At 72.1% G+C, this 110,793-nt stretch carries 112 protein-coding genes and 2 tRNA genes (2 of these 114 running past the window's edge); 49 read left to right on the top strand and 65 right to left on the bottom strand.

The window, feature by feature from the left end; genetic code table 11:
• Positions 1-947, bottom strand: the 5' portion of a protein-coding gene (locus tag L2K70_RS03035) for an MFS transporter (protein ID WP_236398791.1). Its footprint begins 226 nt before the window's first position; 947 of the gene's 1,173 nt are visible here — the first part of the coding sequence; its start codon is at positions 945-947; the stop codon falls past the left edge of the window.
• A gap of 55 nt (positions 948-1,002) precedes the next feature.
• Between L2K70_RS03035 and L2K70_RS03030 the strand changes: the two genes are divergently transcribed.
• Positions 1,003-1,407, top strand: coding sequence for a nuclear transport factor 2 family protein (locus L2K70_RS03030; RefSeq protein ID WP_236398788.1), 405 nt, complete (start codon positions 1,003-1,005; stop codon positions 1,405-1,407).
• Here the strand turns inward: L2K70_RS03030 and L2K70_RS03025 are convergent.
• The 4 genes from L2K70_RS03025 to L2K70_RS03010 are packed head-to-tail and all read right to left on the bottom strand — an operon-like array spanning position 1,404 to position 5,844.
• Positions 1,404-1,877, bottom strand: coding sequence for an SRPBCC family protein (locus L2K70_RS03025; RefSeq protein ID WP_236398785.1), 474 nt, complete (start codon positions 1,875-1,877; stop codon positions 1,404-1,406). The two genes, L2K70_RS03030 and L2K70_RS03025, sit on opposite strands and share 4 nt — an antisense overlap.
• 22 nt (positions 1,878-1,899) lie before the next feature.
• Complete coding sequence (locus L2K70_RS03020) at positions 1,900-3,894, bottom strand: vWA domain-containing protein (protein ID WP_236398782.1); 1,995 nt, start codon at positions 3,892-3,894, stop codon at positions 1,900-1,902.
• Positions 3,891-4,436: a GNAT family N-acetyltransferase gene (locus L2K70_RS03015; RefSeq protein ID WP_236398779.1), complete on the bottom strand. Its 546-nt coding sequence runs from the start codon at positions 4,434-4,436 to the stop codon at positions 3,891-3,893. Before L2K70_RS03015 ends, L2K70_RS03020 begins: the two co-directional genes overlap by 4 nt.
• Complete coding sequence (locus L2K70_RS03010) at positions 4,429-5,844, bottom strand: MoxR family ATPase (RefSeq protein WP_236398776.1); 1,416 nt, start codon at positions 5,842-5,844, stop codon at positions 4,429-4,431. Before L2K70_RS03010 ends, L2K70_RS03015 begins: the two co-directional genes overlap by 8 nt.
• 117 nt (positions 5,845-5,961) lie before the next feature.
• On the opposite strand from L2K70_RS03010, the gene L2K70_RS03005 reads away from it, so the two are divergent.
• From L2K70_RS03005 to L2K70_RS02990, 4 genes are all read left to right on the top strand, one after another.
• Positions 5,962-6,225, top strand: a complete 264-nt coding sequence (locus L2K70_RS03005; RefSeq protein ID WP_236398773.1) for a hypothetical protein — start codon at positions 5,962-5,964, stop codon at positions 6,223-6,225.
• Between the two features lie 8 nt (positions 6,226-6,233).
• Positions 6,234-7,166, top strand: coding sequence for an SPFH domain-containing protein (locus tag L2K70_RS03000; protein ID WP_236398770.1), 933 nt, complete (start codon positions 6,234-6,236; stop codon positions 7,164-7,166).
• Between the two features lie 82 nt (positions 7,167-7,248).
• Positions 7,249-7,710, top strand: a complete 462-nt coding sequence (locus L2K70_RS02995) for a pyridoxamine 5'-phosphate oxidase family protein (protein ID WP_236398766.1) — start codon at positions 7,249-7,251, stop codon at positions 7,708-7,710.
• A 12-nt stretch (positions 7,711-7,722) separates the two neighbouring features.
• A complete protein-coding gene (locus L2K70_RS02990; RefSeq protein ID WP_236398763.1) occupies positions 7,723-9,291 on the top strand; it encodes a GAF domain-containing sensor histidine kinase in 1,569 nt (522 codons plus the stop codon).
• A gap of 54 nt (positions 9,292-9,345) precedes the next feature.
• Here the strand turns inward: L2K70_RS02990 and L2K70_RS02985 are convergent, their stop codons facing one another.
• The 4 genes from L2K70_RS02985 to abmR form a co-directional block, all read right to left on the bottom strand.
• A complete protein-coding gene (locus L2K70_RS02985) occupies positions 9,346-9,939 on the bottom strand; it encodes a hypothetical protein (RefSeq protein WP_236398760.1) in 594 nt (197 codons plus the stop codon).
• A 120-nt stretch (positions 9,940-10,059) separates the two neighbouring features.
• Positions 10,060-10,707 carry a response regulator gene (locus tag L2K70_RS02980; RefSeq protein ID WP_236398757.1) on the bottom strand — a complete coding sequence of 216 codons (648 nt, stop codon included), beginning with the start codon at positions 10,705-10,707 and terminating at the stop codon, positions 10,060-10,062.
• 32 nt (positions 10,708-10,739) lie between these two features.
• Positions 10,740-11,276, bottom strand: coding sequence for a DinB family protein (locus L2K70_RS02975; RefSeq protein WP_236398754.1), 537 nt, complete (start codon positions 11,274-11,276; stop codon positions 10,740-10,742).
• 105 nt (positions 11,277-11,381) lie between these two features.
• Positions 11,382-11,999: an ATP-binding transcription factor AbmR gene (gene abmR, locus L2K70_RS02970; RefSeq protein ID WP_303645848.1), complete on the bottom strand. Its 618-nt coding sequence runs from the start codon at positions 11,997-11,999 to the stop codon at positions 11,382-11,384.
• An 83-nt stretch (positions 12,000-12,082) separates the two neighbouring features.
• Here abmR and L2K70_RS02965 point away from each other — a divergent pair, with 83 nt between their 5' ends.
• Positions 12,083-12,433 (top strand): YchJ family protein, encoded by a 351-nt coding sequence (locus tag L2K70_RS02965; RefSeq protein ID WP_236398750.1) that lies wholly within the window; start codon positions 12,083-12,085, stop codon positions 12,431-12,433.
• Here the strand turns inward: L2K70_RS02965 and L2K70_RS02960 are convergent.
• The 5 genes from L2K70_RS02960 to L2K70_RS02940 are packed head-to-tail and all read right to left on the bottom strand — an operon-like array spanning position 12,426 to position 16,567.
• Positions 12,426-12,908, bottom strand: coding sequence for a DUF6174 domain-containing protein (locus tag L2K70_RS02960; RefSeq protein WP_236398748.1), 483 nt, complete (start codon positions 12,906-12,908; stop codon positions 12,426-12,428). The genes L2K70_RS02965 and L2K70_RS02960 overlap by 8 nt on opposite strands.
• Positions 12,886-13,950, bottom strand: coding sequence for a YihY/virulence factor BrkB family protein (locus L2K70_RS02955; protein WP_236398745.1), 1,065 nt, complete (start codon positions 13,948-13,950; stop codon positions 12,886-12,888). The genes L2K70_RS02960 and L2K70_RS02955 overlap by 23 nt, the downstream gene beginning before the upstream one ends.
• Positions 13,951-13,966: 16 nt before the next feature.
• The gene (locus tag L2K70_RS02950; RefSeq protein ID WP_236398742.1) at positions 13,967-14,746 is read right to left on the bottom strand and encodes a TSUP family transporter; all 780 of its coding nucleotides are present in this window, start codon (positions 14,744-14,746) and stop codon (positions 13,967-13,969) included.
• Between the two features lies 1 nt (position 14,747).
• A complete protein-coding gene (locus L2K70_RS02945; RefSeq protein ID WP_236398740.1) occupies positions 14,748-15,176 on the bottom strand; it encodes a hypothetical protein in 429 nt (142 codons plus the stop codon).
• The gene (locus L2K70_RS02940) at positions 15,173-16,567 is read right to left on the bottom strand and encodes a cystathionine beta-synthase (protein ID WP_236398737.1); all 1,395 of its coding nucleotides are present in this window, start codon (positions 16,565-16,567) and stop codon (positions 15,173-15,175) included. Before L2K70_RS02940 ends, L2K70_RS02945 begins: the two co-directional genes overlap by 4 nt.
• A 40-nt stretch (positions 16,568-16,607) precedes the next feature.
• Between L2K70_RS02940 and L2K70_RS02935 the strand changes: the two genes are divergently transcribed.
• Positions 16,608-17,648, top strand: coding sequence for an SGNH/GDSL hydrolase family protein (locus L2K70_RS02935; protein ID WP_236398733.1), 1,041 nt, complete (start codon positions 16,608-16,610; stop codon positions 17,646-17,648).
• 206 nt (positions 17,649-17,854) lie between these two features.
• Here the strand turns inward: L2K70_RS02935 and L2K70_RS02930 are convergent, their stop codons facing one another.
• Positions 17,855-18,721 (bottom strand): Bax inhibitor-1/YccA family protein, encoded by an 867-nt coding sequence (locus tag L2K70_RS02930; RefSeq protein ID WP_268930024.1) that lies wholly within the window; start codon positions 18,719-18,721, stop codon positions 17,855-17,857.
• A 260-nt stretch (positions 18,722-18,981) separates the two neighbouring features.
• Between L2K70_RS02930 and L2K70_RS02925 the strand changes: the two genes are divergently transcribed.
• On the top strand, positions 18,982-19,368 hold the full coding sequence (locus L2K70_RS02925; RefSeq protein ID WP_236398728.1) for a cupin domain-containing protein: 387 nt from the start codon (positions 18,982-18,984) through the stop codon (positions 19,366-19,368).
• Positions 19,369-19,377: 9 nt separating this feature from the next.
• On the opposite strand, the gene L2K70_RS02920 is transcribed toward L2K70_RS02925, so the two are convergent.
• The 6 genes from L2K70_RS02920 to eno all read right to left on the bottom strand — a co-directional run bounded on the left by L2K70_RS02920 (position 19,378) and on the right by eno (position 23,731).
• A tRNA-Leu gene (locus L2K70_RS02920) sits at positions 19,378-19,451 on the bottom strand.
• A gap of 19 nt (positions 19,452-19,470) precedes the next feature.
• Positions 19,471-20,286 carry a uracil-DNA glycosylase gene (locus L2K70_RS02915; RefSeq protein WP_372477470.1) on the bottom strand — a complete coding sequence of 272 codons (816 nt, stop codon included), beginning with the start codon at positions 20,284-20,286 and terminating at the stop codon, positions 19,471-19,473.
• A gap of 7 nt (positions 20,287-20,293) precedes the next feature.
• Positions 20,294-21,211 (bottom strand): Ppx/GppA phosphatase family protein, encoded by a 918-nt coding sequence (locus tag L2K70_RS02910; RefSeq protein ID WP_236398722.1) that lies wholly within the window; start codon positions 21,209-21,211, stop codon positions 20,294-20,296.
• A gap of 4 nt (positions 21,212-21,215) precedes the next feature.
• On the bottom strand, positions 21,216-21,746 hold the full coding sequence (locus L2K70_RS02905; protein WP_236398719.1) for a DUF501 domain-containing protein: 531 nt from the start codon (positions 21,744-21,746) through the stop codon (positions 21,216-21,218).
• Positions 21,743-22,381 carry an FtsB family cell division protein gene (locus L2K70_RS02900; RefSeq protein ID WP_236398715.1) on the bottom strand — a complete coding sequence of 213 codons (639 nt, stop codon included), beginning with the start codon at positions 22,379-22,381 and terminating at the stop codon, positions 21,743-21,745. The genes L2K70_RS02905 and L2K70_RS02900 overlap by 4 nt, the downstream gene beginning before the upstream one ends.
• Positions 22,382-22,453: 72 nt before the next feature.
• Positions 22,454-23,731: a phosphopyruvate hydratase gene (gene eno / locus L2K70_RS02895; RefSeq protein WP_236398713.1), complete on the bottom strand. Its 1,278-nt coding sequence runs from the start codon at positions 23,729-23,731 to the stop codon at positions 22,454-22,456.
• A 99-nt stretch (positions 23,732-23,830) separates the two neighbouring features.
• On the opposite strand from eno, the gene L2K70_RS02890 reads away from it, so the two are divergent.
• Entirely contained in the window at positions 23,831-24,274 is a 444-nt protein-coding gene (locus L2K70_RS02890) for a helix-turn-helix domain-containing protein (RefSeq protein WP_236398711.1), read from the top strand.
• Here the strand turns inward: L2K70_RS02890 and L2K70_RS02885 are convergent.
• The 3 genes from L2K70_RS02885 to mfd are packed head-to-tail and all read right to left on the bottom strand — an operon-like array spanning position 24,211 to position 28,918.
• Positions 24,211-24,657: a MazG nucleotide pyrophosphohydrolase domain-containing protein gene (locus L2K70_RS02885; protein WP_236398709.1), complete on the bottom strand. Its 447-nt coding sequence runs from the start codon at positions 24,655-24,657 to the stop codon at positions 24,211-24,213. The two genes, L2K70_RS02890 and L2K70_RS02885, sit on opposite strands and share 64 nt — an antisense overlap.
• Positions 24,658-24,662: 5 nt before the next feature.
• A complete protein-coding gene (locus L2K70_RS02880; protein ID WP_236398706.1) occupies positions 24,663-25,334 on the bottom strand; it encodes a hypothetical protein in 672 nt (223 codons plus the stop codon).
• Positions 25,331-28,918, bottom strand: a complete 3,588-nt coding sequence (gene mfd / locus L2K70_RS02875; RefSeq protein ID WP_372477463.1) for a transcription-repair coupling factor — start codon at positions 28,916-28,918, stop codon at positions 25,331-25,333. Before mfd ends, L2K70_RS02880 begins: the two co-directional genes overlap by 4 nt.
• Positions 28,919-29,062: 144 nt before the next feature.
• On the opposite strand from mfd, the gene L2K70_RS02870 reads away from it, so the two are divergent.
• Complete coding sequence (locus L2K70_RS02870; protein ID WP_236398700.1) at positions 29,063-29,749, top strand: hypothetical protein; 687 nt, start codon at positions 29,063-29,065, stop codon at positions 29,747-29,749.
• 68 nt (positions 29,750-29,817) lie between these two features.
• Here L2K70_RS02870 and L2K70_RS02865 read toward each other — a convergent pair whose 3' ends face one another.
• The 4 genes from L2K70_RS02865 to L2K70_RS02850 all read right to left on the bottom strand — a co-directional run bounded on the left by L2K70_RS02865 (position 29,818) and on the right by L2K70_RS02850 (position 32,565).
• The gene (locus L2K70_RS02865) at positions 29,818-30,225 is read right to left on the bottom strand and encodes a VOC family protein (protein WP_236398697.1); all 408 of its coding nucleotides are present in this window, start codon (positions 30,223-30,225) and stop codon (positions 29,818-29,820) included.
• A 104-nt stretch (positions 30,226-30,329) separates the two neighbouring features.
• Positions 30,330-31,100 carry a 3'(2'),5'-bisphosphate nucleotidase CysQ gene (locus L2K70_RS02860; protein WP_236398695.1) on the bottom strand — a complete coding sequence of 257 codons (771 nt, stop codon included), beginning with the start codon at positions 31,098-31,100 and terminating at the stop codon, positions 30,330-30,332.
• 26 nt (positions 31,101-31,126) lie between these two features.
• On the bottom strand, positions 31,127-31,729 hold the full coding sequence (pth, locus tag L2K70_RS02855) for an aminoacyl-tRNA hydrolase (protein WP_236398693.1): 603 nt from the start codon (positions 31,727-31,729) through the stop codon (positions 31,127-31,129).
• 131 nt (positions 31,730-31,860) lie between these two features.
• Positions 31,861-32,565 carry a 50S ribosomal protein L25/general stress protein Ctc gene (locus L2K70_RS02850; protein WP_236398690.1) on the bottom strand — a complete coding sequence of 235 codons (705 nt, stop codon included), beginning with the start codon at positions 32,563-32,565 and terminating at the stop codon, positions 31,861-31,863.
• 238 nt (positions 32,566-32,803) lie between these two features.
• Between L2K70_RS02850 and pepN the strand changes: the two genes are divergently transcribed.
• Entirely contained in the window at positions 32,804-35,203 is a 2,400-nt protein-coding gene (gene pepN, locus L2K70_RS02845) for an aminopeptidase N (protein WP_236399403.1), read from the top strand.
• A gap of 13 nt (positions 35,204-35,216) precedes the next feature.
• Positions 35,217-36,884, top strand: a complete 1,668-nt coding sequence (locus L2K70_RS02840; protein WP_236398686.1) for an asparagine synthase-related protein — start codon at positions 35,217-35,219, stop codon at positions 36,882-36,884.
• A 21-nt stretch (positions 36,885-36,905) separates the two neighbouring features.
• Here L2K70_RS02840 and L2K70_RS02835 read toward each other — a convergent pair whose 3' ends face one another.
• A complete protein-coding gene (locus tag L2K70_RS02835; protein WP_236399401.1) occupies positions 36,906-37,877 on the bottom strand; it encodes a ribose-phosphate diphosphokinase in 972 nt (323 codons plus the stop codon).
• A 104-nt stretch (positions 37,878-37,981) separates the two neighbouring features.
• On the bottom strand, positions 37,982-39,418 hold the full coding sequence (gene glmU, locus L2K70_RS02830) for a bifunctional UDP-N-acetylglucosamine diphosphorylase/glucosamine-1-phosphate N-acetyltransferase GlmU (RefSeq protein ID WP_236398683.1): 1,437 nt from the start codon (positions 39,416-39,418) through the stop codon (positions 37,982-37,984).
• 131 nt (positions 39,419-39,549) lie between these two features.
• On the opposite strand from glmU, the gene L2K70_RS02825 reads away from it, so the two are divergent.
• Positions 39,550-40,389 (top strand): SDR family NAD(P)-dependent oxidoreductase, encoded by an 840-nt coding sequence (locus tag L2K70_RS02825; protein WP_236398679.1) that lies wholly within the window; start codon positions 39,550-39,552, stop codon positions 40,387-40,389.
• Complete coding sequence (locus L2K70_RS02820; RefSeq protein WP_236398676.1) at positions 40,386-41,285, top strand: alpha/beta fold hydrolase; 900 nt, start codon at positions 40,386-40,388, stop codon at positions 41,283-41,285. The genes L2K70_RS02825 and L2K70_RS02820 overlap by 4 nt, the downstream gene beginning before the upstream one ends.
• Here the strand turns inward: L2K70_RS02820 and L2K70_RS02815 are convergent.
• Complete coding sequence (locus tag L2K70_RS02815; protein ID WP_236398674.1) at positions 41,269-41,862, bottom strand: uridine kinase family protein; 594 nt, start codon at positions 41,860-41,862, stop codon at positions 41,269-41,271. The two genes, L2K70_RS02820 and L2K70_RS02815, sit on opposite strands and share 17 nt — an antisense overlap.
• A 47-nt stretch (positions 41,863-41,909) precedes the next feature.
• Positions 41,910-41,988 (bottom strand) — tRNA-Gln (locus tag L2K70_RS02810).
• A 214-nt stretch (positions 41,989-42,202) separates the two neighbouring features.
• Here L2K70_RS02810 and L2K70_RS02805 point away from each other — a divergent pair.
• From L2K70_RS02805 to L2K70_RS02780, 6 genes are read left to right on the top strand one after another with little or no spacing between them, the layout of a single operon-like run.
• Positions 42,203-43,162 carry an ABC transporter ATP-binding protein gene (locus tag L2K70_RS02805; RefSeq protein WP_236398671.1) on the top strand — a complete coding sequence of 320 codons (960 nt, stop codon included), beginning with the start codon at positions 42,203-42,205 and terminating at the stop codon, positions 43,160-43,162.
• Positions 43,155-44,051 carry an ABC transporter permease gene (locus L2K70_RS02800; RefSeq protein WP_236398668.1) on the top strand — a complete coding sequence of 299 codons (897 nt, stop codon included), beginning with the start codon at positions 43,155-43,157 and terminating at the stop codon, positions 44,049-44,051. The genes L2K70_RS02805 and L2K70_RS02800 overlap by 8 nt, the downstream gene beginning before the upstream one ends.
• Positions 44,048-44,959, top strand: a complete 912-nt coding sequence (locus L2K70_RS02795; RefSeq protein WP_236398665.1) for an ABC transporter ATP-binding protein — start codon at positions 44,048-44,050, stop codon at positions 44,957-44,959. Before L2K70_RS02800 ends, L2K70_RS02795 begins: the two co-directional genes overlap by 4 nt.
• Positions 44,956-45,657, top strand: coding sequence for an ABC transporter permease (locus L2K70_RS02790; protein WP_236398662.1), 702 nt, complete (start codon positions 44,956-44,958; stop codon positions 45,655-45,657). The genes L2K70_RS02795 and L2K70_RS02790 overlap by 4 nt, the downstream gene beginning before the upstream one ends.
• A 36-nt stretch (positions 45,658-45,693) precedes the next feature.
• On the top strand, positions 45,694-46,815 hold the full coding sequence (locus L2K70_RS02785; protein ID WP_236398660.1) for an ATP-dependent DNA ligase: 1,122 nt from the start codon (positions 45,694-45,696) through the stop codon (positions 46,813-46,815).
• A complete protein-coding gene (locus L2K70_RS02780) occupies positions 46,812-47,414 on the top strand; it encodes a hypothetical protein (RefSeq protein ID WP_236398657.1) in 603 nt (200 codons plus the stop codon). Before L2K70_RS02785 ends, L2K70_RS02780 begins: the two co-directional genes overlap by 4 nt.
• Positions 47,415-47,521: 107 nt before the next feature.
• On the opposite strand, the gene L2K70_RS02775 is transcribed toward L2K70_RS02780, so the two are convergent.
• A complete protein-coding gene (locus L2K70_RS02775) occupies positions 47,522-48,625 on the bottom strand; it encodes a sulfotransferase family protein (protein ID WP_236398654.1) in 1,104 nt (367 codons plus the stop codon).
• A gap of 120 nt (positions 48,626-48,745) precedes the next feature.
• Between L2K70_RS02775 and L2K70_RS02770 the strand changes: the two genes are divergently transcribed.
• Positions 48,746-51,469: a stealth family protein gene (locus L2K70_RS02770; RefSeq protein ID WP_236398652.1), complete on the top strand. Its 2,724-nt coding sequence runs from the start codon at positions 48,746-48,748 to the stop codon at positions 51,467-51,469.
• 98 nt (positions 51,470-51,567) lie between these two features.
• Here L2K70_RS02770 and L2K70_RS02765 read toward each other — a convergent pair whose 3' ends face one another.
• A complete protein-coding gene (locus tag L2K70_RS02765) occupies positions 51,568-52,665 on the bottom strand; it encodes a DNA polymerase domain-containing protein (protein WP_236398649.1) in 1,098 nt (365 codons plus the stop codon).
• 18 nt (positions 52,666-52,683) lie between these two features.
• Positions 52,684-53,547 carry a hypothetical protein gene (locus tag L2K70_RS02760; protein WP_236398646.1) on the bottom strand — a complete coding sequence of 288 codons (864 nt, stop codon included), beginning with the start codon at positions 53,545-53,547 and terminating at the stop codon, positions 52,684-52,686.
• Positions 53,548-53,630: 83 nt separating this feature from the next.
• Here L2K70_RS02760 and msrB point away from each other — a divergent pair, with 83 nt between their 5' ends.
• Complete coding sequence (msrB, locus tag L2K70_RS02755) at positions 53,631-54,026, top strand: peptide-methionine (R)-S-oxide reductase MsrB (RefSeq protein WP_236398643.1); 396 nt, start codon at positions 53,631-53,633, stop codon at positions 54,024-54,026.
• A 3-nt stretch (positions 54,027-54,029) separates the two neighbouring features.
• Here the strand turns inward: msrB and L2K70_RS02750 are convergent, their stop codons facing one another.
• From L2K70_RS02750 to hemG, 5 genes are all read right to left on the bottom strand, one after another.
• Positions 54,030-54,908 (bottom strand): hypothetical protein, encoded by an 879-nt coding sequence (locus tag L2K70_RS02750; protein WP_236398640.1) that lies wholly within the window; start codon positions 54,906-54,908, stop codon positions 54,030-54,032.
• Between the two features lie 76 nt (positions 54,909-54,984).
• Positions 54,985-55,401: a rhodanese-like domain-containing protein gene (locus L2K70_RS02745; RefSeq protein WP_236398637.1), complete on the bottom strand. Its 417-nt coding sequence runs from the start codon at positions 55,399-55,401 to the stop codon at positions 54,985-54,987.
• Positions 55,398-55,880 (bottom strand): cysteine dioxygenase, encoded by a 483-nt coding sequence (locus tag L2K70_RS02740; RefSeq protein ID WP_236398634.1) that lies wholly within the window; start codon positions 55,878-55,880, stop codon positions 55,398-55,400. Before L2K70_RS02740 ends, L2K70_RS02745 begins: the two co-directional genes overlap by 4 nt.
• Before the next feature lie 98 nt (positions 55,881-55,978).
• Positions 55,979-56,704 carry a hydrogen peroxide-dependent heme synthase gene (gene hemQ / locus L2K70_RS02735; RefSeq protein ID WP_236398631.1) on the bottom strand — a complete coding sequence of 242 codons (726 nt, stop codon included), beginning with the start codon at positions 56,702-56,704 and terminating at the stop codon, positions 55,979-55,981.
• 4 nt (positions 56,705-56,708) lie between these two features.
• Entirely contained in the window at positions 56,709-58,058 is a 1,350-nt protein-coding gene (hemG, locus tag L2K70_RS02730) for a protoporphyrinogen oxidase (protein WP_236398628.1), read from the bottom strand.
• 22 nt (positions 58,059-58,080) lie between these two features.
• Between hemG and L2K70_RS02725 the strand changes: the two genes are divergently transcribed.
• The gene (locus L2K70_RS02725; RefSeq protein ID WP_236398625.1) at positions 58,081-59,118 is read left to right on the top strand and encodes an NYN domain-containing protein; all 1,038 of its coding nucleotides are present in this window, start codon (positions 58,081-58,083) and stop codon (positions 59,116-59,118) included.
• A 57-nt stretch (positions 59,119-59,175) separates the two neighbouring features.
• Positions 59,176-60,129, top strand: a complete 954-nt coding sequence (locus L2K70_RS02720; RefSeq protein ID WP_236398622.1) for a DUF4349 domain-containing protein — start codon at positions 59,176-59,178, stop codon at positions 60,127-60,129.
• A gap of 59 nt (positions 60,130-60,188) precedes the next feature.
• Here the strand turns inward: L2K70_RS02720 and L2K70_RS02715 are convergent, their stop codons facing one another.
• Genes L2K70_RS02715 through L2K70_RS02700 form a run of 4 tightly spaced genes read right to left on the bottom strand, consistent with a single transcriptional unit; the run spans position 60,189 to position 63,809 of the window.
• Positions 60,189-61,532 (bottom strand): MFS transporter, encoded by a 1,344-nt coding sequence (locus tag L2K70_RS02715; protein WP_236398618.1) that lies wholly within the window; start codon positions 61,530-61,532, stop codon positions 60,189-60,191.
• Positions 61,529-62,128 (bottom strand): flavin reductase family protein, encoded by a 600-nt coding sequence (locus tag L2K70_RS02710; RefSeq protein ID WP_236398617.1) that lies wholly within the window; start codon positions 62,126-62,128, stop codon positions 61,529-61,531. Before L2K70_RS02710 ends, L2K70_RS02715 begins: the two co-directional genes overlap by 4 nt.
• Positions 62,125-62,646: an NADPH-dependent FMN reductase gene (locus tag L2K70_RS02705; RefSeq protein WP_236398613.1), complete on the bottom strand. Its 522-nt coding sequence runs from the start codon at positions 62,644-62,646 to the stop codon at positions 62,125-62,127. The genes L2K70_RS02710 and L2K70_RS02705 overlap by 4 nt, the downstream gene beginning before the upstream one ends.
• On the bottom strand, positions 62,643-63,809 hold the full coding sequence (locus L2K70_RS02700; protein ID WP_236398610.1) for an LLM class flavin-dependent oxidoreductase: 1,167 nt from the start codon (positions 63,807-63,809) through the stop codon (positions 62,643-62,645). Before L2K70_RS02700 ends, L2K70_RS02705 begins: the two co-directional genes overlap by 4 nt.
• A gap of 252 nt (positions 63,810-64,061) precedes the next feature.
• On the opposite strand from L2K70_RS02700, the gene L2K70_RS02695 reads away from it, so the two are divergent.
• A complete protein-coding gene (locus L2K70_RS02695) occupies positions 64,062-65,042 on the top strand; it encodes a LysR family transcriptional regulator (RefSeq protein ID WP_236398607.1) in 981 nt (326 codons plus the stop codon).
• On the opposite strand, the gene hemE is transcribed toward L2K70_RS02695, so the two are convergent.
• Complete coding sequence (gene hemE / locus L2K70_RS02690) at positions 65,002-66,042, bottom strand: uroporphyrinogen decarboxylase (protein WP_236398603.1); 1,041 nt, start codon at positions 66,040-66,042, stop codon at positions 65,002-65,004. The genes L2K70_RS02695 and hemE overlap by 41 nt on opposite strands.
• Before the next feature lie 71 nt (positions 66,043-66,113).
• Here hemE and L2K70_RS02685 point away from each other — a divergent pair, with 71 nt between their 5' ends.
• Both L2K70_RS02685 and L2K70_RS02680 read left to right on the top strand, forming a co-directional pair.
• Entirely contained in the window at positions 66,114-66,731 is a 618-nt protein-coding gene (locus L2K70_RS02685) for a DUF3000 domain-containing protein (RefSeq protein ID WP_236398600.1), read from the top strand.
• Positions 66,732-66,733: 2 nt separating this feature from the next.
• Complete coding sequence (locus L2K70_RS02680; RefSeq protein ID WP_236398597.1) at positions 66,734-68,053, top strand: HRDC domain-containing protein; 1,320 nt, start codon at positions 66,734-66,736, stop codon at positions 68,051-68,053.
• A 72-nt stretch (positions 68,054-68,125) separates the two neighbouring features.
• On the opposite strand, the gene L2K70_RS02675 is transcribed toward L2K70_RS02680, so the two are convergent.
• From L2K70_RS02675 to L2K70_RS02655, 5 genes are all read right to left on the bottom strand, one after another.
• A complete protein-coding gene (locus L2K70_RS02675) occupies positions 68,126-69,535 on the bottom strand; it encodes an ABC transporter substrate-binding protein (RefSeq protein WP_236398593.1) in 1,410 nt (469 codons plus the stop codon).
• Positions 69,536-69,545: 10 nt separating this feature from the next.
• Positions 69,546-70,001 (bottom strand): type II toxin-antitoxin system PemK/MazF family toxin, encoded by a 456-nt coding sequence (locus tag L2K70_RS02670; RefSeq protein ID WP_236398591.1) that lies wholly within the window; start codon positions 69,999-70,001, stop codon positions 69,546-69,548.
• Positions 70,002-70,149: 148 nt separating this feature from the next.
• Positions 70,150-70,746, bottom strand: coding sequence for a hypothetical protein (locus L2K70_RS02665; RefSeq protein WP_236398588.1), 597 nt, complete (start codon positions 70,744-70,746; stop codon positions 70,150-70,152).
• 55 nt (positions 70,747-70,801) lie between these two features.
• A complete protein-coding gene (gene hrpA / locus L2K70_RS02660; RefSeq protein ID WP_236398585.1) occupies positions 70,802-74,722 on the bottom strand; it encodes an ATP-dependent RNA helicase HrpA in 3,921 nt (1,306 codons plus the stop codon).
• A gap of 47 nt (positions 74,723-74,769) precedes the next feature.
• Positions 74,770-75,240: a hypothetical protein gene (locus L2K70_RS02655; RefSeq protein WP_236398581.1), complete on the bottom strand. Its 471-nt coding sequence runs from the start codon at positions 75,238-75,240 to the stop codon at positions 74,770-74,772.
• 155 nt (positions 75,241-75,395) lie between these two features.
• Here L2K70_RS02655 and L2K70_RS02650 point away from each other — a divergent pair, with 155 nt between their 5' ends.
• The 5 genes from L2K70_RS02650 to L2K70_RS02630 are packed head-to-tail and all read left to right on the top strand — an operon-like array spanning position 75,396 to position 79,765.
• Positions 75,396-75,806 carry a YciI family protein gene (locus L2K70_RS02650; RefSeq protein ID WP_236398577.1) on the top strand — a complete coding sequence of 137 codons (411 nt, stop codon included), beginning with the start codon at positions 75,396-75,398 and terminating at the stop codon, positions 75,804-75,806.
• A gap of 7 nt (positions 75,807-75,813) precedes the next feature.
• Positions 75,814-76,974 carry an RNA polymerase sigma factor gene (locus tag L2K70_RS02645; protein WP_236398574.1) on the top strand — a complete coding sequence of 387 codons (1,161 nt, stop codon included), beginning with the start codon at positions 75,814-75,816 and terminating at the stop codon, positions 76,972-76,974.
• A 55-nt stretch (positions 76,975-77,029) separates the two neighbouring features.
• Positions 77,030-77,743 carry a response regulator transcription factor gene (locus L2K70_RS02640; RefSeq protein WP_236398572.1) on the top strand — a complete coding sequence of 238 codons (714 nt, stop codon included), beginning with the start codon at positions 77,030-77,032 and terminating at the stop codon, positions 77,741-77,743.
• Positions 77,743-79,170, top strand: a complete 1,428-nt coding sequence (locus L2K70_RS02635) for a sensor histidine kinase (protein ID WP_236398569.1) — start codon at positions 77,743-77,745, stop codon at positions 79,168-79,170. The genes L2K70_RS02640 and L2K70_RS02635 overlap by 1 nt, the downstream gene beginning before the upstream one ends.
• Before the next feature lie 28 nt (positions 79,171-79,198).
• The gene (locus L2K70_RS02630; protein ID WP_236398566.1) at positions 79,199-79,765 is read left to right on the top strand and encodes a ribonuclease FAU-1 family protein; all 567 of its coding nucleotides are present in this window, start codon (positions 79,199-79,201) and stop codon (positions 79,763-79,765) included.
• Here the strand turns inward: L2K70_RS02630 and L2K70_RS02625 are convergent.
• Positions 79,737-81,134: a threonine/serine exporter family protein gene (locus tag L2K70_RS02625; RefSeq protein WP_236398563.1), complete on the bottom strand. Its 1,398-nt coding sequence runs from the start codon at positions 81,132-81,134 to the stop codon at positions 79,737-79,739. The genes L2K70_RS02630 and L2K70_RS02625 overlap by 29 nt on opposite strands.
• A 79-nt stretch (positions 81,135-81,213) precedes the next feature.
• Here L2K70_RS02625 and L2K70_RS02620 point away from each other — a divergent pair, with 79 nt between their 5' ends.
• Both L2K70_RS02620 and L2K70_RS02615 read left to right on the top strand, forming a co-directional pair.
• Positions 81,214-82,347, top strand: a complete 1,134-nt coding sequence (locus tag L2K70_RS02620; protein WP_236398560.1) for a glutamate--cysteine ligase — start codon at positions 81,214-81,216, stop codon at positions 82,345-82,347.
• A 129-nt stretch (positions 82,348-82,476) separates the two neighbouring features.
• Positions 82,477-83,883, top strand: a complete 1,407-nt coding sequence (locus L2K70_RS02615; protein ID WP_236398555.1) for a WS/DGAT/MGAT family O-acyltransferase — start codon at positions 82,477-82,479, stop codon at positions 83,881-83,883.
• 82 nt (positions 83,884-83,965) lie between these two features.
• Here L2K70_RS02615 and L2K70_RS02610 read toward each other — a convergent pair whose 3' ends face one another.
• On the bottom strand, positions 83,966-85,135 hold the full coding sequence (locus L2K70_RS02610) for a site-specific DNA-methyltransferase (RefSeq protein ID WP_236398552.1): 1,170 nt from the start codon (positions 85,133-85,135) through the stop codon (positions 83,966-83,968).
• A 100-nt stretch (positions 85,136-85,235) separates the two neighbouring features.
• Between L2K70_RS02610 and L2K70_RS02605 the strand changes: the two genes are divergently transcribed.
• Entirely contained in the window at positions 85,236-86,615 is a 1,380-nt protein-coding gene (locus L2K70_RS02605) for a phosphodiester glycosidase family protein (protein WP_236398549.1), read from the top strand.
• A 24-nt stretch (positions 86,616-86,639) separates the two neighbouring features.
• On the opposite strand, the gene L2K70_RS02600 is transcribed toward L2K70_RS02605, so the two are convergent.
• Complete coding sequence (locus tag L2K70_RS02600) at positions 86,640-87,230, bottom strand: hypothetical protein (RefSeq protein WP_236398546.1); 591 nt, start codon at positions 87,228-87,230, stop codon at positions 86,640-86,642.
• A gap of 99 nt (positions 87,231-87,329) precedes the next feature.
• Here L2K70_RS02600 and L2K70_RS02595 point away from each other — a divergent pair, with 99 nt between their 5' ends.
• Together L2K70_RS02595 and L2K70_RS02590 are read left to right on the top strand one after the other, a co-directional pair.
• Complete coding sequence (locus tag L2K70_RS02595) at positions 87,330-88,340, top strand: GTP pyrophosphokinase (protein WP_303645847.1); 1,011 nt, start codon at positions 87,330-87,332, stop codon at positions 88,338-88,340.
• Between the two features lie 36 nt (positions 88,341-88,376).
• Positions 88,377-89,510 carry a calcium:cation antiporter gene (locus tag L2K70_RS02590; protein ID WP_236398545.1) on the top strand — a complete coding sequence of 378 codons (1,134 nt, stop codon included), beginning with the start codon at positions 88,377-88,379 and terminating at the stop codon, positions 89,508-89,510.
• A 61-nt stretch (positions 89,511-89,571) separates the two neighbouring features.
• Here L2K70_RS02590 and L2K70_RS02585 read toward each other — a convergent pair whose 3' ends face one another.
• Genes L2K70_RS02585 through L2K70_RS02565 form a run of 5 tightly spaced genes read right to left on the bottom strand, consistent with a single transcriptional unit; the run spans position 89,572 to position 95,220 of the window.
• Positions 89,572-90,381, bottom strand: coding sequence for an ABC transporter substrate-binding protein (locus L2K70_RS02585; RefSeq protein WP_236398543.1), 810 nt, complete (start codon positions 90,379-90,381; stop codon positions 89,572-89,574).
• Positions 90,382-90,388: 7 nt separating this feature from the next.
• The gene (locus L2K70_RS02580; protein WP_236398541.1) at positions 90,389-90,985 is read right to left on the bottom strand and encodes a GTP-binding protein; all 597 of its coding nucleotides are present in this window, start codon (positions 90,983-90,985) and stop codon (positions 90,389-90,391) included.
• The gene (locus L2K70_RS02575; RefSeq protein ID WP_201939128.1) at positions 90,966-91,334 is read right to left on the bottom strand and encodes a DUF742 domain-containing protein; all 369 of its coding nucleotides are present in this window, start codon (positions 91,332-91,334) and stop codon (positions 90,966-90,968) included. The genes L2K70_RS02580 and L2K70_RS02575 overlap by 20 nt, the downstream gene beginning before the upstream one ends.
• A 14-nt stretch (positions 91,335-91,348) precedes the next feature.
• Positions 91,349-91,777 carry a roadblock/LC7 domain-containing protein gene (locus L2K70_RS02570; protein ID WP_236398538.1) on the bottom strand — a complete coding sequence of 143 codons (429 nt, stop codon included), beginning with the start codon at positions 91,775-91,777 and terminating at the stop codon, positions 91,349-91,351.
• A complete protein-coding gene (locus L2K70_RS02565; protein ID WP_236398536.1) occupies positions 91,774-95,220 on the bottom strand; it encodes an ATP-binding protein in 3,447 nt (1,148 codons plus the stop codon). Before L2K70_RS02565 ends, L2K70_RS02570 begins: the two co-directional genes overlap by 4 nt.
• 332 nt (positions 95,221-95,552) lie before the next feature.
• Here L2K70_RS02565 and L2K70_RS02560 point away from each other — a divergent pair, with 332 nt between their 5' ends.
• The 7 genes from L2K70_RS02560 (at position 95,553) to L2K70_RS02530 (ending at position 103,082) form a co-directional block, all read left to right on the top strand.
• Positions 95,553-96,755, top strand: coding sequence for an endonuclease (locus L2K70_RS02560; RefSeq protein ID WP_236398533.1), 1,203 nt, complete (start codon positions 95,553-95,555; stop codon positions 96,753-96,755).
• 47 nt (positions 96,756-96,802) lie between these two features.
• Positions 96,803-97,732, top strand: coding sequence for an acyl-ACP desaturase (locus tag L2K70_RS02555; RefSeq protein ID WP_236398531.1), 930 nt, complete (start codon positions 96,803-96,805; stop codon positions 97,730-97,732).
• Positions 97,733-97,840: 108 nt separating this feature from the next.
• Positions 97,841-99,052 carry a PP2C family protein-serine/threonine phosphatase gene (locus L2K70_RS02550; protein ID WP_236398528.1) on the top strand — a complete coding sequence of 404 codons (1,212 nt, stop codon included), beginning with the start codon at positions 97,841-97,843 and terminating at the stop codon, positions 99,050-99,052.
• On the top strand, positions 99,049-101,052 hold the full coding sequence (locus L2K70_RS02545) for a glycosyltransferase (RefSeq protein WP_236398526.1): 2,004 nt from the start codon (positions 99,049-99,051) through the stop codon (positions 101,050-101,052). The genes L2K70_RS02550 and L2K70_RS02545 overlap by 4 nt, the downstream gene beginning before the upstream one ends.
• Positions 101,049-101,384 (top strand): STAS domain-containing protein, encoded by a 336-nt coding sequence (locus L2K70_RS02540; protein ID WP_236398523.1) that lies wholly within the window; start codon positions 101,049-101,051, stop codon positions 101,382-101,384. Before L2K70_RS02545 ends, L2K70_RS02540 begins: the two co-directional genes overlap by 4 nt.
• Positions 101,377-101,811, top strand: a complete 435-nt coding sequence (locus L2K70_RS02535) for an ATP-binding protein (RefSeq protein WP_236398521.1) — start codon at positions 101,377-101,379, stop codon at positions 101,809-101,811. Before L2K70_RS02540 ends, L2K70_RS02535 begins: the two co-directional genes overlap by 8 nt.
• Positions 101,790-103,082, top strand: coding sequence for a glycosyl hydrolase (locus L2K70_RS02530; protein WP_236398518.1), 1,293 nt, complete (start codon positions 101,790-101,792; stop codon positions 103,080-103,082). Before L2K70_RS02535 ends, L2K70_RS02530 begins: the two co-directional genes overlap by 22 nt.
• 15 nt (positions 103,083-103,097) lie before the next feature.
• Here L2K70_RS02530 and L2K70_RS02525 read toward each other — a convergent pair whose 3' ends face one another.
• Both L2K70_RS02525 and L2K70_RS02520 read right to left on the bottom strand, forming a co-directional pair.
• On the bottom strand, positions 103,098-103,310 hold the full coding sequence (locus L2K70_RS02525) for a hypervirulence associated TUDOR domain-containing protein (protein WP_236398514.1): 213 nt from the start codon (positions 103,308-103,310) through the stop codon (positions 103,098-103,100).
• Positions 103,311-103,352: 42 nt separating this feature from the next.
• Positions 103,353-103,913: a helix-turn-helix domain-containing protein gene (locus tag L2K70_RS02520; RefSeq protein ID WP_236398512.1), complete on the bottom strand. Its 561-nt coding sequence runs from the start codon at positions 103,911-103,913 to the stop codon at positions 103,353-103,355.
• Between the two features lie 67 nt (positions 103,914-103,980).
• Between L2K70_RS02520 and L2K70_RS02515 the strand changes: the two genes are divergently transcribed.
• The gene (locus L2K70_RS02515; RefSeq protein WP_236398509.1) at positions 103,981-105,552 is read left to right on the top strand and encodes a bifunctional NAD(P)/FAD-dependent oxidoreductase/class I SAM-dependent methyltransferase; all 1,572 of its coding nucleotides are present in this window, start codon (positions 103,981-103,983) and stop codon (positions 105,550-105,552) included.
• A gap of 30 nt (positions 105,553-105,582) precedes the next feature.
• Complete coding sequence (locus L2K70_RS02510) at positions 105,583-106,074, top strand: TspO/MBR family protein (RefSeq protein WP_236398507.1); 492 nt, start codon at positions 105,583-105,585, stop codon at positions 106,072-106,074.
• Here the strand turns inward: L2K70_RS02510 and L2K70_RS02505 are convergent, their stop codons facing one another.
• Positions 106,075-106,575 carry a gluconokinase gene (locus L2K70_RS02505; protein WP_236398504.1) on the bottom strand — a complete coding sequence of 167 codons (501 nt, stop codon included), beginning with the start codon at positions 106,573-106,575 and terminating at the stop codon, positions 106,075-106,077. It lies immediately after the preceding gene.
• Positions 106,572-107,939: a GntP family permease gene (locus tag L2K70_RS02500; RefSeq protein ID WP_236399399.1), complete on the bottom strand. Its 1,368-nt coding sequence runs from the start codon at positions 107,937-107,939 to the stop codon at positions 106,572-106,574. Before L2K70_RS02500 ends, L2K70_RS02505 begins: the two co-directional genes overlap by 4 nt.
• A 135-nt stretch (positions 107,940-108,074) precedes the next feature.
• On the opposite strand from L2K70_RS02500, the gene L2K70_RS02495 reads away from it, so the two are divergent.
• Both L2K70_RS02495 and L2K70_RS02490 read left to right on the top strand, forming a co-directional pair.
• A complete protein-coding gene (locus L2K70_RS02495) occupies positions 108,075-108,392 on the top strand; it encodes a WXG100 family type VII secretion target (RefSeq protein ID WP_236398501.1) in 318 nt (105 codons plus the stop codon).
• On the top strand, positions 108,389-108,685 hold the full coding sequence (locus tag L2K70_RS02490; protein WP_236398498.1) for a WXG100 family type VII secretion target: 297 nt from the start codon (positions 108,389-108,391) through the stop codon (positions 108,683-108,685). Before L2K70_RS02495 ends, L2K70_RS02490 begins: the two co-directional genes overlap by 4 nt.
• Here L2K70_RS02490 and L2K70_RS02485 read toward each other — a convergent pair.
• Genes L2K70_RS02485 through L2K70_RS02475 form a run of 3 tightly spaced genes read right to left on the bottom strand, consistent with a single transcriptional unit; the run spans position 108,675 to position 109,905 of the window.
• Entirely contained in the window at positions 108,675-109,409 is a 735-nt protein-coding gene (locus tag L2K70_RS02485; protein ID WP_268930020.1) for an MOSC domain-containing protein, read from the bottom strand. The genes L2K70_RS02490 and L2K70_RS02485 overlap by 11 nt on opposite strands.
• A gap of 4 nt (positions 109,410-109,413) precedes the next feature.
• The gene (locus L2K70_RS02480) at positions 109,414-109,692 is read right to left on the bottom strand and encodes a hypothetical protein (RefSeq protein ID WP_236398492.1); all 279 of its coding nucleotides are present in this window, start codon (positions 109,690-109,692) and stop codon (positions 109,414-109,416) included.
• Positions 109,693-109,719: 27 nt separating this feature from the next.
• Positions 109,720-109,905 carry a hypothetical protein gene (locus L2K70_RS02475; protein WP_236398489.1) on the bottom strand — a complete coding sequence of 62 codons (186 nt, stop codon included), beginning with the start codon at positions 109,903-109,905 and terminating at the stop codon, positions 109,720-109,722.
• Between the two features lie 128 nt (positions 109,906-110,033).
• On the opposite strand from L2K70_RS02475, the gene L2K70_RS21505 reads away from it, so the two are divergent.
• Positions 110,034-110,793, top strand: partial view of an RNase A-like domain-containing protein gene (locus tag L2K70_RS21505; RefSeq protein ID WP_236398486.1) — the 5' portion only. It continues 620 nt past the right edge of the window; the window shows 760 of its 1,380 coding nt (coding positions 1-760); its start codon is at positions 110,034-110,036; its stop codon lies off the right edge, out of view.

The raw sequence follows: 110,793 nt of genomic DNA, 5'->3' as shown, positions 1-110,793 counted from the left end.
GTGGCGGTGGTCTTGTAGAGGATCTCGCCGGCGGTGAGCACGACCATCGCCAGCAGCACGGACGCGACGGACACCGGGAGCGCGAACATCGCCGTGCCCAGGCCGACGAGCGCGTAGCCGAGCGAGATGACGCCGTACGCCCCGCGCCCCTGCAGCCACTGGGTCACCGGGATCTCGAGGACGAGGATCAGCCCGCTCCCGACCGCGATCACCGACGCGTAGAGCCAGACGGGCTGGCCGGAGTCGCGCAGGTGGAGTGGGAGGGTCGAGTAGAGCTGGCGGTAGACGAGGTCGACGAGCACGACGCCGACGAGCAGCACGACCAGCGACCGGTCCGCCCGCAGCGCCGTCAGCAGGCCGTGGCCGACCGGTCGCGCGGCGACAATGTCGGGGGCGTCACGTGGCAGGAGCCGGCTCAGGGCGAGACGTACGACGATCACGGCCAGGCCGTCGACGACGAACATCGCCTCGTAGCTCCACGTCACGAGCAGTGCACCCAGGGGCGGCCCCAGCACGAAGCCGGCATTGGAGGCGGCCCGGCCGACAGCCACCGACGTACGACGCTGGCCGCGCGGGACCGCGAGCGCCGAGAGCGCGCCGGACGACACCGACCCCGTCGCCATCAGGTAGGACTGCACCGGCAGCAGCCCGACCAGGGCCCACAGCGGCAGGAGCGGTACGACGACGAGGAGCAGGCCGCCGGCCGAGCTCGCCCCGAGCAGCACCCGGCGGTGGCCGTACCGGTCGCCCCACCGACCACCGGTGAAGTTGCCGACGAGGAAGCCGACGCCCACCGTGCCGGCGAGCAGGCCCGCCGTGGCCGTCGACATCTCCCGCGGTCCGGTGAGGTAGAGGGTGAGGAACAGCATGGTGAACGACGCAGCCGACGACACGAACCTCGCCGCCGCCAGCGCCCAGACGACGCGCGGCAGGTCTCGGAGCTCCACGTGCCAGACCCTGCCAGACCCGCGCCCTGCCGTGGCCGGCTGGCACGATGTCGCCATGGATGCAGCACGCGCACTGGCCCGCTGGCACGCCGTCGTCGAGAGCCGCGACCCCGCCGGGCTGCCTGCGCTGATCGCCGAGGACGCGGTCTTCCGCAGCCCTGCCGTGCACACCCCGCAGGTCGGGCGCGACACCGTCGTGGGCTACCTGACGGCCGCGTTCGCCGTGCTCGGCCCGGCGCTGTCCTACGAGCGCGAGTGGCTCGGAGACGACTCCGCGGTCCTCCAGTTCCGCACCGAGGTCGGCGGGCTCGACGTCTCCGGGATCGACATGATCACGTGGGACGAGGACGGACAGATCGTCGACTTCACGGTGATGGTGCGTCCCGCCAAGGCCCTCCAGGCCGTCATCGAGCACATGGGGGCCGAGCTGGCGCGGATGCTCGAGGCCTCCGGTCGCTAGCCCCGGCGGCGCACCACCCGGTCCAGGATCCCCAGGGTGGCCCGCAGGGCGCTCTGGTCGATGACCGGGAAGATCGGACGCCAGTCGTCGGAGACCCGCGACCAGTCGTAGACGGACGTCACCCACGTGCCCGGGGTGCTCCCCACCTCGCCCTCCTCGAGGAGGTAGCCGTACGTGTGTCCGATGGGCGGCTTGATCGTGCCGTCGATCCACCACGCGATCTCGCGATCCCGCTCGAACCGATCGATCACCACCTCCACGTCGTACCGGCCCATCGGGAGGTCACCGAGCGCCTCACGGTCCATGTGGACGACGAATCGGTCACCGACCGCGCCGACCACACCACCCTCCGCCGACTGCAGCATGCCGGAGGCGTCGATGTCGACGTGTCCCTCCGGGTCGCACAGCACGGAGAAGACCGCCGAGGGCGCGGCCTCGATGAATCGACGGGCAGTCAGCTGGTCGGTCACGGCACCAGCCAAGCACGGTCCTCTAGACCCAGAACCCCCTACCGCCGTAGAAGTCGCCGAAGTGCTCGCGGTACGACGTCCCGGGTCCGCGTGAGCCGAGGTAGGACCCGACCACCGCGGCTCCGAGGTCGTCGAGCTCGGGGCTCACCATCCGGCCGTCGACCCGCCGGGCCATCGAGTCGATGAAGCGCGCCAGGCCCGGGTCCTCGCCGAGCCGGAAGAACGTCACCTGAGCCCCCAGCCGCGCGGCCGCGTCGAGCTCGCGCACCGAGTGGGCGATCGTGAGCGGGTGCGGCGGGTAGGAGAACCAGACCTCGCCGTCGGCCTCGAGGTGCGAGGTCGGCTCGCCGTCGGTGACGACCAGCAGCACGGGCTGCGCGTTGGGGTGCTTGCGGAAGAACCGGTTGGCGAGCAGCAGGCCGTGGTGCAGGTTCGTGCCCTTGTCCCACTTCGCGTCCAGCGCGGTCAGCTGCTCGATCTCCATCACCTGCGCGTGGCGTCCGAAGGCGATGAGCTGCAGGTCGTCGCCGCGGAACCGTGAGCGGACCAGCTGGTGCAGCGCGAGCGCCGTACGCTTCATCGGCACCCACCGGCCGTCCATCGCCATCGAGAACGACGTGTCGACCAGGAGTGCCACGGCGGCCTGGGTGCGGGCCTCGGTCTCGGTCACCTCGATGTCGTCGACCTGGATGCGGATGGGGAAGGTGCCACCGTCGCGCAGCACCGCGTTGGTGATCGTGCGCGGGACGTCCCACGGCTCGGTGTCGCCGAACTCCCACCGGCGGGTGGCGCCGGACGGCTCGCCGGCGAGCCCCGTCGTACGCGTCTCCCGGGCGCCGCTGCGGCCACTCATCCGGTCGGCCACGTCGCGCAGCAGTGCCTTGCCGAGCTGGCGCATCGCCTTCGGCGAGAGCCTGAGCTCCCCGTCGGACCCGCGCTTGAGGTAGCCGCTGTCGCGCAGCGCCTGCTCGAGCTCCTGCAGGGTCTTCGCGGCGAAGGCCGACTCCGGGCCCAGCTGGTCGGCCAGCGCGTCGAGGTCCACGTCGTCGAGCCGGGCGCCCTGGTAGGACTGGGCGAGCTGGTCGGACAGCTGGTCGAGCTGCGCGAGGTCCTGCAGCGCACCGGTCCCGTCGCCGAGGCCCATGCCCTGGTCCCCCTCGAAGCTCTCCGAGCCCGACCAGTCCTCGCCGGGACGCAGCGCCTGGAGGTTGGCGTCCATCCGCGCCAGCTGCTCCATCAGCTGGGGCGAGCCGAAGGCCTGCTGCGAGAGCTCCATGAGCTCCTGCCGCTGCTCCTCGGTCATCGAGTTCAGCATCCGTTGCGCCGCTGCCGCGCGCTGGGCGAGCGAGTCGAGGAGCTCCTCCATGTTGGCTGGCCGCTCGGGGAAGAAGTCCCCGTGCTTGTCCATGAAGTCCTCGAACTCCTCGTCGCTAACGCCACCCGCCGCGTGCTTCTCGAGCAGGTCGTTGAGGTCCGACAGCATCTCGGCGACCGCGGCCCGGTCCTCGTCGGTGGCGCCCTCGAGCGCCTGCTTCATGCCGGCGAACCGCTGGTCGAGGAGCTCGCGACCGAGCAGGTCCTTGATCTGCTCGTAGGCCTCGCGTGCGTCGGACGACTGCCAGTCGTACGACGACAGCTCGCTCACCGCCGCAGCGGTGGACGACGGCAGGTTGTCCAGCACCATCTCGCGGAAGTCGCGGTCGGAGTCCGACATCGTGATGTCGCGGGCGAGCTGGCCGCGCTCGGCCAGCACGGCCTTGTCGAGGAGCTCGCGCACCTCCCGCATCGTGCCGTCGAGGTTGTTGCGCTGGAGGATCTCGCGTCGCCGCTCAGCGACGCGGCGCTGGAGCTCGTCGAGCCCGGCCTGGTCGGGGCTCCCGCGCCGGAGGTACTCGCGCATCGCGTGCTCGGGCGAGTAGCCGGCCATCACGTCCTGGCCGATCGCGTCGAGCGCGTCGGCGAGGTCGACGGGAGGCGCGAGCGGGTCGCCGCCGGCGTACTTCTGGAAGCGGCTCACCGCAGCACCTTCCTCATCCAGACGTCGTCGGGCCACTGGCCGTCACTCGAGCGCTCGACCTCGGTGAAGCCGCGGGCGCGGTAGAACCCGAACGCCTGGTCGTTGCCGTCGACGACCTCGAGCCACAGCTCGTCCCCCTCGACCAGCGTCTCGACCTCGGCGAGCAGCCGGCTGCCGATCCCGCGGCCGTGGTGGTCGGGATGGACGTAGAGCTTCCACATCACCTCGCGGTCACCGTCGACGTACGGGAACTCGCGGTAGGACCGTGACAGACGGCCGAACGACGACAGCGCGACGACCTCCCCGTGGACCTCGGCGACGAGGTGGCGGTTGGTCTGCATGGAGCGGGTGAAGACGGCCGGCGTCCACCACTCGTCGATCATCCGCTGGGCGTACGCCGCGTCGATCGGGCCGTAGGTCGGCGGCACGACGGCGCGGCCGAGCGCGACGAGGGCCGGGATGTCGTCGGTGGCGGCGGGACGCAGCACGGGTCTCGAGGCTCGCTGCGCTCGCACCTCGACCAGCGAGGGGCGCTCAGCCATAGACGGTCTCCCCGGCGTCGGTGTCCTTGCCGATCTTGCGGGCGAGGTAGAGCCCCTCCAGCGCGAGCTCGATGGCAGCCGCGCGCTCGCCGTCGTTGGTCGCGCCGAGGCGGTCGCACACCGCGTCGTAGAGCTCCGACTCCCCCAGCACCGGCAGGCCGGCGAGGAAGTCGCGCGCGCCGACGCGGGCGCCGGTGCTGACCATCGCGCCCTCCTCGATCGCCTCGACGAGCAGGCGCAGGTCGATGCCGGCGAGGTGGGCGCGGACCGTCTCGGCGATGGCGGTGCGGAGCAAGTGGGTGAGGATCTCGGTCTCCCGTCCCTCCTCGCCCGTCTCGAACTCGATCTTGCCGCCGAGCACGTCGACCGCGGTCTCGAGGTCGACCACGCGCGCCACGGCCTCGTCCTCCCCCTGCGTCGTCGCGCGGTGCAGCGCCGCGGCGGCGATGGTCTCGGCGCCGGCGATCGCGAAGCGCGCGCTCACGCCCGAGCGCTGGTCGACCGCCTGGGAGTCGCGCAGGTTGCGGGTGAAGCGGGCGAGCACCTCGAGGAGGTAGGTCGGCACCTCGGCGACGAGGTCGGCCTCCTGCTCGATGACCGCCATCTCCTCCTCCACCTCCCGCGGGTAGTGGGTGCGGATCTCGGCGCCGAAGCGGTCCTTGAGCGGTGTGATGATCCGGCCGCGGTTGGTGTAGTCCTCCGGGTTCGCGCTGGCGACGACGAGCACGTCGAGCGGCAGCCGCAGGATGTAGCCGCGGATCTGGATGTCGCGCTCCTCCATCACGTTGAGCATCGCGACCTGGATCCGCTCGGCGAGGTCGGGCAGCTCGTTGATGGCGACGATGCCGCGGTGGCTGCGCGGGATCAGCCCGAAGTGGATGGTCTCGGGGTCACCCAGGTGCCGGCCCTCCGCCACCTTCATCGGGTCGACGTCGCCGATCAGGTCGGCGACCGACGTGTCGGGCGTCGCGAGCTTCTCGGCGTACCTCTCGTCGCGGTGGCGCCACGAGATGCGCAGGTCGTCGCCGTACGTCGCCGCGGCCTGCTGCGACGTGACCGTGATCGGCTCGTAGGGGTGCTCGCCCAGCTCGGAGCCGGAGATGACCGGGGACCACTCGTCGAGGAGGCCGACCAGCGAGCGCAGCAGCCGGGTCTTGCCCTGCCCGCGCTCGCCGAGCAGCACGATGTCGTGGCCGGCCAGCAGCGCGCGCTCGACCTGCGGGATCACGCTCTCGGAGAAGCCGTGCAGGCCGGGCCACGGGTCCTCGCCGCCGCGCAGGCGCGCGAGCAGGTTGTCGCGCAGCTCCTGGCGGAGCGTCTTCTGCTGGTGGCCGCTGGCGCGGAGCTGGCCGAGGGTGCCCGCCTCGGGGTGGGAGCTGGAGGGGTGCTGGGTGCTCTGGTCCGTCACGCTCTCCACGCTAGACCCGGCCGTCAACGTGGAGTGCGCTCGAACCTGCCCCGGACGCCGATCTGGACCAGTGGGGAAAGCAGGGTTCAACCCCGCGCGACAGGGCAGGATGCGGCCATGATGGGTCCGCTGCTCCCGATTCTGGTGCTCGTGCTGATCGGCGTCGCCTTCTGGGCAGGCCGCATGTCTGCCGGCGTCGGTACGACGCCCGCCGCCGCCCCGACCGCGCCATCGCGCGACCTCGCCGAGCGCGACGCCTTCATCGAGCAGCTGCGCGAGCTGGCGTGGCAGCACCGCGACGTCTCCCCCGAGCTCTCCACGATCATCATCGACGAGATCCAGACCCACCACCGCCGCATCTCCCGCGGCCCGGACGCCTGAGGACCCTGATGGCCACCACGAACAAGATCGCCAGCGGCGCCGGAGCGCTCAAGAAGGTGTCGGGGGTGTTCCTCCTGCTGCTGGTCCTCGCGATCGGCGTGCTGGTCTTCGTCCGCCCGACGACCGTGTCGACCGGCCCCGACCAGGTGGCCCTGCACTACAGCGACGGCGCGTTCACGCCGCGACGGTTCCAGGACTGCGTGGAGAGCTCGACGCGCGTGTGGGACGGGCCCGGCGACAAGCACTACTCGTACCCCAAGAGCCAGCGCAACTACGTCTTCGGCGAGAACGGCGACCGCGGCCCGGTCACGTTCGTCAGCAAGGACGGCATCGAGATGTCCGTCGACGGGGTTGCCGCCTTCCTGCTCAACACCGACTGCAAGACGCTGCAGAAGTTCCACGACCTCATCGGCAACCGCTACGCCGCCTACATGGACTCCACCGACGGCAACGGCTCGGCCGGCTGGCTCTCGATGCTCAGCGTCTACATCAGCCGACCGCTCGAGACCGCGATCGACCGCGCCAGCCAGAACTACACCTACACCGAGCTCTACACCGACCCGGCCGTCAAGGCGCAGTGGGAGCAGGACGTCCTCGAGCAGATGCCCGAGCTGGTCGGTCGCAACATCGACGGCGACGAGGAGTTCTTCACCGACTTCGCGATCACCCTGCAGAAGCCGGTGCCGCCGGACGCCGTCAAGGCCGCGCTCGTCGCCCAGCAGGAGGCCGTCGCCCGCGCCAAGGCCAAGGAGGCCGAGGCCGCCGCCCAGGTGAAGGCCGCGCAGGCGCAGGTCGAGGTCGAGAAGGCCGAGGCGGCGAAGATCGCCGAGCGGATCAAGGTGCTGGGCCAGGAGGGCTACCTCAAGCAGTACGCCATCGACCACGGCCTCAACCCCTACCAGCCGACGACCGGAGGGCTCATCACCGACCAGGGGCAGTAGGCGGGTCGGCCCGGGACCTTCGGCCCTGCCCGGGGGCGGTGCGCCGGAGGCACGCTGGGAGTCCGAGCCGGAGGAGGACCCCATGCCCATGTCGTACGACCTGTCCCGCGACGACTGCTCGCGCCTGCTCCGGGCCGGCGTCGCCGGCCGGGTGGCGCTGGGCACGCCGGACGGTCCCCACATCATCCCGGTCAACTACGCCGTGGACGCAGGCGAGCGCGGCGACGGACCGGAGTCCGTGCTCGTGCGCACGACGGCCTACAGCCTGCTGGGGACCTACGGTCGCGACGCGCAGGTCTGCTTCGAGGTCGACCAGTTCGACCACGAGCTCAAGCGGGGCTGGAGCGTGGTCGTGCGCGGCCGGGCGTCCTTCGTCGACGACCACGAGGCCCTCGCGCGGATCGCCCGCTCGTGGCAGCCGCGTCCGTGGGCCGAGGGACAGCGCCACCTGCTCGTCCGGATCCCCTGGACCGAGGTCACCGGCCGCCAGCTCGGCGGCGGCTGGGACCCCTGGGAGTTCCTGCCCGTACGACGACTGGCGTAGGAGGATGTGCGGGTGACGCACACCCCTCCGCCCGACCTCGGCGCGGACGCGCGCTCGCTGCTGGGCGCCGTGACCGCGATCTCGAGCGACCTCGACCTCACCAGCGTGCTGACCCGCATCGTCGAGGCGGCCACCGCCCTCACGGGCGCCCGCTACGGCGCGCTCGGCGTGCTAGACCGGCAGGGCGACGGACTGGTCGAGTTCGTCACGACCGGCCTGGACGAGCGCACGCGCGAGCTGATCGGCGACCTGCCGCACGGCCGCGGCATCCTCGGCGTGATCATCGAGGACCCGTCCGGCTTGCGCCTCGCGGACCTGACGGCGCACCGGGCGTCGGTCGGCTTCCCTCCGAACCACCCGCCCATGACCTCCTTCCTCGGCATGCCGGTGCGCATCCGCGGCACGGTGTTCGGCAACCTCTACCTCACCGAGAAGGCCGGCGGTGGGCCCTTCACGGAGACCGACGAGGGCCTGGTCGAGGAGCTCGCCCGGACCGCGGGCTACGTGATCAGCAACGCCCGCTCCTTCGCGCTGAGCGAGCGTCGGCGCCAGTGGCTCGAGGCGTCGGCGGAGCTCGCCGAGCTGCTCCAGCCGCCGGTCGATCTGCCGACCGCGCTGCTCCAGATCGTCTCGACCGCCCGCCAGGTCTCGGGCGCCCGGGCGGTGGCGCTCTGGTCCTCGCTCGGCGCCGACCACGACACCGTCAGCACCGCACCGGACGCGGACGACGACCGGGTGCTGGCCGTCCTCGCCGAGGCGCGCCGCACGCTCGACGCCGGCTCGTCCGTGGTGACGGTCGAGGTCGACGGCGCTCCGCTCGTCGTCGTACCGCTGCGCTCCCACCTCGCACCCGTGACCGCCCTCGTCGCCGTCACCCAGCGCGACGCCGGCCTCCTCGACGTCCAGGACCGGGAGCTCTTCGCCGGGTTCGCCGACCAGGTCGCCCTCTCGCTCGACCGGACGCAGGCGCTCGCCGACCGTCAGGAGCTCGCCCTCATCTCCGACCGTGAGCGGATCGCGCGCGACCTGCACGACATCGTCATCCAGCGCCTCTTCGCCACCGGCCTGCAGCTGCAGGGCGTGGCGGCGATGACCGGCGACGGCCCGGTCTCCGAGCGGCTCGACCGGTCGGTGGCCGAGCTCGACGACACCATCAAGGCGATCCGCGGCACGATCTTCGAGCTGCAGGACCGCGGTGGCGAGTCGCTGCGCGCGCGGATCCGGAGCCTGGTCAAGGAGTACGTCCCGGTGCTGGGGTTCACACCGGTCGTCCGGACCTCCGGTCCCCTGGACACCGCCGTGCCGCCGGCCCTCGGCGCCCAGCTGCTCGCCGTCCTGCGCGAGGCCGTGTCCAACGTGGCCCGGCACGCGCTCGCCGACGGCTGCGAGGTCGACGTCGTGCTCGGCGGTGACCTGCTCGAGCTCCGCGTCGCCGACGACGGCGTCGGGCTGCCCGGCGAGGTCAGCGAGAGCGGTCTCCGGAACGGCCGGCGGCGCGCCGACGACCTCGGCGGGACGCTCTCGCTGGAGCCGGCGACGCCGCGCGGCACCGTCCTCGTCTGGCGCGTCCCGCTCTCCTGAGACGCTGAAGGACCCGGCACCCTGCGGTGCCGGGTCCTCCCTGGGCCGGGTGTGTCACTGCAGGACGGGGTGCTCCTGCACGACGTCCGTGCTGCTCCACCAGCGACCCAGCCCCCACGTGCTGCCGGCCGCGCCGAGGGCGAGGACGGCCATCACGATGATCCCGACCAGGTGGTCGTCGACCACCGGGTTGTTCTCGAGCGGGAGCGAGGCGGCGTACATGAAGGCGTACATCAGGGCTCCGGCGGCAGTGCCGATCCGCATGCCCACCCCGAGGAGCAGGGTCACGCCGATGCCCAGGAGGCCGGCCATGAACAGCCAGTCCACCCACGCGTGCCCGGCGAGCGAGGCGAAGAAGCCGTGGAACGGGTTGTCGGCGGGGACGCCGAAGGTGAGGAAGCCCTCGGTCGGGCTGCCGCCATTGATCCAGGCGGCGGGGCCGAAGCGGTCGAGCGTCCCGTCCTGGCCGTAGCCGGTGTGGAAGCCGAGCGCGAAGGTCTTGTCGAGGAACGCCCACAGGAACGTGATCCCGAAGGCGATCCGCAGGACGGCGAGGGCGCGGGAGAGCCCGGTGGGGACGTGCTCCTCGGTCTCCGACATGGTGACGCCCTCGGTGCTGATGTGGTGCTGGCGGTGGATGACGTTCATCGCCATCGCCTCCTCGGTAGTGGTGACCGGATCCCTTCCGGTGCCTCCAGCCTCGTCGCGCGCGGCGTCCACGCCGAGAGGAGGACGTCACCACTCCTGGGGGACCAAGGTCCCGACCGCCTACTGCTCCTCGCGCAGCAGCTTGGACGCGAGCACGGCGGCCTGCGTACGCCGCTCGAGGCCGAGCTTGGCCAGGATGCTGGAGACGTAGTTCTTCACCGTCTTCTCGGCGAGGAACATCTGGTCGGCGATCTGGCGGTTGGTGAGGCCCTCGGCGATGTGGCCGAGCAGCACCCGCTCGCGCTCGGTCAGGGACGCGAGCTCGTCAGGCGTCTCGGGACCCTTGCGGATCCGCTCGAGGACGGTGGCGGTCATGGCCGGGTCGATGAGCGACTTGCCGGCCGCGACGTGGCGCACGGCGGTGACCAGGTCGGAGCTGCGGATCTCCTTGAGGACGTAGCCCGACGCCCCGGCCATGATCGCGGCGAACAGCGCCTCGTCGTCGTCGTACGACGTCAGGATGAGCGCGTTGATCGACGGGTCCACCGCACGCACCGAGCGGCACACCTCGATGCCCGACCCGTCGGGCAGGCGCGCGTCGAGGACGGCGACGTCCGGGCGCAGCGCCGGGATGCGGGCGGCCGCCTCGACGGCGCTGGCGGAGTCGCCGACCACCTCGATGTCGTCCTGCTGCTCCAGCAGGAAGCGGAGGCCCTCGCGGACCACGTCGTGGTCGTCGAGCAGGTAGACGCGGATCGGGTCGGCCATGGGCCCATTCCAGCAGATCCGCAGCCTGGTGGTCAGACGTCCGTGGCGCCGTCGATCGACTGGCGGATCAGGTCGGCGTGGCCGGCGTGGCGGGCGTACTCCTCGACCATGTGCACCAGCACCCACCGGGTCGTGGCGGTCTCGCCCTTGGCCGGGTCACGCGGGCGGGCCACGAGCCGTCCGAGGTCGGGGTCGGCAGCGAGCGCCGCGTCGAGGCACGCGTCGGAGCGACCGATCGCCTCGACGAGCAGCCCGTCGAGCTCGGCGTGGGACGCACCGGCCGCGCTGTGCCAGTCCCAGTCGGCGTCCTCGCCCCACGGCGCGGTGTCCCACGGCGGCGCCGGGTCGTGCCCGGCGAGGTTGTAGGACAACCAGTAGTCCTCGACGAAGGCGAGGTGCTTGAGCATCCCGCCGAGGGTCAGGTCGCTCGGCGGCAACGGCTGGTCCAGCTGCTCGTCGGTGAGCCCGCTCGCCTGGAGCCGGATCGTGGCGCGGTAGTGGTCGAGGAAGCCGCGCAGCATGCCGGCCTCGTCTGCGGCGTAGGGCGGGTCGGTCCGCTCGATCGTCATGGGCCGCAACCTAGTCCGCAGGTCGACGGACCGAACAGCGAATTGAGGCGGGCCGCCCCGCTCGGTCGAGCGAGGCGGCCCGGGTTCGGTCCGTCAACCTGCGCGTCAGAGGGCAGGGCCCTCGCCACGCAGCTTGTCGACCTCGGCCATCGCCTCGCGGAGCCGGCCCAGCCACTCGTCGGCGTGCTCGCCGACCAGCCGCACCGACCAGGCGAGCGCGTCGGAGCGGGAGCGGGCGACGCCGGCGTCGACGAGGGTGTCGAGCACCTGCCGCTCGGGCTGGCGCAGCCGGGTCATCACCGGGGCCGCGACGTGGGTGAAGAGCGCCTCGGTCCCACCGAGCCACACCCCCCACGACACCTTGCGCTGGTAGCGCGCCTGGGCCTCGAGCGCGATCTCGATGCGCTCGGCCTTGGTCTCGGACCGGAACCGCGAGATGCGGCCCTCCGCCGCGGCGCCGTTGGCGCCCTCGGACTGCTCCTCGCTCAGGGTGCCGATCACCGTGATCTCCTCGCGGTCGATCCGCACGTCGATCTCGCTGAACCAGCCGTCGGGCAGGCGTCCGCGGAACCAGTCGGCGGCGTCGTCCGCGGGCGGCAGGTCGGCGACCTGCCAACCGCCACGTCGGCCCCGCTCCCCCCGCTCGCCCCGTTGGCCGCGTCGTCCGCGGCCTCGTCCCTCACCGCGTCCGCGGCTCTCGTCGTACTCGTCTCGGGTCATCATGTGTCTGCCTCCTTTTTGCAGTACTTACATGATTACACCGTTGCACAAGCAGACCAACACGCTGGTTCCCCTACTCTCAGCGCATGGACCGGCCAGCCTGCCCCTGCGGCACCGGAGCGGCGTACGACGACTGCTGCGGGCCACTGCTGGCCAACCGCGAGCAGGCGAGCACGCCCGAACAGCTGATGCGCTCGCGCTACACCGCCTTCGTCCGCGGCGACGCCGACCACCTGTTCCGCACGTGGCACCCGCGCACCCGGCCCGACGACCTACGACCGGACCCGTCGACGCGCTGGACCGGTCTGCGGGTCGTGCGGGCCGAGGGCGACACGGTCGAGTTCGTCGCCTCCTGGGAGGGCGGCGAGATGCACGAGGTCAGCCGCTTCGAGCAGCGGGCAGGGCGATGGTTCTACGTGGACGGCGACGTCAGCTGAGGTCCTCGACGACCTCGAAGTTGCGGACCGACCAGCCGCTGCCGCAGTCGGAGTAGCCCTCGCCGCACGTCTCGGTGATGGAGGCCGGGAAGCCCCAGTAGCCGTCGTAGGTGATCGTCACGTGAGCGCCGAAGAGCCGCGGCCGCATCTGGTCGGCGAGGTCGAGCATGTCGTCGATCGTCGGGCCGGCGTCGCGGGACGGACCGCAGCCCCGACTTCGGGTGGTGCCGACGACCTCACCGTCCCGCACCGTGACGTGCGTCGTGCACTCGGCACACATGCCTGAGCAGTACGACGTGTCGAAGGAGTACGCAGTCGGCTCGTGCTCGGCCCAGCGGTCGACTGCCGCCCCATGGGCACGCGCTCCGACCGGTCCGGGCGCAAGGAGGAAGAAGGCGACGACGAGTGCGATCGCCAACCCCGCCGGAAGCACCCGTGCGAGGGTCTTCAGGTCACCGCGGGTCAGGTCGTCCATGGCCGTCGGACGCCGCGGCCCGCTCAGCCGTTCCGTCCGATGTCCCGTCGTCGGACCGCGTGCGCTCGGCCGGGCCCGGCTCCCAGACGACCTGCACCTTCTCGAACCCCTTGTGCCGCTGCATCCGGGCGTAGAGCGCGTAGGCCTCCCGGTCCGCGTCGGTGAGCTGCACGTTGTCGGTGAACGGCGTCAGCAGGGCGCGCGGCCAGAGCCGGCGTGCGGCGACGACGTTGATCTCCATCGCCAGGACGGCCATGACCGCGCCGATCCAGAGGAAGCCGATGAGGCCGAGGACGAGCCCGAACGTCTTGGTCATCGACGAGGTGTCGACCAGGACGTTGTTGACGTAGGCCGCTCCCGCGATCTGCAGCAGCTGCCACATCACCGCCAGCGAGTAACCGCCCGGCGCTGCGCGGCGGAACGAGTGCTGCCCGGTGGCGGCGTAGCGGAACAGGAGCGTCAGGAACGTCCCGACCACCAGGATGGTCAGCACCGGCAGGAAGTACTGGCGGCCGGGGCCGAGCACCTCGGTGAAGACGTCGGTGGTGCTGGCGATCGTCGACACCACCGAGACCACGAGCAGCGAGAACCCCGCGGTGACGAGGAGGACGAGCGTCTTGAGGCGGGCGTAGAACGGGTTGGGCCGGCTGTTGCGGGGCACCGACCAGGCGACGTGCTGGGTGTTCTGGAGGGCCTGGCCGAGACCCATCGCGCCGTAGAGCGCGGCGAGGGCGCCGACCGCGACACCCGTGAACGAGCCCGACAGGCCGTTGGGCCGGCCCAGCTCGTCGCCGATGATCGGGAACTGGGCCAGGGCGGAGTCGAGGATCGACTGCTGCCAGTTGGGCTCGCCGCGCAGGATGATGCCGAGGATCGAGCTGCCGAGCAGCATCAGCGGGAAGATCGAGACGAAGGCGTAGTAGGTCAGCGCCGAGGCGAGGTAGGGCCCCTGGTCGTCGAAGTACTTGTAGACGACCGCCAGCGGGAAGCCGACGACGGGATGACGGCGCTGGAACGCATCGACCGACGAGACCGCTCCCACGTGGGGAGGGTACCGGTCACCACCAGCCGAGGACGTCTCCGCCGAGCCGGACGACGAAGCCCGACACCACGACGAGGAAGAACGCCCGCACGAAGCGCGAGCCCCGCGCCATCGCCAGGCGCGCGCCGAGGTAGCCGCCGACGATGTTGGCCGCCGCCATCGGCAGGGCGAGCTGCCAGATGACCGCGCCCTGCGGCACGAAGACCACGAGGGCGGCGAGGTTGGTCGCCCAGTTGGCGAGCTTGGCCTTGGCGGAGGCCTCGAGGAAGTTGTAGCCGAGCAGCCCGACGAGCGCGAACACGAGGAACGACCCGGTGCCGGGACCGATCGCGCCGTCGTAGAAGCCGATCGTCAGCCCCGTCGTCAGTACGGCGGTGAGGTGCCGGCCGCCGCGGAAGCGCAGGCTGGTCAGCTCGCCGACGCTCGGCTTGAACCACACGTAGCCGCCCACCAGCACGAGCACGACGAGGATGATCGGGTCGAAGGCGCTGCGCGGCAGCAGGGAGGCGACGAGCGCGCCACCGGTCGACCCGGCGAAGGCGGCGGCCATCAGCGGCAGGAACGTCCGCGGGTCGGGGCGGATGCGCCGGACGTACGTCGTCGCACTGATGGAGGTGCCGCAGAAGGACGCGAGCTTGTTGGTGGCGGCGATCTGCACCACCGACGCGCCCGGCAGGCCCACGAGCAGCGCCGGCAGCTGCACCAGCCCACCGCCGCCGACCACCGCGTCGACGAAGCCCGCGACCAGCGCAGCCAGGACCAGGAAGAGGACGACCTCGAGCGTCAGGTCCGCCACGTCAGCGGGTGTACTCCTGCACCACGACGGCGTCGTAGTCCTCGGGCATGGTGGTGTTGAGGCCCGGGCAGAGGAACTCCTGCGACTGGCCCTCGATCATCTTCGCCGCCGAGCAGTTGAGCGTCGCGACGGGGTCGCCGTCGGAGGAGAACACCATCTGGAAGATCGCGGCGCGCTCCTCCTCGAGGGTGTTCTTGATGGTGCCCTTCACCTCCGGCGTGGTCACCTCGTCACCGCCGGCGGACCGCTCGATGGGGTTGAGCTCCCACCCGTCCTCGACGGCGAAGCCGTTCCAGCTGAAGGCCTTGCCGACCTCGACCTCGACCGGGTCCGTGCCGGTGTCGATGTCGTCGCCACCACCACCGCAGCCCGCGAGGATGCCGGCGCAGAGCAGTGCGAGCGCCGCGACGCGCAGGCGCACGGCGCTCACGGGGCGGCCACGAAGGTGAGGAGGTCCTGGCGGGTGAGGACGCCGATGGGCTTGCCGTCCTCGTGCACCAGCACGGCGTCGGCCGTGCCGAGGAGGCTGACGGCGTCGGTCGCGGCCTCCGTCGAGCCGATCGTCGGCAGCGGCTGGGACATGTGGTCCTCGACGCGGTCGGTCAGCTTGGCGGCGCCGGTGAACAGCGCGTCGAGGATGGTGCGCTCGGACACCGACCCCGCGACCTCGGCGGCCACGATCGGCGGCTCCGCGCGGACGACGGGCATCTGGCTGACGCCGTACTCCTGGAGGATGTGGACGGCCTCGGCGATCGTCTCGCCGGGGTGGGTGTGCACGAGGTCGGGCAGCCGGCCGGACTTGCCGCGCAGCACCTCGCCGACGGTGCGGTGGTCGGCGTCGGCGCCCGAGGCGAAGCCGTACTGGGCGAGCCACTCGTCGTTGAAGATCTTGGTCAGGTAGCCGCGGCCTGAGTCGGGCAGCAGGACCACGACGACGGCGTCGGTGCGGCCCTCGGCCGCGAGCTCCTGGGCGACCTGCCGCGCCGCCCACGCCGCCATGCCGCACGAGCCGCCGACGAGCAGCGCCTCCTCGCGGGCGAGACGCCGGGTGAAGGCGAACGAGTCGGCGTCGGAGACCTCGATGACGCGGTCGGCGACGGTGCGGTCGTAGGTGTCGGGCCAGAAGTCCTCACCGACGCCCTCGACGAGGTAGGGGCGGCCGGTGCCGCCGGAGTAGACCGAGCCGGCCGGGTCGGCGCCGATGACCTGGACGTCGGGGTTCTGCTCCTTGAGGTAGCGCCCGACGCCGCTGATCGTGCCGCCGGTGCCCATGCCGCACACGAAGTGCGTGATCTTGCCCTCCGTCTGCTCCCAGATCTCCGGGCCGGTGGTCTCGTAGTGCGAGCGCGGGTTGTGCTGGTTGGCGTACTGGTTGGGCTTCCACGCGCCCGGCTCGGAGGCGAGCCGGTCGCTGACGTTGTAGTAGGAGTCCGGGTGCTCGGGCGCGACCGCGGTCGGGCACACCACGACCTCGGCGCCGTAGGCCTTCAGGACGTTGCGCTTGTCCACGCTCACCTTGTCGGGGCACACGAAGATGCACTTGTAGCCCTTCTGCTGGGCCACCATCGCCAGCCCGACACCGGTGTTGCCGGACGTCGGCTCGACGATCGTGCCGCCGGGCTGGAGCTCGCCGGACGCCTCCGCCGCCTCGATCATGCGCGTGGCGATGCGGTCCTTCACGGACCCGCCGGGGTTGAGGTACTCCACCTTCGCAAGGACCAGGGGGCCGGCGTCGGGGCCACCCTCCAGGTCGAGCGTCCGGCCGAGCCGGACGAGCGGGGTGTTGCCGATCAGGTCGAGGACGGAGTTCGCGTACTGCACCCGGCCAATCTAACGACCTACCGTTCCGTAACATTGAATCGTGGGGGCAACCGGAGCAGCACGGAAGCTGGCGTCGGCAGCAGCGCTGGGCGGCGGTGGGCTGTCCGTGCTCGGCGGGGGCCTGTACGGCGTCCTGGTGCTGGAGGCCAAGCTCGCGCGGCGCCTCATCGGCAACGCGACCGACGCCGCGCTCGACTCCACCGGCTGGTACGGCCGCGGCCGGCCCGGGCCCGCCATCCGGATCGCCCTGCTCGGCGACTCCAGCGCCGCCGGCTACGGCGTCGAGCGGGTCGAGGACACCACGGGCGCGCACCTCGCGACCGGCGTGGCCGCGCAGGCCGACCGCCGCGTCCACCTGCGCTCCTTCGCCAAGGTCGGTGCCCAGTCGAGCGCGCTGGCCGACCAGGCCGACGCCGCCATCGGCACCCACCCCGACCTCGCCGTCGTACTGATCGGGGCCAACGACGTCACCCACTCCGTGCTGCCGTCCGCGTCGGTGCGCCACCTCGCCGAGGGCGTACGACGCCTGCGCGAGGCAGGCATCGCCGTGGTCGTCGGCACGTGCCCGGACCTCGGCACGATCCGGCCGATCCCGCCGCCGTTGAAGCAGGTGGCCCGCAGCTGGTCGCGGCGCCTCGCCGCCGCACAGACGATCACCGTCGTCGAGAACGGCGGCCGGTCGGTGTCGCTGGGCGACATCCTCGGCCCCGAGTTCGACGCCGCCCCGGCGGTGCTCTTCGGGCCGGACCGGTTCCACCCGTCGGCCGAGGGGTACCGCCAGCTGGCGTCGGTGCTGATCCCGTCGTGCCTGGCCGCCCTCGACCTGCTTCCCGAGGACGAGGCCCTGCCCGAGCCGCGCCGCCGCGAGGGCATCCTCCCGGTCGCGGCCGCCGCGGTGCGCGCAGCGCGTACACCCGGCACCGAGGTCGACGGCACGGAGGTCGGCGGCAACCAGCGCGGCCTGCGCGGGCGCTGGGTCGAGCTGCGCCACCGCCGCCGCCGCCCCGCCACCGACGCCGAGTCCCCCGGCGAGCACGAGGAGCACGAGGCGACTACTCCGGCTCCCCCGAGCGGTGGCTGAGCCACATTCGGAACGCATGGAATGTGGGTGGACCACCGCCCACGGAACGACACGCCGTACACCACTCCTGAGCGGTGGCTGAGCCACATTTCGCGGGCACGGAATGTGGGTGGACCACCGCCGAGACCAGCACGAAATGACGCCGGCCCGCCCGAGGCGTGCTCGAGCGGGCCGGCGGAGCTCAGCGGGTGCTGATCAGCGTGTGATCAGTCGCCTCGCAGGATCGCGAGGATGCGGAGCAGGTTGGTGTAGATCCAGACCAGGCTGACGGTGAGGCCGAAGGCCGCACGCCAGGACTCGCGCTCGGGGAGACCGGCGGCGACGCCCTGCTCGACGTAGTCGAAGTCGAGGATCAGCATGAAGATGCCCAGCACCAGGCCGGCGGCCGCGAAGACGAAGCCGATCGGGCCGTCGCCGTAGAGCGGCGACTGGATGCCGAAGAGGCTGAGCACGAGGGACAGCAGGCCGAGGCCGACCATCCCGAACATCGCGGCGACCACACCGCGCCGGAACTTGTCGCCGACCTTGATGTTGAGGAACTTGTAGGCGGCGAGCGTGCCCGCGAAGGCGGCGAACGTGCCGAGGACGGCACTGGTCACGATGCCGGGGAACTGGGCCTCGAACACCTTGCTCAGCGCACCCAGCGCGACACCCTCGGCGAGGGCGAAGATCATCACCAGGGCGGGGCTGATGACCCGCTTGAACGAGTTGACCAGCGACAGGATGAACGCGCCGCCGGCGCCGAGCATCGTCAGCATGTAGGCGCGGCCGAGGGCGTCCTCGTTGAGGAAGTTGTTCTCGACGACGTCGCCGATCCACCACCACGTGGCGAACGCAGCCGCGAACACCAGTGCGACGGAGATGGCGGTCTTCTGGACGACCGTGTCGACGGTCATCCGGCCCTGGTCGACCTGACCGGGCGTGCCGGTGCCCCACTGGGACGGGTCGGACCCGGCGTCGCCGTAGCCGGGGTAGGTCTGGCCCCCACCGGCGTAGGTCTGGTTGCCGTAGGCGTTCGACGAGGCGCGGTTGAACTCCTCGGAACGCGTGAACACGGGATTGTTGCTTCTCATGGTCTCTCCTTGGAGGCCGCCCCCGGAGGTTCCGGAGGTGCGACGCCGTCGCGGTGACGGCGCCTGTTCTTTCCACCCCACTCTAGCCGGGATGACACCTGTTCAAACGCGCACGGAACGGGCGCCGTTCCCCTCACAGCAACTTCTCAGGCAGCGTGCTACCAAAGTCTGATCCCGCACCCGGCGAGGTCGTCCCCACGGCCTTGGTCCCCTCGTGCAGCCCGCTTGATGTACGAACCCGGGGGCGCAAGAGTCGTCGCATGACCGACGAGCTGCCCCGTCCCGTCCGGGTCTACACGCCCGCCGACCTGGAGGCGGCCGACCCGACCCTCGGGATGCAGCGCGCGCTGGCGTTCGAGCTGCCGCTGCTGTGGGCCGGGCAGGTCGTGACCGAGCCCGGTGCCGTGTCGGGCTGGCACCACCACGATCGCAACGAGTCGAGCCTGTACGTCGTCCGCGGAGTGCTGCGCCTCGAGTTCGAGGGCCGCGAGGGCTACCTCGACGCGGTCGCGGGCGACTTCGTCCACGTGCCGGCGTGGACGGTCCACCGCGAGTCGAACCCGAGCGGTGAGCCGTCGCTCGCCGTCATCGCGCGGGTCGGCGGCGGCGTCCCGACCGTGAACGTCGACGACCCTCGGGGCCGATGAGGACGAGGGTGCCCCGGCTGGGGTTCGAACCCAGACTGTGCGGTTTTTAAGACCGCTTCCTCTACCGGTTGGGATACCGGGGCGTGCCGCCCAGCGACGGGGTCAGTCTGTCAGCGCACGGGCGCGCTCGAAGACCGCGTCGGTCATCGCGCGGGTGAGCCGGCCGGTGTAGGTGTTGTGCGGCGAGGGGTGGTAGCACCCGATGAGCGTCACGTCGCCGAGGACGAGCTCGACCCCGTGACCGAACTTCGGGCGCTTCACCGGCGGCTCCGCACCGGCCGCGACCAGCGACCGCACAGCACCGTCCCAGCCGAAGGCGCCGAGCGCGACCACGACGCGCACGGTGGGCAGCAGGGCCAGCTCGGCGGCGATCCAGGGCGCGCAGGTGTCGCGCTCGGCGGGGGTCGGCTTGTTCTCCGGCGGCGCGCACCGCACGGTCGCGACCATCCGCGCGTCGAGCAGCCGCTGGCCGTCACCGGCGTGCTCGCTGGTCGGCTGGCTGGCCCACCCGGTGCGGTGCAGGCTGCCGAAGATCCATTCCGCGCTGGGGTCGCCGGTGAAGATCCGCCCGGTCCGGTTGCCGCCGTTGGCGGCGGGCGCGAGCCCGACGATGAGCAGTGACGGCTCAGGATCGCCCCAGCCGTTGATCGGCCGTCCCCAGTAGGGCTGGTCGGCGAACGACGCCCGCTTCTCGACCGCGACGTCCTCGCGCCACGTCACCAGCCGCGGGCACGCCGAGCAGACGCTCACCCGGGCGTCGAGCTCGGCGAGGTCGTCGGTGGCAGCGAGACGTCGTACGTCGTCGGCGTCGCGGGCCACGGACGTGTGGAGGTCCGCCGGGTCGTCCGGCCACCCGGTGCCCGGGGTGACCGGGCTGGTGAAGTCACCGCCCACGATCGGGTGCGGCAGGCCCATCAGAGGCCCATCAGATCGCGGCGGCCATGCCGTGGAGGATGTCGGCCTCGGAGACGAGGTGGTCGGGCACCGGCACGCGCGCCAGGATCCCGCTCCAGATCAGCGCTCCGGCGTCGATCACGTCGGCGCGCCCGGGGTGCATGTAGGGCAGCGCCCGACGCTCCTCGACCGTCATCGCGACCAGCCGGTCGACGAAGTCGGAGGTCCCGGCGTTGGCGAGGACCGCCCCGTCGAAGGCGTCGCGGTCGTAGGCATCGAGCCCGAGCACGCCGCAGGCGAGCGTCTTGATGGTGCCCGACGTCCCGATCACGGTCCGGGCACGGTCGAGCGGGATGCCGGAGGAGTCGAGGTGCTGGTCGATGTCGGCGACGCAGGCCGCGACCTCGGCCGCCGCGGGCGGGTCGCCGTGCAGGTGCCGCTCGTGCAGCCGCACCGAGCCGATGTCCATCGAGATCGAGCGACGCTCCTCGCCCTCGCCGAGGACCAGCTCGGTCGAGCCGCCGCCGATGTCGACGACCAGGACCGGCTCGGGCGGCATCGGCGACTGGGCAGCGATGGCACCGGCGTAGACGAGGGCCGCCTCCTCGTCCCCGGAGAGCACCTCGGGCGCGATGCCGAGGCGACGTCGTACGCCCTCGGCGAAGACCGCCGCGTTGCTCGCGTCGCGGGTGGCCGAGGTGGCGCAGAAGCGCATCCGGTCCGGCCCGACGCCGTGGTCGCGGATCATCGCGCCGAGCTCGTCGATCGCGACGAACGTCCGCTCCAGCGCCTCGTCGGCCAGACGCCCGGTGCGGTCGACGCCCTGGCCGAGCCGGACGACACGTGACTCGCGCAGCACGACGTCGAGCGTGCCGTCGTCGCGACGGCTGCCGATGAGGACCTTGATCGAGTTGGTGCCGCAGTCGATCGCCGCGACGAGGTCGTTCATGCGGTCATTCTGCCGGGCGGGGGACGCAAGGCCCTTGGGCCCACCACTCGCCGAGGGCGTCGAGGACCTCGTCGCCGAGCGGGTTCACGCCGCGGCCCATCGCGAGCGACTGGGCGGCGAGCACGTGCAGGCACTTCACCCGGTCGGGCATCCCCCCGGCGGAGATCCCTTCGATCTCGGGCACGTCGAGCCCGGCCCGCTCCCCCACCTCGGCCCGGAACGCGAGGTAGCGCTCGTGGGCAGAGCGGTAGGCGGCGGCGAGCTCCTCGTCGGTGCCGAGCCGGGCCTCCATGTCCTTCATCACGTGCGAGCCCTCGAGCGTCCCGATGCGCGAGGCCGCGCGTGGGCAGGTGAGGTAGAAGGTCGTCGGGAACGGCGACCCGTCGGGCAGTCGCGGCTCCGTCGTCACGACGTCGGGGTTGCCGCACGGACAGCGGTGGCCGATCGAGTCGATGCCCCGTGGCCTGCGCTCGAGCTGGGCGCGGATGGCCTCGACGTCGGCCGGGTCGATCGCGCTGTCGGGGGTGTCGCTCACTGCGTGCTCTCGCTCGTTCCGTCGATGAGGTCGGCCGGCTCCTCGCCGGGCTTCGGGGGGTTGCCGGCGAGCTCCATCGACTCCCAGGCGGCGGTCCACCACGCCTTGGGCACGGTCTTGATCACGTCGGCCGGGTCGTTGAGCGTGGCCTGCGCCTCGAGCGGCTTGCCGTCCTCGCCGATCACCTCGAAGCCCTGCTCGCCGGGCATGAGGTAGCCGAAGCGGGCGCGCGCCTGGGCCTTCACGTAGGCCGGGTCGTCCCACCGCTGCTTCTCGCGCTCGAGGTCGTTGATGTTGGCCTCGCGCTCGGCGATCTGCGACTTCAGCTCGCCGATGTGGGCGCGTTGCTGGAGGTAGGCCCGGAGCGAGGAGGCGTAGGAGACCGTCAGCACGGCGAGCACGAGCACCAGCACCGCCGCGCGCCCGGTGAAGCGCGGACGGCGGGTGCTGCGCCGAGCCGCCGGTCGTACGGCGGTCTGCGTGCCGGTGTCGGCGGCCTGCGACGCGCCCGGCCCCCGGTTCGCTGCCGTGCGCGGCCGGGTGGACCGGTCGCCGGGCCGCGTGCTGCTGCCCGGCCTCGCTCCGCGTCCGCTGCCGCTCGGCCCACCGCGTGACGTACGACGCTGGGAAGGCATGCGGGCCAGTCTGCCTTGCCTGCACCGAGATTTCGGTGAGGCGCAACGCGCCCGGTGAGGCGTCTGCCCCGGTCAGCCCCCGAATCGCGGGAAGGCACCCCGACCGGCGTAGCGAGCCGCGTCACCGAGCTCGTCCTCGATGCGGAGCAGCTGGTTGTACTTCGCGACCCGGTCGGAGCGGGCCGGCGCACCGGTCTTGATCTGGCCGCAGTTGGTGGCGACGGCGAGGTCGGCGATGGTCGTGTCCTCGGTCTCGCCGGAGCGGTGGCTCATCATGTTGCGGAAGCCGGCGCGGTGGGCGAGCTCGACGGCGTCGAGGGTCTCGCTGAGCGACCCGATCTGGTTGACCTTCACGAGCATCGCGTTGGCCTGGCCGCCGTCGATGCCGCGCTGGAGGCGCTCGACGTTGGTGACGAACAGGTCGTCGCCGACGAGCTGGGTCTTCGTGCCGAGGGCGTCGGTCATCGCCTTCCAGCCGTCCCAGTCCTCCTCGTCGAGGGGGTCCTCGACGGAGACGATCGGGTAGGAGTCGACGAGGTCGGCGTAGTAGGCGACCATCTGGTCGGTCGACTGCTTCTTGCCCTCGAAGACGTAGCTCTTCTTGTCGAAGAACTCGCTGGCCGCGACGTCCATCGCGAGCGCGATGTCCTTGCCGAGCTGGAAGCCGGCGGACTTCACGGCCTCGGCGATCAGGTCGAGCGCCGCGCGGTTGCTGTCGAGGTTCGGGGCGAAGCCACCCTCGTCGCCGAGGCCGGTGGAGAGGCCCTTCTTCTTCAGCACCGACTTCAGGGCGTGGTAGACCTCGGCGCCGTGCTGGAGCGCCTCGCGGAAGGTCGCGGCGCCGATCGGCGCGATCATGAACTCCTGCACGTCGACGTTGGAGTCGGCGTGGGACCCGCCGTTGACGATGTTCATCATCGGCACGGGCAGCAGGTGCGCGTTGGGGCCGCCGACGTAGCGGAAGAGCGGGAGCCCGGACGACTCGGCAGCGGCCTTGGCGGTCGCGAGGGAGACGCCGAGGATCGCGTTGGCGCCGAGCTTGGCCTTGTTGGCGGTGCCGTCGAGGTCGAGCATCGCCTGGTCGACCAGCCGCTGGTCGTCGGCGTCCAGGCCGACGACCGCGCCGGCGATCGTGTCGACCACACCGGCGACGGCCTTCTGCACGCCCTTGCCGAGGTAGCGCTTGCCGCCGTCACGCAGCTCGACCGCCTCGAAGGCGCCGGTCGAGGCGCCGCTGGGCACGGCCGCGCGACCGAACGCTCCGTCCTCGAGGAGGACCTCCACCTCGACGGTGGGGTTGCCTCGCGAGTCGAGGATCTCGCGGGCGCCGACTGCGGCGATGATCGACATGGGTGCTCCTGTGGGGGACGTCTTGTGGACGCCCGCCAGCCTAGCCACGTCGTGGCGGTACGTCGCCGGGTGTCCGCGGGCGTGGCTACGGTGGCGACGATGTCGACCCCGGCCCAGCACCTCAGCGCGTTCGTCGACCGCGCCGGCGACGACGACGAGACGGGTGCGCGCATCCGCCGGGCGATGGCCGGCGAGTCGGCACCGCGGTTCCGCGACCGGCTCCTCCTCGAGCGCGCCGCGTGGCTCGCCAGGTCCACCGACCGCACGCTGCAGGACATCGCCGACGACTGCGGGTTCCGTGGGTACGACGTCTTCGTCCGCGCCTTCCGGCGTGAGCTCGGCGCCTCGCCGTCGGCCTGGCGGGCCGAGCCGACGAGCTGGGAGATCGACGCGCCGGGCGACGTGCACGTCCACCCGCCGGACGGGATCGTCCTGCCGGCGTGGGCGTCGTACGACGACACCCCGTCGATCGGCGTGTCCTACGTCGCCGTGTTCTCGGGCGACGAGAGGTTCGTGCCGCTCGACGGGCCGCCGGGCACGTAGTCCGCCTTCTCAGCAGCCTTGGCGGCGTTGTAGAGCGCCATCACCTCGTCGACGGTGGTGGCGACCGCGTCACCGAAGACGTGGGGGTTGCGGCGCTCCATCTTGGCCCGTACGCCGCGGGCGACGTCGTCGAGCGTGAACTCCCCCGCCTCCTCGGCGATCACCGCGTGGATCACCACCTGCAGCAGCAGGTCGCCGAGCTCGTCGCACAGGGCGGCGGGGTCGCCGGACTCGATCGCCTCGACGACCTCCTCGGCCTCCTCGCGCACGTAGGGGATCAGCGAGGTGTGGGTCTGCTCGCGCTTCCAGGCGCACTCGCGCTGCAGGACCCGCATCTGGTCGGCGAACGCCTCCAGCTCCGAGCCACTCGACGAGGAGGCCATGCGTGTCAGCCGCAGCGCTGCGTCGAGGGGAGGGTCCCGGCGAACTCGGCGTCGGGGGTGTCGGCGAGGCCCGACTTGGCCGTGTCGCCGACCGCCACCGAGGTGTTGGTGTCGATCGGCTTCAGCACACCGTCCACGCTCTCGAGCCCGTAGCGCGGGTCGATCTCGATGCCGTTGGCGTCGGGCCACGTGTTGAGGACGTCGACGCCGGCCTGGGTGGCCTCGTCGCTCGTCGGGTCAGTGACGCCGCGGTCCTCAAGGACCTTCGCGCCGACCTGGTCGACGATGTCCTGCGCGTAGGCAGGCGTCGAGGTGAGCTTGATGTAGTCGTCGCGCACGTCCTCGGGCATCGTGGCGGCGGTGCCCTGCCGCTGGGCGACGTCGTTCTGGTAGGTCGAGCCCGGGGTGACGCCGTACTCGTCGGCGATCTGGTCGACCTGCGCGCGCAGCGTCAGGAGCTGGACGACGTACTGCCGCACGAAGCTCATCGGCACCGGCGACTCGAGCTGGTCGCCCACCGAGGTGCAGTAGTGCTCGGTGGCCGTGTCGATGGTCCGGTTGGAGATCGTCTCGTCGCCGACCTTCGCCGCGATCCCGGGGGACGCGCTGCCGCACCCGGTGAGCAGCAGCCCGGCGACTCCCACGGTCGCGGCCGTCATCAGGCGGGTCTTGCTCACGAGTCGCTCCTCGAGGTCTCTGCTGGGTCTGCTGCGGGTGGAGGTGCCGGCGAGGCGATCACGTCGTCGATCACGCCGCGGGCCCATTCAAGCAGGGCCACGCCGCCCACCGGACGCACGGGGAACCCCGCGGTCTGCGGTCGCGGCACGAGGATCGTACGCACCGGCGCCTTGACGATGCTCTTCGGATGCAGCCGCTGCAGCCGTACGACGCGCGAGTCCGGGAGGTCGACCGGCGCGAACCGGACGTACTTGCCGGCGACCGTCACCTCCCCCACGCCGACCTGGCGGCACCGGGCCCGGAAGAGCGCCACGAACAGGAGTGACTGCACGACCTCGGGCGGCTCGCCGTAGCGGTCGACCAGCTCGGCGCGCACCTCCTCGACATCGGCGTCCGAGCGCACCTCCGCGAGGCGCTTGTAGATCTCGAGGCGGAGCCGCTCGCTGGGGATGTAGTCGTGCGGCAGGTGCGCGTCGACGGGCAGCTCGATGCGGACCTCGGCGAGCTCCTCCTCGGTGCCGCCCTTGAACTCCGCGACCGCCTCGCCGACGAGCCGGACGTAGAGGTCGAAGCCCACGTCGGCGATGTGGCCGGACTGCTCGCCGCCGAGCAGGTTGCCGGCGCCGCGGATCTCGAGGTCCTTCATCGCGATCGCCATGCCGCCACCGAGGTCGGAGTGCTGGGCCAGCGTCGCGAGGCGCTCGTGGGCGGTCTCGGTGAGCGGCTTCTCGGCCGGGTAGAGGAAGTAGGCGTAGGCGCGCTCGCGCGAGCGACCGACGCGACCGCGCAGCTGGTGCAGCTGCGAGAGGCCGAGCGTGTCGGAGCGCTCGATGATCATCGTGTTGGCGTTGGAGACGTCGAGGCCGCTCTCCACGATCGTCGTGCACACCAGCACGTCGAAGCGCTTCTCCCAGAAGTCGAGCATGACCTGCTCGAGGGCGTGCTCGCCCATCTGGCCGTGGGCGGTCGCGACCCGCGCCTCGGGCACCAGCTCGCGGATCCGGGCGGCCGCCTTCTCGATCGACTGCACGCGGTTGTGGATGTAGAAGACCTGGCCCTCGCGCAGCAGCTCGCGCCGCACGGCGGCGACGACCTGCCGGTCCTCGTAGGCGCCGACGTAGGTCAGGACCGGGTGCCGCTCCTCCGGCGGGGTGGTGATCGTCGACATCTCGCGGATGCCGGTCACCGCCATCTCGAGCGTGCGCGGGATCGGCGTCGCGCTCATCGACAGCACGTCGACGGACGTGCGCATCCGCTTCATCTGCTCCTTGTGCTCGACGCCGAAGCGCTGCTCCTCGTCGACGATGATGAGGCCGAGGTCCTTCATCTTGATGTCGGGGTTGAGCAAGCGGTGGGTGCCGACCACGATGTCGACCGAGCCGTCGGCGAGGCCGGCGATGACCTCCTTGGCCTCCTTGTCGGTCTGGAAGCGCGAGAGCCCCTTGATGACGACGGGGAAGCCGCTCATCCGCTCGGAGAAGGTCGACATGTGCTGGGTGACGAGCAGCGTCGTCGGCACCAGCACGGCCACCTGCTTGCCGTCCTGCACGGCCTTGAAGGCCGCCCGCACCGCGATCTCGGTCTTGCCGTAGCCGACGTCGCCGCACACGAGGCGGTCCATCGGGACGACCTGGCGCATGTCGGCCTTGACCTCGTCGACGGTCGTCAGCTGGTCGACGGTCTCGGTGAACGGGAAGGCGTCCTCGAGCTCGCGCTGCCACGGGGTGTCGGGGCCGTAGGCGTAGCCCTTCGTGGCCTGCCGCGCGGCGTAGAGCTTGATCAGCTCGGCGGCGATCTCGCGGACGGCGCGGCGCGCCTTGTTCTTGCGCTTGGTCCAGTCGCCACCGCCGAGGCGGTCGAGCGCCGGGTTCTCACCGCCGACGTAGCGGGTGACCTGGTCGAGGGTGTCGGCCGGGACGTAGAGCATGTCGTTGGGCCCGCCGCGCTTGCTGGCGCCGTACTCCAGGACGAGGTACTCGCGGACCGCGCCGCCGATCTCGCGCTGCTTCATCTCGACGAACCGGCCCACGCCGTGCTGCTCGTGGACGACGTAGTCGCCGGCCTTGAGCTCGAGCGGATCGATCTGCTTCTTGCGGCGCGTGGGCATCTTGCGCATGTCGCGCGTGGACGCCTTCTGGCCCGACAGGTCGTCGCCGGTGACGACGGCGACCTTCGCCTGGTCGTCCACGAGGCCGTTGACGACGTGGCCGCACGTGACCGTGACGACGCCGGCGCCGGCCGTGCCGCCCTCCTCCACCAGCCGGGCCGCGACGTCGTGCTCGCCGAGCAGCTCGACGAAGCGCTGCGCGGGACCGTGACCGGCGTGGACGACGACCACGTCGAGGCCGCGGTCGAGCCAGTCGCGGATGTCGGTGACCGCCTGCTCGAGGTCGCCGCGGTAGGCCTCGCCGGGGTGGACTGGCAGGCTGAGCGACTCGTCCTCGACCTCGTCGAGGCCGAACGGGCTCACCGTCCACCAGGCGTGGCCGAGCCCGAGCGCGTGGAGGCGGACGTCGGCGATCTCGCGGTACGACGCGGCGCCGAGGTCGATCGGCGCGGTGCCACCGCCGGCGGCCGCTGCCCACGACGCCCCGAGGAACTCCTCGCTCGTCGCGACGAGGTCGTGCGCCCGGCTGCGGGCGCGCTCGGGGTCGAGGACCAGCACGGTCGTGTCGGCCGGCATCAGGTCGACGAGCAGCTCCATCTCGTCGACGAGCACCGGCGCCAGCGACTCCATGCCCTCGACCGCGATCCCGGCGGCCATCTTGTCGGTGAGCTCGAGCAGCTGCGGGTGTGCTTGCCCGAGCTCCGCGGCGCGACGTCGTACGTCGTCGGTCAGCAGCAGCTCGCGGCACGGCGGCGCCCACAGGCGCTGGACCGTCTCGAGCGTGCGCTGGTCGGAGACGGCGAAGGCACGGATCTCCTCGACGTCGTCGCCCCAGAACTCCACGCGCAGCGGGTGCTCCTCCGTGGGCGGGAAGACGTCGACGATGCCGCCGCGCACGGCGAACTCGCCGCGTCGCTCGACCATGTCGACGCGCGTGTACGCCGCCTCGGCGAGGCCGCGGACGACGTCCTCCAGCGGCCGGGAGTCGCCGGGCACCAGCTCGACCGGTTCGATGTCGGCGAGACCGGGGACCTGTGGCTGGAGCAGGCTCCGGATCGGCGCGACGACGACCTTGAGCGGGCCGTTGGTCGCGTCCGTGCCGGGGTGGCGCAGCCGGCGCAGCACCGCGAGGCGGCGACCGACGGTGTCGCTGCGGGGGCTGAGGCGCTCGTGCGGGAGCGTCTCCCAGCTCGGGTAGTAGGCGACCGTGTCGGGGTCGACGAGGTCGCCGAGCTCCTCGACCAGGTCCTCGGCCTCGCGGGACGTGGCCGTCACCGCGAGCACGGTGCGACCGCGGGCGAGCAGGCCGTGCACCACGAACGGGCGGACGGCTCCCGGGCCGGTCAGGTCGAGGGCGTTGCGCACCGCCGCGTCAGCCAGCGCGCCGCCGAGCGTGGGTGCGGAGACGACGCGCTCGGCGACGGCGAGGAGCGGCGTGGACGGCACGAGGGGTTCCTTCGGAAGGATCGGGGGCATGCGAGAAGGCCCCCGTCCCGCGGGATGGGGGGAGGTGATAAGTCTACGGGGGCGGTGGGTTTGCCCCACGTGCCACGGGGTAGCACCCAGACCACACCGGACTCCACCTGCATCTGACCTTCTCTCGAGAGGAACAACGGGGACATGCGCACCAACCGACTCGTGGCCTTCACGGTCACCGCCGCGATCGCCGGCATCACGCCGATCGCGATCGCCGCGCCCAGCCAGGCCAGCGACAACCTGACCACCACCATCACGCTCACCGTCAGCTACGGCGAGCCGCGCGTGGTCTACGGCGACGACATGTCGCTCACCTCGGAGATCGACTCCTCCGACGGCCTCTCGCCCTACAACGACGCCGACACCGCCACCCTGTGGGCGATGCCCGCCGGCTCCACCACCTGGACCGCCGTCGAGACCCAGCCCGCCAGCGGCTACATCTCGTGGACCGACTTCAAGCCGGCCCAGAACACCGCCTACAAGGCCACCTACAGCGGCGGCACGGCGGCCAACCAGTACGCCGACAACTACGCCGCGAGCGAGTCCGCCCCGCTGGGCGTCGAGGTCGCCCGCAAGATCACCTACCCGAAGAACGGGTTCGTGATCAAGGGCAAGGTGACGCCCAACTACGGCAAGAAGAAGATCGTCATCAAGGTCTCGAAGAAGCAGAACAAGGGCTACAAGTCCTTCAAGACCATCAAGACGACCTCGGCCGGCAAGTACAAGGTCACCCTGCCGCGTCGCGGCGGCACCTGGTACTGGAGCTTCGTCGTCAAGGGCGACGCGAAGTACCTCGCCAACGGCTTCGTCTGGAAGACGTTCGTCGGCTGACCCGACACGCGTACGACGACCCCCGGCGGACACGGTCCACCGGGGGTCGTCGCCATTTCATGTCGGTCTCAGGACGCGGGCGGCCCGGCGTCGACCTCACCCTGTGAGCGAAGGATGCAGAACTGGTTGCCCTCCGGGTCGGCGAACACGACCCAACCCGTGCCCGGGCCGTACTGGCCGCGCTGGTCGTCGACCTGGACCGCGCCGAGCGCCAGCACCCGCTCGACCTCCCCGTCGCGCGTCCCCTCGCGCGGGCGCAGGTCGAAGTGGATCCGCTTGGCCGGCAGCTCCTCGTCGGGCACCTCGATGAAGAGGATCGTGTGCCCGGTCTCCGGGTCGTGGATCTCGCACTCCTCGTGCCCCGGCTCGTTGGGGTCGCCCTCGCGGTCGACGTAGCCCAGGAGCTGCTTCCACCACTCCGAGAGCTCGAAGGCGTTGCGGCAGTCGACGGTGGTGTGCGAGACGAAGGAGGTCATGCGCGCCACGCTGGCAAGGCAGGCGTGCGCACGCAACCCGATAAGGCGATGTCCGCTGGTCGAGGAGGTCGCGCGGCGACCGCCACGAGACCCGGGGGGCAGCGTCAGTCGGTCCCGTGGCGTCGTACGAACTCGATGATCTGCTCGGCGAGCTCGGGGCGGCAGACGATGAGGTCGGGCAACGAGGTGTCGTCCTCGTTGTAGACGAGCGGCGAGCCGTCGACGCGGCTGCAGTGCAGGCCGGCCGCGCGGGCGACGGCGACCGGGGCGGCGTTGTCCCACTGGTACTGCCCGCCGGCGTGGACGTAGGCGTCGGCGACGTCGCGCACGACGCTCATCACCTTGACCCCGGCGCTCCCCATCGGGACGAGCTCGGCGTCGAGCTCAGCTGCGAGGGCCTCGACGAAGGCCGGCGGCCGGCTGCGCGACACCGCGATGCGCGGGCGCTCGGAGGTGCGGGGCGGCAGCGTGCTCGGCCGTCCGGTGCTGAAGGTCTCGCCGAGCGCGGGCTGGGCGACGGCGCCGGCGACCAGGTCGCCGTCCTCCCAGAGAGCGACGTGGACGGCCCAGTCGTCGCGCGGCGGCTCGGAGAACTCGCGCGTCCCGTCGAGCGGGTCGATGATCCACACGCGGCGTGCGGTCAGCCGGGACTTGTCGTCCGCGGCCTCCTCCGAGAGCACCGCGTCGTCGGGCCGGTGCAGCGTCAGCACCCGGTCCAGCTCGGCCTGCGCCGCGGCGTCGCCGGCGTCCTTGAGGGCCTTGCCCTCGAGGCCGTCCGCCTCGGCTCCGGCGCGTACGTCGAGCAGGACGGTGCCGGCCCGCTCGGCCGCCCAGACGGCGAAGGCGTGGTCGTCGAGCGCAGAGGGATCGATCATGGTCACAACCCTATCGACGGCCCTCGTCAGGAGTTGAAGCGCTGCTGGGTCTTCTCGAGGCCTTCGGTGATCAGCGACTCGACCGCGTCGGCCGCGTCGCCGATCTGGAACGGCAGTTCCTTGCGCTCGACGGTGGAGTAGTTCGAGAGCACGAAGTCGGCGACGTCCTGGCGACCGGGCGGCCGGCCGATGCCGGCGCGGACCCGGTAGAAGTCGCCCGTTCCGAGCGAGGAGCGCATCGACTTGAGGCCGTTGTGGCCGTTGTCGCCGCCGCCGAGCTTGATCCGCAACGTCCCGAAGGCGATGTCGAGCTCGTCGTGGATCGCGACGATGTGGTCGGGGGCGACCTTGTAGAACGTCGCGAGCGCCTTGACCGGGCCGCCGGACTCGTTCATGTACCCGCGGCCGCGGGCGAGCACCACGCGCGGGCCGCCGATGGACAGCCGGCCCTCGACGACGTCGGCGCGCCCCGACTTGTGCGACCGGAACGGTGAGCCCATCCGGCTCGCGAGCTCGTCGTTGACCATGTACCCGATGTTGTGGCGGTGCCCGGCGTAGCCCGGTCCGGGGTTGCCGAGCCCGACGACCAGCCAGACGTCCGAGGTGGGTGCATCGCTCACGCGGTCCATCCTTCCAGTCCCGGGAGCAGCTCCTTCACCACGGTGCGTAGGCGAATGGGCACCTCCCCAGGTCAATTGACACGGGGAAGTGCCCATTCATCGACATCCCATGGTGGATGCGCACCACGGGACGCCGGAGGTCACTCGGAGTCGGACGAGCCGTCGGCGTCGCCGGACTCCTGTGCGGCGTCCTCGGCCTGGGCCTCCTCCTGCGCCTCGGCGATCTCCTCGTCGGACGGGTCGTGCTCGATGCCGAGGTCGGCCTCGGCCTCCTCGAGCTCGGCCTCGAGGGCCTCGGCGGAGATCTGCTCGGTCACGTTGACGACCAGCAGGTCCTCGTCGGCGAGCAGGGTGACGCCCGAGGGCAGGTCGAGGTCCTTGGCCAGGAACTGGGTGCCGGCAGCGGCGCCCTCGACCGAGACCTCGAAGGCCTCGGGGATGTGGGTGGCCTCGGCCTCGACGGCGACGACGGCGTTCTCGGTGACGACGAGCGTCTCCGGACCGGCCTCGCCCACGACGTGCACCGGGACGTCGACGGTGACCTTCTCGCCGCGCTTGACGGCGACGAAGTCGAGGTGCTCGATGACGCGGCGGATCGGGTCGACCTGGACGTCCTTGGTCAGCGCGAGCTGCTCGGAGCCGTCGATGGTGAGCGACAGGAGCGCGTTGGCGCCGCCGTGCTTGAGGGCCATCATCGTCTGGTGACCCGGGAGGATCACGTGGACCGGCTCGTTGCCGTGGCCGTAGATGACCGCGGGGATCTTGTTGTCGCGGCGGATGCGGCGCGCGGCACCCTTGCCGAACTCGGTGCGGGCCTCGGCCGCGATCTTCTCGACGTCAGACATCTGCTTCTCCGTACGTGTAGGGGGTCAGGGGCCTCGGCCGGAGACGACGAACGCCGCGCTCCGGATCGTGAGCGCGGCGCAGCGGAGCTGTTCCGGCCCAGTCGATCACGGAGTCCCAGTCGTTCGGGTGGGCTCCCTCGCCGAGGCAACCCGAGAACTCTAGACCCGGTCGCGTGGCGGGGTCGAATCCCGGATGCCGGGCCCGCGGCCGTCCGCCTAGGGTGGCCGCGTGCCCCTGATGCTCCCCGAGGCGCGCGAGCGCGCCGTCCTGCTGACCGACGTCCACACGGTGGTCCACCTCGACCTCACCTCGACCGAGGACTTCGGGGTCGAGGCGACGATCTCGTTCGGCTGCACGCAGCCGGGGGCCTCGACGTTCCTCGAGCTCAACGGCGGCCGCGAGGTGACCCTCGACGGGCGCCAGGCGCCGTACGCCGACGGGCGGATCGCGCTGAGCGACCTCGGCGAGACCAACGAGGTCCGCGTCACCGCGCGGATGCCGTACGTGCACGACGGCGACGGGATGACCGAGACGATCGACCCCGCCGACGGCGAGCGCTACGTCTGCGCGCACACCTCGATGGACATCACCCAGAAGGTGATCCCCTGCTTCGACCAGCCCGACATCAAGTCGACCTTCGAGCTCTCGGTCACCGCGCCGTCCCACTGGACCGTGCTGGCCAACGGCGCGCTCGAGTCCCGCGACGGCGACACGTGGAGGTTCACCAAGACGCCGCCGTTCTCGTCGTACCTCTTCACCGTCGTCGGCGGACCATGGGTCTCGGTGACGTGGGACGAGCCCTACGCCCCCGCGCCCGGCGGCACCCTGCCGTTCGGCTGGCACGCCCGCGCGTCGCAGGAGCGCGAGCTGCGCCGTGACGCCGACGAGCTCAGGCGGATCACCAGCGCGTGCTTCCAGCACTACACGACGGTCTTCGAGCCGGAGTACCCCTACGCCGACTTCCAGCAGGTCTTCGCACCCGGGCTCAACTGGGGCGCGATGGAGTTCCCGGGCTGCGTCGTCTACCGCGACGAGACGCTGGTGCAGGGCACCCCGACCGAGCTCGAGCGCGAGTGGATCGCCTCGACGATCGCCCACGAGATGGCGCACATGTGGTTCGGCGACCTCGTGACGATGAAGTGGTGGGAGGACTCGTGGCTCAACGAGTCGTTCGCCGACTTCATGGGGTACGACGTCTCGGGCACCGCGGCCGGCTACACCGACGCCTGGACGTCGGCCGCCATCACCCGCAAGCCGGCCGGCTACCGCGCCGACCGCCGCCGCTCGACGCACCCGATCGCGGAGGACACCGAGAAGATCGTCGACGTCGACACGGCCTTCGCCAACTTCGACATGATCACCTACGCCAAGGGCAACGCGACGCTGGCGCAGCTCGGCCACTGGCTGGGTGAGCGCGACTTCCTCGCCGGCGTGAACCGGCACCTCACCACCCATGCGTTCGGCAACGCCGACCTCGCCGACTTCCTGGACTCCCTCGACGCCGAGAGCGAGCAGGACGTGCGCGCCTGGGCGGAGAAGTGGCTGCGCACGACCGGCTTCGACACGCTCGTCGTGACGCGTGACGGCGACGTACCGGTGTTGACCCGCGAGGGGACCCGCCCGCACCGCCTCACCGTGTCGGCGTACGACGACTCGATGAGGCTCGTCGACTTCCGCGACGTGCAGCTCGGCGACGAGCCGGTGCGGCTCGAGGAGCTCGCCGGCCGGGTCGTCGTACCGAACGCGGGGGACGAGACCTTCGCCGTCATCCGACCGGACGAGCAGTCGTGGAATGCCATCACCGCCGGCCTGTCATCGGTCGAGTCGCAGCTCACGCGGGCGATGCTGTGGTGGACCGCGATCGACCTCTGCGAGTCGCAGGTCATCGGCGTCGACGAGATCATCGCGCTCGCCGACCGGCACCTGCGCCCCGAGACCCACCCGCTGGTGTTCGAGGGCGTGATGCGCGGCCTCCAGACGATCGCGCGTCGCTACTCGACCCCCGACTCGGTGGCCGGGCACCTCGCCGTGATCGCCGACATCGCGCGCGAGGCGACCGAGGGGGGCGACCCCGCCCTGGCACCCGGGGCCTCCCGCGTCCACGCCCGCCTCACGTCCGACACCCAGCGCCTCGTCGACCTGCTCGGCCAGGACGACGCCGACCAGAGCGTCCGCTGGGCGGCCGTCCAGCGGCTCGCCGAGCTCGGCGAGACGTCGTACGTCGATGCGGAGGCCGAGCGCGACAAGTCGGTCTCCGGCCACCACGCCGCGCTCACCGCGCGCGCGCTCGTGCCGACCGAGGCCGCCAAAGCCGAGGCGTGGGAGCGGCTGATGAGCGGCGAGCTCGGCAACCACGAGCTCGACGCCGTCGGCGCCGGCTTCTGGGGCTGGGAGCAGGCCGACCTCGTGCACCCCTACCTCGCGCGCTATGTCGCCGAGGGTCTTGAGCTGGCCCGCCGCTCGGGCCAGGCGATGGCCGACCTCATCGGTGACGCCTTCCCGAAGCTGCCGCTCACCCCGGACGTACGCCGCGAGCTGCGCGCCGCGGTGGCCCAGGCGCTGGCGGGGGGCGACGTGCCGACCGTCCTGGCGCGGTCGTGGAACGACTCTCTCGACGACCTCGACCGCACCCTCTGACCCGGTTCCGCGGATGACGACGCAGGGGCGTGCCGTGTTCGGCGGCCTGCGCAGCCCCCTGGTCTGCGGCGCGCTGGGTCGTCACGACCGCGACCGGGTGCGCCGGATGGCCGCCGCGCTCGGCGCGGACGTGCGGATCCAGCACGAGGACCGCACCGCGACGCTGGCCCTGGACCGCGAGCCACTGCGGTGGGGGGACCGGCGGCACGGCGGGCTCGGCTGGATCGAGGGCCAGCCGTGGCGTGCGGGTCCGACGACGTGGGAGCAGGCCTCGACCGCCGGGGCGTGCGGACTGGTGCTCGACGGCCGCAAGCGCCGGTTGCACTCCTCGATCAACGGCATCGGGGCGGTCTACTGGATGGTCGACGGCGACGCGGTCTACTTCTCCTCGCGCATCGACCCCCTCGTCCAGGCCGCGCCGGGGCCGCTCACGATCGACTGGGACGCCTGGTCCTCGATCATCGCGGTGCGCTTCCCGGCCGGGGACCGTACGCCGTTCGCCGAGATCCGCCGTCTCGAGCCGTACTCGACCCTGTCCGTCGAGCGCGGCCGGCCAGTCCTCGAGTCGCCGCCCTGGCCCTGGCTCGACGTGGAGCAGCACCTCGACCGGCACGAGGCCGGAGCCGCGCTCGCCCGGATCCTCCTGGAGACCGCCGAGGCGGTGGACCGTCCCGTCCTCGTGCCGCTCAGCGGCGGCCGGGACTCCCGGATGCTGGCGTGCACGTTCGCCGAGGCGGGCCTCGCGTCGCGGGCGATCAGCGTCGCCGACGACGAGGGCGACACCCACGAGGAGGACCTGGCCCGGCCGGTGGCCGACGCGCTCGGTCTCGAGCAGGAGCGGCTCGCGGCCGACCCCGCGGACTACCCGGCGAACTGGCAGGCGCGCGCCAGGCTGGTCGAGCACCAGTTCGTGGACCACGCCTGGCTGGTGCCGCTCTCCCGCCACGTCGCGCGTCAGGACCTGCCGATCACCGACGGCCTCGCGATGGACACCATGCTCGGGCACGGCACGCGCTTCTTCGTCGAGGAGACCCTGGACCGCGACGACGCGCGGCGGGCGAGCCTGGCGCTCTTCGACAGCATGCGGCAATACGGCCGTGGACACCTGGCCCTGACCGAGCACCTGCGCGGACCGGTCGAGGAACGGGCGCGCGCGCTCTTCCTCGGTGTCGCTGAGCAGTTCGAAGGGGCGCCGGAGCAGACCCGCCTCACCTTCTACCGCACGCGGACGGTGCGGGGCGTGGCGTCGTACGCCACCGGGCTGCTGGGGCAGCGCGCCTCGGTGGTGGCGCCGGCGATCGGCAACGACTTCGTCGTGACCTCGCTCGCCGCGACCACGGAGGCCCGCGACCTCGACCACCTCTACGTGGCGACGTTCGACGCGCTCGCCCCCCACATCGGACGCCTGCCGTCGACCGCCACGGCCGAGAGGCGCGCGCCGCACCTGCCGCGGGTGTGGCGCTCGGACCCGGCGGTCGACGCCCACCGCAAGAGGATCGCGCGCGGTCCGCTGCGAGGCCTCGTCGACCCCGAGCTGCGCGCGTGGCTGCGCTCCTCGCCGCGGGGCGAGCTGTCTCCCGACCTGCGGCTCGGGATGGAGGCGATCAGCCTGCTCCACTCCTGGTGGTGGCGCTACCGCGACCGCCTGCACGAGGTCGACGTACGCGACCTCGTCGGCTGAACGCCCTTGGTTGCTGGTCGATCAGGCGTGGCCGTCGAACATCGAGGTGACGGACCCGTCCTCGAAGACCTCCCGGATCGCGCGGCTCAGCAGCGGGGCGATCGAGAGGGTCGTCAGCTTGTCGAACTGCTTCTCCTCGGCCACCGGGAGGGTGTTGGTGACCACGACCTCCATGGCGGTGGAGTTCTTGAGGCGGTCGACCGCGGGGTCGGAGAGGATCGGGTGGGTCGCGGCGATGATCACGCCCGCGGCGCCGTCGGCCATGCACGCCTCGGCGGCCTTCACGATCGTGCCGCCGGTGTCGATCATGTCGTCGGTCAGGATGCAGATCTTCCCGGTCACCTCACCCACGACCCGGTTGGCGACGACCTCGTTGGCCACGTCGATGCGACGGGTCTTGTGGATGAACGCGAGCGGTACGCCGCCGAGGCGGGCCGACCAGCGCTCGGCGACCTTGATCCGGCCGGCGTCCGGGGAGACGACGGCGAGCTCCTGGTCGCCGTACTTCTCCTTGACGTAGTCGGTGAGGATCGGCAGCGCCATCAGGTGGTCCACCGGGCCGTCGAAGAAGCCCTGGATCTGGTCGGCGTGCAGGTCGACCGTGATGAGGCGGTCGGCGCCGGCGGTCTTGAAGAGGTCCGCGACCAGGCGTGCCGAGATCGGCTCGCGGCCACGGTGCTTCTTGTCCTGCCGGGCGTAGCCGTAGAACGGCATGACGACCGTGATCCGCTTGGCCGAGGCCCGCTTGAGGGCGTCGACCATGATCAGGTGCTCCATGATCCACTCGTTGATCGGAGCGGTGTGGCTCTGGATCACGAAGGCGTCGCACCCGCGCACGGACTCCTCGTAGCGGACGTAGAGCTCGCCGTTGGCGAAGGCCCGCGCGTCCTGCGGGACGAGCCCGCACTCGAGGAGGTCGGCGACCTCCTCGGCGAGCTCGGGATAGGCCCGTCCACTGAAGACCATGAGGTTCTTCTCGGTGGTCCGCTTCATTCCGGTCACGCGACGCGACTCCTCGCTGTGGCAGCAGCTTCGAGGGTGTTCGGAGGTGCTGGGCACGATTCTGGCCCACGCCGGGGCCATCCGCGAGCCCGGGGTCAGCCCTCGGTCGTCTCCTGCTGTTCACGAGCCGTTCGCGCGGCCTCCGCCTGCGCCGTGCCGGCTCGCTTCGACTCGGTCCAGCCCTCGAGGTTGCGCTGCGGCGAGCTGCTGACGGCGAGGGCGCCCGGCGGCACGTTGCGGCGTACGACGGTGCCGCCGGCCGTGCCCGCGCCGTCGCCCACCGTCACCGGCGCGACGAACGTGTTGTTGGACCCGGTCCGCGCGTGGCGCCCGATGGTCGTGCGGTGCTTGGCCACGCCGTCGTAGTTGGCGAAGATCGTGCCGGCGCCGATGTTGGTGCCCTCGCCGATCTCCGCGTCGCCGACGTACGACAGGTGCGGGACCTTGGCGCCGTCGCCGATCCGCGCGTTCTTGGTCTCGACGAAGGCGCCGATCTTCCCGCCGACGCCGAGCTGCGTGCCGGGGCGCAGGTAGGCGAAGGGCCCGACGGTGGCGCGGTCGCCGACGACGGCGAGCTCGCCGTGCGTCCGTACGACGCGCGCGCCGGCGCCGACCTCGCAGTCCTTCAGCGTCGTGTCCGGACCGACCACGGCGTCCTCACGCACGATGGTCGCGCCGAGGAGCTGGGTGCCGGGAAGGATCGTCGCGTCGGGCTCGATCACCACGTCGGCCTCGATCCACGTCGTGGCCGGGTCCATGACGGTGACGCCGTCCTTCATCCAGCGGGTCACGATCCGGCGGTTGAGCTCCCTGCCGAGCTCGGCGAGCTGGGCGCGGTCGTTGGCGCCCTCGGTCTGCGCCACGTCGTCGATCAGGTGGGCCCCGACGGTGAGGCCGTCCTCGCGGGCGAGGTGGACGGCGTCGGTGAGGTAGTACTCGCCCTTGGCGTTGCGGTTGGTGATCCGCGGCAGCGCGGAGACCAGGAACTCGGCGTCGAAGGCGAGGATCCCCGAGTTGATCTCGTCGATCGCCTGCTGCTCGGGCGTGGCCTCCTTCTCCTCCACGATCGCCTCGACGTCGCCCTCGGCGTTGCGCACGATGCGGCCGTAGCCGAAGGGGTTCGGCACCCGGCCGCTCAGGATGCTCACCGCGCGCTGCGCCGCCTCGTGCTCCTCCGCGAAGGTGCGCAGCGACTCGCCCTCCAGCAGCGGGGTGTCACCTGCGGCGACGATCACGGTGCCGGTGGTCGTGCCCGCGGCCTCCATCGCGATCCGTACGGCGTGCCCGGTGCCCTCCTGCTTCTCCTGCACCGCCAGGACCGCGGTCGGCAGCAGCTCGATGATGTGCGGCCCGACCTGCTCGCGCTGGTGGCCGACGACTGCGACGACCCGGCTCGGCTCGACGGCCTGCACGGCACGGAGGACGTGCCCGATCATGGAGCGCCCGGCGATGGGGTGCAGCACCTTCATGGTCTTGGACTTCATGCGGGTGCCGCCGCCTGCGGCGAGGACGATGACGGTGAGGTTGTCCATGACCCGCAGTCTGTCACTGAGGCGGCGGGGCCCGGTCCACGGCCGGACCGGGGTACGTGAGCCTCGTCACCCGACGCGCAGACAGGGGCGCGACGGCTTTACAGTCGAAGCCCATCTGTCGAGAGGACGTCATGCAGCAGCTGGACGACAAGGTCGCCGCCATCACCGGAGCGGGCTCCGGCATCGGCCGGGCGCTCGCCCTCGAGCTGGCGGGCCGCGGGTGCCGACTGGCCATCTCCGACGTCTCCTCGGAAGGACTCGCGGAGACCGAGCGGTTGCTCGGCGGTCGTGCGCGGGCGCTGACGGTCTCGGTCGTCGACGTCGCCGACGAGTCGGCCGTGCTCGGCTGGGCCGACCAGGTCGTGGCCGACCACGCCCGCGCGAACCTCGTCTTCAACAACGCCGGCGTCGCGCTCTCCGGCACCGTCGCGGCCCTCTCCACCGACGACTACCGCTGGATCATGGGCATCAACTTCTGGGGCGTCGTCCACGGAACCAAGGCGTTCCTCCCCCACCTCGAGGCGTCGGGCGAGGGCCACGTCGTGAACATCTCCAGCGTCTTCGGGCTCACCGCCCAGCCGCTGATGAGCGGCTACAACGCGAGCAAGTACGCCGTACGCGGGTTCACCGAGTCGTTGCGCCAGGACCTCGAGCTCACCGGCTCCCGCGTGAGCGCGACCTGCGTCCACCCGGGCGGCATCAAGACCAACATCGCCCGGGCCGCCCGCACCGACGCGAGCACCGCGGCCGCGATGGGCAAGCCTTCGGACGCCGCCGCGCACGACTTCGAGAAGTCGTTCATCACCTCGCCCGCCAAGGCGGCCGAGGTCATTGTCGAGGGCGTGCGCAAGGACAAGCGGCGCGTCCTCATCGGGCCCGATGCGCGCCTCATCGACGTGATGGGACGCGTCGCGCCCGCCGGCTACCAGCGCCTGATGACCGGCGTCGTCCGGAAGCGTGCTGCCCGATGAACCGCACGGCCCTGGCCGGGCGCCTCTACTCGCTCATCACGCGAGCCGAGGCGAGGGCGTACGGCCTGCGCGAGCGCCGCGTGGACGCCGGGGACACCGAGCTGGCCGTCCTCGAGGGTGGTCCCGCCGACGCGCCCGTCGTGGTGCTCCTGCACGGCTACACCGCCGACCGCGTGGTGTGGGTCCGCTTCGCGCGCCACCTGCAGCGCGACCACCGAGTGCTGATCCCCGACCTCGCCGGCCACGGCGCCACGGGGTTCACCGCGGGCACCGACTTCTCCGCTCCGGCCCAGGCCGCGCGCGTGGCGGCCCTGCTCGACGGCCTCGGCGTGGAGCACGCCGACGTGGCCGGCAACTCGATGGGGGGCTTCGTGGCCGCCACCCTCGCGGTCGCCCGGCCCGACCTGGTGCGCTCGCTGCTGCTGAGCGACGCCGTCGGGGTCACGTCGCCCGAGCCGAGCGACGCCGAGCTCGTCCTCCGCGAGGGCCGCAACCCGTTCCTGCTCGACGACGTCGCTCTCTTCCCGGAGTTCTACGCCATGACGATGGCGAAGGCTCCGTTCGTGCCGGGCTTCATCCGTGCCGCCATCGCTGCGGACTACGTCGCGCGACGCGACGAGCTCGAGGAGATCTTCCACGGTTTCTTCCAGCGCGACACGCTCGACGACCGCCTGGACGAGATCGCTGCGCCGACCTTGGTGATGTGGGGCGAGCAGGACCGGCTCGTGCACCGCAGCACTGCTCGGGTGTGGGCCGACGGCATCCCCGGCGCCCGTACGGTCACCTACCCCGAGGCCGGGCACATGCCGATGCTCGAGGTGCCGAGACGCAGTGCCGCCGACTACCGCGCGTTCCTGGCCCGGGTCGTCGACGCGCCCGTCACCGCTCGGCCCTGATCACCAGGTCGGCGCGCTCCTGAGGACGCTCGAGCCGCTCGTAGTCACGACCTTCCGGGATCCACTTGGTGTCCCACAGCGCGAGCTCGGCCTCGTCGTCGCCCTGCAGGACGTTGCGCGCCACCGCCCGCGCGCCCGCCTCGTCGGCATCCATGTCGATCCAGGCGCTCAGGTCGAACCAGTTCGTCGTGCGGTCGTGGAACAACCGGATGCCCTCGACGATCAGCACCACTGGCATCGGGTGGTCCTCGGCACCGGTCTCCCCCGACCACCAGCGGTAGTCGTAGCGCAGCCGCTCCCCTCCCTCGCGCGCCGTCCGCACCACCCGCTCGACCAGCGCCCAGTCGGTCTGCTCCCACATCCCCGCGTCCGGACCGCACGTCGTCGCGTGGAACGCGTCCGTCGCCACGACCTGCTCCTCGGTGATCCCCAGGTCGGCGGCGAGCCGCAGGGCGAGGGTGGACTTGCCCGCGCCGCCGTGGCCGCTGATCCCGACGACCGGCACGCCGCTCCCGGTGGCGTCAATCAGCGCGCGCGTCCGCGTGAGGAGGTCGTCGTACGTCGCGGGGGTGGGCATCGCTCCGATCCTCGCGGTCGTCGGTCGGCGACGCCAGCGAGTATCGGCTCCCCGGGTAGGAGTCGAACCTACGTCGCTAGTCCTGATTCAAAGTCAGGCGGGCCCTGCCGGCAGACCAACCGGGGAATGTGCGGAACAGACTAGAGGCGAAGCGCGGGACGTCATACGGAAGGGGCAAGCGGTTGCCCCGTCCGTATGACGTTGCGGGACGTGCGACGAAGTGGTCGCCCGGACGACCGCATCGCCACACGTCCTGACCGGTCGATCTTCACCAGACCTCCACACGCGATCGGGGCGATCCCTGATGCCCCGGGCCGGACGGGCCGCTAGCGTGACGGACGTGACGGGGGAACTCATCGGGCCCGGGCCGGTCATCACGACCGCGGGCCTCACCAAGCACTACGGCGCGGTCCACGCGCTGACGGACCTGACGGTCGAGGTCGGCTCCGGCGTGACCGGACTGGTCGGCGCCAACGGTGCCGGGAAGTCGACGCTGATCAAGATCCTGCTCGGCCTGCTCGAGCCGACGGGCGGCCACGCGCGCGTGCTCGGCCACGACATCGAGCACGACGGGCAGGAGATCCGGCGCCTCGTGGGCTACATGCCCGAGCACGACTGCCTGCCGCCCGACGTCAGCGCGAGCGACTTCACGGTCCACATGGCCCGGATGTCCGGCCTCGGCGCCTCGGCCGCGCGCGAGCGGGCCGCCGACGTGCTGCGTCACGTCGGGCTCGACGAGGAGCGCTACCGGCCGATGGGCGGCTACTCCACCGGCATGAAGCAGCGGGCCAAGCTCGCGCAGGCGCTGGCCCACGACCCCCAGCTGGTCTTCCTCGACGAGCCGACCAACGGCCTCGACCCGGCCGCGCGCAACGACATGCTCGACCTGGTCAAGCGCATCGGGAGCGACTTCGGGATCGCCGTGCTCGTCACCTCCCACCTGCTCGGCGAGCTCGAGCAGGTCAGCGACCACGTGATCGTCCTGGACGGCGGGCACCTCCTCCGGTCGAGCGCCACCGGTGACTTCCTCCAACGCACCGGCAGCCTGCTCGTCGAGGTCGTCGGCACCGAGACCGAGCGCGATCGCCTCGGTGAGGCACTCGCCCAGCGTGGGCTGACCTGCCGGCCGCGCGGTCCGATGGTCGCCATCGACCCACCACCTCCCGAGCTGGCCGCGGAGGGCGTCGCCCACGACCTGGTCCGCGACGTCGCCGCCGAGCTCGGCCTCGGCCTGATGCGGCTCCAGCCCGACCGCCGTCACCTCGAGGACGTCTTCCTCGACGGAGGTACCCATGTCTGACACCCCCCAGATCGGGCAGAGCCGCCCGGGCGTGATCCACGACCTCGGCTACCGCCACTACGACGGCGTACGCGACGGCACGCCCACGATCGCGCGCACGCTGTTCGTCACCGGCCTGCGCCACGCGTACGGCCTGGGGCGCTCCGGCAAGTCGAAGGTGATGCCCTTCCTCCTGCTCGGGATGTCGGTGCTGCCCGCGCTCATCGTGGTCGGCGTCGTGGTGCTCACCGGAGGCAGCGCGCTGCCGATCTCCTACGCCGACTACACCAACCAGACCCAGCTGCTGGTGAGCCTCTTCGCCGCGGCCCAGGCGCCGGTGCTGTTCTCCCGCGACCTGCGGCACCGCTCGATCGTGCTCTACCTCGCGCGGCCGTTGGCAGCACCGGTGTTCTCGATGGTCCGGTGGCTGTCGCTGACCGTCGCGGTCTGGCTGTTCATGGCGGTACCGACGCTCCTGCTCTACCTCGGCGCGCTGCTGGCCGGCATCGACAAGAGCGACCAGACGACGTCGTGGCTCAAGGCGGTCGTCCTCCAGGTCCTGCTCGCGATGATGATCGCCGGCATCACCGGGCTCATCTCGTCGGTGTCCCTGCGCCGCGGCTTCGCGGTGGTCGGGTCGGTGATGGCGCTCATCGTCCTCACCGGGGTGATCACCGCCGTACAGGCGATCTCGGCCGACCAGGACGCCGCCTCGGCCGCCACCGCCGTCGGGCTGTTCTCGCCGTGGTCGCTCTACAACGGTCTCGCCAACGCCTGGGACGCAGGCGTCGACACCTTCGCGCCGGTCGAGGGCGCCTGGCCGCTGGCCTACGCCCTGGTGGCCGTGCTGCTCGTCGGCGGCTGCCTGCTCGGGCTGGTCGCCCGCTTCCGGAAGGTGGGCTCGCGATGAGCAACCTCGTCCTCGACTCCGCCTCGCGCTGGTTCGGCAACGTCGTCGCCGTCAACGACGTCTCGCTCACCATCGGTCCCGGCGTCACCGGCCTGCTCGGTCCCAACGGGGCCGGCAAGACGACGCTCATGGCCATGATGGCGGGCTTCCTCGCCCCCTCGGCCGGGCACGTGACGCTCGACGGCCAGCCCGTGTGGCGCAACACCGAGATCTACCGCCAGATCGGGCTGGTGCCCGAGCGCGAGCTGAGCTTCGGCTACCTCACCGGTCGCCAGTTCGTGCGCGCCAACGCCGACCTCCACCGGCTTCCCGACGCCGCGGAGGCCACCGAGCGGGTCCTCGCCACGGTCGACATGGTCGAGCCCGCCTCGCGACGGCTCGACACCTACTCCAAGGGCATGCGGCAGCGCGTGAAGATCGCCGCGGCGCTCGTGCACCAGCCCTCGGTCCTGCTGCTCGACGAGCCCTTCAACGGCGTCGACCCGCGCCAGCGGATGGTCCTGATGGACCTGCTCCGCCGGCTCGGCGACGAGGGCCGCACGGTGCTCTTCAGCTCCCACATCCTCGAGGAGGTCGAGCGCCTCGCCCGCCACATCGAGGTCGTGGTGTCCGGTCGGCACGCCGCCTCCGGCGACTTCGGCGCGATCCGTCGGCTGATGACGGACCGACCGGTGCGCTACGCCATCCAGTCCAGCGACAACCGCGCCCTCGGCGCCGCGCTCATGGCGCGTGAGTCGGTGCGGGCGGTCAGCCTGCGCGGTGACCACCTCGACGTCCAGGTCGGCGACCTGGGCAGCTTCGCCGTCGAGCTCCCCGGCCTGGCCCGGCAGCACGACGTGACCCTGTTCGAGCTCTCCCCCAGCGACGAGTCGCTGGAGAGCGTGTTCGCCTACCTGGTGGCCCGATGATCAACTCGACCATTGCGAAGCTCGCGCTCCAGGCCCTGCTGGGCCGCCGCCGCTTCTACCTGCTGCTCGCCTTCCCGGTCCTGCTGATCGGCCTCGTCGGCCTGGTCACCGCGCTCACCGACGGCGACGCCGCCTGGGAGATCGTCCCGGGACTGGGCTACACGCTCGTCCTGCCGCTCGTCGCCATCCTCGCCTCCTCCTCGGTCCTGGGGCCCGAGGTCGACGACGGATCGATCGTCTACCTGCTCTCGAAGCCGGTCAGCCGCTACGGCATCGCCATCAGCAAGTGGCTGGTCGCGCTGGGTGCGACGCTGGTGGCCGGGTCGCTGCCGATCTTCGTCGCCGCGCTCATCACCGGCGACAGCGCCCGGGCGGTCGCCCTCCTCGTCGGCGCCGCCGTCGCCGGTACGACGTACTCGGCGCTGTTCCTCGCGATCTCCGCGGTCACCCGGCACGCGGTCATCGCGTCGCTGATGTTCGTGCTGATCTGGGAGAGCCTGCTCGGCAACCTGTTCACCGGCATCGCCTGGTTGAGCATCAGCCAGTGGGGCGTGCGCATCGCCCATGCGCTGTCGGACGAGCTGCCCGACCCGGCCAACCTGCCGTGGGCGATCGGTGCGAGCGCGGTCGTCACGGTGGTCGGCGTGTGGTTCGCGGGTGACCGGCTGCGGTCGTTCTCGCTGCGCGGCGAGGACTGAGCTCCGTCCTGCTCCGACCGGACTAGGCTCGATCGCGTGGACCTGCCTGTCATGCCGCCCGTGCAGCCGATGCTCGCGAAGAGCGTCAGCGGGGTGCCGGACCCGGCGAAGCACGGCGGCCTGAGCTTCGAGCCGAAGTGGGACGGCTTCCGCTGCCTGGTGTTCAAGGACGGCGACGAGGTCGAGCTGGCCAGCCGCAACACCAAGCCGCTCACCCGCTACTTCCCCGAGGTCGTCGAGGCCTGCCGCGACCAGCTGCCCGACCGGGTCGTGCTCGACGGGGAGATCTTCGTCGGCCTGCAGGGGCCCGACGGGTGGCGGCTGGAGTTCGAGACCCTGCAGGAGCGCATCCACCCCGCGGCCAGCCGCGTCGACAAGCTCGCGGTCGAGACCCCGGCCGGCTTCGTCGCCTTCGACCTGCTCGCGCTCGGCGACGAGTCCTTCATCGATCGCCCGCTCTCGGAACGGAGGGCCGCGCTCGTCGAGGCGCTCGGCCACCTCGACGGAGCCGGGCCGTGCTTCCTCACCCGCACCACCGAGGACCCCGCCGAGGCCGAGCGATGGTTCGAGGAGTTCGAGGGCGCGGGGCTCGACGGTGTCGTCGCCAAGCCGCTCGGGTCGCCGTACGAGCCCAACAAGCGCACCATGCTCAAGATCAAGCACGAGCGCACCGCCGACGTCGTCCTCGCCGGTTACCGCGAGCACAAGACGTCCACCCCCGAGGAGCCGCTGATCGGCTCCCTGCTCCTCGGGCTGTACGACGACGACGGCGAGCTGCAGCACATCGGCGTGTCCGCCAGCTTCACCGCCAAGCGGCGGGCCGAGCTCTGGCACGAGCTGCAGCCGCTGGTCTGCGACATCGCGGACCACCCGTGGGGTCGGTGGAACGAGTTCCTCACCGCCAACCCCGACCGCGTCCCCGGCACCCAGAGCCGGTGGAGCGCGGGCAAGGACCTCGGGTTCACCGCGCTGCGCCCGGAGCGGGTGCTCGAGGTGAAGTACGACCACATGGAGGGCCGACGGTTCCGCCACACGGCCCACTTCAAGAGGTGGCGCACCGACCGTGACCCGGAGAGCTGCGGATACGGTCAGCTCGACGAGCCGGCCGGCTACGACCTCACCCGAATCCTGAGCACCGACCCCGGAGGCGCATCATGAGCGACACCGACACCCCGCACGACGACGACTCCATCCACGACGACTCCATCCACGACGGCGTCGGCACCTATGACGTGGTGCTCCTCGTCGAGCAGGCCCTCTCCCCCGCCGACGCGGCCCAGGTCCGCTCGCTCCACGCGGAGATCGAGGACCAGGTCGTCTACCACGTGCTCCTCCCCCTCGAGGACGCCGCGGCCCGCATCGAGGCCTCGATGGGCACCCTCGGGGCCGGCGACCTGATGGCCGCGCCCGCCCTCGCGATGAACGACGTCGACATCGAGGCGCTGCGCAAGGACTGCGAGGACACCTCCAACGCCGAGCTCAGGCAGACGATCGCCGCGATCACCGCGGCCGGCGGCCAGGCCCGCGGCGCCGTCACCTCGGAGCCACCGGTCGACGCCCTCGCCGCGCTGGTCGGCGCGGTCGACGCCCGCGAGGCGATCATCCTCACCCGGCCCCACGTCGTCGCCGAGTTCTTCCACGTCGACTGGACCTCGCGCGCCCGCCGCAAGCTCGGCGTACCGGTCCTGCACCTGATCGAGCACGAGAACTTCGACGAGCAGGTCTCCGGCCAGGGCGAGGGCGTCAGCGGCCTCTGAGCCGGCCGCGCTCGTGGGTCGTCAGGCTTTCGCTCGACGTTGTCAGGCGTTGCAACGGCCGACAACGTCAGTGATCCCCGGTCAGCCTGGGATCACCGATCGGCGGATCAGCGGCGGGTGAGGCGGCGCACGACGGCGCGGCGCAGGATCGCGGCGGCCTCGCGGCCACCAACGGCGGGGGCACCTGCTGACCCGAAGGATTCCCGGCGCGCCTCGGCGAGCTCGCGGCGCAGCTGCTGGACGGTCGCGCGCTGGGCGTCGCGGGCCTCGCGGCCGGCGAGGGTCGACTCGGCCTTGGTGTGGTCGAAGGTGAGGGCGACGGCCTCGGCGTAGCGGGCGTCGTAGTCGTCGTGGATCCGGTCGAGCGCGGCGAGGGTGTCGGGGTCCTGCGGCTCCTCGGTCAGGACACCGAGCAGCTGCCAGACCTGCTCGGCGGTGTCGCGCAGCCAGTCCGGGGTGCGTACGTCGTCCCAGGTCAGCTGCGACTTGCGCATCGACGGCTCGATGAAGTCGTCGACCGGGTGGTGCTCGCGCTGGCCGGGAGGGGAGGAGAGGTCGGCGTTCAAGAACAGCTCGAGCTGCTCCTGCACGGGCGCGAGCGCCGAGCGCCAGTCCGCGAGCAGGTCGACGTAGCGCACGAAGGAGCGCTTGCGCCCGCGGCCGGCCTGCTCGGTGAGCAGAGCGGCGTGCACCCAGCCGGCGACGTTGGACGTCTCCTTGGTCAGCCGCAGGTCGTCGGACTGCGACGAGAGGTAGGCGATGTCGCGCGAGCCGACCACCTCCGCGGGGTGGCGCAGCGCGGTCAGCCAGCGCAGGTCGGCGTCGAGCTCGGCGCTGACGTCCTCCCAGACCTTGGCGAACCAGAAGGCGTGCGGGTCCTTGACGACGATCTGCGCCTGACCTCGTTCGGGTGCCTGCAGCTGGCCGGCGAGCCACTCCCGGAGCTCGGCGCTGGGGACGCCCGAGTCGACGTACGCCGCCACGAGGTCGACCGCGGCGGGCCGGCTGTCGATGTTGAAGAGCGCGAGCTCGCGGAGGTGGCGCTTGTGGAAGTCGATCACCCACTGCGGCTCGTAGAACCCGCGCGGGTTGGTCTCCGAGGCCTCGACCTCGGGCTGCGGGACGTGGAGTCCGAGGCGCTTGAGGGTGCCCGCCAGGGAGCTGGTGCCGCTGCGACCGGAACCGGAGACCAGGACCAGGGGGGTGGGCATGCGGGTCACCCTATCGGCCGTCGGCGGCCCCCCTAGGATCGTGGCGACGAGGCTCCCGACGACAGGACTGAGGCGCACGTGGCTCTGGGCGACAGGCTGGGTGGGAAGGTGCGGTCGGTCGTGCGGCGCGCCCGCCGCGACGGCCCCCTCGACATCGTCTTCGTGCTCTTCAACGCCGACGGCATGGGCGGCACCGCCCGCTCCGGCATCGAGCAGGCCAACGCCCTCCTCGCGCTCGGCGAGGGCCACCGGGTCCGCATCCTCAGCGTCTGGCGCAGCGGCGACACGACCCACTACCCGCTGGCCGACGGGCTCGAGGTCACCTACCTCGTCGACGTGCGCGGCGGGCGGGCCACCGCGGTCGCCGGCCGACATCCCGACGGCGTCGCCCACGAATTGGCACAGCGCGAGTCGGTGATCGTGCCGCGCTCGTGGGACGCCCTCTACAACGGCCTGACCGACGCCACGATGCGCGAGGCGCTCGGCTCGATCGAGGCCGACGTGCTCGTCACCACGACCCCCGAGCTGCTGGCCGTCGTCGCCCAGCTGGCGCCCGACGACGTCGCCCTCGTCCACCAGGAGCACCGCGCGTCGTCGGCACGGGTCAACGACCTCGGCGCGCTGCTCGAGTTCGCCCCGCGCGCCGACATCGTGGTGTCGCTGACCGAGTCGATGTCGCGCTGGCTCGCCGGCCGGCTCGGCGGTGCGGCGCCCGAGCTGCTCGTCATCCCCAACCCGCTCCCCGGCACTCCGCAGCCGCGCTCCTCCCTCGACCAGAAGACGTTCGTCACCGCCGGCCGGCTCGCGCCGGAGAAGCAGTTCGAGCACCTCGTCGACGCGTTCTGGCGCATCCACGAGGACATTCCCGGGTGGACCCTCACCATCTGGGGCGACGGCCCGCGCGCCGACAACCTCGCCGCCCAGGTCCGCAAGCTCGGCCTCGAGGACCGCGTGCTCCTGCCCGGCTCGACGCGCGACCTCGCGGCCGAGTGGGCCAGGGCGAGCGTCGCCGTCCTCGCCTCGCGCGGCGAGGGCTACCCGCTCGTGCTCCAGGAGGCCATGTCGGCAGGCGTGCCGCCGGTGTCGTACGACTGCCCCTCCGGCCCGCGCGAGATGATCACCCACGACGTCGACGGACTGCTGGTCCCGCCCGCCTCCAAGGCCGCGATGGCTGCTGCGATGCTGCGGATGGCCACCGACGACGACCTCCGCTCGCGCCTCGGCGCCGCCGCGCTCGCCCGCTCGGAGCAGTGGGACGGCCAGCGGCTCGCCCGGCGGTGGGTGGACACGTTCCGCCGCGCGGTCGAGCGCCGCGCCGACCCGCTCGCACCGCGGCGGGTGCTCCACGGGCTGCGCCCGGGACCGCTCGGCGACCTGCCCGAGACCTCGTCCGCGGCCGGCGTCACTCCCGCCGAGGCGCGTACGACGACGCTGCGGGTGCTCACCTCCGCCGCCTCGGCTGCCGGGGACGACTGGTTCGTGGTGCCCGCGCGTGGCCTCGACCCGCACCCGGTGGTCGTCGTGCCGTCGTCGCGCCGCCAGGCCTTCCTCACCGCCCTCGCGGCGGCGCCGGTGCCCGACTGGCTGTCGGTCCGCGACCCCGCCGAGCGCGGGTGGCACGAGCGTCGCGGCACAGTCGCGGCGATGACCGAGGAGCTGGCCCGCACCCGCACCGCCTCGCTGTTCCTCGAGCCGTGGCCGATGCGCGGCGGCCACGACGGCGTGCTCGGCGAGGGCGTCGAGGTCGGCGTGCAGTTCTGGGAGGAGTCGCCCGACGGCGACCTCTTCGCCCCGAGCCTCAACAGGTACGGCGACCGGGTGCCGGCCGGCACGCCGCGCACCACCACCACCGTCGAGGGCGTCGACGTGCCCACCCTCGAGCTGATGGCGCTGCCGACCGTCGACGACGTGCGCTTCGACGTCGACGTCGTCTACACCTGGGTCGACGGTGACGACGAGGAGTGGCTGGCCGCCCGCGACCGGCGCATCGTCGACACCGGCGGGACCCCCGACGAGCGGGCCGGCGGCGCGCAGCGCTACACGAGCCGCGACGAGCTGCGCTACTCGATGCGCAGCCTCCACCTCTTCGCGCCGTGGGTGCGCCGGATCCACCTCGTCACCGCGGGCCAGGTGCCGTCGTGGCTCGACACGTCGCACGAGCGGATCCGGGTCGTCGACCACCGGGACGTCCTGCCCGCGTCGGCGCTCCCGACCTTCAGCTCGCACGCGATCGAGACGCGCCTGCACGCCGTGCCCGACCTCGCCGACCACTTCATCTACGTCAACGACGACGTCTTCCTGGGCCGGCCCCGGCGGCCAGGGCACTTCTTCGCGCCCGGCGGGCAGTACGCCGCCTTCGTCGCCGACCACCGCGCCGTCGGCCTCGCCGGCACCGACGACCGGCCCTACCTGACCGCCGCGCAGAACAACCGCCGTGTGCTCGCCGACGCGTTCGGGGTCGCGCTGACGCAGACGATGATGCACAGCCCGCACCCCCAGCGTCGTTCGACGCTCGAGGAGATCGCGGCCCGCTTCCCCGAGGAGGTCGAGCGGACGACGAACGCGCCGTTCCGCTCCGCGACCGACCTGTCCCTGCTGTCGTCGTTCGCGCAGAACTACGGCCTCATCACCGGCCAGGCCTTCCGCGCGAGCGCCCACCACGGCTACGTCGACCTCGGCCACCAGCAGCTGCCGGCCCAGCTCAAGCAGATGCTCAAGCGCGACCGCGACTTCTTCTGCATCGCCGACAACATGCTCTCGGCCTTCGACGACCACCGCGCCGACGCCATGCTCCACGAGTTCCTCGAGCAGTACTTCCCGATCCCGGCCCCCTGGGAACGCTGACTCCCGCTGGTCGAGGAGGTCGCGCAGCGACCGTCACGAGACCTGGTTCTCGGTCTCGTGACGGGACTTCGTCCCTCCTCGACCAGCGGGAGGTTCGCTCAGTCGGCGATCCGGTTGCCGTCGGAGTCCCAGTGCGACTCGACCTTCTTCGACGGCTGCACGCGGGGCGGCTCGCCGGGCATCTTCGGGTGGTCGGGCGGGAAGTTGAGCTCGACGGGGTGCTCCTCCCAGAGGTCGAGGAGCGGCTGGAGCGAGTGGTGGACGTCGTCGATCGCAGCCCACGGGTCACCTTCGGAGGCGAGCCGCTCGGGGACGGTGAAGAGGTTGAGCTCGGCCGGTGAGGTCAGCCCGGCCAGCTCGTCCCAGGCCAGTGGCGTCGAGACGGGCGCGCCGGGGATCGGGCGCAGGGAGTAGGCCGACGCGATCGTGCGGTCGCGGGTGTTCTGGTTGAAGTCGACGAAGATCCGCTCGCCGCGCTCCTCCTTCCACCACGCCGTCGTGACGCCGTCGTCCCGCTTCTCCAGCTCGCGGCCGAAGGCGATCGCGGCGTGGCGGACCGCGGCGAAGTCCCACTCGGGCGAGATCCGCACGTAGACGTGGATGCCGCGGTTGCCGGACGTCTTCGCGAAGCCCGTCATCCCGAGGTCGGCCAGCAGCTCGCGCGCCACCCCCGCCACCCGTACGGCGTCGCCGAAGCCCGTGCCGGGCTGCGGGTCCAGGTCGATCCGCAGCTCGTCGGGGTGGTCGCCCCACGAATCAGACGCAGCGGTACGACGGACGGGCCAGGGGTGGAAGGTCAGCGTGCCCATGTGCGCGCACCACACCGGCACGGCGATCTCGGTCGGGCAGATCTCGTCTGCGGTCCGGCCCGACGGGAAGGTGATGGTGGCCGTCTCGAGGTAGTCGGGAGCCCCCTTCGGCACCCGCTTCTGGTAGAACGCGTCGGCGTTGCGGTCCTGCGGCCCGGTCGCGAGCCTCATCCCGGGGCGGACCCCGGAGGTCCACCGCTCGAGCGCCGTCGGGCGGTCGCGCAGCGCGCGCATCAGGCCGTCCTCGACGCTCGCGAAGTACTCCGCGACCATCAGCTTGGTCACCTCGCCGGTGGTCTCCGTCGCCTCGTAGATGACGCGGTCGGGCGAGGAGACGCGGACCTCGCGGTCGCCGGCCCGCACCATCACCGGCTTCGCTGCTGCCATGCCCCGACCCTAGTCGCGTCAGCCGACAGGCTGGAGGTTCGAGTCGACGACCACCACGCCCTCGCCGAACGCCTGGTCCACCCACCGCTGGATGGACCCGTCGTCGTTCAGCACGACCAGGTCGACCTGGTTGTCGGTGTTGCCGCTCCCGACCTCGTTCATCCCGGGGACGTCGAGCAGCGCGTGCTGGACCCTGCGCAGCTCGCGGTAGGAGTGGTGGACGCGGCTCACGCAGAGCATCCCGCCCCACACCTCGCGCAGCGCGGCCTCCGACGCCGACACGTCCCCGGCGACGAGCACGGTGAGCACGGTGCTCCCCGGGTCGCGCGGGCCGGGCCTGCCGTCCGGGGTGCTGACGACGGCGAGGGCGTAGCCGTCGAGGTCCTGGGCTGCCGCGGTGGCCGCGCCGAGGTCATCCGCACCCGAGCGCGACGGGGCCACCACCTGCCACCCACCGTCGGGCGTCGGGCAGGGGATCTCGAAGTCCCACTCGTAGGGCGCCGGCTCCGGCTGGCTGGCCGCGTCGACGGCGAAGGTGTGGCCGTCGAACGTGCCGACCAGCTGGAAGTTGCCCCACCGCACCCCGTCCTGCTCCTCGACGTCCCAGGTCGGGTCCCACTCCCATCCGGTGATCGCGATCGCGGAGCACGTCGGCGGCGAGACGTCCTGCCAGTTGCCGTTCTGGCACGCGTGCGGGCCTGAGCCGTCGTCGGTGACGAGGAGCGAGAAGGTGGTGGTCACCGTGCCGGAGGCCGGCGGCACCGCCGTCGGGCTCGACACCGGGATCGCAGGCGTCTCCTCCGTTCGGGGCGACGACGACCCGTCGCCGCACCCGGTCGCGAGCACCGCCACCGCGCCAACCACGAGCCACGTCCCCCTCATGGCGACACGGTGCCGCACGCGGACGTCGTACGACCACGGGTGTGCGCGAATCGTGACCTTCCGTCGCTCCGTAAACTGGAGCCATGGCCTACGACGTGCAGAAGACCGACGAGCAGTGGCGCGAGGAGCTGACCCCGGAGGAGTACGCCGTCCTCCGGCAGGCGGGCACCGAGCGCGCGTTCACCGGCGAGTACACCGACACCGAGACCGAGGGCACCTACTCCTGCAAGGCCTGCGGCTCCGAGCTGTTCACGAGCGACACGAAGTTCCACTCCGGCTGCGGCTGGCCGAGCTTCTACCAGCCGATGACCGACACGGTGGAGTACATCGAGGACAACTCGCACGGCATGAAGCGCGTCGAGGTCCGCTGCGCCACGTGCGGCTCGCACCTCGGCCACGTCTTCCCCGACGGCTTCGGCACGCCCACCGGCGACCGCTACTGCATCAACTCGATCGCCATCACGCTCAAGGAGAAGTGACGCCTACTCCGCCGGTTCGAGGGCGGAGCTGACCCGCACGAGGCCGTCGCCCCACGTGGCGTCCGCCCAGTCCTGGATGGACCCGTCGTCGAAGACGACCGTCGCGTCGAGCGAGTCCGGCGAGGTGGACCCGCTGCTCAGCAGCTGGTCGCCGAGCGCCACCTGGAGCTCCTGGTTGACCGCGTTGAGCTCGGCGTCGGTCCTCTCGACGGTGGTCACGCAGAGCCGGCCGCCCCAGGTCTTGCGGAGCTCCGCCTCGGCACCGTCGGGGTCGTCGGTGACGGCGACGCTGATGATGCCCTCGCTCAGCCACGAGGTGGCGTACGACGGCAGCGCGGAGGCCGCGGCGAGGGTGGCGTCGAGGTCCTCGGGGCTCGCCTTGTCCGCGTCGACCACGGTCGCGTCGTCGCACGCGGGCTCCAGGCCTCCGGCCCCGGGCTCGAGGATCGTGTCGTAGAGCGCGGCCGGGATGGACTCGGTGACGGTGAAGGTCGTGCCGTCCCACGTCCCGGTGACGTTGTACTGCCCCCACGTCACGCCCGCGGCCTTCTCCGCGCCGACGTCACCGAACTCGAAGCCCTCGAGCGCAGGACCGCCGCACTGGGGCGGGTACGACTCGGCGACCGCACCGAGGCAGAGCTCGGGGCCGTCGCCGGAGTCGAGGACGGTGACCAGCCCTTGCGTGCGCACCGTCCCGTCGGGGACCGGGGTCGGAGCCCCCGTCGGTGAGCCCGTCGACGACGGCTCACCGGACGCCGCCGGATCGACCGCCTGGTCGACCGCCCCGGCGCCGTCCCCCTCGGTGCCGCAGGCGGTGAGGAGGGCGAGGGCGGTGACGGACAGGGCGAGGGCAGCCGGGGACAGTCGGCGTGAGGACGTCATGGTCCTCCGACGGTAGTCGCCGGTGTCGCGTTCCCGGCCGACCCACGACGGCCGGGAGCGGCACACCGGAGGATGCTCAGCGCACGCGGTCGGGGCACGCGGTCGGCAGGTGGGCCTCCCGCCACGCCTTGAAGCCGCCCACGACGTCGGTCGCATCGAGGCCGAGGCTGCGGAGCGCGTCGGCGGCCAGGCTCGAGGTGTAGCCCTCCTGGCACAGCACCAGGATCCGGGCGTCGGACGACGCCTCCGGCAGGCGGGCGTCGGAGCGGGGGTCGAAGCGCCACTCGAGCACGTTGCGCTCGACGACCAGCGGCCCCAGCGCCGGGCTCACCTCGCCCTCCTCGGCGCGCTGCGCGGCGGGCCGGATGTCGACCAGGAGCGCGCCGTCCAGCGCCTCGCGGTAGGCCGTCTCCACGTCGATGCGGTCCAGGCGCGACCGCGCGTCGGCGAGCAGCGCGTCGACGCCGTCGTACCGAGGCGGGGCCGAGGTCACCACGTCTCGTCCCGCTTCTCGACGCTGGTCACCTGCAGCCGGCCGCGCACCAGCTCGTAGCGCGTCATCGCGGCGAGCCCGGGCGCGTAGGCGTGCAGGGACACAGCGGGACGGACGCCGTGGTTGATGACGTCGTGGATGTGGCTGCCACCGAACTCCCGCACCCCGGGCGACTGCAAGGTGGTGGCGGTGGCGACCCCGGTCCAGACGTACTCGGTGAGCTGGCCCTCGAGCACGACGAACGCACCTGCGGCGCTGCCGTGGTCGTGCCAGCCGGTGCTCGAGCCGGCCGGCCAGGTGATCAGCCAGATGTCGGCCTCGACGCCGTGCTCGACGCGGACCCAGGTGCGCTCCGGGACGGTGAGGTCGACGAGGGCGAGCGGGTCGTGGGTGCTGAGGTACTGGGCGAGCGCCGCGCGGGCGGTGTGCGACGTCGCGCGCGGGCGCACCGTGGCCGGGCTGGGGAAGGTGGCGGTCATGCTGGCTCCTTAGAACAATGTCGAGTGACTTACTCTACATTGCTCGACGAGCCGGACACGCCGTCCGACGACACGAGTTCCCGGGCGCCGGTGACAGGTCAGGGCAGGCGCGCGATGAGGTCCGCGGCGGACACCCGGGCGCCGGTGTAGAAGGGCACCTCCTCGCGCACGTGACGCCGGGCGTCGGAGGCGCGCAGGTCGCGCATCAGGTCGACGATGCGGTGCAGCTCGTCGGCCTCGAAGGCGAGGATCCACTCGTAGTCGCCGAGGGCGAAGGACGCGACCGTGTTGGCCCGCACGTCGGCGTAGCCGCGCGCCTGCTGGCCGTGCTGCGCGAGCATCCGGCGGCGCTCGGCGTCGTCGAGGAGGTACCACTCGTAGGAACGGACGAACGGGTAGACGCAGATGTGGGCTCGGGGCTCCTCGTCGGCGAGGAACGCCGGGATGTGCGACTTGTTGAACTCGGCCGGGCGGTGGAGGGCCATCTGCGACCAGACGGGGACCAGCCGGCTGCCGAACGTCGTGCGGCGGAAGGCGTTGTAGGCGTACTGCAGGTCCTCGGAGTCCGCGGCGTGCCACCACACCATCACGTCCGCGTCGGCGCGCAGGCCGCTGACGTCGTACAGCCCCCGGACGACGACACCCTGCTCGGCGAGCGAGGAGAAGAGCGCCTCCACCTCGAGCGCGTCGGCGTCGCGGTCGGCCTGGCCGATGACGTCGCGGAGGCGGAAGACCGACCACATCGTGTAGCGGATGGTCTCGTTGAGCTCGCGGGTGCGGGCGGCGTTGGTCTGCTCGGCGGGCTGGTCGGGGGCGTCGCTCATGCCTTCATTGTGCCTGCGTGAGCGAGGCCACAGCGCGGCGGGCGGACCCGATCACCGCCGGGATGCCGACGCCGTCGTACGCCGCCCCGCAGACGGCGAGCCCGGGCAGGTCGGCGACGGCGGCGCGGATCCGGGCGACCCGGTCGAGGTGGCCGACGGCGTACTGCGGGAGTGCGCCGCCCCACCGCTGGACGTGGGTGTCGACGGGCCGGGCGGTGATGCCCGCCAGGGCGGCGAGGTCGGCGAGGGAGACCCGCACGAGCCCCTCGTCCGCGGCCTGGAGCGTCGCCTCCTCGCCGTGCCGACCGAGCGAGGTGCGCAGCACCACGACGTCGCGGTCGAGGTCGCGGACCCAGGCCCACTTGGCGAAGGAGAACGTCGCGGCCTTGATGGCGCGCTGCTCGACCGGTGGCACCAGGAAGCCCGAGCGGTCGAACAGGCTGTCGGGCACGTCCTGGGCGCGGAAGGCGAGCGTCACGACGGCGACACTGGCCGTCTCGACGGCGGCGAGCTCGGCCGCCGCAGTCGGCACGACGTCCGCGAGCAGGCGCGCGGTGGGTGCGGCCGGGGTCGCCAGCACGAGCGCGTCCGCCTCGAGGGTCTCGGCGTGCGTGGTCGGACCGACGGTGAGCGACCAGCCGTGGTCCGTGCGCCGCAGCGCGCGGACAGTGGCGGACGTCCGGACCTCGAAGCCACCGCGATCGACGACCAGGCCCGGCAGCCGGCCCATCCCGCCGGGGACGGTGGCGAAGACGGGAGCGGTCGAGGCGGGGAGGCCGGCGGCCTGGTCGAGGAGCCCGCCCCGGCGGGCCATCGCGAGCAGCTGCGGCACCGCGGCCGCGGCCGAGATGCGGCGGGCGTGGCCGGCGTACACACCTCCGAGGAGCGGCTCGACCAAGCGGTCGACGACCTCGTCGCCGAGCCGGGACCCGACGAGGTCGCCCACGGACACGTCCTCGTCCACCTCGGTGGGCTCCTCGGCCGACGCCCGGGCGAGTCCCTCCGGGCTGAGCACCCCGCTGGCGGCGAGCTGGTCGTGGTCGAGGGGGACGCCCATCAGCGAGCGCGGAAGCGTGCGCAGCGCTCCGCGCGACCAGACGGCGGAGGCGGCGGCCGTCGGGTGGAGCACCTCGGTGCCGAGCTCGGCCGCCAGGTCGAGACCCTCGGGGCGACGGGCCAGCATCGCCTCGGCGCCGACGTCGACCGGCAGCCCGGCCACCTCGGCGGTGCGGAGCTTGCCGCCGACCCGCGGCGACGACTCGAGCAGCAGCACCTCGCGCCCGGCGGCGGCGAGCCCGCGGGCCGCGACCAGTCCGGCGACTCCCCCACCGACCACCACCACGTCCCACGCCACGTCGTCAGCCTAGGCTGCGGTCATGGAGCCCAGCCCCGGAGCCGACCGGATCGCCGTGATGATCGACGCCGACAACACCCGGCCGGCCTACGCCAACGAGGTGCTGAGCGAGGTCGCGAAGTACGGCAACCCCACGATCCGTCGGGTCTACGGCGACTGGACCAACCCGCACCTGACCCAGTGGTCGCGCAAGCTCAACAGCCTCGGCCTGCGCGCGATGCACCAGAACGCCTTCACCCAGGGCAAGAACTCCACCGACCTCGCCCTCGTCATCGACGCGATGGACCTGCTCTACGACGGCAACGTCGAGGCGTTCGCGCTGGTGACCAGCGACAGCGACTTCACCAGCCTCGCGCACCGGCTCCGCGAGTCCGGCAAGGCGGTCTACGTGCTCGGTGAGAACAAGGCGCCGGAGTCCCTGCGCAACGCCTGCGACAAGTTCATCGACCTCGCCGTCGTGGCGGAGACGCCGCACGCCGCCGAGCCCGACTCCGACGACGCCGACGACGCCCACGAGCCGGCCTCCGCCGAGATCAACCTCGAGAGCGCCCTCACCCGGGCGATCAACGCGGTCGCCGACGACGAAGGCTGGGTGCCGCTCCCCACCCTGGGCAACCAGCTGATCCGGACCCACCCGTCGTTCGACGCGCGCACCTTCGCGGGTCCGGGCGCCCGGCTCAGCACGCTGGTCGCCGACCAGCCCTACCTGGAGACGACCGGGACGGGCAACGCGATGCGCGTACGACGCAAGGGCGCGGGCCGCGCGCCGGCGAAGGCCGCCACCAAGGCCGACCCGAAGGCCGACCCGAAGGCCGACCCGAAGGCCGAGGCCAGGACCGAGCCGAAGGACACGCCCGAGCCCACCGCCACCACGACCCGCAGCACCCGGGCCCGCAAGACCAAGGCGACCAAGGCGACCAAGGCGGCCGAGCCGGTCGAGGCGACGCCCGAGGCCACGCCCGAGGCCACGCCGGAGCCAGCCGTCCCCACGGTCACCACGACGACGCGGGCAGCGAGGAAGGCCGCCACGACGCGGGCGGCAGCAGCCAGGAAGTCCTGAGGGTCACAGTTCCGTCACGGCCGGAACCGGCGTCGACGCGACCGGCGTCGGACGCACATGAGCACTCGTACCCGCGCCTCCGGCCTCCTCCTCGCGATCATCATGACGGCCCCCCTGGCCGCCTGCTCGTCCTCCTCCGACAGCGGCGCCTCGGACGGCGGCGGCTCCGCGTCGTCGGCCGACATGGATGCGGGTAACGGCGTCGGTGCCGAGGCCCCGGGCGGTGCCAGCCGGGACTTCTCCGACAGCGGCGCCACGACGTCGTCGCCGAAGTCGGCCAGCGCGCCGGGCACTCCGCAGATGGAGCGCGCGGTGGTCTCCAGCGGCACCGTGTCGATGTCCAGCAAGGACGTCGCGAAGACCCGCCAGGACGTGCAGAGGATCGTCGACGCGCAGGGCGGGGACATCACCGAGGAGACCAGCGAGTCCGACGACGCCGGCCGGACGTCGTACGCGCGGTTCGTGGTCCGGGTGCCGAGCGGACGGTTCGGCGACGCGATGACCGCCCTCGAGGAGGTCGACGGAGTCGTCGCCTCGAGCCGGGGGTCCGAGGACGTGACGACCCAGGTCATCGACACCGACGTCCGCGTCCGCGCCCAGGAGGCGAGCCTCAAGCGCGTCGAGCTGCTGCTCGCGGAGGCGACGTCGCTGAAGAACCTCATCTGGATCGAGTCCCAGCTGACCACCCGCCAGGCCGAGCTCGACTCGCTGAAGTCGCAGCAGTCCTGGCTCACCGACCAGACCTCGCTGTCGACGATCACCGTCGACATCTCCCGCAAGCACGACGACAAGGCGAGCGTCGTGGAGGACGACGACGCGCCCGCCGGCTTCCTCGACGGGCTGCGCGGCGGGACGAAGGCCCTCGGTGGCACCTTCGCCCTGATCGCGCTGGTCGCCGGGGCGCTGCTGCCCTTCGCCGTCGTGGCCCTCGTGATCGGCGTCCCGGCCTGGCTCGTCGTACGCCGCCGCCGGACGTCGGCCCCGGCCTCGGCCGAGACGCCCGCAGGCTGAGCTCTCGATGAACTTCCACCCGAGCGAGTGGGAGTTCATCGGGACGGGACCGGCGGAGGTCAGACGGACACGGGCTCGCGCGCCGCGGTCTCGTGGCCGAGGTCCTCGCGGTCGAGACCACGACCGCGGGTCTCGGGCAGGAAGCGCGCTGAGACGAGCGAGATCGCCGCGACCAGCACGTTGTAGCCCGCCACCCACCAGAGCGTGCCCTCGCCCTTCGTGACCAGCCACGCCGCGATGAGGGGCGTGAGGCCGGAGGCGAGGATGCCGGAGACCTGGTAGAGCGTGCTGAGCGCGGTGTAGCGGTAGCGGGTGTCGAACAGCTCGGACCAGAAGGCGGCGAGCGGGCCGTAGACGATGCCGTAGATCGCGCCGAGGCCGACGACGAAGACCGCGGAGATCGCCCAGCGGTTCTCGGTCTGGATCAGGTACGCCGCCGGGAAGGCGAACAGCAGGCCGAGCCAGGCGCCCACCCGGTAGACCGGCTTGCGGCCCAGCTTGTCCGACAGCGCCCCGGAGATGGGCACCAGCACGACGCCGAGCGCGGCGCCGACGATGATCGCGTCGAGTGCCCAGGACCGCGGCAGCTCGAGGTTCGTCGCGACGTAGGCCAGCAGGTAGACCGAGAACAGGTTGAACGTGAAGCCCTCGATGAACCGCGTGCCCATGCCCAGCAGCAGCGGCCGCGGCTGCTCGGCGACCAGGTCCTTCAGCGGGATGCGGGAGATCTCCTTGCGCTCCTGCACCTTGGCGAACTCCGGCGTCTCCATGACCGAGAGCCGGATGTAGGCGCCGATGCCGAGCAGCACGATGCTGACGAGGAAGCAGGCCCGCCAGCCCCAGGCGAGGAAGTCCTCCTCCGGCAGGAGACCGGCGAGCGAGAACGCACCGGCCGCGAGGACGAGACCACCCGGTACGCCGATGTGCGCGAAGCTGCCGTAGAAGCCGCGGCGCCGGGGCGGGGCGTACTCGACCGCGAGCAGCACCGCGCCGCCGTACTCGCCGCCGACGCCGATGCCCTGCAGCACGCGCAGCACGACGAGCGCGACGGGCGCCCAGACGCCGATGGAGTCGTAGGTCGGCAGGAGCCCGATGAGGGCCGTGCCGACGCCCATGATGACCAGCGTCAGGAGCAGCATCTGCTTGCGGCCGATCCGGTCGCCGAAGTGGCCGAAGATCAGGCCGCCGACCGGGCGGGCGAAGAAGCCGACGGCGAACGTGGCGAAGGCCGCGAACTGGGCGGCCGGTCCGTCGAGGCCGTTGAAGTAGAGCTTGTCGAACACGACGGCCGCCGCCGTGCCGTAGAGGAAGAAGTCGTACCACTCGATGGTGGCGCCGACGGCGGACGCGAGCGCGACGCGGCGGGGGCTGGGCGCGAGCTCCGTGTTCTTGTGGGTGCTCATGCTGCGTCCTCCTGCTTGTCGGTCGCGCGAGCCTGGTCGGCGCTGCTGTCGACGTCGGCGCCGTTGATCCGGCCGTCGAGGCGGGCGGGGTCGAGGTCGTCGCGGTGGAGCTTGGCGAAGCCGGAGCGGTGGAAGACGAGCGGGTGCTCGCCGTCGCCGCCACCCACCTCGTGGACCTCGAGCAGCACGATCAGGTGGTCGCCGGCGACGACCTCCTGGTGCACCGAGCAGTCGTAGGTCGCGACGGCCTCGTCGAGCAGGACCGAGCCGTTGCCGGTGACGTGGAAGGGCAGGCCGGCGAAGCGCTCCTCGCGCGGTCCCGCGAGCTGGCGGCAGACGGCGTCGTGGTGGTCGGCCAGCACGCTGATGCCGAGGTGGTCGGCCTCGCGCAGCAGCGGCCACGTCGAGCTGGTGGTGGCGATGGAGAAGGACACCAGCGGCGGGTCGATGCTCACCGAGGTGAACGACGACGCGGCGATGCCGGTGAGCTGGCCCTTGACCGACGCCGCGACGGCGACGACGCCGGACGGGAAGGCCCCGAACGCGTCGCGGAGGGTGCGCGGGTCGAGCGCTGGGGTGGACAGGGACTGGGTCATGCGGACACCGCCTGACGGGATCGGGGGTCTGTCGGGATGGGGGACGGGAGGAGCGGCTCGGCGGAGGCGAGCCAGCGGTCGTACGGCGCCGCGTCGGCGTGCTCGGAGTCGAGGACGAACAGGCCCCTCGTCGGCACCGACGCGCCGAGCTCGACGAGCAGGGGGCGCAGGGTGTGCTCGACCGCCAGGGCGTGGACGTCGGCAGCGCCGAGCATGAGCGGGACCGCGGTGACGCCGGCGAGGCCCTGGTGCGGGAACAGGTCGAGGAAGACCTTGAGCAGACCGGTGTAGGTCGCCTTGTAGGTCGGGCTTGCCACCACGACGAGGTCGCTGGCGGCGACCTCCTCGACCAGCTCGCCGACCGTCGAGGACGACCAGTCGAAGAGCTCGCCGGTGTGGTCGGCCAGGTCGATCACCAGGTCGGCGCCGCCGAGCCGGTCGGCCAGGGTGAGCGCGGCCTCGTAGGTGCGGGACACGGGCTTGGGGTTGCCGACGACGACGGCGACACGGGCGCTCACGATGCGGCCTTCTGTCCGCCGAACGGCACCGAGGACCGGCCGCGCGCGGGCGCGGGGTTGGTCCACAGTCCGCGCTTCTCCAGCACCGGCAGGACGCCCTCGCCGAAGTGGTAGGCGCCCTCGAGGTGCGGGTAGGCCGAGAGCACGAACTCGTCGATGCCGACGGCGGCGTACTGCTCGACGAGGTCGGCGACCTCCTCGTGGCTGCCGACCATCGCGGTGCCGGCTCCGCCGCGGACCAGGCCGACGCCGGCCCAGAGGTTCGGGAAGATCTCGAGGCCGTCCTTGCTGCCCTCGTTGAGCGCGAGCATGTTCTTCTGGCCGACGGACTCCGAGCGCTTCAGGCCCTCCTGGACCCGTGCGATGTCCTCGTCGGAGATGCCCGCGAGCAGGCGGTCGGCCTCGGCCCACGCCTCCTCGGACGTGTCGCGGGAGATGACGTGGAGGCGGATCCCGTAGGTCAGCTCACGGCCCTTCTTCTCGGCGAGCTCGGTGATCCACCGGACCTTCTTCTCCACGGCGGCCGGCGGCTCGCCCCACGTCAGGTAGACGTCGGCGTGCTCGGCCGCGACCTCGCCGGCGGCGGGCGACGAGCCGCCGAAGTAGATCCCCGGGATGGGGTCGGGCAGCTGCTGGAGCCTGGCCTGGTCGACGCGCAGGTGCTTCCCGGCGTACGTCACCTCCTCCCCCGTCCAGAGCCGGCGCACGATCGAGAGGAACTCGCCGCACCGCTCGTAACGCCCGTCCTTGTCGAGGAAGTCGCCGTACGCCCGCTGCTCGTGGGACTCGCCTCCAGTGACGACGTTGAGGAGCAGGCGGCCCTCGGTGAGGTTCTGGAAGGTCGCGGCCATCTGAGCGGCCAGCGTCGGGGAGGTGAGTCCCGGGCGGAACGCGACGAGGAACTTCAGGCGCTCCGAGAGCGGGGCGAGCATGGCGGTCGTGAGCCAGGCGTCCTCGCACCACGCACCGGTCGGGGTCAGTGCCGCCTCGAAGCCGAGCTGCTCGGCGCTGCGGGCGATCTGGCCGAGGTAGGGCACGCTCGCGGGCCGGCCCGCGTTGCCGTGCTCGACGCCGTGGCCGCCGCTGACGACCTGCCGGCCGTCTCCGCCGTTGGTGGGCAGGAACCAGTGGAACTTCATCGCCGTCCTCTCACGAGCCTTCACGCACTTAATCTCTATTGATCTTGTAGACAAACGTAGCAGCGGTCGACCCCCTCGCCGCACACCGTCGCCCGCGGGGATGTCGAGGGGGTGACAGGTGCTGCCTTGCAGGCAGAGCCGCCACCCCGGTCGACACGCGGACCTGTCGGACGACCGGTTCCGCCGTTTTGTATAGTTTCTTAGTAGACTTTAGCGAACGTCGTCGCGGACACGCTCCCGCGCGGCTTCCCGACCACGGCAGAGCAGGAGCATCGGGTGCGGATCGAACAACTGGAGTACCTCGCGGCGGTCACCGAGCACGGCTCGCTGCGCCGGGCGAGCGAGGCGATGCACATCTCCCAGCCCGCGCTGAGCGAGGCGGTGACCAAGCTTGAGAAGGAGCTCGGTGCGACGCTCCTCGACCGTCGCCGTACGGGCTCGCGGATCAGCCGTCAGGGACTGGACCTGCTGCAGAACATGACCGACGTCCTCGAGGCCGTCGACCGGCTGCGCCAGGCCGCGGGCCAGCAGTCCGTACGGCGCCGTGACCTGCGCATCGGCACCGTCAACACCGCCTCGTCCACCCTCCTCGCCCCTGCGCTCAAGGACATGCGCGCCGAGCACGGGGCGGGCGGTGTCGAGGTGGTCAACGCGCGACAGGTCGACATCCAGCAGGGTCTCACCGAGGGTTCGCTCGACCTCGGGCTCGTCAACGTGCTCCCGGGCGACGAGATCCCGACGACGATCGTCGCCGACAAGCTGATCGAGGGCACGCCGGTCGCGTGCATGCGTGCCGACCACCGCCTCGCGGCGCAGGCACACGTGAGCGTCGACGACCTCCGCAAGGAGCCGCACGTCCTGATGCGACCGGGCTTCGTCATGCACCGCTACGCCCACCGCCTCTTCGCGGGCGCCCTGCCGGAGACGACGTACGCCACCGACGGCGCCGAGATGGGCAAGTCGATGGTCGCCGCCGGGCTGGGGATCTCCATCCTCCCGGACTTCTCGATCACCGGCGATCCGCTGGTGCGCGCCGGGGTCCTCACGACCCGTCCGATCCTCGCCGGCGACGGCGCCACGACCGTCACCCTGCTGATGCTGCGACGCCGCGCCGAGCGCGTGCCGGAGCCGGTCCGCGACCTGCAGACCGCCCTCGTGCGCCAGGCCCGTTCCTACCTGGCGTCGCTCGAGCCCGACCCGTCGGTCGTGACGCCGATCAGCGCGGGTAGGACTGGACGAACTCGGTCAGCGCAGTGAGCTGACCGGGGTCGGTCGACGGGATGACCCCGTGACCGAGGTTGAAGATGTGGCCCCTCGCCGCGCGACCGGCCTCGATCACCTCGGCGGCGCGAGCCGTCATCACCTCGGTGGGCGCGAAGACCAGCGTCGGGTCGAGGTTGCCCTGGACCACGCGGTCACCGACGAGCGGGATGGCCCGGTCCAGCGGCGTGCGCCAGTCGACCCCGACCACGTCGGCGCCCGCCTCGCCCATCAGCCCGAGCAGGTTGGTCGTCCCGACGCCGAAGTGGATGCGCGGCACGCCGAGCTCTCCGGCCCCGGCCAGCACCCGCTGGGAGTGGGGCATCACCGAGTCGCGGTAGTCGGCCGGGGTCAGCGCGCCGGCCCACGAGTCGAAGAGCTGCACGGCCGAGGCGCCCGCCTCGACCTGGATGCGGAGGTAGGCCGCCGCGATGCCGGCGATCTTGCGCATCAGCGCGTCCCACACGTCGGGGGCCCCGAACATCATCGCCTTGGTCCTGGCGTGCTCCTTCGACGGACCGCCCTCGACGAGGTACGACGCCACGGTGAACGGCGCGCCGGCGAAGCCGATCAGCGGCGTGGCGCCGAGCTCGGCGACGAGCTGGCGGACGGCCTGCGAGATGTAGGGCACGTGCTCGGGCACGAGGTCGGGGATGGCCTCGACGTCCGCGAGCGTCCGGACCGGTGAGGCGACGACCGGCCCGACGCCCGGCTTGATGTCGAGGTCCACGCCCACCGCCTTGAGCGGCAGCACGATGTCGGAGAAGAAGATCGCGGCGTCGACGCCGTAGCGTCGTACGGGCTGCAGGGTGATCTCGGTGACCAGGTCGGCGTCCATGCAGGACTCGAGCATCCCGATCCCCTCGCGCACCTTCAGGTACTCGGGGAGCGACCGGCCCGCCTGCCGCATGTACCAGACCGGCGTGTGCGCCGGCTGCCCACCGCGTGCGGCCACCAGGAAGGGGCTCTCGGACAGTCCGGGATGGGGCGTGGTCACCGACGAATCTTCGCAGGTCAGGCGGCGTGGCGGCACATCGGCGAAGCGCGGGGCTGGCCTACTCTGGCCGAATGGTGGCTCGTCACGAGACCCACCCGGGCAGCGGTGCCGGGGCTGGGCCTGCGGAGTTCCGCGCGGCTGTGGAGTCGATGCGGCAGGCCTCGCTGCGCCCGGAGGTGTTCTGCGAGGAGATGCCCGCCCCGCAGCGCATCGCGCCGTGGTCGTCCGCGCTCAGCGGCGACGTCACCGTGGACGACGAGGACCTCGGCACCGGCCGGCTGATCCTGCTGCACGACCCGGCCGGCAACGACGCGTGGGACGGCACCTACCGCTGCGTGGCCTACGCCCGCGCCGACATCGACCCCGAGCTCGGCGCGGACCCGATGCTGGCCGCCGTCGGGTGGTCGTGGCTCACCGAGGCGCTCGAGGCGCACGGCGCCGAGTTCCACGCCGCGTCCGGGACGGTCACCTGCGTCACCACCGAGAGCTTCGGGGGGATGCGCGACGAGCCGGGCACCGCCCAGGTCGAGATCCGCGCGTCGTGGACCCCGACCGTCGGCGACGACGGCCTCGACATGACCGCCCACGTCGAGGCGTGGGGCGAGCTGATGTGCACGGCAGTGGGCCTGCCGCCCGTGCCCGAGGGCGTCACCGCGATCCCGAGCCGACGCGGTCAGCGCGGCACGTGAGCATGGCCGACCGTGAGTCGGGGACTGCCGGGAACGAGCCCGACGAGGACACCGCCCCCGAGACCGAGCCGCAGGCGGAGGCGGAGCCCGCTCCCCTGCTGGTGCTGCGAGACGGCCTGCCCGAGGTCGTCGACACCGACGACGGGCTCGCCGAGGCGAGCGCGGCGCTGGCTGCCGGCACCGGCCCGGTCGCGATCGACGCCGAGCGCGCGTCCGGCTACCGCTACTCCAACCGCGCCTACCTGATCCAGCTGCGTCGCGAGGGCTCCGGCACCTGGCTCGTCGACCCGATCGGGATGACCACCCTCGAGCCGCTGCAGCAGGCGCTGGCCGGGTCGGAGTGGATCCTCCACGCCGCCACGCAGGACCTCCCCTGCCTGCGCGAGGTCGGCCTGACGCCGACCAGCCTCTTCGACACCGAGCTCGCCGGCCGGTTGCTCGGCTACCCCCGCGTCGGCCTGGCCACCCTCGTCGAGACGGTGCTCGGCCAGCGGATGCGCAAGGAGCACTCCGCGGCCGACTGGTCGACGCGTCCGCTGCCGAAGCCGTGGCTGGAGTACGCCGCGCTCGACGTCGAGGTCCTCGTCGAGCTGCGCGACCACCTCGCCGCCGAGCTCGAGGAGGCCGGGAAGGCCGAGTGGGCTCGCCAGGAGTTCGACCACCTGCTCGACTTCGAGCCGGCCGTGCGCGTCGACGCGTGGCGCCGTACGTCCGGGGTGCACCGGCTGCGCGGACGGCGGTCGCTCGGTGCCGCCCGGGCGCTCTGGGAGGCCCGCGACGCCATCGCGGCCGAGCGCGACGTCACGCCCGGGCGGATCCTGCCCGACTCCGCGATCGTCGTGGCCGCGACCGCGATGCCGACCGACCGCCGGGCGCTGCTGTCGACGCAGGGCTTCCACGGCCGCGGGGCCGGGCGCTACGCCGCGACCTGGGTCGACGCCCTCCAGCGCGTGCGCGAGATGAGCGAGGACGAGCTCCCCTCACGTGCTCCTCGAGGTGACGGTCCGCCGCACCCCCGCACGTGGGCCGACCGTGAGCCGGTCGCCGACCGCCGGTTCAAGGCGGCGCGCGAGGCGATGCTCAACCTCGCCGAGCTCCACCACCTGCCGGTCGAGAACCTCCTGACGCCCGACTACCTCCGCCGCCTGATGTGGGCGCCGCCGGCCACCCGCGACCCGGCCGACCTGGCGCTCGCCGTGCGCGAGCAGCTCGCAGCCCTCGGCGCCCGGCCCTGGCAGGCCGAGCTGGTCACCGGCGCGCTGGTCGGCGCCATCCTCGGCGCGGACGTCGAGCCGGACGACCCGCCCACGCCCGCTACCTAGGGACGTTCTGGTAGGTGTTCGGGCCCTCCGACCTACCGGGATGTCCCTGGATACCCGCGCGGGGGATCGGACCTACTCGGTCGGCGACTCCGACGGGTCCTCGGTCGGGGACTCCGTCTCCTCGGGCTCGGGCGAGAGGACCTCCTGCGAGGCCTGGTCGATCTGCTCGGTGGTGAGGTCGAGGTCGAGCACGCCGGGGGCCGTCACCAGCCGCTCGAGCAGCGGGGTGACTGCCTCGGTGAGCTCCATCCGCTGGTCGATGAACGGCGGCACCACCATGTAGCGGATGCTCGCGTTGAAGACCGCGGAGCTGGCGGGTTCCTGCTCGGGCGCGAGGAAGTCGTCCGACGCGGCGACCGAGGTGTTGGCCGGGACGATGTAGCCCGTCTTGGCCACAGTCGCGATCGCGGCGTCCGAGACGGCGTACGCGATGAAGTCGGCCGCGTCGTTGACGACCTCGGAGTCGGCGGAGATGCACAGGCCGTTGATGTCGCCGACGGTCGCGCGCGAGTCGATGACCGGCATCGGGAGGACGTCGAAGTCGAGGTCCTCGGCGTCGCGCAGCTGGGGCACGATGTTGCGGAAGCCCGCGATCATCGCGAGCTCGCCGCGCTTGAACAGCTGGAGCGGCGTGGCCCGGGCGAGCTGCGCGTTGGTCGGGGTGACCGTCGGGTCGCGCAGGATCGCGAGCGTCTCGCTGAGCGCCTCGCGGGTGTTGTCGTCGGAGAAGGCGAGCGACGTCGGGTCGCGGTCGTCGTCGAACACCTTCCCGTCGCCGGAGTAGATGAACGGGGCGAGGCCCTGGAGCGTCGGGTCGATCCACACCCCGCGGGTGTCGCCCCTCCGGGACGCGAACGACGCCGCCGCACCGAACTGGGCCAGCGTCCAGCGGTCGCGCTCGCCGTCCTCGTCGGCGGACGGCACGTCGAGCCCGCGGCGCTCCATCTTGTCGAAGTCGACCAGGTCGGTGTTGTAGTAGATGACCATCGGCGAGACGGAGTACGCCATGCACTGCAGCTCGTCGTCCATCGCGAACGCGTCGACCGCGTCGCGCGAGAAGCGGTCGCCGAAGTCCACACCACGCTCGTCGAGCAGCAGGCTCACCGGCTGGAGGGCGTCGGCGCCCACGAGCTGGCCGAGGTCGATGCGCGAGGTGAGGAAGGCGTCGGGAGCGTCGCCGGCGAGGATCGCCTCGAGGGCGGACTCGTGGTCGGGCCACGACTTGAGCGTGACCTGCCGGGTGGTGGAGCTCGCGTTGAACGCGTCGACGACGCTCTGGAAGGCGGCCACCTCCTCGTCGCTCCCGTAGGCGCCGAAGGTGATCTTGCGCGGCTTCTCGCTCGGCTTCGCGGTCTTGGTGGGGGACGGGCTCGGGGCCGGGGTCGGCTCGCTGCCCCCGCTGCACGCGGCGAGCGACAGCGCGACCGTCACCGCGCAGGCGGCGAGGGCGCTGCGGCGCAGGGCGGGAGGACGGCGGAGCACGGGTCGAACCCTAACGGGAGAGGCCACGCCAGGCCTCGACCACGTCGCGGAAGATCACCTCGTCCAAGGCCGCTCCCTCGCGACGGACAGCGCCGCGCTCGAGGTGGATGAGGCGGTCGAGGCGCACCTCGCTCGGCCGGCGCTGGCTGTCCCAGGCGCCGGTGCCGACGTCCATCCAGTGACGACCGTGGCGCGCCTCGTCGTCGGCGTCCCGGTCGTGGTCCTGGCTGCTGAGCATCAGCCCGACCCACCCGTCGCCCTCGTCCGCCCCGGCCGTGTCGAGCAGCAGGACCGGCCGGTCCTTGCCCTGGGACGGGTCGTCCTCGTAGGGCACCCACGCCCACACGACCTCACCCGGGTCCGGCTCGCCGTCGGCCTCGGGCGCGTAGCGGGCTCCCTCGGTCGGCGCTGCCGGGCTCGAGGTGCCGCCGGAGAGGAAGGCACGGACGCGCCTGGCGATCGTCATCCGGCAAGCCTAGAGCGCCCAGGCATCCAGCGGACATGTGCGAGTGCGCCGGACCGGGAGCGCCTCACGGCGCGTGGCCGCTCGTAGCGGCTAATTGTGGGACCCGGGGCTGCCACAGCCCGACGCACTCGACCTCCATTGTAAATCGTCAGGCCAGCGAGTGGCGGATTTCCACCTGTCCCGCGGCCTCGAGCTGCTCCGACAGCGCGAGCATCCGCGTGATCTCCTCGTGCGTCGCCTCGCCGAGTCCGGCGCGGCCCGCGGCGACGATGCGGGCGAAGGCGGCGGCCCGGAAGAGCGTCACCGCGAAGTCGCCGCGCGCGATGCCGCGCAGCACGTCGTCGACCATGTGGCGCAGCTCGTCGGGTCCGGGCGGGTCGGCCACGCCGGCCACCACGCGCGCGACGTCGACGCGGCGGTGCCCGGCGTCGTACTCCCGCGACACCTGCTCCGGGGCGGCGTGGACCCAGGAGCGCAGCAGGAACAGCCGCCACAGGCTGCCCGCCAGCGTGTCGGCCGGCGCTCCCGACCAGACCTGCGCGAGCGTCTCGAGGCCCTCGCGCTCGGCGAGGTGGACGATGCGCTCGGCGACCCGCGGGTCGTCGGAGTCGCGGGCGCCACGCACCAGGACCGTCGCGGCGAGGTCACCGGCCTCGCGGACCTTGGCGGGATCGGCGCCACCGGCGATCTCGGCGAAGAAGCCATCGCCCGGCGTCATCGGTCGGTGGTGGGGGCGGTCGGTCACCGGTCCAGCGTAGGTCGAGTGCGCGGCCCCGTGGCGAGGAGTGCCGCGCAGGCACTCAGGCCGACGTGCCCATCACCTTGCGGATCCGCTGGTCGCTGACCTTCTCCCGGGTGCCGAGCTGCTGGGCGAAGAGCGAGACGCGGTACTCCTCGAGCATCCAGCGCGCGTCACGCAGGTGCTGCGGGAGCGGCTGGCCCTCGGGCAGCGCGGCGACCGCGTGGAGCCAGGCGTCCTGGAGCCCGGAGAGCTGGTCCTGCAGCTCGCGGTCGCGGGCCACCTGGCTGTCGAGCCGCTCGCGCCGGTGGGTGACCGCGGCGAGGTAGCGGGGGTAGTCGCGCAGCCGGGTGGTGCCGGCCTCGCCGACGAAGCCGGGCCGGACCAGCCGGGCGACCTGGTCGCGCATGTCGGTCATCGCCGGCAGGGTCATCAGGTCGGCGCGCCCGGAGATCGCGCGGTCGGTGGTGCGCCAGGCCTCCAGCACGCGCATGACGTCGTGCACCGCCGGGCTCATCCCCTCTGCGACTGCGGTGCGGGCCGCGGCCACCACGGCGTCGTACGACGCCTCGTCACGGACGGTGGGCCGCGCGTCGACCACCTCGCCGACGATCGCTGCGCGCACGTCGTCGAGCAGGTCGCCGACGCTGGGGTACGGCGAGCCGACCAGGGCGAGCTTGGCCCTCTGGTCCAGGCCGGCCGCGGCCAGCACGTCGTCGACGGGGTCGGCCGGTCCGAGCGCGAGCAGCACGAGACGTCGTACGCCGAGGCGGTGGTGCGCGGCGGCCACCTCGGGCGTGGCGAGGACCTGGAGCCCCACCGTCGTGCCCTCGTCGACCAGCGCGGGGAAGCCGCGCACCTCGTGCCCGGCGCGGCGCTGGACGAAGGACTCGTCGATCGTGCCGAAGGTCCAGCTCGTCTGCCCGGTCGCGGTGACCCCGGAGTCGGAGGCGACGTCGGCCATCGCCTGCTCGAAGGTCGGGCGCAGCGGCTCCTTGAGCGCGTCGAGGTCCTTGCCGCGACCGGCCTCCTTCCCCTCCTCGGTGACGACGCGGTAGGTCGGCTGGAGGTGCGTCGGCACCTTGGACCAGTCCCACGCGTCGCGGTCGATGACCAGGCTGCGGGTGCTGCGGGCGAAGCGCTCGAGCGCGTCGAGCAGCGGCTCGGAGCCGGGCGGCGTGGCCTCGAGGAACTCGCGGGCGGTGTTGGGCGCGGGGACCATAGCGACGCGGAGGTTCTTGGGTAGCGAGCGGATCAGCTCGGTGACCAGCTCCTCGCGCAGCCCGGGCACGAGCCAGGAGAAGTCGTCGGCCTCGATGCGGTTGAGGGTCGCGACGGGTACGTCGATCGTGAGGCCGTCGTCGGCCGCGCCCGGCTCGAAGTGGTAGCTGATCGGGAAGGTGAGCCCGGCCTCGTCGCTGTCGTGCCACTCGGTCGGGAAGTCACGCTCGCGCACCTCGCCCGCCGCCGCGTTGGTGAGCATGGCGGGGTCGAAGGTCAGCAGGTCGGGCCGCTTCTGCCGCGCCCGCTTCCACCACTGGTCGAAGTGCTGCCCGCTGACCACGTCGGCGCCCACGCGCGCGTCGTAGAACTGGAACAGCGTCTCCTCGTCGACGACGATGTCGCGGCGCCGGGCGCGGTGCTCGAGCTCCTCGGCCTCCTCCAGCAGGCGGGCGTTCTCGGCGAGGAAGCGGTGGCGGGAGTCCCACTCGCGCTGCACGAGCGCATGGCGGATGAAGAGCTCGCGGGCGAGCGGCGGATCGATGCGGCCGTACTGCACGAGCCGGTCGGCGACCAGCGGGACGCCGTACAGCGTCACGCGCTCGCGCGCCATCACCGCCGCACGCTTGCGGGACCAGTGCGGCTCGGAGTACGTCCGCTTGACCAGGTGTGACCCGAGGCGCTCGGCCCACTCCGGGTTGATCGCGGCGTTCTGGCGGGCCCACAGCCGTGAGGTCTCGACGAGCTCGGCGCTCATCAGGAAGCCCGGGTTGCGGCCCTTGAGGACGCTGCCGGGGAAGATCGCGAAGCGGGCGTTGCGGGCGCCGAGGTACTCCCGCATCGGGCGCCTCTCACCCGGCCTGCCCTGCTCGCGCTCCTCCAGCGCGCCGACGTGGCTGAGCAGCCCCGACAGCAGCGCCTGGTGGATGCCGTCCTCGTCGGGCGTGTCGGAGGGGTGCCCGACCTCGAGCTTCATCTCCTTGGCGACCTGGCGCAGCTGGGACTCGTAGTCCTGCCACTCGCGGATGCGCATGTAGTTGAGGAACTCGCGCCTGCACATCCGGCGGAAGGCGCTCGACGAGAGCTCCTTCTGCTGCTGCTTGATGTGGCGCCAGAGGTTGAGCCAGGTGAGGAAGTCGCTGGACTCGTGCGTGAAGCGGGCGTGGAGCTGGTCGGCCTGTGGGCGCTGCTCCTCCGGGCGCTCGCGCGGGTCCTGGATCGACAGCGCCGCGGCGATGACCAGCACGTCGCGGACGCAGCCCAGGCGCTCGGCCTCGAGGATCATCCGGCCCAGTCGGGGATCGATCGGCAGGCGGGCGAGCCGGCGGCCGACGTCGGTGAGGCGCAGGCCGGGCGCCCGCCCCTCGCCCTGTCGTCCGCCCCTCCGGGACGTCATGCGGTCGGGGCGAGCGGTTGCCCCGTCCGTATGACGTTGCGACGGTGCGCCGACCTGCACGGCGCCGAGCTCCTCGAGCAGGTCGGTGCCGGCCTTGACGTTGCGACGGTCGGGCGGCTCGACGAAGGGGAAGCGGGCGATGTCGCCGAGCCGCAGCGAGGCCATCTGCAGGATGACGCTGGCCAGGTTGGTGCGGAGGATCTCGGGGTCGGTGAACTCAGGGCGGCCCTCGAAGTCCTCCTCCGAGTACAGCCGGATCGCGATGCCGTCGGAGACGCGGCCGCAGCGCCCGGAGCGCTGGTTGGCCGACGCCTGGCTGATCGGCTCGATCGGCAGCCGCTGCACCTTCGTGCGCACGGAGTAGCGGCTGATCCGCGCGACGCCGGTGTCGACGACGTACGCGATCCCGGGGACCGTCAGCGAGGTCTCGGCGACGTTGGTGGCCAGTACGACGCGGCGCACCGTGGACGGGTGGCTGGAGAAGACCTTGTGCTGGTCGGCCGCGCTGAGGCGGGAGTAGAGCGGCACGATCTCCAGCCGATCACTCTTGAGGGCGTCGAAGGCGTCCGCGGTGTCGCGGATCTCCCGCTCGCCGGGCAGGAACACCAGCACGTCGCCCGGACCCTCGGCCGACAGCTCGCGCACCGCGTCGACGATCGCCTCGGTCTGGTCGCGCTGGACGAGCTCCCCCTCCTCGTCGCGCTCTGCTTTGTCGGTTCCTGAGGAGGCGAGGGACGAGCCGTCTCGAAGGGCCAGCAGGGGGCGGTAGCGGATCTCGACCGGGTAGGTACGGCCCGAGACCTCGACCACCGGGGCGTCGAAGTGCTTCGCGAAGCGGTCGACGTCGATGGTCGCGCTGGTGATGACGAGCTTGAGGTCGGGCCGGCGCGGCAGCAGGCGCTTGAGGTAGCCGAGGAGGAAGTCGATGTTGAGGCTGCGCTCGTGGGCCTCGTCGATGATGATCGTGTCGTACTTGCGCAGGTCGCGGTCGCGCTGCAGCTCGGCCAGCAGGATGCCGTCGGTCATCAGCTTGACCCGGCTCGCGCGCGAGGTCCGGTCGGTGAAGCGGACCTGGTAGCCCACGACGTCGCCGAGCTCCGTGCCGAGCTCGTCGGCGATCCGCTCGGCGACCGACCTGGCGGCGATCCGGCGCGGCTGGGTGTGGCCGATGAGCTTGCCGCCGCCCGACGCACCGAGGCCGCGGCCGAGCTCGAGGCAGATCTTGGGCAGCTGCGTCGTCTTCCCGGACCCGGTCTCGCCGGCCACGATGACGACCTGGTGGTCTCGGATCGCCGCGGCGATGTCGTCGCGGCGCGCGGAGACCGGCAGCTCGGCGGGATAGGTGATCTTCACAACGGGCGACATTCTCGCCCACGGCGGCAACCGGTTTGAATCGGTGAACCCCTGACACGTCAGCTGTTCGAGCCGTCCTCCTCCTCGGGCGGCGTGGTGGGCTCGACCTGGCCGGGCATGCCCGGAGGACCGCCGTGCATGCCGCCGCCCGGCCCACCGAACCCGGGCCCGCCCCGGTCCTCGCGCCGCTGCACCCATCCCTCGCGGTCGAACCGGTCCCCCGGCCCGTCGTGGGTGATCGCGTGGAAGGTCGCCAGGCCGAGGCCCCCGACGATGACACCGGCGAGGGCGGACGCGATGAGGGCGGCGAGGCCGTAGGTCCGGTCCCGGCCGCTGGTCCCGCGCAGCGTGCGGAACCGCTCCCGGAAGCCGCGCCGGGCCACCGGCGCCGGCTCGGGTGCCTCGCCCGGGGCCGAGGTCGTGGCGGCCGGGGCGGTGCCGGGCGGTTCGGGAAGGGGTGCCGCTGCACCCTCCGGGCGTACGGGCTGGGTCTCGTCGTCGGGCCGCGGAGTGCCCTGCTGGTCGCTCATGGGGTCGAGGGTGCTTCCCGACCCTGTGGCGGACCTGTGCGTCAGCCCTGAGGAATCTCGGACTCCTCATCTGGTCGATGTCGAGGAGCCGAGATCGGCTCCGTCCCCGGGGTGGACGCGGCCACAATGGGCTGCAGCTGACAAGGAGATGCGAGATGCCGAAGTACCTCATCCTCAAGCACTACCGCGGGGTCCCCGCGGGCACCGTCAACGATGTCCCGATGGACCAGTGGACGCCCGAGGAGGTCGACGCGCACATGCAGTTCATGGACGAGTTCGGCAAGCGCCTCGAGGCCGACGGGGAGTACGTCGACGCGCAGGCGCTGTCGCCGGAAGGTGCGTTCGTGCGAGCGAACGACGAGGGCACGGGGCCGGTCACCGACGGACCGTTCGCCGAGACCAAGGACCTCATCGCCGGGTGGTACGTCGTCGACGTGGACGGCTGGGACCGCGCGGTCGAGCTCGCCGGCGAGCTGTCGCTCGCGCCGGGGGCCGGTGGCAGGCCGATCCACGAGTGGCTCGAGGTGCGTCCGTTCTACGGCGCACCCACCGCGACCGGGGACTGACCCCGGCGTGCCGGACCCGTTCGACGAGGCGGTCCTGCGTCCGCTGGTGCCGGCTGTCATCGGTGTCCTCGTCCGCCGTGGAGCCGACTTCGCGACGGCCGAGGACGCCGTGCAGGACGCGCTCGTCGAGGCGGTCCGCTCGTGGCCGGCCGACCCGCCGCGCGACCCGAAGGGCTGGCTGGTCACCGTCGCTTGGCGTCGCCACCTCGACGGCGTACGGTCCCGGGCGGCGCGGCAGCGGCGCGAGGAGGCGGTCGACGCGGAGCCGGGACCCGGCCCGACCGAGTCGGCCGACGACACGTTGCGGGTGTTCTTCCTCTGCGCGCACCCCGCCCTCACGCCGGCCTCCGCGGTCGCGCTCACGCTGCGGGCGGTGGGCGGCCTCACGACGCGTCAGGTCGCCGAGGCCTACCTCGTGCCCGAGGCGACCATGGCCCAGCGGATCAGCCGCGCGAAGCGCACGGTCTCGGGCGGGTCGTTCGACGAGCCCGGCGACCTCGCGACCGTCCGGCGGGTGCTCTACCTCGTCTTCAACGAGGGCTACTCCGGCGACGTCGACCTCGCCGCCGAGGCGATCCGGCTGACCCGCGAGCTGCGCTCGCTCGCAGCCGATCCGGAGACCGACGGACTGCTCGCCCTGATGCTGCTCCACCACGCGCGCCGACCCGCGCGGCTGCGCACGGACGGGACGCTCGTGCCGCTCGCCGAGCAGGACCGGACCGGGTGGGACCTGGCGCTCGTCGCGGAGGGCGTCGAGATCCTGCAGGCCGCGCTGGCCCGCAACCAGCGGGGGGAGTACCAGCTCCAGGCCGCGATCGCGGCGCTGCACGCCGACGCGCGGAGCGCGGACGAGACCGACTGGGTCCAGGTCGTGCAGTGGTACGACGAGCTGCTGGCGCTCACCGGCAGCCCGGTCGTGCGGCTCAACCGGGCGGTCGCAGTGGGCGAGGCCGACGGTGCCCGCGCCGGGCTCGCGGCCCTCGCCGAGGTCGATCCCGGCCTGCCGCGCCACCGTGCCGTCGCGGCGTACCTCCACGATAAGGACGGCGACCTCCCCACCGCCGCGCGCCTCTACGCCGAGGCTGCGGCGCTCGCCACGAGCACGGCCGAGCGGACCCACCTGACCAGGCAGGCCGCGCGCCTCAACTCGTCGCTGTCGATCGAGTAGCCGGCGAACAGGTGTCGCACAGGAAGTCCACAGCAATCGGCGGCAGGATGCAGGCATGGTCCTCACCCGTCCCGACGGTTCACCCGTGCGCGTGCTCGTCGTCGACGACGAGGTCAACATCGCCGAGCTGCTGTCGATGGCGCTGCGCTACGAGGGCTGGGACCTCGCCATGGCCCACACCGGCACCGACGCCGTCAGCACGGCCCGCGACTTCCGGCCGGACGCCGTGGTGCTCGACATCATGCTGCCCGACTTCGACGGCCTCGAGGTGCTGCGCCGGATGCGCGCCGACGGCAGCGACGTACCCGTCCTCTTCCTCACCGCCAAGGACGCCGTCGAGGACCGGATCGCCGGGCTCACCGCCGGCGGCGACGACTACGTCACCAAGCCGTTCTCGCTCGAGGAGGTCGTCGCCCGGCTGCGCGGGCTGATCCGCCGCGGTGGCAGCGCCGCCCAGGCCGAGGCCGGCAACGTGCTGGTCGTGGGCGACCTGACCCTCGACGAGGACAGCCACGAGGTGCACCGCGCCGGCACGGAGATCTCGCTGACGGCGACGGAGTTCGAGCTGCTGCGCTTCCTGATGCGCAACCCGCGACGGGTGCTGAGCAAGGCGCAGATCCTGGACCGCGTCTGGCAGTACGACTTCGGCGGTCAGGCCAACGTGGTCGAGCTCTACATCTCCTACCTGCGCAAGAAGATCGACGCCGGCCGCGAGCCGATGATCCACACGATGCGCGGCGCGGGCTACGTCCTGAAGCCGGCGTCCTGATGATCCGCGCGGGGCTGCCGCGGACCCTGACCGCCCGCCTGGTCGCGGTGTCGGTGCTGCTGGTCGCGCTCGCCGGTCTGCTCATCGGGACCGCCGCGACGCTCGCGATCCGCGCGCAGCTCACGCAGCAGCTCGACGACGAGCTCCGGGCCAGCATCGGCCGCAGCTTCGGTGGGCCCGGCGGTCGCCTGCCACCCGTCCACATCGACGGCGACGGGGACGACCGCGAGTTCCTCGGGCAGAACTACGGTGCGGTCCTCGGGCACGTCGCCGCGGACGGCACGGGCTACGCCGGCGTGGTCACGGGCGACGCGGGCAACGTCGGCACGAAGAACCTCGACGCGACCGAGGTGCGCCCGCTGATCGACGTGGCCGGCGAGTCGGACCCCCGCACCGTGACCCTCTCCGACCTCGGCACCTACCGCGTGCTGTCCAGGCCCAGCCTGCGCGGGGGCTACGACCTCGCCGCGCTCCCGACGGCCGAGCTCGACCAGACCCTCGAGGACCTGGTGCGCCTCGAGCTGCTCGCCACCCTGCTCGGCGTCCTCGCCGCGGCCGGCGTGGGCACCTGGGTCGTACGACGCCAGGTGGCGCCGCTGCGTGAGGTCGCCGCGACCGCCCACCACGTCGCCGAGCTGCCCCTCGCGTCGGGCGAGATCGACCTGACCGAGCGGGTCCCGGACCGCCTCGCGGACGAGCGCACCGAGGTCGGGCAGGTCGGCGCCGCGCTCAACACGATGCTCGACCACGTCGAGGCGTCCCTGGCCCAGCGCCACCGCAGCGAGCAGCAGGTGAGGCAGTTCGTCGCCGACGCCTCCCACGAGCTGCGCACGCCCCTGGCGACCATCGCCGGCTACACCGAGCTCGCCCGCCGGCGTCCGGAGACCGTGGGCACCGCGCTCGACAAGGTCGAGACCGAGTCGGCGCGGATGACCGCGCTCGTCGAGGACCTGCTCCTGCTGGCCCGCCTCGACTCCGGGCGTCCGCTGCTCCGCGAGCCGGTGGACCTGTCCCGGCTGCTGCTCGAGGCGGTCGACGACGCGCGCGTCCTCGACCGGGAGCGCTCGTGGCGCCTCGCGCTCCCCGACGCGCCGGTGACCGTCACCGGCGACGAGGCCCGCCTCCACCAGGTCGTCACCAACCTGCTGACCAACGCGCGGAAGTACACGCCCGCCGGAAGCACCGTCACGGTGACTGGCACCGAGGACGGCTTCACCGTCCACGACGACGGCCCGGGCTTCCCCGCCGAGCTGGCCTCGCGCGCCTTCGAGCGGTTCGTCCGCGGCGACGCCGCCCGCACGCGCGCCGGCGGAGCCGGGCTCGGCCTGTCGCTCGTGGAGGCGATCGTCGCGGCCCACGGCGGATCGGTCGCCCTCGAGACTCGTCCCGGCGACACCACCCTCATCGTCACGCTCCCCCGGACCTGACGACCCGACGGGCTGGTAGGAAGGGCGCATGGAGCCCGGGACCCAGATCCGCGTCGAGATGACCAAGTGGGGCGACCGGCCGCACTGGGAGTTCGACGGGGTCTTCCTCGGCGAGGACGAGCACGGTGAGTGGCTCGGCTTCCCCGCAGGCACGGTCAACACCCGACCGGGTCTCCGGCTCGAGTCGAAGGCCGACTGCGTGACGCTGGTCCCGACCAGTGGGTGGTACGCCGCGACCTTCCACGCACCCGGCATCTGGTGCGACACCTACGTCGACATCGCCACGCCCGGCCGCTGGGACGGCGCGGTCATGCGCGCGGTCGACCTCGACCTCGACGTGATCCGGATGTCCGACCCGCTGCCGGAGGTGGTCTACCACGCGGCCGAGGAGGCGGGGCGCGTCGCGGGCGAGGTCTTCGTCGACGACGAGGACGAGTTCGCCGAGCACCAGGTCGCCCTGGGCTATCCCGCCGACGTGGTCGAGCAGGCGCAAGCCAGCTGCGACGCGGTCCTCGCCGACGTCCGCGCCGGGCGGGCGCCGTACGACGGCACGGCGCAGCGGTGGCTCAGCGAGCTCGCTCGTCCGACTTCCTGAGGGCCCGCCGCTCGGCGCGCGTCATCGCGCGGAACGGCCCGACGAGCCGCGGTCCGGCCAGCCGGTTCTCCAGCTTGCGCGCCTCGCGCTTCAGCGGCTGGGCGACGTACTCCCCCAGGATCACGCCGGACGCCAGGGCGATCGCCACCGAGATGGCGGTCATCAGCGCGAGGATCCCTTGCGATACGAAGAAGCCGCCGTCGGCGAGGAACGTCAGGCCGCGGTAGATCGAGAGGCCCGGCAGGAACGGCACGATCGCCGGGACCGCCACGACGAGCGGCGGCACCCGCACCCGGCCGGCGACAGCGTAGGCGACCAGGCCAATGAAGAACGCCGCCGCACCCGCCGCAGCCGCCCGGCCGAAGCCGGCGTACTCCACGCCCTGCGAGATCGCCGCCGCGACCGCGGTGATGAGGCCGACGGGCAGCACGGCCCGCCGGGGTGCGTACGACGCCACGCTGAACGCGGCCGCCGACACCGCCGCGCCGCCGAGGATCGTCGGAACCTCCGAGATGCTGCCGAGCTTGCCGGGGACGAGCTGCTCGAGCGGGAAGCCGAGACCGTCGGCGATCGAGATGCCGAGAGCGACACCCGCGATGATCCCGGCGGTGGCCATCATCGCCTCGATGAGGCGGGCGCTCGCGGTCAGGTAGAAGCCGGTGAGCGCGTCCTGCACGGCGCCCATCAAGCCGATGCCGGCGAGCAGCAGGATGATGTTGGCGGTGACCGCGAGCGAGGGGTCGACCTCGACGGGCGACGCCGCGACACCGGCGGCGAGCAGCGTCGCGATCGTCCCGCCGGCGACCTGGAGGTAGAAGAACGGCAGGCGTCGCCGCGCCATCACCAGCTGCACCCGGTCGATCAGCGCGGCCGACAGGGCCGCGACGACGGAGACGACGACACCACCGCCGAGGAAGACGCCGACCGCGCCGGCCATCACCGCCCACGCGATCGTCACCGCCCAGCGCGGGAACGCGTGGCCGAGCGACACGATCGTCGCCATCCGCGACCTCGCGAGGTAGAGGTCGGTCCGGTCGGTCAGCAGGTCGCGGACCAGGTGGTCGACGGCGGTGAGGTCCTCGTAGTCGATGTCGCGCTGCTGGACGTGGCGGACCATCAGCACCGGCACGTCGTCGGTGCTGCGCTGGTAGCTCATCGACAGCGCGGTGAAGGTCACGTCGATCTCGGCGGCGCGCAGCCCCATGTGGTCCGCGACCGACCGCATCGTCGCGGTCACGTCCGCCGCTCCGGCGCCCGAGGACAGCAGCATCTCGCCGATCCGCAGGCACAGGTCGATGGTCAGCGCGACCTCGCGAGCACGCTCGGCGGCCTGCTCGTCGTCCGGGGTCAGGGCGTCGTGCGGGGTCACGGCAGCATGGTCGCACCGAGTGCGGTCCGCCCATCAGAGGGGTGATCCACCCCTGTCCGGTCCTCCCTAGAGTTGGGCCATGCGCATCGACTTCCACGCCTCGCCCGAGCCGACGCTCGGCGTGGAGTGGGAGCTGATGCTCGTCGACCGGGTCAGCCGCGACCTCGTCAGCAGCGGCTCGGAGCTGTACGAGCTGGCCGGTGGGCGGCTCGACGAGCCGGCCCGGCTGCACAAGGAGCTGCTGCGCAACACCGTCGAGATCGTCACCGGGATCTGCCACACCGTCGGCGAGGCGGTCACCGACCTGCGCGACACCCTCGCGGTCGTCGCGCCGGCCGCGCGCGAGCTCGGCGTCGACCTGCTCGGCGCCGGCTCGCACCCCTTCGCCGACTGGTCCCACCAGCAGCTGACCGACGGCCACCGCTACGCCGAGCTCATCAACCGCACGCAGTGGTGGGGCCGCCAGATGCTGATCTGGGGCGTCCACGTGCACGTCGGCATGCCCGAGCGTGACCGGGTGATGCCGGTCCTGGCGTCGATGCTGACGACGTACCCCCATCTCCTCGCCCTCTCGGCCAGCTCGCCGATCTGGGCCGGCCAGGACACCGGCTACGCCTCCAACCGGGCGCTGATGTTCCAGCAGCTGCCGACGGCGGGGCTGCCGTTCACGTTCGACACGTGGGGCGAGTTCGAGAAGTGCATCGACGACCAGACGACCACGGGGATCATCGACTCGATGGCCGACGTGCGCTGGGACCTGCGACCGGCGCCGCACCTCGGCACGCTCGAGCACCGGGTCTGCGACGGCATGTCCGACCTCGGCGAGATCGCCGCGCTCACCGCGCTCGTGCACTGCCTCGTCGTCGACCTCGACACCCGGCTCGCCGACGGCGAGGCGCTGCCGACGATGCCGCCGTGGCAGGTGCAGGAGAACAAGTGGCGCGCCGCGCGCTACGGACTCGAGGCGATCGTGATCCTCGACGACCACAACCGTGAGCGGCTCGTCACCGACGACCTCGCCGACCTGCTCGAGCGGCTGACGCCGGTCGCGCGGCGGCTGGGCTGCGAGGCCGAGCTGCGCACCGTCGCCGACATCCCGACCCGCGGGGCGTCCTACCAGCGGCAGCGGGCGGTGGCCCACGAGTCCGGGGGCGACCTGGTCGCCGTCGTCGACGCGCTGGTCGCCGAGCTCGACCACTCGCTGACGGCCTGAACCACCTGACTCGCCTGGTCCGCCTGCGGCTGAGACGTCCGACTCCCTCCCTTGTGGCGGTCGTCACCAGGGGGAGAAGATGCGCGGACGCCTCGCGACAGGTGCACGACAGGTGAAGAGGAGAGCTTCGTGGTCAACCCGATCGACCCGACCGCCACCGGGTTCCTGCTCGCCGAGAACCGCAACATGCCGATGCACGTCGGCGGGCTGCAGCTGTTCGAGAAGCCCGAGGGCGCGGGGCGCAGCTACGTGCGCGAGATGTACGAGCAGATGCGCGACGTCGACGAGATCGCGCCGCTCTTCCTCAAGCACCCGCACCGCTCCGCGAAGACAGCGGGCCAGCTGGTGTGGCAGCCCGACGAGCAGTTCGACATCGAGCACCACGTCCGCCACAGCGCGCTGCCCAAGCCGGGCCGGATCCGCGAGCTCCTCGAGCTCTGCTCCCGCCTGCACAGCACGCGCCTGGCCTGGGAGCGGCCGCTGTGGGAGGCGACGGTCATCGAGGGCCTCCGCGACGGCCGCGTGGCGATGTACACCAAGACCCACCACGCGCTGGTCGACGGCGTCTCGGCGATGCGGCTGCTCGCCAGCGTGCTCTCGACCGACCCCGACGAGCGCAACATGCCTGCCCCGTGGGCGATGCGCCCGCGCGCGCCGCGGGAGCGGGCGCCGAGCGACGGCGGTGCCTCGTTGGCCGACGTCTCCGCCACCACGGTGCGTACGGCGCTCGCGCTCGCGACCGAGGCCGCGGGGATGCCCGGAGCCCTGATCCGCACCCTCAACAAGTCGGTGCGCAACGAGACGTCGGCGCTCTCGCTCTACGCACCGCGCACGATCCTCAACCAGAACATCACCGGCTCGCGGCGCTTCGCCGCGCAGGACTGGCCGATCGAGCGGCTGCGCGGGGTCGGCCGGGCGACCGGGACGACGATCAACGACGTCGTGCTCGCCATGGTCAGCGGCGCCATGCGCACCTACCTCGCCGACCTCGACGCGCTGCCCGACACCACGCTCGTCTCGATGGTCCCGGTCGGCCTCAACGCCAAGCAGTCCGGCCTCGCCTCCGCCGACGGCGGCAACGCGGTCGGCTCGGTGATGGTGCAGCTCGGCACGCACCTGCCCGACCCGGCGCAGCGGCTCGCCGCGATCCACCGATCGATGAAGGACGGCAAGGAGGTCCTCTCGTCGATGACCCCCGCCCAGATCGTCGCGATGAGCGCGCTCGGCCAGGCGCCGGCCATCCTCGGTCCGGCCCTGCGGATGTCGGGCGTCGTGCGGCCGCCGTACAACCTCATCGTCAGCAACGTCCCCGGCCCGCGCACCACGCACTACTGGAACGGCGCGAAGCTGACCGGCACCTATCCCCTGTCGATCCCGATCAACGGCATGGCGCTCAACATCACCTGCACGTCCTACGACGGCAAGATGTGCTTCGGCCTCACCGGCTGCCGCCGCACCGTCCCCCACCTCCAGGTGCTGCTCCAGTACCTCGACGACGAGCTGAGGGCCCTCGAGAAGGCCGCCGGCGTCTCCTGAGGGGCGTTCCGGATCTGGAGTCACCGGATATCCGGTGAGTCCTACGGTTCGTGGCCGAGATCTGGGCTACCAACCATGGTGGTCACCGGATGTCCGGTGACTCCAGCACCACCTCGAGCCCCCCGCCGAGCTGCTCGGCGACGGCGGCGAGGCGGGCGCGGGTGATGTCAGCGACGGTGGCGAGGCCGGCGAGGTGGGCGTTGGACCCCTCACGGGTCGGCTCGGCGGAGTTGATGCTGATGCAGCGGCGGGTGCCGCCGTCGGCGGCATTGGCGAGGGCGACGGCGTGCCCGGTCGTGCCACTGCCGGCGAACGGGTCGAGCACGACGGCGTCGTCGGGGACGGTCGAGAGGATCCGTCGGACGAGGCCGGTGGGCTTGGGCGACTCGAAGACGTGGCCGACGAGCGCCTTGAGCTCGGCCACGGCGGTGTCCGTCGAGCCGATCTCCTCGGCGAGCCAGATGGTCCGCAGCTTCTTGCGGCGGCCGCCCTCACGCTCGAGCCAGTCGCGCTGGAAGATGTCGACCCGTTCACCGCTCCGGCCGCGGATCACCCGGCACTCCAGGTCGTCGGGCCGCTCGTCGACCAGCGGTCGCGACCAGCGCCACACCGCCGGCCTGCCGTCGCCGAAGACCGGCGTGAGCGGGCGGCCGCCGTCGAACGGCGTCGTGGCGACGCGGCCCGTCACCGGGTCGCCGTACAGCTCGAAGTGGAGGGTCGGCGCGGTCACCGGGTTGAACTTCTTGTTGGTGTTGCGCAGCGGCAGGTAGCGGAAGCGCCGACCGTCCGCCGAGGTCAGCGGGAAGTCCGCCTCGTCGACGGCCTCGGTCGAGCTGCCCTCGACCACGCAGGAGGGAAGGTGCCGGGCGTACGCGAGGACGTACTCGTGGCTCGTCGCGAACCCACGACCGAGCTGGCGACCCTTGGGGTTGAGGTTGACCACGATCTGCGCGAGGAAGTTGGTCTCGCCGAAGACCTCGTCCATGAGCAGGCGCAGGTGGGCGACCTCGTTGTCGTCGATGCTGACGAAGACGGCGCCGTGCGGCGCGAGCACCTCGCGCATGGCGACCAGCCGTGGTCGCATCATCGCCGTCCACGCGGCGTGGTCGCGGAAGCGATCGGCGTAGACGAAGTCGTTGCCGGTGTTGTAGGGCGGATCGGTGTAGACGAGGTCGACCGAGCCGGGCGCGAGCCGAGGCAGGACGTCGAGGTTGTCGCCGGCGTGGAAGGTGTTCCAGGGCTCGGCGGGCACGGCGGCAGCCTACGGTGGGGTGGCGGTCCACCGCGGGGGCAGCGGAGGCGCTGTTCCCAATTTTCCCACCAGTCCCACCTCGTCCTTTACTCTGGAGCGCGTGTCTCTCCTTCCCCGCCGCCCTGCCCTGACCTTCGCGACGGCCGGTGTGCTCGTCGCGGGCCTCGCGATCGGGTCGGGCGTCGGCCCCTCGGTCGCTGCCGACCGCGACGGCGTCTCGGCCCGGGAGGGATTCCCCGCCGCGGGTGGCACGAGCGGCTACCGCGGGCGCAACCAGACGTCCGACGGCAAGCCCGGGATCGTGGTCGGCCCGCCGGTCAACAGGCGCGGGAAGGCCGCGGTCGTCGCCAACGAGACGGCGTACGAGATCGCGCCCGGCGTGACGCTGCGCGAGTGGGACCAGATCGACGGCCGCCAGCCGGTCGGCCAGGTGAAGATCAACCTGGTGACGGTGAACCTCGACGCGCCCAACCTCAGCTTCGGCCCGCTCACGGGCAGCTTCGTCACCACCCGTCGCACGGTCAGCCAGCTCGGCCGGTGGAACAACGCCCTGACCGCGGTCAATGGCGACTTCTTCGACATCGGCCGCACGGACGGCCCGCTCGGCGTCACCGTCGACCCGGCGGAGGGCATCCTCACCGGGTCGCGCGACGGCTGGATCCCCGGCGTGAACTCCACGCTGTGGTTCGACGGCTCGGGCCCGCACATCAACCCGATCAGCGTCCAGTACCGCCTGCGCCAGCGGCCCGGCCTGATCGTCAACGGCTTCAACCACCCGATCGTGCCCAAGGGCCGCATCGGCATCTTCACCCACGAGTTCAACCGCACCAAGGGCTACCTGGTCACCGACGGCAAGAAGCGCGCCCGTGAGGTGGTCCTCCGCAAGAACCGCGTCGTCTCCAACAAGCCGACGCTCTCCAACGGCCTCAAGATCCGCTCCAAGGACCGCGTGATCATCGGCGCCGGGTCGGCCGCGGCCCAGCTGAAGTCGCTGAGGAAGGGCCAGAAGGTCACCCTCGCCAAGAGGATCGAGGGCGGGCGCCCGACCGCCGCGATCAGCGGCGACCGGCCCCTCCTGGTCAACGGCGTGCGCACCGTCATCAACAACACGATCGCCCACCCGCGCACTGCTGTCGGGATCGACGCCGACGGTCGCAAGCTCTACATCCTCGTCGTCGACGGCCGCTCCACCACCAGCCGCGGCTACACGATGGTCGAGCTCGCCGACTTCATGACCGCGCTCGGCGTCGAGAACGCCATCAACCTCGACGGCGGCGGGTCGTCGGCGATGTACACCCGCACCGGCAGCGGCGCGATGGGCATCGTCAACGAGCCGTCCGACGGCGGCGAGCGCAAGGTCGCCAACGCCTTCGGCCTGATGTACGCCGGTGAGCTCCCGCCCGTCATCAACCTGACCCCGGTGCCCACGCCCACCCCGACGCCGACCGTCACGCCGACGACGCCGTCGCCCGCGCCCTGACGGTGGACGGCGCCGACCCGGTCCTCAGGCGTCTGGGACGGTGAAGACGACGACGTAGGTCATCGGCGCCAAGCACTGCACGGTGGCCTTGGGCAGCTTGGGCACGACCTCGAAGCCGGCCTCGCCGGCGTCGATCGCCACCGACCTCGGTGCGTCGCAGCCCACCGCCACCGTGGCGCCGTACGGCGTCGAGGCGGGCGCGAGCGCGGACTCGGCCCCGATGGCCGCGCCGAGCGCGCCTGCGAACGACGGGTCGAACTGCCCGGTGAAGTCCGAGACCGCCTGGTCGGTGTCGAGGGCGAAGGCCAGGGTCGAGGCCGAACCACCGACCTCGGTCGCGTGCACCATCGTCGCCTCGGTGACCCCGGCGGAGCCGATCACCTGCACCGTCTCGGCGGTACCCGGATCGGGTTCGGGCGTCGTCTCGCTGGGGGTCGAGGAGTCCTCGGTCGGCGTCGGCGTGCCGCTCGTCGCGTCCGGGTCGGTCGCGGTGTCACCCCCGTCGCCGGCGTCGTCGCCGCTGCAGGCGGCGAGGCCGAGGCAGAGGGCGGCGGCCAGCGCCGCGGAGGCGGCGGCTCGCGAACGGGTGCGCGTCGTGCGGGTCCGAGTGCTCATGGTGCTCATGGTCCTCCGACGATAGCGACGCCCGGCCCGCTCCCCCGTCAGGTGCGGTTCGGGGTCGTGGCGGTCGGTCGGCTCTGGCAGGCTGCGGCCATGAGCGAGGGCAGTGCTGGGGAGCGGGCCGACACCGAGCCGGTGCGCGAGGCCGTACGCGCCTACGCCGCGCTGCAGCCCCAGCTGGTCGCCGCGACCCAGGCCTACGTCGCGCTCATCCAGGTGCTGCTCGACGACGCGGGGATCGACTACCTCAGCGTCACCGGCCGGACGAAGAGCGTCGCCTCCTTCGCCGCCAAGGCGAACCGCACCGAGGACGGGCGCCCGCTCTACCCCGACCCGCTCACGCAGATCACCGACCAGGTCGGCGTCCGCGTCATCACCTACGTGCACAGCGACGTCGCCGCGGTGGCGGAGGTCCTCGACGACGAGCTCACGCTGCTCGACGACCGCGACCTGGGCGAGGAGACCGCGCGGTCGGGCCGGTTCGGCTATGCCAGCCGGCACCTCCTCGTCGAGACCCGGCCCGGGGCAGGGCTGCCGACGCTCGAGGGGCACCGCGCGAGCGTGCAGGTGCGGACCGTCCTCCAGCACGCGTGGGCGGAGTTCGAGCACGACATCCGCTACAAGGGCAACGTGCCCGAGGACGCGGCCGCGGACCTCGACCGTCGCTTCACCCTGGCCGCGGGCCTGATCGAGCTCGCCGACCGCGAGTTCGCCACGATCCGCGAGCGGATCCAGGCGGCTGCGCCCGGCAGCGCGACGGACGCGGAGGACGGCCACATCGCCGGGCAGGACCTCGCGACGTTCCTCGCCGGCCACTACAGCGACGCCGGGTGGTCGCACACCGACCACTACGACTGGATCGCGGGCCTGCTCACCGAGCTCGGCATCGACACGATCGACGACCTCGCCGGCCTGCTCACCTCGGTCGACGCCGACGCGGTGATCCGCCGCATGGGCTACCGCTACCCCGCGGGCGCCGTACGACGCCTCGACGACGCGCTCCTCGCGATCTTCGGCGAGCAGTACGTCACTCTCGAGGGCAACAGCCACCGTGTCCCACTCCTGCGGGCGCGGCTGGAGAAGCTGACCACGCCCGAGAACTGAGAGGCAGTCTCAGGGAGGGTCAATAGGGTTGGCCGTGTGAACAGGCCATCGTGGACGACCGTCGCCCCCCTGCTGGCCGTCGTGGCGCTCGTGCCCGCGTGGTTCGCCCACCCCGAGGGCGCGCTCGTGCTGGGCGCGCTGGCCGTGCTGCTCGTCGCCGCGGTCCTCGCCGCGGTGCACCACGCCGAGGTGGTCGCGCACCGGGTCGGTGAGCCGTACGGCTCCCTGGTGCTCGCGGTCGCCGTCACGATCATCGAGGTCGGCCTGATCGTCACGCTGATGGTGACCGCGGACAAGGACGCCTCCGGGCTGGCCCGCGACACCGTCTTCGCCGCGGTGATGATCACCGTCAACGGCATCGTCGGCATCTCGTTGCTGGTCGGCGCGCTCAAGCACCACCTCGCGGTCTTCAACCCCGAGGGCACCGGGGCCGCGCTGGCGACCGTCATCTCGCTCGCGGTGCTGTGCCTGGTGATCCCGTCCGTCACGACCTCCGAGCCGGGTCCGGAGTTCACCGGCGCCCAGCTGGCGTTCGCCGCCATCGCGTCCCTCGCGCTCTACGGCATGTTCGTCTTCACGCAGACCATCCGGCACCGCGACTTCTTCCTCCCGGTCACCGGTGCGCAGCACTCCCCGCTGGTGGGCGGGACGGGCGACTCCTACGAGCACGAGCCGGTCGACCTCGACGAGGACGGCCACGCCGACCCGCCGACCGGCCGCGCCGCGCTGGCCAGCCTCGGCCTGCTCGTCGTCTCGCTGGTGGCCGTCGTCGGGCTGGCCAAGATCGAGTCGCCCGCGATCGAGTCCGGGGTCGCCGCGCTCGGCTTCCCGCAGGCCGTGGTCGGCGTGGTGATCGCGCTCCTCGTGCTCGCGCCCGAGACGATCGCGGCCGTCCGGGCCGCCGCGCGCAACCGCGTGCAGGTGAGCCTCAACCTCGCCCTCGGCTCGGCGATGGCCTCCATCGGCCTCACCATCCCGGCCATCGCGATCGCGAGCATCTGGCTCGACGGCCCGCTCGAGCTCGGCCTCAACCAGCTCCAGTCCGTGCTGCTGCTGCTGACCGCGGCCGTCGCGATCCTCACCGTCGTCCCGGGACGGGCCAAGCCGCTCCAGGGCGGTGTGCACCTGGTCCTGCTGGCGTCGTTCCTCTTCCTGACGATCGCGCCGTAGCCGCCCCCGGACGCAGCACGACCCGGCAGGGGTGCCTGCCGGGTCGTGCGGGGCCGATGGGTCAGCCGAAGTACTTGTCGTAGATCTTGTCGTAGGTGCCGTCCTCGCGGAGGCCGGCGAGGATGCTGTTGATCTTGCGCAGCAGCGGGACGTTGCCGTCCTTCTTGACCGCCATGCCGTACTGCTCACCGGTGTCGAACTCCCGGGCCAGCTTGAGCTTGGGGTTGGAGGAGACGAACTCGCCGGAGACGGTGTTGTCGAGCATCGCGGCGTCGATCTCACCCGAGTCGAGCGCGGCCTGCAGGCCGGCGGCGTCGTCGTACGCCGTCACCTGGGCGGTCGCCGGCGCGAAGTCGCTCATGAACGTCTCGCCCGTGGTGTCCTTCTGCACGCCGACGCGCGCGCCACCGAGCTCGGCGAGCTCGTCGAGCCCGGAGCCGCGCGGCGTGATGAGCGCCTGCTTGGCGTCGAAGTAGGGGCTGGAGAAGTCGAGCACGCGGGCGCGCTCTCCGGTGATGGTCATCGCCGAGACCGCGACGTCGCAGGCGTCGGTGTTGAGCGACGTACCGGAGGTGATGTCGTCGAACGGCACGTCGACCACGTCGAGGTCGACCTTGAGCTTGTCGGCGACCTTCCTGGCCAGGTCGATGTCGAAGCCGACCAGCTTGCCCTTCTCCTCGTAGACGAACGGGGCGTAAGGGCTGTCGGTGCAGACGGTGAGCGCGCCCTTGAAGACCAGCGAGACCTCCGAGAGGCTCGCGGCGGACTGGCCGCTGGCGGCGCCACCGCAGGCACTGAGGGCGAGCATCAGTCCGGCGGAGGACAGCGCTGCAGCGGCAGCGCGGACGGTGCGGGGACGGTGGGATCGCATGGCTGTCTCAGTTCGCATTCACGGTGAGCTGCTCGCGCAGCCGCATCAGGGCGTATTCGGTGATCTTCACGAGCGCACCCTTGGCCTGCTCGCGGTCGCGGGCGTCGAGGCTGATGATCGGCACCTCGGCCGGCAGGGCCAGCGCGGCGGCGATCTCCTCGGCGGGGTAGCGCGGCACGCCGTCGAACTCGTTGACCGCGACGATGAACGGGATGCCCTTGGACTCGAAGTAGTCGAGCGGCGAGAACGACTCGTCGAGGCGGGCCACGTCGACCAGCACGATGGCGCCGATGGCGCCGCGGCACAGGTCGTCCCACATGAACCAGAAGCGGCGCTGGCCCGGCGTGCCGAAGAGGTAGAGGACCAGGTCCTCCGCCAGCGTCAGGCGGCCGAAGTCCATGGCGACCGTCGTGGTGGCCTTGGTGGGGACGGCGGCGAGATCGTCGACGCCCTCGGACTCGTTGGTGACGAGCGCCTCGGTGCGCAGCGGGTCGATCTCCGAGACGGCGCCGACCAGCGTCGACTTGCCGACGCCGAAGCCGCCGGCGATGACGATCTTCGTCGACGCAGCCGCGCGCTGTGCCTTAGTAGTTTCGAAGTCCACGGAGGGTCCTTTCGATGAGCTCGAGACGCTCATCTGTCGACGTGTTGTCGGTGATGGTGGCCTGGATGCGGACCAGGCCCTGCTCGATCAGGTCGCCCAGCAGCACCCGGGTGACGCCGATCGGCATCTTGGTCAGTGCCGACACCTCGGCGACGGAACGGCGGTCGCAGACCTCGAGGACCTGCGCGGCGGGATAGCTGAGCACCGGCGCCTCGACACCCGGCTGGAGACGAAGGGTCGCCTCCATGGCCAGCTCGACCTTGGTGGCCGTGCGACCTGCGGTGATGGTGTAGGAGCGGATGAGGCGGGGTCGGTAGACCTCGTCCTCAGGCTCGTGCGGCGGCGTCATGTCACTGGTCCGGCTCAGCCGCCCGTACCGACGCGGGCCTGGGCCTCGACGGTACGTCCCACGCGGTCCACCAGGAGGGCCATCTCGTAGCCGACCTGGCCGATGTCGGCCTCCTCGGTCGTGAGGACGGTGAGGTTCGAGCCGTCACCGACGCTCATGAGCATGAGGAAGCCCATCTCCATCTCGACGATGGTCTGCATCACCGCGCCGCCCTCGAAGAGGCGGGCGGCTCCGACGGCGAGGCTCGCCAGGCCGGAGGAGACGGCGGCGACCTGCTCGGCCCGCTCACCAGGGATGCTGGTGCTCGAGGCCATCAGGAGGCCGTCGGCGGAGACCAGGATGGCGTGCGCTGCGTCGGGTACGTCGTCGACGAATCGCGACATCACCCAGTCGAGGTCGCGGTCGTCGCCGGTGCTGATCTGTGCGGCGGATTCGTGCGTCATGCGGGGCCTGCTTCCGTGTGCTGAGTGGAACTTTGGGCTGCCTTGCGACCGCGGGAGACACCCGCGGTGTGGGCCTGGAGACGGCGGCGGATGGCTTCGGGGTCACGCGTGCGGCCCGCCGTGGGCGCGGACACGCTACCGGGGACGAGACGCTCGCCCGGGGCACGACGCGGCAGTCCGGTCACCGTCGACGCCGCGACCGCGGGCTCGGCCAGCGGCGGGGTGTCGACCACGGCCTGCGCCGCGATCTCCCAGCCCCGGTCGACCTCGGTCTCGTGGATCTCCTCGGCGTTCCCGGTGAGGAAGCCCGAGCGCATCGACTTGAAGATCGGCGAGTCGCCACCGGCGCGGGCCGGCTCGTGACCGTTGGACGAGTGACCGTTGAGACCGCTCCCGTTCAGGCCGCTGCCCGTGAGCGTGTGGTCCGCCAGGGCGACCGGCTCGACGAGCTGCTCGGCAGCCGGCTCCTCGACAGGCTCCTCGACGACAGGCTCCTCGACGACAGGCGGGGCCACCGGCTCCTCGACGACCGTCTCGGTGACGGGCTCCTCGACGTGGGCGACCTGGGCGACCCGGTGGTCGGGCCGGTCGTCCTCCGGGCGGTGCGTGCCGAGGCCCAGCGGGTCGTCGGCGTCGACGCGTACGTCGTCGTGCTCCGCGAGCGCGACGGGCTCGTCCGCGGGCACGGGCTCCTCGAGCTGAGCGGCGGGCTCGGGCTCGGACGCGGCGACCGGCTCGTCGACCTGCTCGTCGACCTGCTCGTCGACCTGCTCGTCGACGTGGTCCTCGGTCTGCGGGTCTGCGTCGTCGAAGGCGTCCGCGGGGAGCGGGTCCGACAGCGGGTCGTGGACCCGTACGGGCTCGGCGACCGGTGCGGCCTCGACGACCGTCTCCGCGACGGGCTCCTCGACGGGCTCCTCGACGACCACCTCGTCGGCCACCTCGTCGGCCACCTCGTCGGCCACGGAGGCGTCGACCACCGTGTCGTCGACCCGTGTGTCGTCGACGTACGTCTCGTCCGCGGCCTCCTCGACGGCGTCCTCGGCGCCGGGCTCGGCCACCTGCTCCTCGGCGCGGGCCTGCTCGGCCTGCGCACGCTGGCGGGAGGCCAGGGCGGTGATCGGGACGACGGACGCGACCTTCTGCACGCGGCTCGCGGCAGCGTCCTCCGAGCCGCCGTCGGACTCGGCGTTCTTCGGCTCGTCACGCTTGCCGAAGAGCGGGCCGGTGGCGGTCGAGGTCTCCGGCGGCAGGAAGGCGTCGGCACCCGTGCGGGGCATGTTGGCGCCGGGCTCGCGACGCGGCAGCAGGCTGTCGAGCGACGGGCGCGCGGTGTCAGCCGGCGGGGCGTCGACCGCCTGCGTGGCGACCGGCTTCTCCGGCGTCACGGGAGCAGCGTCCACCGCGGCAGGCTCCTCGACCGGTGCGGCGACGGCGGCGGGCTCCACGGGAGCGTCGTCCACCTTCGCAGCCTTCGCGGCCTTCCGGGCCTCGGCCTTCTCGACGCGGGCACGGTTGCGGGCCTCACGGCGCGACTCCTGCGGCGCGACCTCGACGGTCTCGACGATGGTCGTCGAGACGGCCTCCTCGCTGCGCGCGGCGGCACCGGCGACCGGCGCCGCGACCTGCGGCAGGTCGGGCAGAATCGAGGCCGGGAGGACCACCGTCGCCGTCATGCCGCCGCCCGGGTTGCGGGCCAGCGAGGCGTCGATGTCGTGACGCTCGGCCAGGCGCGAGACCACGAACAGGCCCATCCGACGGGCGGTGTCGGGCGTCGCCTCGGCACCGTGGGCGAGGTCGCGGTTGAGGGTCTCGAGCTCGGCCGGCGGGACGCCGAGGCCGGAGTCGGTGATGGTGATCGTGACGCCCTCGTCGCCCTGCTTGGCGGCCAGTCGCACCGGCTCACCGGGAGGCGAGTAGGTGAGCGCGTTGTCGACGAGCTCGGTGAGCAGGTGGACGACGTCGGCCGCGGCCTCGTCACCCACGCGGGTGTTGAGGTGCGAGAGGATCTGCACGCGCTGGTAGTCCTGCACCGCGGAGGTCGCGGCCTGGAGGGCCTCGCCGACCGTGAGGCTGAACTGGCCGGCGGCGCGGTTCGGGGCGTCGGCGAGGATCAGCAGCGAGTCGGCCGTGCGACGCATGCGCGAGGCGAGGTGGTCGAGGCGGAACAGCGACTCGAGGCGCTTGGGGTCCTCCTCGTCGTGCTCGAGGCGCTCGATCTGGGCCAGCTGCTGGTTGACCAGCGAGGTGGAGCGCCGCGACAGGGTCACGAACATCGCGTTGACCGTCTGGCGGAGCTGGGCCTCGCCGGAGGCGAGGTGGATGGCCTGGCGGTGGAGGTCGTCGACCGCGCGGGCGACCTGGCCGATCTCCTCGTTGGTGTCGACGTCGATCGTGGTGATCGGCTCCGGCTCCTGGCCGGCGCGGATCCGCGCGACGGCGTCGGGCAGGCGGTGGCGAGCCACCGCGAGGGCGCCCTCGCGCACCTTGTTGATCGGGCCGAGGAGGCTGCGGGCGATGTAGAACGCGATGGCGATGGCCACGGCGAGGGCGAGGAGCGTCAGTGCGGCGCCGAGGATGGCGTTGCGCTGCGCGTCGGACGCGGCCTCGTCGAGGGACGCGGTCACGCCCTTGGTGAGGGTCTGCGTGATCTCGTCGTACGGCGTGTAGGCGTCGCGGCCGTCGAGGTTCGTGGCCGAGTTGTCGCGGACCTGGCCGGCGTGCTTGGTGTTCTGCAGACGCAGGAGGGCGGTCTGGTCCTCGGCGCCGGCGACGGCACCGGCGAGACGGTCGATGGCCGCCGCCTCGACGCCGATCTCGGAGAAGAGCTCCTGCGAGGTCGACTGCTTGAGCGTGGTGGCGAGCAGGCCCTGCTGCAGCGCGAGGGACAGGCGGCCGCTCATCACCTGCGAGAGCTGCTCGAGCCGGGGCTCGGGCGTCTCCTGTGCGGCGTTCACGCTGGTGATGAGCTGGGAGACGCTCGACTCGAGCTGGCGGACCAGCGCCACCCAGGTGGCGGGGCCGAGGGTCTCGGCGCCGGTGCCGCGCATGGCCTGGCTGAGGTCGAGCAGCGCGTCGACGTGCTCGGCCTGGAGGTCGTTGAGGTCGGCGGAGTCCTTGGCCTGGGCCAGCGCCTCGCCGTTGGTGACGATGTCGTCGATGGAGTCGATCAGGTCGCCCTGGCTGGCGGCGCTGTCCGTCTGTGCGGCCACCATCGCGGACTCGGCGGAGGTCAGGTAGTCGATCGCGGGCTGGATGATGGTGACCTGCTTGGCGCTCGTCGCCGCCTGGCGGGAGTCACCGAGGTCGCTGGAGACGCGCAGGCCGCCGAGGATCGCGGCGAGCAGCAGCGGGATCGCGAGCGCCATGGCCACCTTGCGGCCGATCGGCCAGCCAGCGACCGAGCTCGTGCCCTGTCGGGGCTGGGCTGCGTCCTGAGTCATGTGTGCCTCACGTTGTCTGAGCGACGTCGACGATGAAACGCCCCGGTCGGCCGGAGCAGACTCAACTTAAAGACTCCCGCGACATTCCGTGGCGTTTTCACAGAACTGGGTGCGAAGCGGTGTAAAGGGAGTTACGGAGGTACCGATCAAGCGTGGGAGCAGTCCCACCGTCACCACCGGTCACAGCAGCCGCGTGGCGCGAGGGCCCGGAGTGACGGGTGGGACGTGCCCGTCGACCCGGCACTGGTCCAGCCCGCCCGTCCGCCCCGCCCGCCGTCGCCCCCTCTTCCGCCTCTTCCGCCGGGGGCCGACTTCGGGCAGGCTCACCGGCCATGACCCTTCATCTCGGGAAGGTCCGGTTGATCCAGCCCGCGCCTGCCCTTGTCACCTCCCTCGCCCTGTCCGTCGCCCTGTCCCTCGGCCTCGCGCTGGCCGTGCTGGTCTCCCCGCCGGGAACCGCCCCGGCTCGCGCGGCCGCCCCCCTGACCGTCAGCCAGGCCATCGGCCAGCAGGACGGCTCGTCGCAGACCGTCCGCGGCTACGTCGTCGGACAGCCGACCGCCACCAGCACCGTCGTACGCTCCGGCTTCCCCAGCGACTACGCGCTGGCCATCGCCGACTCCGCGTCGCAGACCAGCACCTCGTCGATGCTCTACGTCCAGATCCCGTCGGCGTTCCGTGCCCAGTGGGGCCTGAGGTCGAACCCGTCGCTGATGGGCAGGCAGATCGACGTCACCGGTGCTCTGTCGTCGTACTTCTCCCACCCGGGCATGACGAGCACCTCCGCGTTCGCCCTCGCCGGCGGCACCACCCCGACCGCCCCACCGCCGACCGGCGGCACGAGCCCGTGGGACTCCACCTACTACGCACCGGCGATCGGCAAGACCGGCTCGGCCCTGCGCACGTCGCTGCACGACATCATCGACGGCAACACGAAGCTGTCGTACGACGCCGTGTGGACCGCGCTCAAGGACACCGACCAGGACCCGGGCAACAGCAACAACGTCATCGAGCTCTACACCGGCCGCTCGATCGCCAAGAGCAACAGCGGCGGCAACGCCGGGCAGTGGAACCGCGAGCACGTGTTCGCCCAGTCGCGCGGCGGCTTCACCACGAACGCCGGCCCCGGCACGGACCTGCACCACCTGCGCGCCGAGGACGTCACCGTCAACGGCACCCGAGGCAACAAGGACTTCGACAACGGCGGCACGGCCGTGTCGGGCTGCACCGACTGCTGGACCGACGCCGACTCGTTCGAGCCGCGCGACGCGGTCAAGGGCGACGTGGCTCGGATGCTCTTCTACATGGCGGTGCGCTACGAGGGCGACGACGGCTTCAGCGACCTCGAGCTCAGCACGGTCTCGGGCAGCGCCGTCCCGCGGATCGGCGACCTCGACGTCCTCCTCGCCTGGAACGCCGCCGACCCTGTCGACGCCTTCGAGATGCGACGCAACGACCGGATCCACGCGCAGTGGCAGGGCAACCGCAACCCGTTCATCGACCACCCCGAGTGGGCCGCCGCGATCTGGAACTGACGCTGATCGCTCTGTTCACCGCGCCCGCGCGGGTGTAGGCAGGGTCAATGACCGCACTCGAGACCGAACAGCTGCTCACCGAGCTCGAGCCGGTGGTCGAGGAGAACCTCAACCGGCACCTCGCGACCGCGGACGAGTGGATGCCGCACGAGTACGTCCCGTGGAGCCTCGGGCGTGACTTCGCCGACCTCGGCGGCGAGCCGTGGGAGGTGGCCCAGTCCCAGCTGTCCCCGATCGCGCGGACCGCCCTCGAGGTCAACCTGCTGACCGAGGACAACCTGCCGAGCTACCACCGGGAGATCGACCGGGCCTTCGGCCGCGACAGCGCCTGGGGCACCTGGGTGAACCGTTGGACCGCCGAGGAGGGTCGGCACGCCTACTGCATCCGCGACTACCTCCTGGTCACCCGCGGCGTGGACCCCGTCGAGCTCGAGCGGGCGCGGATGGAGACGATGGAGACCGGCTACGAGGCCCTCGACAAGTCACTGCTCAACGTGTGCGCCTACGTCTCCTTCCAAGAGCTGGCCACGCGCATCTCGCACCGCAACACCGGCCGCTACACCGAGGAGCCGATCGCGGAGAAGCTGCTGAGCCGGGTGGCCAAGGACGAGAACCTCCACATGCTCTTCTACCGCAACATCGTCCAGGCGGCGCTGCAGCTGACACCCAGCCAGACGATGCGCGCGATCACCGAGGAGGTCGTCGGCTTCCAGATGCCCGGCAGCGTCATCCCCGGCTTCTCGCGCAAGGCCGTCCAGATGGCCAAGGCCGGGATCTACGACCTCCGCATCCACCACGACGACATCGTCACGCCGCTGCTGCGGCAGTGGGGCGTCTGGGACCTCGAGGACCTCGACGAGGACGGGGAGAGGGCGCGCGAGGAGCTGGCCGGCGCCGTCGCGGCCCTTGACTCCGAGGCCACCCGGTTCGTCGAGCGGCGTGCGGAGGCCGAGGCGAAGAGGGCGGCCCGCCAGTAGGTCCGCTTGACGATTCGCTGAAGGTCTGTGACCAATTCCTTGATGCGACGTTAGATTGGTGGGGGTACGGGGACCCCGGATTCCCGACCACCACTCGGAGGGACGTCGATGCTCACGGACACCAGCCGCACCGCTGCGACGGAGACCCGGCGCCAGCGTGCGATCGACGCGCTCGGGCTCGGCGTACCGGTCGAGCAGCGCCGCGACGAGCGCTTCGACCGGATCACCCGGCTCGCGACCACGGTCTTCGGCACGCCGATGGCGTCGATCACCATCCTCGACGGCACCTGCGCCTGGTTCCCCAGCAAGCAGGGCTTCGACGCGCCCCTGGTCCCCCGCGAGGAGACGTTCTGCGACCGGGCCCAGGCAGCCGACGAGGTGACGATCGTGCCGGACGCGAGCGTAGACCCCGACTTCGCCGAGCTGCCGGTCGTGCGCGACGGCGGCGTCCGTTTCTACGCCGGCGTCCCGATGCACGACCAGCTGGGCAACGTCGTCGGCACCTTCTGCCTGTTCGACGTCATGCCCCGCACCCTCGACAGCGACCAGCGGCAGACCCTGGAGGACCTCGCCGCGTGGGCCGAGCAGGAGCTCGTCGCCTCGAGCGAGATGATGCGCGCCGGCCAGGTCCAGAAGGCGATGCTCCCGGCCTCCGCCCTCGAGGCGGACGGCTGGCACGTCGAGGGTGTGTGCCTGCCTGCCCTCACGGTCGGCGGCGACCTGTTCGACTTCGCCCTCACCGACGACGTCATCCACATCGGCCTCGGTGACGTCATGGGCAAGGGCACCGGCGCAGCCCTGATCGGCGCGGGGGTCCGGGCGGCCGTCCGCAGCACCCACCCGGCCGTCGTGTCCGGCGCTGACCTCGGCTCGACGACGTACCGCGTCGCACGGACGCTGCAGGGCGACCTCGACCGCGGCGGTGCCTTCGTCACCCTCTTCCAGTGCGCCATCGACGTGGCCGACGGCACCGTGCGGTACGTCGACGCGGGCGCCGGGCTGTGCGTCGTCGCTCGCACCGACGGCACGGTCGAGCGCCTCGTCAGCAGCGACCGCCCGATCGGGATCCTCGAGGAGGACACCTGGACCGAGCACCGCACCCACCTCGCTCCCGGCGACCGGATGCTGATCTTCAGCGACGGCCTGTTCGACCTGCTCGAGGACCAGCGCGAGTGGTGGCGGGAGGTGGGCAGCCTGGTGGCCCGGCACGCCGACCCGGCCGGAGTCCTCGAGGCCGTCCGCGACCTCGCGACGGCGCTGGTGAGCCTCGACGACGTCACCGCGGTCGCGGTCTACCGCCGACCGGAGGGCGCGGCGTGAGCCAGCGTCGCCGCTACGTCATCCGCGTGGTGGCGCTGGTGACGGCGATCCTCGGGGTCAACTACGTCGCCTGGCGATGGCTCTTCTCCGTCAACTGGGACGCGTGGTGGATCGCCGTCCCCCTCGTCCTGGCCGAGACCTACAGCCTCATCGACTCGCTGCTGTTCGGGATGACCATGTGGCGGCTCAAGGGCCGCGGCGAGCCGCCGGAGCCCGAGCCGGGACTGACCGTCGACGTCTTCATCGCGACCTACAACGAGCCGCTCGACCTCGTCCTGGACACGGCGCGCGCCGCGCAGGCCATCACCTACCCGCACAGGACGTGGATCCTCGATGACGGCAACCGCGCCGAGCTCAAGGCGCGGGCGGAGGCCGAGGGCATCGGGTGGATCACCCGGTCGGCCGCGTGGGCCGGCATGCCGCGGCACGCCAAGGCGGGCAACCTCAACAACGCCCTCGAGGCCACCGACGGGGAGTTCCTGCTCATCCTCGACGCCGACATGGTGCCGAGCCCCGACATCCTGGACCGCACCCTCGGCTACTTCCGCGACGAGCGGATGGGCCTCGTGCAGACGCCGCAGTGGTTCGTCAACGTCCCCGACGACGACCCGCTCGGCAGCCAGGCCCCGCTCTTCTACGGCCCCATCCAGGAGGGCAAGGACGGCTGGAACGCCGCCTTCTTCTGCGGGTCCAACGCCGTCATCCGCCGCGAGGCGCTGATGCAGATCGGCATCGCCCGCTACGCCGACGAGGTCGAGGTCGGCGTGCACCGCGCGCTGCGGACCGCGAAGGAGGTCATCGAGCAGGCCCGCAAGGACCTCGGCCCCGGCGACGTCGACGTACGCCGCGCGCTGGACGAGATCGCGTACGACATCGCCCGCGCGCGCCGCGACCTCGACCGCGGCGAGCCGCTGTTCGACGTGACCTACCGCTTCCAGAAGCGCGTCGCCGCGACCCGGCGCACGCTGGTCGACGCCGACCTCCGCGCGCTCCACGAGGACCTGGCGATCATCGCCGGCCTCGAGCAGCTCGGGGAGGCGCCCGACATGAGCCTCGCGACGATCGACGAGACCGCGCTCCGGCAGCTCGCGGACCGCGAGTGGTCGCCGCTCGGCGCCGTCGAGACGGTCGAGGCCCTGGTCCGCTCGATCGACGTGGACCGCGGTGGCGAGGCCCAGGCGGTGATGCCGATGGCGACCATCTCGGTCACCGAGGACATGGCCACCTGCATGCGGATGCACGGCCTGGGCTGGCGCTCGGCCTACCACGACGAGATCCTCACCACCGGCCTCGCGCCCGAGGACCTGCAGACCATGCTCACCCAGCGGCTGCGGTGGGCGCAGGGCACGATGCAGGTGATGTTCCGGGAGAACCCGCTCGTGCAGAAGGGGCTCTCGATCGCCCAGCGCCTCATGTACTTCGCGACGATGTGGAGCTACCTGTCGGGCTTCGCGGCCCTGGTCTACATCGCCGCACCGATCGTCTACCTCGTCTTCGGCGTGCTGCCCGTGCAGGCGCTCAGCACCGACTTCTTCGTCCGGCTCGTGCCGTTCCTCGTGGTCAACCAGCTGCTGTTCTTCGTCGTGGCGAACGGGAGACCGACGTGGCGCGGGCAGCAGTACTCGCTGGCGCTGTTCCCGACCTGGATCCGGTCCTTCACCTCCGCCTTCGGCAACGTCTTCCTCGGTCGCTCGCTCGACTTCGCGGTCACCCCGAAGGAGAAGCGCGAGCACACCGGCTACCGCTGGGACCTGGTCCGCCCCCAGCTGATCGCGATGGGCCTGCTGGTCCTGGCGCTCGTCGTGGGTGGCGTCCGGCTCGCGCTCGGCCACGCGAGCCCGTTCGGCACGGTCTTCAACATGGTCTGGGTCGTCTTCGACCTGGTGATCTTCTCCGTCATCATCAAGGCGGTGCGCTACCGCGGCTTCGAGCCGGAGAGCGCCGAGGAGCCCGCGCCGGCCCCCGCCGTTGCCCGTCCGTCCGACCAAGGAGCAGCATGATCGAGTTCGACGTCCGCACCACCTCCGACAACATCGGCGTCGTCGTGCCGCGCGGTCGGCTCAACATGGTCGCCGCGCGTGAGCTCCGTGAGCGCCTGACGGGCCTGGTCGAGGCCGGCACCACGCGGATCGTCGTGGATCTGGCGGAGACGACGTTCCTCGACTCGTCCGCGCTGGGCGCGCTGGTGGCCGGCCTCAAGACCGCCCGCCAGGCCGGCGGCGACCTGCGCATCGCCCGGCCGACGGAGTCGGTCCTGACGGTCTTCAAGCTGACCAACCTCGACAAGGTGCTGCGGCCTCGCGACGACGTCGAGTCCGCCTTCCATGGCTGACACCGGCGTCGAGCGGGACTTCTTCGAGGTGGCCGTCGAGGAGGCGGTCATCGACCACGTGCAGGACCGCCTCGACGCCTTCCTGGACCGCGACCCCACGGTGGCGGACACCGACCGGACCCGCTTCGAGATGGCTCTCGTCGAGATCGTCGGCAACATCGTCGAGCACGCCTTCGCCGCCGACGCGGACGAGGGGGGCCGTCGGCTCTCGGTCGACCTCCGCCTCGCGCCGGACCGGATCGAGGCGACGCTGGCCGACAACGGCGTGCCGCACGAGCTCGACCTCGGGTCGGTGACCATGCCCGACACGGACGCCGTGTCGGGGCGCGGGCTCGCGCTCGCCGTCGCGGCCGTCGACGACCTGAGCTACGAGCGGGTCGACGGTCGCAACCATTGGGGGCTGCTGTGCCGTCGGGCCGGCGGCTGACCGGTCGCTGCCTGGCCGCGGTGGCGGCTGGCCTGCTCGCAGTCGGTACGACGACCGCTGCCGGCGCCGCCGACGGCGTACGACCCGAGCCGGGCCGGCCGTGGTTCGGTCCCGTGCTCGACTGGACTCGCGACCTCCCGGCCGACTACGCCGACCGGCTCGGCGAGACGCCGTCGCTCTACGGCCAGTCGGTCCACTACCCGCTGACCGCCGACGACCGTGACTACCTCGCGCAGTTCGCCGAGCTGGCCGCGACGCAGGGCGCCGTCGCGGTGCTCAGCCTGGAGCCGCAGGTCGCGCTGGACGAGCTCACCGCCGATGACGCAGAGGTCCTGGCCGACGAGCTGGCCCGGCTTGACGACAGGCTGGACACCCACGTCCTCGTGCGCTTCGCACCCGAGATGAACGGCTCGTGGGTCGTCTGGGGCCAGCAGCCGAAGGCCTACGTCGCGGCCTTCCGCCGGGTCGCCGACGCCGTGCACGACTCGCCGGCCTCCGACCACGCCGAGATGGTGTGGTCGCCCGCCTACGGGGCGGGCTACCCGTTCGGGGGTTCCTACGGCGCCGTCGAGCCTGCTGGGCGACGCGCCGCCGCGCAGCTGGACACCGACGACAACGGGGTGGTCGACGACCGCGACGACCCCTACGGCCCGTACTTCCCCGGTGACGACGCCGTCGACTGGGTGGGGCTCTCGCTCTACCACTTCGGCGCGCGGCAGGACTTCGGCGACAACGAGGTCCCGGCGGCCGGCGAGCTGGAGGCGCGGCTGCGGGAGCGGTTCGGCTACGGCACCCGCACTGCGCGACGGTCGTTCTCGGACCGCTGGGTCCGTCCGGACCGTCCGCTGCTGCTCGAGACGTCCGCGCTCTACGACACCGCCAACCCCCACGGCGCGCCGGAGCTCGGCCTCAAGCGGGCGTGGTGGCGGCAGGTCCTCGCGGCGGTCGACGACCGCCCGGCCATCGGCGCGATCAGCTGGCTCGAGGTCGAGCGCGAGGAGGCCGAGATCGACGGCAACCTCGCGGACTGGCGGGCCACGCACACGCCGGCGCTCGCCGACGGCCTGCGCGACGACCTGGCCGGCTCTTCCGTGCGGCTCGGGCCGGTGACCGGCGTCGTCGACCCTGGCGCGAACGGGACCACCGACTCGCCCGACGCAGAGGCACCGGCCGGCGGCGGCGCCTCGCCCGCCTGGTGGGCGGCGGGGACGGTCGTCCTCGGCGCGGCCTGGCTGGCCCTGCGGCTGGTGCGGCGGCGCCGTACGGCCTGAGGCCTCAGGCCTTCATCAGGCCTTTTGCACTTCGCTCTGCAGCTTGAGGACGGTGGTGCCGTCCTCCTGCTCGATGACGTAGGCCGGGTCGTCGTCGCTGCCGTGCCGGGTGATCTTCTCGCCCTTGGTCGTGCGGGAGACGTCGTCGTGGTGCACCTCGGTGACCTTGCCCTCGGCCCACGACGAGCCCCACTTCCACTTCACGTTGGTGCCGGTGCGGATCGTCATGGCCACCACCGTGCCACCCCGCCACAAGACCGGCGTCACCCTTCAGGACCGGACGTGCATCCGCTCCCCCTGGGGGCCGAAGATCGCCAGGACCTCGGCCGGGACCGGTCCAGGGTTGCCGACCCAGTGGGGCGTGCGGGTGTCGAACTCGACGACCTCGCCGGGGCCGAGCAGCAGGTCCTTGGTGCCGAGGATGAGCCGTACCCTGCCGCTCAGCACGTAGAGCCACTCGTAGCCCTCGTGGGTCTTCAGCGACGGGCCGGGGTCGTCGTCGACCGGCATGATCATCTTGAAGGACTGCAGCCCACCGGGTCGGCGGGTGAGCGAGATGAAGGTGCGCCCGTGCCGGACGACGGGCTTGGAGCGGATCCGCGGGTCGCCGGTCTCGGGGGCGTCGACGAGCTCGTCGAGGGCGACGCGGTGTGCGCGTGCCAGGGGTAGCAGCAGCTCGAGGGTCGGCTTGCGTTGCCCGGACTCGAGCCGCGACAGCGTGCTCACCGAGATGCCGGTCTCCTCCGCGAGGTCGGTCAGCGTCGCCTCCCGTTCGAGGCGGAGCTGGCGCAGCCGCGGACCGACGCCACGCAGCACCGATTCGTCGTCCATGGAGCGCAGTTTGTCATTCCAGCAAGAATGTTTGTCAATCATGCGAACCCCGTCGCATGCTCGGGTCATGGAGACGAACGAGATGTACGACGTGGTGGTGGTCGGCGGCGGCGTGGCCGGGCTGAGCGGGGCGATGGCTCTCGGCCGGTCGAGGCGGTCGGTGCTGGTCATCGACGCCGGCGAGCCGCGCAACGCCCCCGCCGGCCACGCCCACAACTACCTGGGCCGTGAGGGCGTCGACCCGCTCGAGCTGCTCGAGGTCGGCCGCGCCGAGGTGGCGTCGTACGGCGTCGAGGTGCTGGCCGACCGCGTCGTCGGCCTGTCCGGCGAGGTCGACGACTTCCTGGTCACGACCGACGGCGGCCGGCGCGTGCGGGCACGTCGGGTGCTCGTCACCGGTGGGGTCGTCGACGAGCTGCCCGACGTGCCGGGGCTGGCGGAGCGATGGGGGAAGGACGTCCTGCACTGCCCCTACTGCCACGGGTGGGAGGTGCGCGACGGCGCCATCGCCGTCCTTGCGACCACGCCGATGGCGGGCCACCAGGCGCTCCTGTTCCGCCAGCTCTCCGACGACGTGGTGGTCGTCGTGCACGACGGCGTCGAGCTGCCCGACGAGGAGATGGAGAAGCTCGGTGCGATCGGTGTCCGGTTCGCGCACGGCACGCCGCAGGAGGTCGTGGTGGACGGCGATGCGCTGGTCGGGCTGCGGCTCGCCGACGGGTCGGTCCTCGAGCGCGACGCGATCGTGGTGGCGTCGAAGCCGCACGTCCGCGCCGACTTCCTCGGGCCCATGGGCATCGAGCCGAAGCCCTTCGAGATGAACGGGACCGCGTTCGGCTCGGTGATCGAGGTCGAGCCGAACACCGGAGCGACCTCGGTGCCCGGCATCTTCGCGGCCGGCAACGCCACCGATGTCGCGATGATCCTCGTCGCCTCGGCGGCCCACGGCACCCGCGTGGGCGCGTGGATCAACGCCGAGCTCGCCTCCGCCGACGCGATGCGTGCGGTGCAGGCCCGGCGCGACGGCTTCTTCGAGCGGCCCGCCTGGGAGGAGCGCTACTCGGGTGACCGGGTGTGGAGCGGTCGGGTGAACGTCCAGCTCGCGGCGGAGGCGCCGTCGCTGACGCCCGGGCGGGCGATCGACATCGGCTGCGGGGAGGGCGGCGACGCGATCTGGCTGGCCCAGCAGGGCTGGGAGGTGACGGCGGTCGACTTCGCCGACGCCGCCCTCGCGCGGGTCTCGGAGCACGCCGCGGAGGCGGGGGTGGCCGAGCGGATCGAGACCCGCCGGGTCGACGTACGGACCTTCGACGCCGCCGGTGAGACGTGGGACCTGGTCACGTCGCACTTCTTCCACCTGCCCGACGGCCGGATGCCGGACGTCGTACGACGACTCGCTGCCGCGGTCGCGCCCGGTGGCACGCTGCTCGTGGTCGGGCACCACCCGGAAGACCTCAAGACCGGCCTGCGGCACGGGCACACGTCGTTCATGTTCACCGCCGAGGAGCTGCTGCCGGCGGTGCCGGACGGCTTCGTGATCGAGGTGTGCGAGTCGCGTCCGCGCACGCAGCTCCACCCGCACACCGGTGAGGAGATCGCGGTGGCGGACGCGGTGCTGATGGTCCGCCGCCCGGCCTGACGTCGTGGTGCGGATCGGCATGATGGAGACATGAACACGTCCCGGGACGCCTCCGTCGTGCCGCCCGCCCGCACCTGGGTGACGCTGCTGCCGTTCCTGCTGGCGGTCGTCGTGGTGGCGGGCGTCGGTGGGCTGGCCGCGGCGGGCTCGCAGGCGACGTACCGCGCGCTGGACCTGCCGCCCTACGCACCGCCGTCGTGGCTGTTCGGTCCGGTCTGGTCGGTGCTCTACCTGATGATCGGCGTGGCGGGATGGCTGCTGTGGCGTGCCGGCGGGTGGGACCGGGTGATGTGGCTGTGGGCCGTCCAGCTCGTGCTCAACCTGCTGTGGACTCCGCTGTTCTTCGCAGCCGACCTCTACACCGTCGCGCTGGTCGAGATCGTGGTGCTCCTGGCGTCGATCGCGCTGCTCATCGCCTGGTCGTGGCGGCGCTCGCGGGCCGCAGCCTGGCTGCTGGTGCCCTACCTCGCGTGGGTCTGCTTCGCGACCGCGCTCAACGCGGGCATCGTCGTCCTGAACTGATCACACCAGGTCGAGCCGCGCCAGCACCCGGTCGACGATCGCGTCAACCGGCAGCGCGATGTCGACGTCCATCCCGTCCTCGTCGTCCAGCAGCGGCTCGAGCGTGTCGAGCTGCGACTCCAGCAGGCTCGGCGGCATGAAGTGCTCGCGGGCGTTCATCCGCTCGATCAGCAGGTACTTGTCGCCGGTGCAGTGCACGAAGAAGGTGCCCTCGCCACCGCGCCGGAGCACGTCGCGGTAGACCTCCCGGAGCGCGCTGCACGTGATGATCGTCGGCTCGCCCCTCGCGTCGCGCTCCGCGGTCCACGCGGCCAGCGACTCCAACCAGCCCCAGCGGTCGGCGTCGGTGAGGGGGGTGCCCTCACTCATCTTCCGCACGTTCTCGGGCGGGTGGAAGTCGTCTCCTTCGGCCAGCTCCCAGCCCAGTCGCGCCTGCACAGCGGTCGCGACCGTCGACTTCCCCGACCCGGAGACTCCCATGAAGACGAGGTGGAGCGTCACCCGACCGCCCAGACGCCCAGGGCGAGCACGAAGATGGACAGACCGAGGGTCGTCTCCAGCACGGTCCACGTCCGCAGCGTCGTCTTCACGTCCATGCCGAAGAACCGGCCAACCAGCCAGAAGCCGGAGTCGTTGACGTGCGACAGCACGGTGGCGCCGGCGGCGATCGCGAGCACGAGGGCGACCAGCTGGAGCGAGGACGGGGCGGCGTCGGCGACCCCGGCCGAGATCAGTCCGGCGGTCGTCGTCAGCGCGACGGTGGCCGACCCCTGGGCGACGCGCAGGATCGTGGCGATCACGAAGGCCGACACGATCAGCGGCAGCCCGAGGTCGGCGAGGGAGTCGGACAGCGCTGCGCCGATGCCGCTGTAGCGCAGCACGCCTCCGAACATCCCGCCCGCGCCAGTGATCAGGATGATCGCGCAGATCGGGCCGAGCGAGTCGTTGAGCAGCGTCTCGACCTCACCGCGCGGGTAGCGCCGCACGGCCAGGGTGTACGTCGCCACGAGCAGCGCGATCAGCAGCGCGACCGGCGTCTGCCCGATGAAGATGAGCGCGTCGACCAGCCCACCCTCCTCGGCGACCGTGCCGTTGGCGCGGAGCGTGGTCAGCACCGTGTTGGCGCCGATCAGCACCAGCGGCAGCAGCAGGATGCCGAGGACGTGGCCGAAGCCGGGCGGGTCCTCGTGCTCGGCTTCGCGCCCGCCGGTGAGCACCGAGTCGTTGATCGGGACGTGCACCTTGCCGAGCCACGCGGTGGTCACGACGTAGACCCCGACGAACCACGCGACGACCGCCACGACGACGCCCACGAGCAGGGTCAGGCCGATGCTGGCGCCGAGCTCGGTCGCGGCGGTGACCGGGCCGGGGTGGGGCGGCACGATCGCGTGCATGGCGGCGAACGCACCCGCCGCAGGTAGGGCGTACATCAGGACGGAGCCGCCGAAGCGCTTGGCGACCGCGAAGATGATCGGCAGGAACACGACGAGCCCGGCGTCGAAGAAGATCGGCAGTCCGAAGAGGAGCGCCGCGACCCCGAGGGCCAGCGGGGCGCGCTTCTCGCCGAACCGGCTCACCAACGTGTCGGCGAGCACCTGGGCTCCCCCGGTCACCTCCAGCAGCCGGCCGATCATCACCCCCAGCCCGACCAGGAGCGCGACGGTGCCGAGCGTGCTGCCGAACGCGGCGATCGAGATCGTCGGGACGTCGGCGAGGGGTACGCCGGCGGCGATCGCGGTGCCGAAGCTGACGAGCACCAGCGCCACGAAGGCGTGCATGCGCAGCGCGATGATGAGGACGAGCAGGACGGCGACGGCGAGCGCTGCGATGAGCAGCAGCGTGCCGGAGCCGTAGACCGGGTCCATGGTGTCCACGAGGTGCCTCCGAGACGGGCAGGGGGTGAGTCCCGCACCACCCTAGACCGCACGACGGACGGCGGGTCCTCCACAGATCACCCGTCGGGGCTGCCGCCAAGGTCGCGCAGACGTCAGGATCGACGCATGATCCTCTCGGGCACCGTCTCCCTCCACCCGGCCGACCACGCCGCCTCCACCGCCGACCTGCGCGACCGGCTCGAGGACCTCGACGCCCGCCGCCGCCGGGCCGATCACTCGATCGAGGCAGTCCTCGCCTCGTGGCGCGGCAGTGCCGCGGACGCGTTCCGCGAGAGGTGGGAGGAGTGGAGCCGGGCCACCGCCGCCGTGGTCGACGATCTCGCCGCAGCGGCGCAGGCGCTCGACCTGGCCCGTGCCGACCTCGTCGGTGCCGACGTCGCCTCTGCCGGGGCCACGCGACGGGTCGAGGAGCGGGCGTCGTGACCTACGAGGTCGACCTCGCCGAGCTGCGCGCGACCCTGGCCGAGCTCGCCGCCTGCCAGCGCGACCTCGTCGGCATCGCCGGCGAGATCGACCGGGCGCAGGACCGGGTGCGGACGGCCTGGACCGGCCGCTCCGCCGACGCCCACGCGCTGACCCACGAGGGCTGGCGCGACCGGTGCGCCGAGATGGTCACGGCGCTCGCCGGTCTGCGATCGATCGTCACGGCCGCGGACGAGTCCTACTCGCGAGCCGTGGAGGCCAACGTCGCGATGTGGGGCCAGGTCAGCGCGTGACCGCCACCCGCCCCGGTCGGTCGACCGTGGCGTAGACGCCGAACATCGGCTCGCCGGCCTTGTTGGTCGGCCGGGCGCGCACGAGATCCTTCAGCAGTCGGGAGTCCTTCTCACCGGTCTCCGGGTGGTGGTCGATGACCGCGCACCGCGGGACCGGGCCGCCGATGCGGAGCGTGGCGTCGCCGACCTCGACCTCCCTGCCCAGCCAGGATTCCTCGACCCACGGCTCGTCCGTCTCGACCAGGAGGGTCGCGCGGAACCGCGCCGCGTCCGCACCCATCGCCTCCAGCGAGGCGGTCGTGACGATCGTGACCGGATCGCCGAACACGACCCCGCCGCGTGGCGCCCGCGCGAGACGTTCGTCGTGCCCGAGCCGACGGGAGATCAGCTCGGCATGCGGTCCCGCGGTCAGCGACAGCGCCACCTGACGGCCCCAGTAGTCGCAGGTGATCGTCTCGCCGCTGGCGGTGGCCGGTCCCTCGGCGCGCTCCCCGCTCGGCAGCGTCAGCGCGAGCTGGTCGTCGTACGGCTGCGCGGTGATGGTCATGAGCGACGGGTGCTGGACGGTCCTCAACACGCGGCGTGCCGCCGGGTCGACGACGCAGAAGGCCCGGTCGCCGACGGCGCCCAGCCGGTCGAGGTAGACGTGGTCGAGGGCGAGGTGCCGCATGCCTTTCACGGGCGAGAACCCGACGCCGCGCACCACTGCCTCCACGAGCCGCATGCTGTCATGCGCGGCGTGGGCGCAGCTCGATCACGTTGGCCGGCCGCCCGCCGGTCATGGCGCGCGGCCGGGACGTGCCGGGGCAGTACGACGGCACCGTGCGGCCGGTGACGACGTTGTCGGACACCGTGACGGCGTACGTCGTCCGCGCGCCGGGACGGCGCCCGATCACCGCCCCGCTGAGCACGTGGTCGAAGCTGAACCCGTCGAACCGCGGTCGCCCCTCCGCCCTGGCACCCGCACGCAGCAGGTGCTCGACGAGGAACTGGAGCGTCTCCGCCATCCACTTCGCGTCCTCGCCCGTCTCGTCCTACCGCAGGCAGCATCCGTCGTGGCAGACCTCCCACCCCATCCGGGCGAACGGCACACCGGTGTCGCCGCGACCCGTCGGCGTACCACGCAGGGTGCGGTTGGAGTCGCGCAGCTCGAGCAGGTGGCTGCGCTCGACCTCGTTGAGCGGCGGGCGGACCTGGATGCAGCCGATGAAGTGCGTCATGCGGACCTGGTGCCCGGCTCGCGCAGCGTCGGAAACGTTGCTCCTGCGATCTGTGGATAGGTCGCTGTTGTCCACAGATCGTCCCGGTGGGGTGGTCGCGCAACCGTTCCGTTGGCGAGGGTCGTGGGGTGCGGATCAGCGTGGAGTGCGGCGGGTTCACCCGGGCGGCGGACGCCTGCGCGGCGGCCAACCAGACCAGCGCGGTGCTGACCCTGGCGCTCGCGGACCGCCTGGTCCCGACCGCCGGGATGGCGGGCAACGACGCGACGAGCACGGACTTCGCTCAGGCGTACGACGCAGGGGCGCGCGAGGCCGTCGCGGCGCTGGCCGACCTCACGCACGCCTTCATCGGCGCCGGCCGGCTGCTCGCCACCACCGGGCGCAACCACGCGTCGGCCGAGGCCGGGGCTGGCGCATCCGTTGTCGGCTATGTCGGCGATGACCTCGACGACTCGGCGTACGTCCGCGTGCGACCACCTGTGGTCCCGTCGAGCCTGGGCTCGCAGGAGCCGTCGCTGGGGGTCGTCGACGCCTGGATCCTCGACCAGCTCGAGGGATTCGTCTGGCCCGGCGCCGACGTGTCGCTGCTCCGGTCGGCCGCCGGCGCCTGGCGGCGTGCTGCGGCCTCGACTGCCGGGCTGGCCGACCACGTCGACGTCGCCCTCACCTTCGTCGAGGCACAGCACTCTCCCGAGGTCCCTCTCGCCGTCGACGCCCTCACCGACCTCGGCCGCCTGATCGGCGACACCGCGTGGCAGCTGGCCGGCCTCGCGGACGCGTGCGAGGAGTACGCCGATGCGGTCGAGGCGGCCCGCGACCGCACCCGCGCCCTGCTGTCCGAGGTGGCGCAGATGGTGGTCGAGGGCGCCGCGATCTCCGTCCTCGTCA

It is taken from the genome of Nocardioides potassii (assembly GCF_021648885.1).
Classification (GTDB): Bacteria; Actinomycetota; Actinomycetes; order Propionibacteriales; family Nocardioidaceae; genus Nocardioides; species Nocardioides potassii.
This window is presented reverse-complemented; position numbering and strand designations above follow the sequence as displayed.

Excerpts from the sequence above, each read along its gene's own strand:
- L2K70_RS02685 (WP_236398600.1), top strand. The coding sequence starts at position 66,114 with ATGGTGGCTCGTCACGAGACCCACCCGGGCAGCGGTGCCGGGGCTGGG.
- L2K70_RS02775 (WP_236398654.1), bottom strand. The coding sequence starts at position 48,625 with ATGCCCACCCCCCTGGTCCTGGTCTCCGGTTCCGGTCGCAGCGGCACC.
- pepN (WP_236399403.1), top strand. The coding sequence starts at position 32,804 with ATGCTCCCCGAGGCGCGCGAGCGCGCCGTCCTGCTGACCGACGTCCAC.
- L2K70_RS02765 (WP_236398649.1), bottom strand. The coding sequence starts at position 52,665 with ATGGCAGCAGCGAAGCCGGTGATGGTGCGGGCCGGCGACCGCGAGGTC.
- L2K70_RS02515 (WP_236398509.1), top strand. The coding sequence starts at position 103,981 with ATGGAGACGAACGAGATGTACGACGTGGTGGTGGTCGGCGGCGGCGTG.
- L2K70_RS02965 (WP_236398750.1), top strand. The coding sequence starts at position 12,083 with ATGGACCGGCCAGCCTGCCCCTGCGGCACCGGAGCGGCGTACGACGAC.
- L2K70_RS02815 (WP_236398674.1), bottom strand. The coding sequence starts at position 41,862 with ATGCCCACCCCCGCGACGTACGACGACCTCCTCACGCGGACGCGCGCG.
- L2K70_RS02835 (WP_236399401.1), bottom strand. The coding sequence starts at position 37,877 with ATGAAGCGGACCACCGAGAAGAACCTCATGGTCTTCAGTGGACGGGCC.
- L2K70_RS02720 (WP_236398622.1), top strand. The coding sequence starts at position 59,176 with ATGAGCACTCGTACCCGCGCCTCCGGCCTCCTCCTCGCGATCATCATG.
- L2K70_RS03015 (WP_236398779.1), bottom strand. The coding sequence starts at position 4,436 with ATGGCTGAGCGCCCCTCGCTGGTCGAGGTGCGAGCGCAGCGAGCCTCG.
- L2K70_RS02825 (WP_236398679.1), top strand. The coding sequence starts at position 39,550 with ATGCAGCAGCTGGACGACAAGGTCGCCGCCATCACCGGAGCGGGCTCC.
- L2K70_RS02715 (WP_236398618.1), bottom strand. The coding sequence starts at position 61,532 with ATGAGCACCCACAAGAACACGGAGCTCGCGCCCAGCCCCCGCCGCGTC.
- L2K70_RS02865 (WP_236398697.1), bottom strand. The coding sequence starts at position 30,225 with ATGACCTCCTTCGTCTCGCACACCACCGTCGACTGCCGCAACGCCTTC.
- L2K70_RS02750 (WP_236398640.1), bottom strand. The coding sequence starts at position 54,908 with ATGACGTCCTCACGCCGACTGTCCCCGGCTGCCCTCGCCCTGTCCGTC.
- mfd (WP_372477463.1), bottom strand. The coding sequence starts at position 28,918 with ATGCCCCCGATCCTTCCGAAGGAACCCCTCGTGCCGTCCACGCCGCTC.
- L2K70_RS02500 (WP_236399399.1), bottom strand. The coding sequence starts at position 107,939 with ATGGACCCGGTCTACGGCTCCGGCACGCTGCTGCTCATCGCAGCGCTC.
- L2K70_RS02900 (WP_236398715.1), bottom strand. The coding sequence starts at position 22,381 with ATGCCTTCCCAGCGTCGTACGTCACGCGGTGGGCCGAGCGGCAGCGGA.
- L2K70_RS02535 (WP_236398521.1), top strand. The coding sequence starts at position 101,377 with ATGGCTGACACCGGCGTCGAGCGGGACTTCTTCGAGGTGGCCGTCGAG.
- abmR (WP_303645848.1), bottom strand. The coding sequence starts at position 11,999 with ATGATGACCCGAGACGAGTACGACGAGAGCCGCGGACGCGGTGAGGGA.
- L2K70_RS02740 (WP_236398634.1), bottom strand. The coding sequence starts at position 55,880 with ATGACCGCCACCTTCCCCAGCCCGGCCACGGTGCGCCCGCGCGCGACG.
- L2K70_RS02780 (WP_236398657.1), top strand. The coding sequence starts at position 46,812 with ATGAGCGACACCGACACCCCGCACGACGACGACTCCATCCACGACGAC.
- L2K70_RS02960 (WP_236398748.1), bottom strand. The coding sequence starts at position 12,908 with ATGGACGACCTGACCCGCGGTGACCTGAAGACCCTCGCACGGGTGCTT.
- L2K70_RS02995 (WP_236398766.1), top strand. The coding sequence starts at position 7,249 with ATGCCCATGTCGTACGACCTGTCCCGCGACGACTGCTCGCGCCTGCTC.
- L2K70_RS02725 (WP_236398625.1), top strand. The coding sequence starts at position 58,081 with ATGGAGCCCAGCCCCGGAGCCGACCGGATCGCCGTGATGATCGACGCC.
- L2K70_RS02840 (WP_236398686.1), top strand. The coding sequence starts at position 35,217 with ATGACGACGCAGGGGCGTGCCGTGTTCGGCGGCCTGCGCAGCCCCCTG.
- L2K70_RS03030 (WP_236398788.1), top strand. The coding sequence starts at position 1,003 with ATGGATGCAGCACGCGCACTGGCCCGCTGGCACGCCGTCGTCGAGAGC.
- L2K70_RS02760 (WP_236398646.1), bottom strand. The coding sequence starts at position 53,547 with ATGAGGGGGACGTGGCTCGTGGTTGGCGCGGTGGCGGTGCTCGCGACC.
- L2K70_RS02565 (WP_236398536.1), bottom strand. The coding sequence starts at position 95,220 with ATGACTCAGGACGCAGCCCAGCCCCGACAGGGCACGAGCTCGGTCGCT.
- L2K70_RS02585 (WP_236398543.1), bottom strand. The coding sequence starts at position 90,381 with ATGCGATCCCACCGTCCCCGCACCGTCCGCGCTGCCGCTGCAGCGCTG.
- L2K70_RS02795 (WP_236398665.1), top strand. The coding sequence starts at position 44,048 with ATGAGCAACCTCGTCCTCGACTCCGCCTCGCGCTGGTTCGGCAACGTC.
- L2K70_RS02540 (WP_236398523.1), top strand. The coding sequence starts at position 101,049 with ATGATCGAGTTCGACGTCCGCACCACCTCCGACAACATCGGCGTCGTC.
- L2K70_RS02680 (WP_236398597.1), top strand. The coding sequence starts at position 66,734 with ATGGCCGACCGTGAGTCGGGGACTGCCGGGAACGAGCCCGACGAGGAC.
- L2K70_RS02600 (WP_236398546.1), bottom strand. The coding sequence starts at position 87,230 with ATGAGCACTCGGACCCGCACGACGCGCACCCGTTCGCGAGCCGCCGCC.
- L2K70_RS02510 (WP_236398507.1), top strand. The coding sequence starts at position 105,583 with ATGAACACGTCCCGGGACGCCTCCGTCGTGCCGCCCGCCCGCACCTGG.
- L2K70_RS02980 (WP_236398757.1), bottom strand. The coding sequence starts at position 10,707 with ATGGCCGACCCGATCCGCGTCTACCTGCTCGACGACCACGACGTGGTC.
- L2K70_RS02595 (WP_303645847.1), top strand. The coding sequence starts at position 87,330 with ATGAGCGAGGGCAGTGCTGGGGAGCGGGCCGACACCGAGCCGGTGCGC.
- L2K70_RS02480 (WP_236398492.1), bottom strand. The coding sequence starts at position 109,692 with ATGGCGGAGACGCTCCAGTTCCTCGTCGAGCACCTGCTGCGTGCGGGT.
- L2K70_RS02650 (WP_236398577.1), top strand. The coding sequence starts at position 75,396 with ATGCCGAAGTACCTCATCCTCAAGCACTACCGCGGGGTCCCCGCGGGC.
- L2K70_RS02485 (WP_268930020.1), bottom strand. The coding sequence starts at position 109,409 with ATGCGGCTCGTGGAGGCAGTGGTGCGCGGCGTCGGGTTCTCGCCCGTG.
- glmU (WP_236398683.1), bottom strand. The coding sequence starts at position 39,418 with ATGGACAACCTCACCGTCATCGTCCTCGCCGCAGGCGGCGGCACCCGC.
- L2K70_RS02495 (WP_236398501.1), top strand. The coding sequence starts at position 108,075 with ATGATCCTCTCGGGCACCGTCTCCCTCCACCCGGCCGACCACGCCGCC.
- L2K70_RS02910 (WP_236398722.1), bottom strand. The coding sequence starts at position 21,211 with ATGAACGACCTCGTCGCGGCGATCGACTGCGGCACCAACTCGATCAAG.
- L2K70_RS02630 (WP_236398566.1), top strand. The coding sequence starts at position 79,199 with ATGGAGCCCGGGACCCAGATCCGCGTCGAGATGACCAAGTGGGGCGAC.
- L2K70_RS02475 (WP_236398489.1), bottom strand. The coding sequence starts at position 109,905 with ATGACGCACTTCATCGGCTGCATCCAGGTCCGCCCGCCGCTCAACGAG.
- L2K70_RS02860 (WP_236398695.1), bottom strand. The coding sequence starts at position 31,100 with ATGATCGATCCCTCTGCGCTCGACGACCACGCCTTCGCCGTCTGGGCG.
- L2K70_RS02870 (WP_236398700.1), top strand. The coding sequence starts at position 29,063 with ATGCGCACCAACCGACTCGTGGCCTTCACGGTCACCGCCGCGATCGCC.
- L2K70_RS02800 (WP_236398668.1), top strand. The coding sequence starts at position 43,155 with ATGTCTGACACCCCCCAGATCGGGCAGAGCCGCCCGGGCGTGATCCAC.
- L2K70_RS02555 (WP_236398531.1), top strand. The coding sequence starts at position 96,803 with ATGACCGCACTCGAGACCGAACAGCTGCTCACCGAGCTCGAGCCGGTG.
- L2K70_RS02520 (WP_236398512.1), bottom strand. The coding sequence starts at position 103,913 with ATGGACGACGAATCGGTGCTGCGTGGCGTCGGTCCGCGGCTGCGCCAG.
- L2K70_RS02570 (WP_236398538.1), bottom strand. The coding sequence starts at position 91,777 with ATGACGCACGAATCCGCCGCACAGATCAGCACCGGCGACGACCGCGAC.
- L2K70_RS02550 (WP_236398528.1), top strand. The coding sequence starts at position 97,841 with ATGCTCACGGACACCAGCCGCACCGCTGCGACGGAGACCCGGCGCCAG.
- L2K70_RS02925 (WP_236398728.1), top strand. The coding sequence starts at position 18,982 with ATGACCGACGAGCTGCCCCGTCCCGTCCGGGTCTACACGCCCGCCGAC.
- L2K70_RS03000 (WP_236398770.1), top strand. The coding sequence starts at position 6,234 with ATGGCCACCACGAACAAGATCGCCAGCGGCGCCGGAGCGCTCAAGAAG.
- L2K70_RS02620 (WP_236398560.1), top strand. The coding sequence starts at position 81,214 with ATGCGCATCGACTTCCACGCCTCGCCCGAGCCGACGCTCGGCGTGGAG.
- L2K70_RS02850 (WP_236398690.1), bottom strand. The coding sequence starts at position 32,565 with ATGTCTGACGTCGAGAAGATCGCGGCCGAGGCCCGCACCGAGTTCGGC.
- L2K70_RS02635 (WP_236398569.1), top strand. The coding sequence starts at position 77,743 with ATGATCCGCGCGGGGCTGCCGCGGACCCTGACCGCCCGCCTGGTCGCG.
- L2K70_RS02885 (WP_236398709.1), bottom strand. The coding sequence starts at position 24,657 with ATGGCCTCCTCGTCGAGTGGCTCGGAGCTGGAGGCGTTCGCCGACCAG.
- L2K70_RS02975 (WP_236398754.1), bottom strand. The coding sequence starts at position 11,276 with ATGACGATCGAGCGGACCGACCCGCCCTACGCCGCAGACGAGGCCGGC.
- msrB (WP_236398643.1), top strand. The coding sequence starts at position 53,631 with ATGGCCTACGACGTGCAGAAGACCGACGAGCAGTGGCGCGAGGAGCTG.
- L2K70_RS02525 (WP_236398514.1), bottom strand. The coding sequence starts at position 103,310 with ATGACGATCCGCACCGGCACCAACGTGAAGTGGAAGTGGGGCTCGTCG.
- L2K70_RS02985 (WP_236398760.1), bottom strand. The coding sequence starts at position 9,939 with ATGAACGTCATCCACCGCCAGCACCACATCAGCACCGAGGGCGTCACC.
- eno (WP_236398713.1), bottom strand. The coding sequence starts at position 23,731 with ATGTCGATCATCGCCGCAGTCGGCGCCCGCGAGATCCTCGACTCGCGA.
- pth (WP_236398693.1), bottom strand. The coding sequence starts at position 31,729 with ATGGACCGCGTGAGCGATGCACCCACCTCGGACGTCTGGCTGGTCGTC.
- L2K70_RS02560 (WP_236398533.1), top strand. The coding sequence starts at position 95,553 with ATGACCCTTCATCTCGGGAAGGTCCGGTTGATCCAGCCCGCGCCTGCC.
- L2K70_RS02575 (WP_201939128.1), bottom strand. The coding sequence starts at position 91,334 with ATGACGCCGCCGCACGAGCCTGAGGACGAGGTCTACCGACCCCGCCTC.
- L2K70_RS02890 (WP_236398711.1), top strand. The coding sequence starts at position 23,831 with ATGTCGACCCCGGCCCAGCACCTCAGCGCGTTCGTCGACCGCGCCGGC.
- L2K70_RS02930 (WP_268930024.1), bottom strand. The coding sequence starts at position 18,721 with ATGAGAAGCAACAATCCCGTGTTCACGCGTTCCGAGGAGTTCAACCGC.
- L2K70_RS03005 (WP_236398773.1), top strand. The coding sequence starts at position 5,962 with ATGATGGGTCCGCTGCTCCCGATTCTGGTGCTCGTGCTGATCGGCGTC.
- L2K70_RS02655 (WP_236398581.1), bottom strand. The coding sequence starts at position 75,240 with ATGAGCGACCAGCAGGGCACTCCGCGGCCCGACGACGAGACCCAGCCC.
- L2K70_RS02710 (WP_236398617.1), bottom strand. The coding sequence starts at position 62,128 with ATGACCCAGTCCCTGTCCACCCCAGCGCTCGACCCGCGCACCCTCCGC.
- hemQ (WP_236398631.1), bottom strand. The coding sequence starts at position 56,704 with ATGAGCGACGCCCCCGACCAGCCCGCCGAGCAGACCAACGCCGCCCGC.
- L2K70_RS02640 (WP_236398572.1), top strand. The coding sequence starts at position 77,030 with ATGGTCCTCACCCGTCCCGACGGTTCACCCGTGCGCGTGCTCGTCGTC.
- L2K70_RS02670 (WP_236398591.1), bottom strand. The coding sequence starts at position 70,001 with ATGACGATCGCCAGGCGCGTCCGTGCCTTCCTCTCCGGCGGCACCTCG.
- hrpA (WP_236398585.1), bottom strand. The coding sequence starts at position 74,722 with ATGTCGCCCGTTGTGAAGATCACCTATCCCGCCGAGCTGCCGGTCTCC.
- L2K70_RS02790 (WP_236398662.1), top strand. The coding sequence starts at position 44,956 with ATGATCAACTCGACCATTGCGAAGCTCGCGCTCCAGGCCCTGCTGGGC.
- L2K70_RS02820 (WP_236398676.1), top strand. The coding sequence starts at position 40,386 with ATGAACCGCACGGCCCTGGCCGGGCGCCTCTACTCGCTCATCACGCGA.